This is a genomic window from Sphingomonas zeicaulis (assembly GCF_050433225.1).
GTDB classification, from domain to species: Bacteria; Pseudomonadota; Alphaproteobacteria; order Sphingomonadales; family Sphingomonadaceae; genus Sphingomonas_D; species Sphingomonas_D zeicaulis.
The window spans coordinates 113,868-226,575 of sequence record NZ_JBNPXQ010000007.1 but is presented as its reverse complement, the minus strand read 5'-3'; the positions used below and the strand labels follow the sequence as shown (position 1 = coordinate 226,575).

General features: G+C 66.7%; 109 protein-coding genes and 1 other RNA gene (2 of these 110 only partly in view). 59 read left to right on the top strand and 51 right to left on the bottom strand.

Annotated elements, in window-relative coordinates; all coding sequences use genetic code 11:
- The 9 genes in view from FHS96_RS21360 to FHS96_RS21320 are tightly spaced (at most 24 nt apart) and all read left to right on the top strand, a layout consistent with a single transcriptional unit that may run on beyond the window.
- Positions 1–282, top strand: the 3' end of a protein-coding gene (locus FHS96_RS21360) for an ABC transporter substrate-binding protein (protein WP_429596543.1). Its footprint begins 852 nt before the window's first position; only the last 282 of its 1,134 coding nucleotides appear in the window; the start codon falls outside the window, past its left edge; the stop codon is at positions 280–282.
- On the top strand, positions 279–1,457 hold the full coding sequence (locus FHS96_RS21355; protein WP_429596540.1) for an MFS transporter: 1,179 nt from the start codon (positions 279–281) through the stop codon (positions 1,455–1,457). The genes FHS96_RS21360 and FHS96_RS21355 overlap by 4 nt, the downstream gene beginning before the upstream one ends.
- Positions 1,457–2,212 carry an ABC transporter permease gene (locus tag FHS96_RS21350; protein ID WP_429596537.1) on the top strand — a complete coding sequence of 252 codons (756 nt, stop codon included), beginning with the start codon at positions 1,457–1,459 and terminating at the stop codon, positions 2,210–2,212. Before FHS96_RS21355 ends, FHS96_RS21350 begins: the two co-directional genes overlap by 1 nt.
- Complete coding sequence (locus FHS96_RS21345; RefSeq protein WP_429596534.1) at positions 2,209–2,988, top strand: ABC transporter permease; 780 nt, start codon at positions 2,209–2,211, stop codon at positions 2,986–2,988. Before FHS96_RS21350 ends, FHS96_RS21345 begins: the two co-directional genes overlap by 4 nt.
- A gap of 13 nt (positions 2,989–3,001) precedes the next feature.
- Positions 3,002–3,862 (top strand): ABC transporter ATP-binding protein, encoded by an 861-nt coding sequence (locus FHS96_RS21340; protein ID WP_429596531.1) that lies wholly within the window; start codon positions 3,002–3,004, stop codon positions 3,860–3,862.
- Positions 3,862–4,470, top strand: coding sequence for a nitroreductase family protein (locus FHS96_RS21335; protein ID WP_429596528.1), 609 nt, complete (start codon positions 3,862–3,864; stop codon positions 4,468–4,470). Before FHS96_RS21340 ends, FHS96_RS21335 begins: the two co-directional genes overlap by 1 nt.
- Positions 4,467–5,411, top strand: a complete 945-nt coding sequence (locus FHS96_RS21330; protein WP_429596525.1) for an LLM class flavin-dependent oxidoreductase — start codon at positions 4,467–4,469, stop codon at positions 5,409–5,411. The genes FHS96_RS21335 and FHS96_RS21330 overlap by 4 nt, the downstream gene beginning before the upstream one ends.
- 14 nt (positions 5,412–5,425) lie before the next feature.
- Positions 5,426–6,583 carry an LLM class flavin-dependent oxidoreductase gene (locus FHS96_RS21325; RefSeq protein WP_429596522.1) on the top strand — a complete coding sequence of 386 codons (1,158 nt, stop codon included), beginning with the start codon at positions 5,426–5,428 and terminating at the stop codon, positions 6,581–6,583.
- Positions 6,584–6,607: 24 nt separating this feature from the next.
- The gene (locus FHS96_RS21320) at positions 6,608–7,321 is read left to right on the top strand and encodes a class II aldolase/adducin family protein (protein WP_429596519.1); all 714 of its coding nucleotides are present in this window, start codon (positions 6,608–6,610) and stop codon (positions 7,319–7,321) included.
- 45 nt (positions 7,322–7,366) lie between these two features.
- On the opposite strand, the gene FHS96_RS21315 is transcribed toward FHS96_RS21320, so the two are convergent.
- From FHS96_RS21315 to FHS96_RS21280, 8 genes are all read right to left on the bottom strand, one after another.
- Positions 7,367–8,593: a class I SAM-dependent methyltransferase gene (locus FHS96_RS21315; protein ID WP_429596517.1), complete on the bottom strand. Its 1,227-nt coding sequence runs from the start codon at positions 8,591–8,593 to the stop codon at positions 7,367–7,369.
- Between the two features lie 78 nt (positions 8,594–8,671).
- A complete protein-coding gene (locus FHS96_RS21310; protein WP_429596514.1) occupies positions 8,672–9,433 on the bottom strand; it encodes a molybdopterin-dependent oxidoreductase in 762 nt (253 codons plus the stop codon).
- On the bottom strand, positions 9,430–10,293 hold the full coding sequence (locus FHS96_RS21305) for a cytochrome b/b6 domain-containing protein (RefSeq protein WP_429596511.1): 864 nt from the start codon (positions 10,291–10,293) through the stop codon (positions 9,430–9,432). The genes FHS96_RS21310 and FHS96_RS21305 overlap by 4 nt, the downstream gene beginning before the upstream one ends.
- 60 nt (positions 10,294–10,353) lie before the next feature.
- Complete coding sequence (locus FHS96_RS21300) at positions 10,354–11,166, bottom strand: sulfite exporter TauE/SafE family protein (RefSeq protein WP_429596509.1); 813 nt, start codon at positions 11,164–11,166, stop codon at positions 10,354–10,356.
- Between the two features lie 24 nt (positions 11,167–11,190).
- Positions 11,191–12,024, bottom strand: coding sequence for a hypothetical protein (locus FHS96_RS21295; RefSeq protein WP_429596506.1), 834 nt, complete (start codon positions 12,022–12,024; stop codon positions 11,191–11,193).
- Positions 12,025–12,074: 50 nt separating this feature from the next.
- Positions 12,075–13,259 (bottom strand): dual-specificity RNA methyltransferase RlmN, encoded by a 1,185-nt coding sequence (gene rlmN, locus FHS96_RS21290; protein ID WP_429596503.1) that lies wholly within the window; start codon positions 13,257–13,259, stop codon positions 12,075–12,077.
- Positions 13,260–13,314: 55 nt separating this feature from the next.
- Positions 13,315–13,815 (bottom strand): hypothetical protein, encoded by a 501-nt coding sequence (locus FHS96_RS21285; protein WP_429596500.1) that lies wholly within the window; start codon positions 13,813–13,815, stop codon positions 13,315–13,317.
- Positions 13,812–14,450 (bottom strand): histidine phosphatase family protein, encoded by a 639-nt coding sequence (locus tag FHS96_RS21280; protein WP_429596497.1) that lies wholly within the window; start codon positions 14,448–14,450, stop codon positions 13,812–13,814. The genes FHS96_RS21285 and FHS96_RS21280 overlap by 4 nt, the downstream gene beginning before the upstream one ends.
- 139 nt (positions 14,451–14,589) lie before the next feature.
- On the opposite strand from FHS96_RS21280, the gene FHS96_RS21275 reads away from it, so the two are divergent.
- The 5 genes from FHS96_RS21275 to FHS96_RS21255 all read left to right on the top strand — a co-directional run bounded on the left by FHS96_RS21275 (position 14,590) and on the right by FHS96_RS21255 (position 19,069).
- Positions 14,590–15,180 (top strand): outer membrane protein, encoded by a 591-nt coding sequence (locus tag FHS96_RS21275; protein ID WP_429596494.1) that lies wholly within the window; start codon positions 14,590–14,592, stop codon positions 15,178–15,180.
- A 162-nt stretch (positions 15,181–15,342) separates the two neighbouring features.
- On the top strand, positions 15,343–16,458 hold the full coding sequence (gene dnaN / locus FHS96_RS21270) for a DNA polymerase III subunit beta (RefSeq protein WP_429596491.1): 1,116 nt from the start codon (positions 15,343–15,345) through the stop codon (positions 16,456–16,458).
- Between the two features lie 79 nt (positions 16,459–16,537).
- On the top strand, positions 16,538–17,635 hold the full coding sequence (locus tag FHS96_RS21265; RefSeq protein ID WP_429596488.1) for a sensor histidine kinase: 1,098 nt from the start codon (positions 16,538–16,540) through the stop codon (positions 17,633–17,635).
- Positions 17,632–18,435: a LytR/AlgR family response regulator transcription factor gene (locus tag FHS96_RS21260; protein ID WP_429596485.1), complete on the top strand. Its 804-nt coding sequence runs from the start codon at positions 17,632–17,634 to the stop codon at positions 18,433–18,435. The genes FHS96_RS21265 and FHS96_RS21260 overlap by 4 nt, the downstream gene beginning before the upstream one ends.
- Positions 18,436–18,655: 220 nt before the next feature.
- On the top strand, positions 18,656–19,069 hold the full coding sequence (locus FHS96_RS21255; RefSeq protein WP_429596482.1) for a 2'-5' RNA ligase family protein: 414 nt from the start codon (positions 18,656–18,658) through the stop codon (positions 19,067–19,069).
- A gap of 135 nt (positions 19,070–19,204) precedes the next feature.
- Here FHS96_RS21255 and msrB read toward each other — a convergent pair whose 3' ends face one another.
- From msrB to FHS96_RS21240, 3 genes are all read right to left on the bottom strand, one after another.
- A complete protein-coding gene (gene msrB, locus FHS96_RS21250; protein ID WP_429596479.1) occupies positions 19,205–19,699 on the bottom strand; it encodes a peptide-methionine (R)-S-oxide reductase MsrB in 495 nt (164 codons plus the stop codon).
- Positions 19,700–19,766: 67 nt separating this feature from the next.
- Positions 19,767–20,987 carry an ABC transporter permease gene (locus FHS96_RS21245; RefSeq protein ID WP_429596476.1) on the bottom strand — a complete coding sequence of 407 codons (1,221 nt, stop codon included), beginning with the start codon at positions 20,985–20,987 and terminating at the stop codon, positions 19,767–19,769.
- Positions 20,984–21,943, bottom strand: coding sequence for an ABC transporter ATP-binding protein (locus FHS96_RS21240; RefSeq protein ID WP_429596473.1), 960 nt, complete (start codon positions 21,941–21,943; stop codon positions 20,984–20,986). The genes FHS96_RS21245 and FHS96_RS21240 overlap by 4 nt, the downstream gene beginning before the upstream one ends.
- Here FHS96_RS21240 and queG point away from each other — a divergent pair.
- The 5 genes from queG to FHS96_RS21215 all read left to right on the top strand — a co-directional run bounded on the left by queG (position 21,930) and on the right by FHS96_RS21215 (position 28,417).
- Positions 21,930–23,129: a tRNA epoxyqueuosine(34) reductase QueG gene (queG, locus tag FHS96_RS21235; protein WP_429596470.1), complete on the top strand. Its 1,200-nt coding sequence runs from the start codon at positions 21,930–21,932 to the stop codon at positions 23,127–23,129. The two genes, FHS96_RS21240 and queG, sit on opposite strands and share 14 nt — an antisense overlap.
- A 112-nt stretch (positions 23,130–23,241) precedes the next feature.
- On the top strand, positions 23,242–25,752 hold the full coding sequence (locus tag FHS96_RS21230) for a TonB-dependent receptor (protein WP_429596467.1): 2,511 nt from the start codon (positions 23,242–23,244) through the stop codon (positions 25,750–25,752).
- A complete protein-coding gene (locus FHS96_RS21225; RefSeq protein WP_429596464.1) occupies positions 25,749–27,410 on the top strand; it encodes an alkaline phosphatase D family protein in 1,662 nt (553 codons plus the stop codon). Before FHS96_RS21230 ends, FHS96_RS21225 begins: the two co-directional genes overlap by 4 nt.
- 94 nt (positions 27,411–27,504) lie before the next feature.
- The gene (locus FHS96_RS21220; protein WP_429596461.1) at positions 27,505–27,984 is read left to right on the top strand and encodes a GFA family protein; all 480 of its coding nucleotides are present in this window, start codon (positions 27,505–27,507) and stop codon (positions 27,982–27,984) included.
- Positions 27,977–28,417: a GNAT family acetyltransferase gene (locus FHS96_RS21215; protein ID WP_429596459.1), complete on the top strand. Its 441-nt coding sequence runs from the start codon at positions 27,977–27,979 to the stop codon at positions 28,415–28,417. Before FHS96_RS21220 ends, FHS96_RS21215 begins: the two co-directional genes overlap by 8 nt.
- Before the next feature lie 4 nt (positions 28,418–28,421).
- Here the strand turns inward: FHS96_RS21215 and FHS96_RS21210 are convergent, their stop codons facing one another.
- Entirely contained in the window at positions 28,422–29,237 is an 816-nt protein-coding gene (locus FHS96_RS21210; protein ID WP_429596456.1) for a ferredoxin--NADP reductase, read from the bottom strand.
- 184 nt (positions 29,238–29,421) lie between these two features.
- On the opposite strand from FHS96_RS21210, the gene FHS96_RS21205 reads away from it, so the two are divergent.
- The 6 genes from FHS96_RS21205 (at position 29,422) to FHS96_RS21180 (ending at position 34,511) form a co-directional block, all read left to right on the top strand.
- Positions 29,422–29,769, top strand: coding sequence for an ArsC family reductase (locus tag FHS96_RS21205; protein ID WP_429596454.1), 348 nt, complete (start codon positions 29,422–29,424; stop codon positions 29,767–29,769).
- Positions 29,770–29,816: 47 nt separating this feature from the next.
- Positions 29,817–30,689: a 3-methyl-2-oxobutanoate hydroxymethyltransferase gene (gene panB, locus FHS96_RS21200; protein WP_429596451.1), complete on the top strand. Its 873-nt coding sequence runs from the start codon at positions 29,817–29,819 to the stop codon at positions 30,687–30,689.
- 76 nt (positions 30,690–30,765) lie between these two features.
- Complete coding sequence (locus FHS96_RS21195; protein ID WP_429596448.1) at positions 30,766–31,464, top strand: tetratricopeptide repeat protein; 699 nt, start codon at positions 30,766–30,768, stop codon at positions 31,462–31,464.
- Positions 31,461–32,795: an outer membrane protein assembly factor BamB family protein gene (locus FHS96_RS21190; RefSeq protein ID WP_429596445.1), complete on the top strand. Its 1,335-nt coding sequence runs from the start codon at positions 31,461–31,463 to the stop codon at positions 32,793–32,795. The genes FHS96_RS21195 and FHS96_RS21190 overlap by 4 nt, the downstream gene beginning before the upstream one ends.
- Before the next feature lie 106 nt (positions 32,796–32,901).
- Positions 32,902–34,275: a ribosome biogenesis GTPase Der gene (gene der, locus FHS96_RS21185; protein ID WP_429596442.1), complete on the top strand. Its 1,374-nt coding sequence runs from the start codon at positions 32,902–32,904 to the stop codon at positions 34,273–34,275.
- Between the two features lie 8 nt (positions 34,276–34,283).
- A complete protein-coding gene (locus FHS96_RS21180; protein WP_429596439.1) occupies positions 34,284–34,511 on the top strand; it encodes a sulfurtransferase TusA family protein in 228 nt (75 codons plus the stop codon).
- An 11-nt stretch (positions 34,512–34,522) separates the two neighbouring features.
- Here FHS96_RS21180 and FHS96_RS21175 read toward each other — a convergent pair whose 3' ends face one another.
- Positions 34,523–36,832 carry a coiled-coil domain-containing protein gene (locus FHS96_RS21175; protein ID WP_429596436.1) on the bottom strand — a complete coding sequence of 770 codons (2,310 nt, stop codon included), beginning with the start codon at positions 36,830–36,832 and terminating at the stop codon, positions 34,523–34,525.
- A 149-nt stretch (positions 36,833–36,981) separates the two neighbouring features.
- Between FHS96_RS21175 and FHS96_RS21170 the strand changes: the two genes are divergently transcribed.
- On the top strand, positions 36,982–38,172 hold the full coding sequence (locus FHS96_RS21170) for a hypothetical protein (protein ID WP_429596433.1): 1,191 nt from the start codon (positions 36,982–36,984) through the stop codon (positions 38,170–38,172).
- 25 nt (positions 38,173–38,197) lie between these two features.
- On the opposite strand, the gene FHS96_RS21165 is transcribed toward FHS96_RS21170, so the two are convergent.
- The 4 genes from FHS96_RS21165 to FHS96_RS21150 all read right to left on the bottom strand — a co-directional run bounded on the left by FHS96_RS21165 (position 38,198) and on the right by FHS96_RS21150 (position 41,871).
- Positions 38,198–38,833: an Isoquinoline 1-oxidoreductase subunit gene (locus FHS96_RS21165; protein WP_429596430.1), complete on the bottom strand. Its 636-nt coding sequence runs from the start codon at positions 38,831–38,833 to the stop codon at positions 38,198–38,200.
- Positions 38,830–40,977, bottom strand: a complete 2,148-nt coding sequence (locus FHS96_RS21160; RefSeq protein WP_429596427.1) for a xanthine dehydrogenase family protein molybdopterin-binding subunit — start codon at positions 40,975–40,977, stop codon at positions 38,830–38,832. The genes FHS96_RS21165 and FHS96_RS21160 overlap by 4 nt, the downstream gene beginning before the upstream one ends.
- Before the next feature lies 1 nt (position 40,978).
- Positions 40,979–41,452 (bottom strand): (2Fe-2S)-binding protein, encoded by a 474-nt coding sequence (locus FHS96_RS21155; protein WP_429596424.1) that lies wholly within the window; start codon positions 41,450–41,452, stop codon positions 40,979–40,981.
- A 245-nt stretch (positions 41,453–41,697) separates the two neighbouring features.
- Positions 41,698–41,871 carry a glutathione S-transferase gene (locus FHS96_RS21150; protein WP_429596421.1) on the bottom strand — a complete coding sequence of 58 codons (174 nt, stop codon included), beginning with the start codon at positions 41,869–41,871 and terminating at the stop codon, positions 41,698–41,700.
- Positions 41,872–42,141: 270 nt separating this feature from the next.
- Here FHS96_RS21150 and FHS96_RS21145 point away from each other — a divergent pair, with 270 nt between their 5' ends.
- From FHS96_RS21145 to FHS96_RS21060, 18 genes are all read left to right on the top strand, one after another.
- A complete protein-coding gene (locus tag FHS96_RS21145) occupies positions 42,142–42,270 on the top strand; it encodes a hypothetical protein (protein WP_429596418.1) in 129 nt (42 codons plus the stop codon).
- 155 nt (positions 42,271–42,425) lie between these two features.
- Entirely contained in the window at positions 42,426–43,580 is a 1,155-nt protein-coding gene (locus tag FHS96_RS21140) for a PepSY-associated TM helix domain-containing protein (protein ID WP_429596415.1), read from the top strand.
- Complete coding sequence (locus tag FHS96_RS21135; protein ID WP_429596412.1) at positions 43,577–43,771, top strand: hypothetical protein; 195 nt, start codon at positions 43,577–43,579, stop codon at positions 43,769–43,771. Before FHS96_RS21140 ends, FHS96_RS21135 begins: the two co-directional genes overlap by 4 nt.
- Before the next feature lie 194 nt (positions 43,772–43,965).
- Positions 43,966–44,490 (top strand): ribosome maturation protein RimP, encoded by a 525-nt coding sequence (gene rimP / locus FHS96_RS21130; protein ID WP_429596409.1) that lies wholly within the window; start codon positions 43,966–43,968, stop codon positions 44,488–44,490.
- Between the two features lie 9 nt (positions 44,491–44,499).
- Positions 44,500–46,119, top strand: coding sequence for a transcription termination factor NusA (gene nusA, locus FHS96_RS21125; protein WP_429596406.1), 1,620 nt, complete (start codon positions 44,500–44,502; stop codon positions 46,117–46,119).
- Positions 46,073–46,921, top strand: coding sequence for a DUF448 domain-containing protein (locus tag FHS96_RS21120; protein ID WP_429596403.1), 849 nt, complete (start codon positions 46,073–46,075; stop codon positions 46,919–46,921). Before nusA ends, FHS96_RS21120 begins: the two co-directional genes overlap by 47 nt.
- Positions 46,922–49,522, top strand: coding sequence for a translation initiation factor IF-2 (infB, locus tag FHS96_RS21115; protein ID WP_429596400.1), 2,601 nt, complete (start codon positions 46,922–46,924; stop codon positions 49,520–49,522).
- The gene (locus FHS96_RS21110; RefSeq protein ID WP_429596397.1) at positions 49,519–49,659 is read left to right on the top strand and encodes a hypothetical protein; all 141 of its coding nucleotides are present in this window, start codon (positions 49,519–49,521) and stop codon (positions 49,657–49,659) included. Before infB ends, FHS96_RS21110 begins: the two co-directional genes overlap by 4 nt.
- Positions 49,656–50,048: a 30S ribosome-binding factor RbfA gene (gene rbfA, locus FHS96_RS21105; protein ID WP_429596900.1), complete on the top strand. Its 393-nt coding sequence runs from the start codon at positions 49,656–49,658 to the stop codon at positions 50,046–50,048. Before FHS96_RS21110 ends, rbfA begins: the two co-directional genes overlap by 4 nt.
- Before the next feature lie 31 nt (positions 50,049–50,079).
- Positions 50,080–50,340: an AbrB/MazE/SpoVT family DNA-binding domain-containing protein gene (locus FHS96_RS21100; protein ID WP_429596394.1), complete on the top strand. Its 261-nt coding sequence runs from the start codon at positions 50,080–50,082 to the stop codon at positions 50,338–50,340.
- Positions 50,341–50,345: 5 nt separating this feature from the next.
- The gene (locus FHS96_RS21095; protein WP_429596391.1) at positions 50,346–50,735 is read left to right on the top strand and encodes a type II toxin-antitoxin system VapC family toxin; all 390 of its coding nucleotides are present in this window, start codon (positions 50,346–50,348) and stop codon (positions 50,733–50,735) included.
- Positions 50,735–51,310 carry a thymidine kinase gene (locus FHS96_RS21090; RefSeq protein ID WP_429596388.1) on the top strand — a complete coding sequence of 192 codons (576 nt, stop codon included), beginning with the start codon at positions 50,735–50,737 and terminating at the stop codon, positions 51,308–51,310. The genes FHS96_RS21095 and FHS96_RS21090 overlap by 1 nt, the downstream gene beginning before the upstream one ends.
- Entirely contained in the window at positions 51,307–51,861 is a 555-nt protein-coding gene (locus tag FHS96_RS21085) for a GNAT family N-acetyltransferase (RefSeq protein WP_429596385.1), read from the top strand. Before FHS96_RS21090 ends, FHS96_RS21085 begins: the two co-directional genes overlap by 4 nt.
- Positions 51,862–51,899: 38 nt before the next feature.
- A complete protein-coding gene (locus FHS96_RS21080; protein ID WP_429596382.1) occupies positions 51,900–52,256 on the top strand; it encodes a DUF6491 family protein in 357 nt (118 codons plus the stop codon).
- 46 nt (positions 52,257–52,302) lie between these two features.
- Positions 52,303–53,187 (top strand): tRNA pseudouridine(55) synthase TruB, encoded by an 885-nt coding sequence (gene truB / locus FHS96_RS21075; protein ID WP_429596379.1) that lies wholly within the window; start codon positions 52,303–52,305, stop codon positions 53,185–53,187.
- 25 nt (positions 53,188–53,212) lie between these two features.
- The gene (gene rpsO, locus FHS96_RS21070) at positions 53,213–53,482 is read left to right on the top strand and encodes a 30S ribosomal protein S15 (RefSeq protein WP_429596377.1); all 270 of its coding nucleotides are present in this window, start codon (positions 53,213–53,215) and stop codon (positions 53,480–53,482) included.
- A 211-nt stretch (positions 53,483–53,693) separates the two neighbouring features.
- Positions 53,694–56,024 (top strand): polyribonucleotide nucleotidyltransferase, encoded by a 2,331-nt coding sequence (gene pnp, locus FHS96_RS21065; protein ID WP_429596374.1) that lies wholly within the window; start codon positions 53,694–53,696, stop codon positions 56,022–56,024.
- A 170-nt stretch (positions 56,025–56,194) separates the two neighbouring features.
- A complete protein-coding gene (locus tag FHS96_RS21060; protein ID WP_429596370.1) occupies positions 56,195–57,136 on the top strand; it encodes a sensor histidine kinase in 942 nt (313 codons plus the stop codon).
- Positions 57,137–57,478: 342 nt separating this feature from the next.
- Here the strand turns inward: FHS96_RS21060 and ssrA are convergent.
- Together ssrA and FHS96_RS21050 are read right to left on the bottom strand one after the other, a co-directional pair.
- Positions 57,479–57,819: a transfer-messenger RNA gene (gene ssrA / locus FHS96_RS21055) on the bottom strand.
- Positions 57,787–58,584 (bottom strand): N-formylglutamate amidohydrolase, encoded by a 798-nt coding sequence (locus tag FHS96_RS21050; protein WP_429596367.1) that lies wholly within the window; start codon positions 58,582–58,584, stop codon positions 57,787–57,789. The genes ssrA and FHS96_RS21050 overlap by 33 nt, the downstream gene beginning before the upstream one ends.
- A 7-nt stretch (positions 58,585–58,591) precedes the next feature.
- Between FHS96_RS21050 and FHS96_RS21045 the strand changes: the two genes are divergently transcribed.
- The 4 genes from FHS96_RS21045 (at position 58,592) to FHS96_RS21030 (ending at position 61,278) form a co-directional block, all read left to right on the top strand.
- Positions 58,592–59,524 carry a transglutaminase family protein gene (locus FHS96_RS21045; protein WP_429596364.1) on the top strand — a complete coding sequence of 311 codons (933 nt, stop codon included), beginning with the start codon at positions 58,592–58,594 and terminating at the stop codon, positions 59,522–59,524.
- A gap of 2 nt (positions 59,525–59,526) precedes the next feature.
- Positions 59,527–60,336 (top strand): transglutaminase-like domain-containing protein, encoded by an 810-nt coding sequence (locus FHS96_RS21040; RefSeq protein WP_429596361.1) that lies wholly within the window; start codon positions 59,527–59,529, stop codon positions 60,334–60,336.
- 23 nt (positions 60,337–60,359) lie between these two features.
- On the top strand, positions 60,360–60,791 hold the full coding sequence (locus FHS96_RS21035; protein WP_429596358.1) for an RrF2 family transcriptional regulator: 432 nt from the start codon (positions 60,360–60,362) through the stop codon (positions 60,789–60,791).
- Between the two features lie 100 nt (positions 60,792–60,891).
- Positions 60,892–61,278, top strand: a complete 387-nt coding sequence (locus FHS96_RS21030; protein ID WP_429596355.1) for a response regulator — start codon at positions 60,892–60,894, stop codon at positions 61,276–61,278.
- A gap of 22 nt (positions 61,279–61,300) precedes the next feature.
- On the opposite strand, the gene FHS96_RS21025 is transcribed toward FHS96_RS21030, so the two are convergent.
- The 11 genes from FHS96_RS21025 to FHS96_RS20975 all read right to left on the bottom strand — a co-directional run bounded on the left by FHS96_RS21025 (position 61,301) and on the right by FHS96_RS20975 (position 73,418).
- Positions 61,301–62,866: a sensor histidine kinase gene (locus FHS96_RS21025; protein WP_429596352.1), complete on the bottom strand. Its 1,566-nt coding sequence runs from the start codon at positions 62,864–62,866 to the stop codon at positions 61,301–61,303.
- A 40-nt stretch (positions 62,867–62,906) separates the two neighbouring features.
- Entirely contained in the window at positions 62,907–63,590 is a 684-nt protein-coding gene (locus FHS96_RS21020) for a Fe2+-dependent dioxygenase (protein WP_429596350.1), read from the bottom strand.
- 56 nt (positions 63,591–63,646) lie between these two features.
- Positions 63,647–65,764, bottom strand: coding sequence for an NAD-dependent DNA ligase LigA (gene ligA, locus FHS96_RS21015; protein WP_429596347.1), 2,118 nt, complete (start codon positions 65,762–65,764; stop codon positions 63,647–63,649).
- A gap of 48 nt (positions 65,765–65,812) precedes the next feature.
- On the bottom strand, positions 65,813–66,439 hold the full coding sequence (gene maiA, locus FHS96_RS21010; protein ID WP_429596344.1) for a maleylacetoacetate isomerase: 627 nt from the start codon (positions 66,437–66,439) through the stop codon (positions 65,813–65,815).
- Between the two features lie 206 nt (positions 66,440–66,645).
- Positions 66,646–67,332 carry a transcriptional repressor LexA gene (lexA, locus tag FHS96_RS21005; RefSeq protein WP_429596341.1) on the bottom strand — a complete coding sequence of 229 codons (687 nt, stop codon included), beginning with the start codon at positions 67,330–67,332 and terminating at the stop codon, positions 66,646–66,648.
- A gap of 57 nt (positions 67,333–67,389) precedes the next feature.
- Positions 67,390–68,571 (bottom strand): molybdopterin molybdotransferase MoeA, encoded by a 1,182-nt coding sequence (locus FHS96_RS21000; RefSeq protein ID WP_429596338.1) that lies wholly within the window; start codon positions 68,569–68,571, stop codon positions 67,390–67,392.
- Positions 68,568–69,041, bottom strand: coding sequence for a cyclic pyranopterin monophosphate synthase MoaC (gene moaC, locus FHS96_RS20995; RefSeq protein ID WP_429596335.1), 474 nt, complete (start codon positions 69,039–69,041; stop codon positions 68,568–68,570). Before moaC ends, FHS96_RS21000 begins: the two co-directional genes overlap by 4 nt.
- A complete protein-coding gene (gene trpC, locus FHS96_RS20990) occupies positions 69,038–69,826 on the bottom strand; it encodes an indole-3-glycerol phosphate synthase TrpC (protein ID WP_429596332.1) in 789 nt (262 codons plus the stop codon). The genes moaC and trpC overlap by 4 nt, the downstream gene beginning before the upstream one ends.
- A complete protein-coding gene (gene trpD, locus FHS96_RS20985) occupies positions 69,826–70,818 on the bottom strand; it encodes an anthranilate phosphoribosyltransferase (protein WP_429596329.1) in 993 nt (330 codons plus the stop codon). The genes trpC and trpD overlap by 1 nt, the downstream gene beginning before the upstream one ends.
- Positions 70,815–71,402, bottom strand: a complete 588-nt coding sequence (locus FHS96_RS20980; protein ID WP_429596327.1) for an anthranilate synthase component II — start codon at positions 71,400–71,402, stop codon at positions 70,815–70,817. The genes trpD and FHS96_RS20980 overlap by 4 nt, the downstream gene beginning before the upstream one ends.
- A 69-nt stretch (positions 71,403–71,471) precedes the next feature.
- A complete protein-coding gene (locus FHS96_RS20975) occupies positions 71,472–73,418 on the bottom strand; it encodes an alpha/beta hydrolase family protein (protein ID WP_429596324.1) in 1,947 nt (648 codons plus the stop codon).
- A gap of 139 nt (positions 73,419–73,557) precedes the next feature.
- Between FHS96_RS20975 and FHS96_RS20970 the strand changes: the two genes are divergently transcribed.
- Positions 73,558–74,676, top strand: coding sequence for a PQQ-dependent sugar dehydrogenase (locus FHS96_RS20970; protein ID WP_429596321.1), 1,119 nt, complete (start codon positions 73,558–73,560; stop codon positions 74,674–74,676).
- Between the two features lie 4 nt (positions 74,677–74,680).
- On the opposite strand, the gene FHS96_RS20965 is transcribed toward FHS96_RS20970, so the two are convergent.
- The 3 genes from FHS96_RS20965 to pdxH are packed head-to-tail and all read right to left on the bottom strand — an operon-like array spanning position 74,681 to position 76,961.
- Entirely contained in the window at positions 74,681–75,478 is a 798-nt protein-coding gene (locus FHS96_RS20965; protein ID WP_429596319.1) for a PhzF family phenazine biosynthesis protein, read from the bottom strand.
- Positions 75,475–76,332 (bottom strand): cation diffusion facilitator family transporter, encoded by an 858-nt coding sequence (locus tag FHS96_RS20960; RefSeq protein WP_429596898.1) that lies wholly within the window; start codon positions 76,330–76,332, stop codon positions 75,475–75,477. The genes FHS96_RS20965 and FHS96_RS20960 overlap by 4 nt, the downstream gene beginning before the upstream one ends.
- Before the next feature lie 50 nt (positions 76,333–76,382).
- A complete protein-coding gene (gene pdxH, locus FHS96_RS20955; protein WP_429596316.1) occupies positions 76,383–76,961 on the bottom strand; it encodes a pyridoxamine 5'-phosphate oxidase in 579 nt (192 codons plus the stop codon).
- 91 nt (positions 76,962–77,052) lie between these two features.
- Between pdxH and ku the strand changes: the two genes are divergently transcribed.
- Entirely contained in the window at positions 77,053–77,979 is a 927-nt protein-coding gene (gene ku, locus FHS96_RS20950) for a non-homologous end joining protein Ku (protein ID WP_429596312.1), read from the top strand.
- Positions 77,980–77,982: 3 nt separating this feature from the next.
- Positions 77,983–80,475: a DNA ligase D gene (gene ligD, locus FHS96_RS20945; protein WP_429596309.1), complete on the top strand. Its 2,493-nt coding sequence runs from the start codon at positions 77,983–77,985 to the stop codon at positions 80,473–80,475.
- Positions 80,476–80,508: 33 nt separating this feature from the next.
- On the opposite strand, the gene FHS96_RS20940 is transcribed toward ligD, so the two are convergent.
- The 3 genes from FHS96_RS20940 to FHS96_RS20930 form a co-directional block, all read right to left on the bottom strand.
- On the bottom strand, positions 80,509–82,491 hold the full coding sequence (locus tag FHS96_RS20940) for a serine/threonine-protein kinase (protein ID WP_429596306.1): 1,983 nt from the start codon (positions 82,489–82,491) through the stop codon (positions 80,509–80,511).
- Positions 82,488–83,252 (bottom strand): PP2C family protein-serine/threonine phosphatase, encoded by a 765-nt coding sequence (locus FHS96_RS20935; RefSeq protein ID WP_429596303.1) that lies wholly within the window; start codon positions 83,250–83,252, stop codon positions 82,488–82,490. The genes FHS96_RS20940 and FHS96_RS20935 overlap by 4 nt, the downstream gene beginning before the upstream one ends.
- A 72-nt stretch (positions 83,253–83,324) precedes the next feature.
- A complete protein-coding gene (locus FHS96_RS20930) occupies positions 83,325–84,242 on the bottom strand; it encodes a CPBP family intramembrane glutamic endopeptidase (RefSeq protein ID WP_429596301.1) in 918 nt (305 codons plus the stop codon).
- Between the two features lie 108 nt (positions 84,243–84,350).
- Between FHS96_RS20930 and FHS96_RS20925 the strand changes: the two genes are divergently transcribed.
- Positions 84,351–84,626 carry an acylphosphatase gene (locus tag FHS96_RS20925; RefSeq protein ID WP_429596299.1) on the top strand — a complete coding sequence of 92 codons (276 nt, stop codon included), beginning with the start codon at positions 84,351–84,353 and terminating at the stop codon, positions 84,624–84,626.
- A gap of 15 nt (positions 84,627–84,641) precedes the next feature.
- Here the strand turns inward: FHS96_RS20925 and FHS96_RS20920 are convergent, their stop codons facing one another.
- Positions 84,642–85,772, bottom strand: a complete 1,131-nt coding sequence (locus FHS96_RS20920) for a CaiB/BaiF CoA transferase family protein (protein ID WP_429596297.1) — start codon at positions 85,770–85,772, stop codon at positions 84,642–84,644.
- Positions 85,773–85,931: 159 nt separating this feature from the next.
- Between FHS96_RS20920 and FHS96_RS20915 the strand changes: the two genes are divergently transcribed.
- Positions 85,932–88,085, top strand: a complete 2,154-nt coding sequence (locus FHS96_RS20915) for a TonB-dependent receptor (RefSeq protein ID WP_429596294.1) — start codon at positions 85,932–85,934, stop codon at positions 88,083–88,085.
- A gap of 42 nt (positions 88,086–88,127) precedes the next feature.
- On the opposite strand, the gene FHS96_RS20910 is transcribed toward FHS96_RS20915, so the two are convergent.
- The 5 genes from FHS96_RS20910 to FHS96_RS20890 form a co-directional block, all read right to left on the bottom strand.
- Entirely contained in the window at positions 88,128–88,706 is a 579-nt protein-coding gene (locus FHS96_RS20910) for a DNA-3-methyladenine glycosylase I (RefSeq protein WP_429596291.1), read from the bottom strand.
- A gap of 45 nt (positions 88,707–88,751) precedes the next feature.
- Entirely contained in the window at positions 88,752–90,191 is a 1,440-nt protein-coding gene (locus tag FHS96_RS20905; RefSeq protein WP_429596288.1) for an efflux transporter outer membrane subunit, read from the bottom strand.
- A gap of 60 nt (positions 90,192–90,251) precedes the next feature.
- Complete coding sequence (locus tag FHS96_RS20900) at positions 90,252–93,419, bottom strand: efflux RND transporter permease subunit (protein ID WP_429596285.1); 3,168 nt, start codon at positions 93,417–93,419, stop codon at positions 90,252–90,254.
- A gap of 132 nt (positions 93,420–93,551) precedes the next feature.
- Positions 93,552–94,847 carry an efflux RND transporter periplasmic adaptor subunit gene (locus FHS96_RS20895; protein WP_429596282.1) on the bottom strand — a complete coding sequence of 432 codons (1,296 nt, stop codon included), beginning with the start codon at positions 94,845–94,847 and terminating at the stop codon, positions 93,552–93,554.
- A 12-nt stretch (positions 94,848–94,859) separates the two neighbouring features.
- Positions 94,860–95,231, bottom strand: coding sequence for a hypothetical protein (locus FHS96_RS20890; RefSeq protein ID WP_429596279.1), 372 nt, complete (start codon positions 95,229–95,231; stop codon positions 94,860–94,862).
- Between the two features lie 321 nt (positions 95,232–95,552).
- Here FHS96_RS20890 and FHS96_RS20885 point away from each other — a divergent pair, with 321 nt between their 5' ends.
- Positions 95,553–96,176 (top strand): TetR/AcrR family transcriptional regulator, encoded by a 624-nt coding sequence (locus FHS96_RS20885; RefSeq protein WP_429596276.1) that lies wholly within the window; start codon positions 95,553–95,555, stop codon positions 96,174–96,176.
- 25 nt (positions 96,177–96,201) lie between these two features.
- Here FHS96_RS20885 and FHS96_RS20880 read toward each other — a convergent pair whose 3' ends face one another.
- The 6 genes from FHS96_RS20880 to FHS96_RS20855 all read right to left on the bottom strand — a co-directional run bounded on the left by FHS96_RS20880 (position 96,202) and on the right by FHS96_RS20855 (position 101,198).
- Entirely contained in the window at positions 96,202–96,720 is a 519-nt protein-coding gene (locus FHS96_RS20880) for an SRPBCC family protein (protein WP_429596273.1), read from the bottom strand.
- Positions 96,717–97,115 (bottom strand): VOC family protein, encoded by a 399-nt coding sequence (locus FHS96_RS20875; RefSeq protein WP_429596270.1) that lies wholly within the window; start codon positions 97,113–97,115, stop codon positions 96,717–96,719. Before FHS96_RS20875 ends, FHS96_RS20880 begins: the two co-directional genes overlap by 4 nt.
- Positions 97,112–97,447 (bottom strand): ArsR/SmtB family transcription factor, encoded by a 336-nt coding sequence (locus FHS96_RS20870; protein ID WP_429596267.1) that lies wholly within the window; start codon positions 97,445–97,447, stop codon positions 97,112–97,114. The genes FHS96_RS20875 and FHS96_RS20870 overlap by 4 nt, the downstream gene beginning before the upstream one ends.
- Positions 97,448–97,499: 52 nt before the next feature.
- Complete coding sequence (locus FHS96_RS20865) at positions 97,500–98,789, bottom strand: dihydrolipoamide acetyltransferase family protein (protein ID WP_429596264.1); 1,290 nt, start codon at positions 98,787–98,789, stop codon at positions 97,500–97,502.
- A 112-nt stretch (positions 98,790–98,901) separates the two neighbouring features.
- Complete coding sequence (locus FHS96_RS20860) at positions 98,902–99,906, bottom strand: alpha-ketoacid dehydrogenase subunit beta (RefSeq protein ID WP_429596895.1); 1,005 nt, start codon at positions 99,904–99,906, stop codon at positions 98,902–98,904.
- 5 nt (positions 99,907–99,911) lie between these two features.
- Positions 99,912–101,198: a thiamine pyrophosphate-dependent enzyme gene (locus FHS96_RS20855; RefSeq protein WP_429596262.1), complete on the bottom strand. Its 1,287-nt coding sequence runs from the start codon at positions 101,196–101,198 to the stop codon at positions 99,912–99,914.
- Between the two features lie 196 nt (positions 101,199–101,394).
- Here FHS96_RS20855 and FHS96_RS20850 point away from each other — a divergent pair, with 196 nt between their 5' ends.
- The 3 genes from FHS96_RS20850 (at position 101,395) to FHS96_RS20840 (ending at position 106,052) form a co-directional block, all read left to right on the top strand.
- Positions 101,395–103,719: a glycosyltransferase family 4 protein gene (locus FHS96_RS20850; RefSeq protein WP_429596892.1), complete on the top strand. Its 2,325-nt coding sequence runs from the start codon at positions 101,395–101,397 to the stop codon at positions 103,717–103,719.
- A 29-nt stretch (positions 103,720–103,748) separates the two neighbouring features.
- Positions 103,749–105,029, top strand: coding sequence for a glycoside hydrolase family 130 protein (locus FHS96_RS20845; RefSeq protein WP_429596259.1), 1,281 nt, complete (start codon positions 103,749–103,751; stop codon positions 105,027–105,029).
- 240 nt (positions 105,030–105,269) lie between these two features.
- Complete coding sequence (locus tag FHS96_RS20840; protein ID WP_429596256.1) at positions 105,270–106,052, top strand: DUF899 domain-containing protein; 783 nt, start codon at positions 105,270–105,272, stop codon at positions 106,050–106,052.
- 6 nt (positions 106,053–106,058) lie between these two features.
- Here FHS96_RS20840 and FHS96_RS20835 read toward each other — a convergent pair whose 3' ends face one another.
- Positions 106,059–106,538 (bottom strand): Lrp/AsnC ligand binding domain-containing protein, encoded by a 480-nt coding sequence (locus FHS96_RS20835; protein ID WP_429596253.1) that lies wholly within the window; start codon positions 106,536–106,538, stop codon positions 106,059–106,061.
- Between the two features lie 110 nt (positions 106,539–106,648).
- On the opposite strand from FHS96_RS20835, the gene putA reads away from it, so the two are divergent.
- Positions 106,649–109,756, top strand: coding sequence for a bifunctional proline dehydrogenase/L-glutamate gamma-semialdehyde dehydrogenase PutA (putA, locus tag FHS96_RS20830; RefSeq protein ID WP_429596250.1), 3,108 nt, complete (start codon positions 106,649–106,651; stop codon positions 109,754–109,756).
- A gap of 115 nt (positions 109,757–109,871) precedes the next feature.
- Positions 109,872–111,020: a GGDEF domain-containing protein gene (locus FHS96_RS20825; protein WP_429596247.1), complete on the top strand. Its 1,149-nt coding sequence runs from the start codon at positions 109,872–109,874 to the stop codon at positions 111,018–111,020.
- A gap of 15 nt (positions 111,021–111,035) precedes the next feature.
- Here FHS96_RS20825 and FHS96_RS20820 read toward each other — a convergent pair whose 3' ends face one another.
- Together FHS96_RS20820 and lysA are read right to left on the bottom strand one after the other, a co-directional pair.
- A complete protein-coding gene (locus FHS96_RS20820; RefSeq protein ID WP_429596244.1) occupies positions 111,036–112,061 on the bottom strand; it encodes a M28 family peptidase in 1,026 nt (341 codons plus the stop codon).
- A gap of 99 nt (positions 112,062–112,160) precedes the next feature.
- Positions 112,161–112,708 carry the 3' portion of a diaminopimelate decarboxylase gene (gene lysA / locus FHS96_RS20815; RefSeq protein WP_429596241.1) on the bottom strand. It continues 718 nt past the right edge of the window, so 548 of the gene's 1,266 nt are visible here — the last part of the coding sequence; the start codon falls outside the window, past its right edge; the stop codon is at positions 112,161–112,163.

Below are 112,708 nucleotides of genomic sequence, written 5' to 3'. Positions count from 1 at the left end.
CCGGTCAGCGTGATCGAGAGCGACTATGCCGAACAGCGCGTGCGCTGGCAGGATCGATTTTCGCCGCTCTTCGATGGGCAGGTGCGGCAGCATTACCGCTCGGTCACCGACTATACCTTCGGCACCGGCCTCGTCCGCCAGAAGGTGAAGGTCGACGATCTGCTCGAACCGCGCTTCGCGACCGAGGCGGTGCGCAAGCTCGGGCTCGAAGGCTACTGGCACGCGTCCGACGCGAAGTCGGCCACCGTCGCCCCGGCGAAAGTGGAGAAGGCGCCGCTGTGAGCGACACGCGTTTCCTCGCCAATTTCATCGCGTTGTCGCTGGTCAGCGGGCTGACCATCGGCCTCGGCAAGATCGTCACCACGCTCTACGCGCTGCAACTCGGCGCCAGCTCGTTCCAGGTCGGCATCATCTCCGCGATGGAATCGGTGGGGATGATGCTGGTGACGGTGCCGGCGGGGTTCATCATCGCCCGCTATGGCATGCGCAGCGTCTATTTCGTCTCCAGCCTGGGGCCGCTGCTCGTCAACCTGCTGATGCCGCTCTCAGCGGCATGGCTGGCGTTGGCCGGAGGACGCTGGCTGATCGGGCTGTGCATCCCGTTCCGCATCGTCTCGATGAACAGCGCCTTCCTCGAACGGCTGCCGTCATTGGGGCAGGCGAAGGCCGGCTGGTATCGCGGCACATTGCAGGGCGGGATGGCGATCGTCGGGCCGGCGGCGGCGGTGTTCCTCACCCAGCGGCTCAGCATCACCACCAGCTTCCTGCTCGTCGCCGCGCTGTTCGGCGTGATGGCGCTGTTCAGCCTGTCGTTCATGCCGACCCGCCATGCCGACGTGCCGGCGTCGCCCGGCTTTCTCGCCGAACTGCGGCTGCTGCTGGCCGACGCCAACATCGCCGAAAGCTGCCTGATCGAATTCCTGTCCGGCGCCACCACCGCGCTGTTCACCACCTTCGTCATATTGCTCGCGATCGCGCTGCCGCCGCTCACCCAGCAGGACGGCATTCGCCTGATGCTTTTCCAGGGCGTGACCTCGGTCGCGATGCTGTTCCTCGGCGGCAGCCTCGTCGCGCAGCTGCCGCGGCGCGGCGCCTATGGCCTGGGGCTGGCGCTGGTGGCGGCGGCGTTCGCGCTGTTCGGCCTGTCCGGCGGCTTCGCCGGGCTGGCGGCGGGGGCGGTGCTGCTGAGCGCCGGCGCGTCGATCGTCCACCTCGTCAACGTCCGCGTGCTGGCGGCGATCCCCGGCGGCAAGAGCAAGGTAGCCGGGCTCTACAACCTCGCCTCGATGACCGGGTCGTCGGTGGGCTCGCTCGCCGGCGGCGCGGTCAGCCGGCTGGTGCCGCTGCAATCCGTCTTCCTGCTCTGGCTGCCGGTGCTCGCCATCGGCGCCGGTATCGTCGCGCTCGTCGCCAGCCGCCGTGCGGCGCCGCTTCCTCTCATCGCGGAGACGCTGTGATGTCTTCCAAACTCACCGTGCCGACCGCGCTGGCGCCGCCCGCGGCACTGATCGCCGCGTGGCAGATCGCCTCGTCGAGCGGGCTGTTCCCGCCGCAGGTGCTGGTGCCGCCGAGCACAGTGGTCGAAACGCTTGGCACACTGATTGCCAGCGGCGAACTCGGCAGCCATCTCGGCCAGAGCCTCGTCCGCCTGCTCACCGGTTTCGCGCTGGGCGCCGCCGCCGGCCTCGTCTTCGGCACGCTGCTCGCGCTGTCGAAATGGTTCGAAGCCTTGTTCTCGCCGCTGTTCATGGCCGTGCGGCAGGTGCCGGTGCTCGCCTTCATCCCGATGTTCGTGCTGCTGCTCGGCATCGAAGAGGGCTTCAAGATCGTGATCGTCGCGATCGCCGCTTTCTTCCCCGTCGCGCTGGCGACGGCGGATGGCGTGCGTGGCGTGCCGCGAAGCTGGTTCGAGGTCGCCAAGGTCTATCGCACGCCGCTGCTGCCCTTCGTCACCCGCATCCTGATCCCCGCGACGATCCCGCCGGTGCTGACCGGGCTGCGCATCGGCCTGACCCGCGCCTGGCTGGTGCTGGTCGCCGCCGAGCTGCTCGCGGCGGACAGCGGGCTTGGCCAGATGATGGAAATGGGCCGGCAGATGTTCCGCATCGACGTCGTCCTCGCCGGTGTCCTCGTCTCCGGCCTCGTCGGCTTCGCGCTCGATCGCGGCGCCAAGGCGATCGAGCGCCGCGCAACCCGCTGGAAAACCGCATGACCGACCTGATCCGCAAACCCTGGGTGCGCATCGCGCTCGGCTTCGTCGCCCCGGCGCTCGTGTTGCTGTGGTGGCAGATGCAGGCCGACGCCGGCGGTGCCCGCGCGCTCGCCTTCGCGCCGCTCGACAGCGTCGCCGGCGCCTTCGTCGAACTCGCCGGCAGCGGCCAGTTGCTCGACGATGCGATCGCCACCTTGTCGCGCGCCGTTACCGGGCTGCTGATCGGCAGCGGCTTCGGGGTCGCGCTTGGCGTGACGATGGCGGTGTCCAAGCCGGTCGATCGTCTCGTCGGCCCGCTCTACCACGCGGTGCGGCAGGTGCCGTTGCTCGGCTGGCTGCCGCTGATCGGGCTGTGGCTGGGCAACGGCGACAGCGCCAAGCTGCTGATCGTCAGCCTCGCGGCATTCTACCCGACCGTGCTCAACGCCTATGAGGGCGTCGTCAATGTCGAGCGGCGCTATCTGGAGGTCGGCCGCGTCTATGGCTTTTCGGGCGCGCAGAGCTTTCGCCTGATCCTGCTGCCGGCGGCGCTGCCTTTGATCCTCACCGGGCTGACGCAGGCGCTGGCCTTCGCGTGGATCGCGACGATCGGCACCGAGATCCTGCTCGGATCCGGCGGCGGCCTCGGCGCGACGATGAGCCTCGCGCAGGCGCAGCAGCGCATGGACATCATCCTCGTCGCGATCCTCGTCACCGCGACGCTCGGCTTTACCCTCAACCACCTCTTCGGCCGCCTGCGTGCGCATCTGTTGCGCTGGCAGGGCGCGGCCGCCTGACAGGAGCAAGCCCATGACGGTTCAGACCCGCATCGGATCGCAGCACGGCACGGCGCCGGCCCCCGGCCCCGCGCGGGGCGCGCTGACGATCAGCGGCCTCAGCAAGGCGTTCAGCATCGATGGCCGCGCGCTGCCGGTGCTGGAGGGGATCGATCTCAGCATCCGTCCTGGCGAGTTCGTCAGCATCGTCGGCGCTTCGGGTTGCGGGAAGTCGACGTTGCTGCGGCTGATCGTCGGACTCGACACCGACTATTCGGGCGAAATTCGGCTGGACGGCGAACGCATCGCCACGACCAGCCTCGATCGCGGCATCGTGTTCCAGGACCACCGGCTGTTCCCGTGGATGACGCTGGAGGAGAATGTCGGGCTCGCGCTGCTCAACACGGATATTCCCAAGGATCGCCGCGCGCAGATCGTTGCCGAGCACATCGCGATGGTGAATCTCTCGGGGTTCGAGAAGGCCTATCCGCACCAGCTTTCGGGCGGCATGGCGCAGCGCGCGGCGATCGCCCGCGCGTTGGCGACCGAGCCCAAGGTGCTGCTGCTCGACGAGCCGCTGGGCGCGCTCGACGCGCTGACCCGCGTGCATGTGCAAAAGGAATTGCAGCGCATCTGGATGGCGCAGCGATCGACGATGGTGATGGTCACCCACGATGTCGAGGAAGCGCTCTACCTCGGTGACCGGGTGATCGTGATGGCGCCCAACCCGGGGCGCATCCGCCGCATCGTCGACATCGACCTGCCGCACCCGCGCGACCGCAGTTCGCCGGTGCTGCACAAGCTGCGCGACGAGATTCTCGCCGAACTCACCGGCGCGCCGGTCGAAGGCGACGACGACAAGCTGGTGCCGTTCCGCCGGCAGGAGGAGCGCTGATGGCGCGCGACGCCGAACATGCGGTGGCGCCGCTGTTCGTCGACCGCTGGTCGCCGCGCAGCTTTTCGGGCGAGCCGGTGCCCGATGCGGTGCTGCTGAGCGCGTTCGAGGCGGCGCGCTGGGCGCCGTCGGCGCTCAACGCCCAGCCATGGCGATTCCTGTTCGCGCGGCCGGGCGATGCCGATTGGGCGACGTTCGTCGACCTGCTCAACCCGCGCAACCGGCTGTGGGCACCGCGCGCCTCGGCGCTGGTGCTGGTCGTTTCCGAGCTGAAAGCCGATCGCCGCGGCGAGATTGTCGACAATGTCAGCCACAGCTTCGATGCCGGCGCCGCCTGGGCGAACTTTGCGCATCAGGCGCTGCTGCTCGGCTGGCACACGCACGGCATCGGCGGTTTCGATCGCGTCGCCGCCCGCGAGCGGCTGGGCATCCCCGCCGGCTTCGCGGTCGAGACGCTGATCGCGCTCGGCCGCGCCGCCGGGCTGGATACGCTCGATCCCGATTTCCACGCCGCCGAGGCGCCCAACGGCCGGCGGTCGCTTGCCGAGACGCTGTTCCACGGCCGGTTCGGCACGCCCGCCTTCCCGAAACAAAGGACTGCAGCATGACCATCCAGACCTATTGGCAACTCGACGTCGCGGCCGAGCCGCAGCGGTCGGAACCGTCCGAACGGGCGCAGTGGCAGGCCGTCGCGCGCGACGTGCGGACGTCGGCGATCAACCGCTACGATCATTATGCCGCGATCGCCCGGGCCGCCGCGCTGACCGCGTTCGACGGATTGTTCGTAGCGCATCGTGAGGCGGGGGACGACAGCCAGATCGTCGCCGCGGCGGTCGCGCGCGAGGTGCCGCGGCTGGCGCTGATCCCGGAATTCCCGGCCTCGGTCGGCTCGGCGGTCTATGCGTCCAAGCAGGCGACCAGCTTCCAGCGGCTCGCCCATGAGCGGCTCGGCTGGGCGATTGCGGCGGACGCCGACGCCGAAACCCGCGCGCGCGGTGCCGACCATGTCGATGAGGCGGACCTGATCGCGCGCACCGAGGAGTTCCTGGCCGTGGCGCGGGGCGTTCACGGGGGGCAGGGCTACAGCTTCAAGGGCCGCTTCTTCGAGGTGGAGAAGGGCGGGTTCGACGCACCGCTCAACCGCGTGCGCTTCCCCACGGTCTTTCTGCGCGGCACCAGCGAGGAGGCGCTGTCGCTTTCCGCGCGGCAGGCCGATGTCCACCTGTTCGATCCCGCTCCGATCGAGGATCTGCGCCATTCGATCGAGACGCTCGAGGCGCTCGCGGTGGCAACGGGGCGCACGGTGGCGTTCGGCATCGTCCAGCCGGTCGTTGCGCGCGAATATGCCGATGAGGTGGGTTATGTGCCCCAGGGCAGCATCGCCGGCACCTATGAGGATGTCGCCGAACAGCTCGCGACGCTCGCGCATCTCGGCGTGACCCACTTCGTGCTCGGCGCCTCGCCTTCGCTCGAAGAGGCCTATCGCGTCGGCCAGTTCGTCCTGCCCCGCTTCCGCACGCTCACCGATCCGCTGCGCGCCGCCGCCTGAACCGGAGGAAATCCATGACCATCGACTTCTACTGGCGCCTGCCGACCCATGGCTGCCACGCCACCATCCGCCGCGGCTCCTACGACCGGGGGGATTGGTCGCCGCTGTCCGAGACGAATTTCGCGCCGGGGCTCGACCGCCATGGTGCCGATGACGGCTTCCGCTACATCGATTATCTCGCCGAGACTGCGAAGGCCGCTGAAACCTCGGGCTTCATTGGCGGGCTGATCCCGTCCTTCCCCAACACCGACGATCCATGGGTGATCTCGCCGCTGCTCGCTCGCGAGACCGCGACGTTCCGCTTCATGATCGCCTTCCAACCGGGCTTTCTCAACCCGGTGCAGGCCGCGCGACTCTCCGCCAGCCTGCAGCGCGCGACCGGCGGCCGGACGGTCTACAACATCATCACCGGTGGCGGCGGCCCCGCGCAGCTCTGGTGGGGCGACAGCTTCGACCATGACGATCGCTATGGCCGCACCACCGAATTCCTCGACGTGCTCAAGGGCGTCTGGAAGGGCGGCGACTTCAGCTATGACGGCCGTTTCTTCAAGGTCGAGCGTGGCGGCCTCGCACCGCTGCTGGCGCGGGAGGAACTGCCCGAGATCTGGTTCTCCGGCTCGTCGGATGCGGCGCTGCAATCCGCTGCGAAACATGCCGACTATTATCTGTCGTGGCTGGAGCCGTTCGAGCAGCTCACCACCAAGTTCGCGCGGGTGAAGGAGCGCACCGCCGCCTTGGGCGGAGAGCAGAAATGCGCCGTTCGCGTCGACCTTGTCGCACGCGCGACCGAGGAAGAAGCGTGGCGCGACGTGCGCATCGGCTTCGAGAATGTCACTGACGAAACCCGCGCGCGCTGGCGGGGGCAGGCGACCGATTCGGTCGGCGCCCAGCGGCAGGCGGCGTTGCGGCCGACCGAAGCGAAGCGCTGGGACGATCTGATCGTCGGCCAGAATCTGTGGGGCGGGTTCAACCTGCTGCGCGGCGGCCCGGCGCTCGGCATCGTCGGCAATTACGAGCAGTGCGCCGCCAAGCTCGACGAACTGATCGCCCGCGGCACGGATGCTTTCATCCTCGCCGGCACCCCGCACCTCGAAGAGGCCTATCGCATCGGTGAGGAGGTGCTGCCGCTGCTCGGCCGCAGCGCATCCTCGCTGCTGCAGGCCGCCGAATAACCGTCTTCATCAGGAGAAGCAGCCATGACCACGCTCAATTCGACCATCTCGGACTTCGCCCAACAGGCGGTGCGCGACGCCGTCGTCGCGTTCCGCGGCCTCGCCAATACCGGCACGATCGCCCCCTCGGGCACCGTCAACTTCGTCGAGCGCGTGCCGGGCGAGCAAGCGGTGGTCTCGATCGGCTATCCGGGGCCGTTTGCGCCCGACGCGGTGCCGGTGCCGACGATCTTCGCGCTCGACGGCGCGGTGCTGGGCGGCGACGCCAAGGGCAATCTCGGTGGCGGCCGCTACCTCCCGATCTTCCGCGCGCATGACGACATCACCACCGTCAGCCACGTCCACACCGTCTATCTCGGTGCATGGTCACAAAGCCACCGCGCACTGCCGATCAGCTACGTGCCCGTCCAGCGCTGGACCCGCGCGCGCGAACTGCCGATCTATATCGATCGCCGCCAGGGCGAGGCCAACTTCATCCTCGAGGTGCTTGAGAAGGATCCGCAGGTGCCCGCGATCCTCGAGGCCAATGGCGGCTCGACCGCATGGGGCCGCAAGGGGCTGCTGCAGCTCGCCAGCTATATCGTGCTGCTGGAGGAAGGCGCGCGCTTCCAGGCGCTGGCCGAGGCGCTGGGCGGCTCCAAGCCCTATGGGCCGGGCGTGCTTGAACAGCAGTGGAAGATGTCGGGCCTGATCCGCGACACCGACCGGTTCGACGTGGAGCTGATCGCGGCGGAGTGATTGTAAATTTCCTCCCCGAGCAAGGCTCGGGGAGGAAAATTCAGGTTACCGCGCCAGCAGCGTCTCCGCCGCGCCGATATAGTCGCGAGTGATCGGCAGTGCGCGGCGGTTGCGGACGAACTGGTATTGGTGGTTGCCCATGCCGCCGCTCTCGAACGCGGCGATCGCGCCCGCCAGATAGAAGGTCCACATCCGGAAGAAGCGCGCGTCGTAGAGCGCCTCGATCTTCTCGCGGTTGGCGACGGTGCGCTGGTACCAGTGACGGATCGTCATCGCGTAGTGCAGGCGCAGCGTCTCCATGTCGCTCAGCAGCAGCCTGCACTGCTCGCTTGCCGCGACGACCTCGCTCACCGCCGGGATATAGCCGCCTGGGAAGATATATTTGCGGGTGAAGGCGTCGGTGGTGCCGGGCTTTCCGAAGCGGCCGATCGTGTGCATCAGCAGCACGCCGTCATCGGTCAGCAGGTCATGGCACTTGCGGAAATAGTCGCGATAGTGCGGCGGGCCGACATGCTCGAACATGCCGACCGAAACGATGCGATCGAAGCGGCCCTGCACGTCGCGATAGTCGATCAGTTCGAACTTCACCCGGTCCGATACGCCGGCGGCCTCGGCGCGGGCGCGGGCGACCTTGAGCTGTTCCTCGGACAAGGTGATGCCCAGCACGTCCACATCCGCGGCGCGGTTCAGATACAGCGCCATGCCGCCCCAACCGCAGCCGATATCCAGCACGCGCTGGCCGGGCTTCAAGTGCAGCTTGGCGGCGATGTGCGCTTTCTTGTCGGCCTGTGCCTGTTCCAGGCTGTTATCGGGATGGGTGAAGTAGGCGCAGCTATATTGACGGTCGGCGTCGAGGAAGAGCGCGTAGAGATCGTCGGAGAGGTCGTAATGATGCGCGACGTTGCGCTTGGATTGTGCGGCCCAGTTGAATCGCGAAACACGCTCGGCGGCGCTGGAGGCGGCGCGGCGCAGCGGGTTCTTGATCTCCAGATTGCCGCCCTTCTCCCACGGGCCGTTGGCGCGGATCAGGCTGATCAGGTCGAGGATATCGCCTTCCTCGATCAGCAGCCGGCCATCCATGAAGGCTTCGGCCGCGCCCAGCCGGGGATGGCTGACGATATAGTTCGCCGCCCCCGCATCTGCGAAACGGATCGCCACATGAGGAAAGCCGGCGGCCGGGGTGCCATACTGCACCGTGCGGCCGTCATGATGCGTCATCGTCAGCGTGCCCTGCTTGACGATGCGCTGGAGGAATGTGTCGATGAGCGCCATGCGGTGGCTTCTAGAACATGCCGTTACCGCTCCGGAACCTTATTTTTCGTTTAGGTTCGATGAAGGGACTGCATGCGGTCAGATGCCCGCATACCATTCATATCGGGAGACATCTTCCCAATAGCCGCCCTTGCCGCCGCCGATCCCGTCGAGGCTGGCGACGGCTTCCACTGCCATCAGATATTTGGCGTGCTTGTAACCCAGCATCCGCTCCACGCGCAGCCGCAGCGGCGCGCCGTTGGGCACCGGTAAAGCGCGGTCGTTGAGCGCCCAGGCGAGGATGGTCTGGGGGTGGAAGGCGTCGATCAGGTCGATGGATTCATAATAGGCGGTGCCGCGCGATTCGTCGGCGCAGCGGAAGACGATGTAGCGCGCGCCGTCACGCAGCCCGGCGAGATCGAGCAGCAACTTCAGCGGCACGCCGCTCCACTTGGCGATCGCGCTCCAGCCCTCGACGCAGTCGTGGCGGGTGATCTGGTGGCGCGTCGGCATCGAGCGGAGTTGCGCCAGCGACAGGTTGAGCGGCTTGGCAACCAGCCCGGTCACCTGCAGCCGCCAATCCGCGAAATTGCCGGCCATCAGCGCCTGATAGGCGGGGGAGGTCGGCATGCGGTTGCCGTTGGAGCGGAAGATGGGAGAGCGCTGATCGGGGCTGAACTCCTTCGCCAGCGCGCCGCGGTTGGAGATCAGCCGTTGCAGCCCCCGGTTCGCCCGCTCGCCCGACTGCAGCACCGACTGGAAGGTCGGACTTTCGTTCAGCGCGTCGCAGCCGGTGACGAGCCCGCCAGCGCCGGCGACAAGGCCGGTCATCAGCGTCCGGCGGGTGATGATGCTGCTCATCGGCCTTTCTCCTGCGGCACGCGGAACCAGCCGGTGATCATCGACCGTATCTCGTTGATCGGCCCCGACAGCACCACCAGCACGAGGTGGACGATGATGAAGAGCGCGATCAGGGTCGCGGCGATGAAATGCAGCGACCTTGCCGATTGCCGTCCACCGAACAGATCGACCAGCCAGCCCCAGGCCGCGTTCATGCCCGGCGACATGGTAAGGCCGGTCAGGATCAGCAGCGGGATCAGCCCGAAGATGACGAGGCTGTAGGTGATCTTCTGGATCGGGTTGTAGCGCAGCGCCGCTTCGCCCGTGGGAAAGCGCAGCCGCGCGTGATCCTTGATGTCCTGCCAGAGATGGCGCGGCGCCACTTCGGCGCGGCCGAGCGCGATGTCGTGGCGGAAATGGCGGTTGACGAGACTCGCGATCATGTAGGCGAGCAGGCCGAAGCCCAGCACCAGCGCGAAGAACAGGTGCCAGTGGCGGGCATCGGCCAGGCTGTAATGGCTGGGGATCGTCGCCCAGTGCGGGAAGGCGCGGTTGACGGGGGCGCCGTCCGGCCCCGTCCAGCGGCCGAGCCAGCCGGTGGTGTCGATCATCGTCTCGCCGATGCGCAGCATGCCGCGCTCGCCGACCGCGCCGATCTGCAGCCAGGCATGGTCGAAATTAGCGCCATACTCGCCCCAGTAGAGCCGGGGATGCGCGTTGAAGATCATCAGCCCGCTCATCAGCATGACGATGATGGTGACCGCGTTCAGCCAATGCCAGAGGCGCGTGGCGAGGCGATGGCGGTAGACCTTGGCCGGTACCGTCGGGGCGGACGGTGTCGCGGCGGCGGATGTTTCGGTATCGGCGGCGATGGTGGTCATAAGCGCGTCCTTCCCCCGTCATACGCAGTCTCGCCGGTTAAGGTTACAGCGTAAAGCGCTTCAGGCGTAGGCGCGCCAGAAGAAGATGATCGTCATCGCCGCAGTCACCCCCAAGGTGACGAAGCGGATCACCCGGGCCGGCAGCACCCGGGCGAGCCGCGCGCCGAGATACCCGCCCATCACCGAGCCGACGAGCATCGGTGCAGCCAGCCCCCATGCGACCATCCCGGCGCCGATGAAGATGATCGCTGCCGCAGCGTTGGCCACTGCCAGCATCAAGGTGCGGTGCGCGCCCAGCAGATGCGGCTCGGCGCGCGCGAGCAGCCCCCACGCGGCAACCATCATCAACCCGACGCCGCCGCCGAAATAGCCGCCATAAATGCCCAGCAGGAACTGGACGACGAGCAATGTCTTGATGCCGATCGTGAGATGATGGTGCAGCGCGTTGGAGGCGGTCCGCCCGAACGCGAGCGCAAGGGTGGCGAGCAGCAGCAGCCAGGGCACGACGATGTCGAATGTCCGCGCCGGCGTTGCCACCAGCAGCAGGCTGCCGACAATCCCGCCGAAAAAGGTGATCGCGGTGAGCGTACGGACGCTGGCGCCGCCCAGGGGCCCCAGATCCTTGCGATAGGCCCAGGCCGCCGAGATCGCGCCGGGCTGGAGCGAGACGTTGCTCGTTGCGTTCGCGATCGGGGATGGCAGGCCGAGCGCGATCAGCGTCGGCATCGTCGCGAAGGTCCCGCCGCCCGCCAGCGCGTTCATCGCGCCGCCGGCAGTGCCGGCCAACGCCGCAAGGATCAGCGCTGGCGGATCGATCATTGGGGGCGGAACGGGCAGAGCGGCATGGTGCCGGGCGCTATAGGGCGTCGGCATCGCCCGCGCCATCGCCGCATCGGATCAGCCGAACGGCAGCAGATGCCGATAGGGAAAGCCGGTGTCACGCCAATGCGCGACGTAGCAGTGCGGCGCTTCTAAAGTGACGCTGAGCTGCAGTTGCGGTCTTGCGGCATGCAGGACCCGGAACTGCGCCTCGGTGAGACGCGCGTTGCGCAGGCGCATGCCCGACAACTGGCCCGTGATGTCCGCCGCGAAGAGGCGTTCATAATCGGCGAACGGCGTCGAAGACCATTCCGCCGGCTGTTCCTCGTTCATCAGGAATGGCGCCAGCGAATCCGTGAAGTCTACGAACCTCAGCGACGGGAATTTCCCGTCGGCAAGGTGGCGGATGAAGCCGCGGGTGCGGTGATCGCCGCCGGTACGGATGGTACGAAGATCGGGCAGGGATGACCGGAAGAATTCGGGTTCGGGGGCTTGCGGCAGCACGAGGTGGCGCAGCGCGGGCATCAGGGCGATCAGCGCAGGCAATTGCTCGTCGGCGACCGCGCTCTGATTATGGTCGCCCGGATCGGTCAGCCCGATGCGAAAATCCACCAGCCGGGGGAAGCGCGGCGCGGCGGTGATCAGGCTCGCGAAGTCCCAATCCTTCATGCCGTTCGCGCCGATATCCGGACCGCTGAGGTCAAGAAGGAGGATATGGTCCGCCACGTCCTGCCGGCTCAGCACATCCTGCAAGATCGGCCAGCTTTCGTACGGGTCGCCGCGAAAGCTTACCGCCAGCCCGCCGCCCATGTCCGAAACGGCGACACGCGCGCCGGCATGATCCGGTTCGACCAGCCGCAACGGGGGATCGCCGGCTTCGGCCCGCCATGACTCGTCGGATGCGGCATTCAACACAGCCTGGACGGTGACGAGTTCAGCGACGGCATCGTCCGGGCCGCCGCTTACCCCAGCGCCGCCTGCTTCTCTTCCGCGAGTCGATCGAGTTCCGCCCGGCTCTTCCGCTCGGCCTTGGTCTTCAACTGCCCGCAGGCCGCGTCGATGTCACGCCCGCGCGGGGTGCGCACCGGGGCAGAGATGCCGGCCTCGAACACGATGTTTGAGAAGGCCTTCACCCGCTCCGGCGTGGAGGTGTCGTAATCGGCGCCCGGCCAGGGGTTGAACGGGATCAGGTTGACCTTCGCCGGCAGCTTGTAGTGGCGCAGCAGGCGGACAAGTTCGTGCGCGTCCTCGTCGCTGTCATTCTTGTCCTTCAGCATCACATATTCAAAGGTGATGCGGCGCGCATTGTTGACGCCGGGATAGTCGGCGCACGCCTGCAACAGCTCCTCGATGCCATATTTCCGGTTGAGCGGGACGATCTCGTCGCGCACCTCCTTGGTCACCGCGTGCAGCGACACCGCGAGGTTGACGCCGATCTCTTCGCCGGCACGCGCCATCATCGGCACGACGCCGCTGGTCGACAAGGTGATGCGCCGCTTGGAGAGGGCGAGGCCGTCGCCATCCATCACCAGCTTCAGCGCGTCGCGAACATTCTCGAAATTATAGAGCGGTTCGCCCATGCCCATCATCACGATGTTGGTGAGCATGCGACCCTCGGGCTGGCTCGGCCATTCGCCCAGCGAATCGCGCGCCAGCATCACCTGGCCGACGATCTCGGCGCTGGTCAGGTTGCGCACGAGGCGCATCGTGCCGGTGTGGCAGAAGCGGCAGTTGAGCGTGCAACCGACCTGGCTGGAGACGCACAACGTGCCCCGATCGGCGTCGGGGATGAAGACCATCTCATAATCCTGGCCATCATCACCGCGCAGCAGCCATTTGCGGGTGCCGTCTGTCGAGACCTGCGCCTCCACCACCTGCGGGCGGCCGACCACGAAACGCTGCTCCAGCCAATGGCGCATGTCCTTGGCGATGTCGGTCATCAGCTGGAAGTCGGTGGCGCCGCGATTGTAGATCCAGTGCCAGAGCTGCTTGGCGCGCAACTTGGCCTGTTTCGGGTCGAGCTGATAGGATTCGAGCACCGCGCGAAGCTGGTCGCGCGTCATCCCGATCAGGTCGATGCGGCCATCGGCACGCGGGATCGCGGCGCGGGGCACGGGAACGGGGTCGATATGGCCGGGGATCTGCATCGCGCGCACATAGTCGCAAACCCGTCATTTTTCCAGCATCGGCGGGACGGACGGTTCAGAGGCGGCGGGCGCAGCCCAAAGTCGCCGCGTCGATCGCGGTCGCGGCGCCACGCAACGGATAGCTGTCGGTGAAGCTTCGACCGGTTGCACTGGTGGCGGTAACCCGCATCTCGGTGGCGGTGCGAATCGCCGCGACGATCGCCGCATCCGCCCGGGGGTCGCGCGCCCAGGCATCGGCCCCGCCGCCGCCGAGCGCGAATCTCTGGCTGCCCACCGCCAGGTCGATGGGCCGGCCGGGGGCTGCGGCACGGCTCAGCCGGATGTGAAGCTGGCCGCGGATCCTGCGGTCGGGCCAGGTCGCGATGCTGGCGAACGGTCGCCAGTCGCGCGATCGGCCGCCGCCCTCGGGTTCGGCGATCGCGAAGCAACTCAGCGGCCGGGGCGCGCGGAACGCCCCCCAGCCGCCGAACACCCCCAGCGAATCCCGGCCGGACGCGGGTGCCGAGGCGACCAGCGCTGCCCCCGCCGCGATCAGGCAAAGCGCGGGCAGGGTCATGATGCGGGCGCGGTGCCGTCACCGCGGTGGAGGCAGGTCTCGATGCCATTCTCGATCAACGCGATCGAGCCCTGCGGCAGCGCGTCGAGCACCGGCGCCCGATGCTCGGCACGCGCGGGGGCGCCGGTCAGCAGCCCGCGCAACACACGGCTGGAGGTGCCGTGCATCAGGATCAGCTTGTCGCCGGGCGCGCCGGCATGGTCGCAGATCCAGCCCTGCAGCCGGCGGGCGATATCGTCATACCATTCGCCATCGTCGGCGCGGCGCAGAAACAGCCCGGTGGCCGGATCGAGCAGCGGCCCGCCTTCCTGGTGCAGCTCGTCATAGCCGCGCCCCGTCCAACGCCCCACGTCGATCTCGCGCAGTCGGTCGTCGGTACGCGTGGCATGCCAGTCGAGGTCGAGATGCTCGACGATGATCGCTAGCGTCTGCAGCGCACGGCCGGTAGGGGAAGACCAGAGGGTGAGCGCCGGTTTGAGCCCCAGTCGCGCGCGCAACGCCGCACCCATCGCGTCGGCCTGTGCGAATCCGGCGCGGGTCAACGGCGTATGCGCGATGTTCCCCTGCAGACGACGCGTCGAATTGAATACCGTCTCGCCGTGTCGCGCGATGTACAATCGGCCTGCAGAAACCATTACACGCTCCGTCGAAAAGCTGTTGCTGCTATGCAACAGTTCCAAGCCGTTGTCTGCCGTTCATGCAACGGACAGGTACTCCATGCGCTTAGGCGTCTCCCCCGACTTGTGCGGGGAAGTTGAGTGAATGGAGTATTTTATGCGTAAGTTCCTGACCGCGGCGCTGTTGGCCGCTCCCGCCTTTGTCGGTCTTTCCGCACCTGCGTTTGCGCAGGAATCTGCGCCCTTCACCGGGCCGCGCGTGGAAGGCATCGTCGGCTGGGATCGCGCACAGGCGGAAGGCGATCATGAGGACGGCGTCGTGTACGGCGCGGTGGTCGGCTATGACTGGCAGATGGGTGGTGCCGTGGTCGGCGCGGAACTCGAAGCTACCGACAGTTCGGCCGATGTCTGCGCGCGTGATGTGAGCCGCATCGGCGATCGTCTGTGCGTCGGCGCCAAGCGCGACCTGTATGTCGGTGCCCGCGTCGGCACCGCGGTCACCCCGAGCACGCTGCTCTATGCCAAGGCCGGCTACACCAATGCTCGCTTCGGCTACGACTATGACGATGGCGGCAATGGCGACCTCGATTATGGCAACGGCACCAACCTCGATGGCGTTCGCGTCGGCGCCGGCGTCGAGCAGAAGCTCGGGCCGAACACCTTCGTGAAGGGCGAGTATCGCTATTCGAACTACGAAGCCGGCGTTTCGAAGAATCAGGTGCTCGCCGGTTTCGGCGTCCGCTTCTGATCGGACCGTCCAGGGGGCGCTCGTCGCGTTCGCTGACGAAACAGGGGTCGGAGCGCTTGCTCCGGCCCCTTTTCTTGCTAATGAAGGCGACCGGCAAGAACGCCCACCCGGGCGGCGCCGGTGCGACGAACCGCCCGCATGCGCGGGCTCCGGGGGATTTGGATGAAGGCGACGATCGAACGCGCGACTCTGCTGAAAAGCCTCAGCCATGTGCAGAGCGTGGTCGAGCGGCGCAACACGATCCCGATCCTGTCGAATGTGCTGATCGAGGCGTCCGCCGGCGGCGGCCTGCGCCTGATGGCGACCGACCTGGATCTGCAGATCGTTGAGGAAGTGGCGGCAACCGTCGATGTGGCGGGCGCCACCACGGTTTCCGCGCACACGCTGTTCGACATCGCACGCAAGCTGCCCGAAGGCAGCGAGGTGCTGCTGGAGGCTGCCGAGGGCAAGCTGCACGTGCAGGCCAGCCGCTCGAAATTCAACCTGCCGACCCTGCCGCGGGACGATTTCCCGGTGATCGCCGAAGGCGAGCTGCCGACCAGCTTCGAGCTGCCGGCCGAGACGCTGAAGCAGATCATAGACAAGACCCGCTTCGCAATCTCCACCGAGGAGACGCGCTATTATCTCAACGGCATCTTCATCCACGTCTCCGAAGATGCCGGCCAGCCGGTGCTGAAGGCCGCCGCGACCGATGGCCACCGCCTCGCGCGCGTCACCGTCGCGCGCCCTGACGGCGCAGACGGCATGCCGGATGTAATCGTGCCCCGGAAATGCGTCGCCGAGCTGCGCAAGCTGCTCGACGAGGTTGATGGCGCGGTCGCGATCTCGCTGTCCCCCAGCAAGGTCCGCTTCGGCCTTGGCAACGCGATCCTGACCTCGAAGCTGATCGACGGTACCTTCCCGGATTATTCGCGGGTCATCCCGACCGGCAACGACAAGATGCTGAAGATCGATCCGAAGAGCTTCATGCAGGGCGTCGACCGCGTCGCCACCATTGCCAGTGAGAAGACCCGCGCGGTGAAGATGGCGCTGGACCGCGACAAGATCATCCTTTCGGTTACCAGCCCCGAGAACGGCACCGCGGCCGAGGAAGTGCCGGGCGAATATGTGTCGCCGGGCTTCGAGATCGGCTTCAACGCCCGCTATCTGCTCGACATTCTCGGCCAGATCGACAGCGATCTCGTCGAGGTGCACCTGGCGGATGCGGTGGCGCCGACGCTGATCCGCGAGAACGACAAGTCGTCGGCGCTGTACGTGCTGATGCCGATGCGCGTCTGAGGCGGATGGCGCCCGCTTCGCGCCGCACGCGGCGCGCGGGCGCTTCACGCCTCGGCATCCTTCCTGTATCAGCCCGCCGATGGCAGTGATCGGCCTCAGCCCGCAGCCCTTTTTCGGGGACAAGAACCGCGCGTTCTGGAACCTCCAGACGCTGGGGTGGACCGGCTATCTGGTGCTGCGCCTGATCTCGGGCTTCTCGAACGGCTTCCCCCTTTCCTTTATCGTGCCGTTGGTGATTTCCACCGCCACCGGCTATTCGCTGACCCTGGTGATGGCCGCGGCGTTCCGCGCGCTGCTCAAGCGCAAGCCGGTGATCACCTGGACGGGATCGATCCTGACCGTCCTCGTCGCGACTTTGATCTACACGACGATCGATGCGTGGATGTACAACGCGCTGCAGCGGCCGGGCGAAGCGATCGAGCTGCGGCTGATCTTCGGCTATGTCTTTCTCGACGTGCTGCTGCTGTCGGGCTGGTCGGCGCTCTATTACGGCATCAATTTCTACCTGATTGTCGAGGAACAGGCGGACCAGCTCCTCAAGCTGGAGAACCAGGCGTCGTCGGCACAGCTCGCGATGCTGCGCTACCAGCTCAACCCGCACTTCCTGTTCAACACGCTCAACTCGATCTCGACGTTGGTGCTGCTCAAGCAGACCGAGCGGGCAAACGCGATGCTCAGCCGGCTTTCGTCCTTCCTGCGCTACACGCTGGTCAACGAGCCGACGGCGCAGGTGACGATGGCGCAGGAGATTGAGACGCTGAAGCTGTATCTGGATATCGAGAAGATGCGCTTCGAGGAGCGGCTGCGCACCGATTTCCAGATCGATCCGCGCGTGGCGGCGGCGCGGCTGCCCTCGCTGCTGCTTCAGCCTTTGGTCGAAAACGCCATCAAATATGCGGTGACACCGCTGGAAGATGGCGCTGATATCAACATTACCGCGCGGCTTGCCGGGGATCGGGTGCAGATCACCGTATCCGATACCGGCCCGGGCTTGAACGACGGCACGGTCAGGCCCAGCTATTCGACAGGTGTGGGCTTGGCCAATATTCGGGATCGGCTGGCCCAGGCCTACGGAACGGACCATCGTTTCGAAGCAAGATCGAACCCGGCAGGGGGGTTTGGCGTTGTGATCGAGATACCGTACCAGATCGAACAACAGCCACGTGAGGCCGCATGACAATCCGCACCATCCTGGTCGACGACGAATCGCTCGCGATCAAGGGTATGCAGTTCCGTCTGGAACAACATGACGACGTCGAGATCATCGACACCTGCACCAATGGCCGCGAGGCCATCCGCTCGATCAAGACGAACAAACCCGACCTGGTCTTCCTCGACGTTCAGATGCCCGGCTTCGACGGCTTTTCTGTCGTCCAGGGGCTGCTCGAGGTGGAACCCCCGCTGTTCGTTTTCGTCACCGCCTATCAGGATCACGCCATCCGCGCCTTCGAGGCGCAGGCCATGGATTATCTGATGAAGCCGGTGGAAGAGCAGCGGCTGGCCGACACGCTCGACCGCGTTCGCCAGCGCCTGGCGGAAAAGCGCGGCGTCGAGGAAGTGTCGCGTCTGAAGGAGGTGCTCGCCGAGGTCTCGCCAGAGGCCGCGGAAAGCTTCGAGGATTCGGGGGACGACGCGCCGTCGTCCAACCGATTCGAGAAGCTCATCAACATCAAGGATCGCGGGCAGATCTTCCGCGTCGATGTCGATACGATCGAGCGCATCGACGCCGCCGGCGATTATATGTGCATCTACACCGGCGACAACACGCTGATCCTGCGCGAGACGATGAAGGATCTGGAAAAGCGTCTCGACCCGCGCCGCTTCCAGCGCGTGCACCGCTCGACGATCGTCAATCTCGATCTCGTCAAGCAGGTGAAGCCGCACACCAACGGCGAATGCTTCCTGGTGCTCGATTCGGGTGCGCAGGTGAAGGTGAGCCGCAGCTATCGCGATGTGGTGGCACGCTTCGTCCACTGAGTTCCCGGCGGGCGGCCTTTCGGCCGCCTGCTGACTCTGTTCTCACTTTGTTCTATGATGGGCGACGACTCAACTCGTCGGAAGATCGCCCATGCCCCGTAAATTCCGCTATCGCTACCTGCTGTTCGGACATTTGAGTTCACGCGTCCGCGACGCTTGTGCGTTTGCGCGTGACAACCTCGTGATGCCGGCCAGGCCGGTCGCCGATCCGCGGCTGCATATGACGATCGCACTGCTTGCCGAGCGCGACGATCCCGATCCCACGATCGAATCCCGGGTCGTTGACGCGCTGCACGGTGTGGAGTTGCCGGGCTTCGAGATCGGCCTCGACCGGATCCTGATGAATCCCGACATTGCCCTGCTGCAAGGCGCGGGCAACAAGCCAGCGCTGGCGCCGCTTCGACACCCGGTCCGCGAGCGACTGCCGCGCGCCGGCATCCTGCCGCATATTTCGCGGACCGAGCCACATGTCACGCTGGGCTATGAAATCGGACGCAATGACTGCCAGTCGATCGAGTCGATCCGCTGGGTGGCGGACCGCCTCGATCTGGTGGAAAGCTGGGTCGGCCGTACGGTGCATCGGACGTTGGCAAGCTGGCCGCTGGTAAATCGACAGCTCAGCTTAGCGTTCTGATGTGTCGTCGCTACCCCACCGTTCGTCCCGAGCGCAGTCGAGGGGCGAGTCACGCATGCCGGAGCCGGTGTCTCGACTTCGCTCGACACGAACGGTTTGGAAGGGGGAGCGCGGCCCCCTCCTATCGTCGCACGCCTACGCCTTCGCCGGCCGGAACTGCAGCGCCACGCCGTTCATGCAATAGCGCTTGCCGGTCGGCTTGGGGCCATCGTCGAACACATGGCCGAGATGGCTGCCGCAGCGACGGCAATGAACCTCGGTGCGCGGATATCCGATCTCGAAATCCTTCGACGTGCCGACCGCGTTGGGCAGCGGCTGCCAGAAGCTCGGCCAGCCGGTGCCGCTGTCGAACTTCGTGCGCGACGAGAACAGCGGCAGCGCGCATCCGGCGCAGGTGAACACACCGGCGCGATGCTCCTTGTTGAGCGGGCTGGTGAACGGGCGTTCGGTGGAGGCCTGGCGCAGCACCGCGAACTGCGCGGGGGTGAGCCGCGCCTTCCACTGGGCGTCGCTGAAGGCGACCTCGTAACGCGCCGCGGGCTTGGGCTTGCCCGCCGCCCACAGCGCGGCACCGCCGACGGCGCCAGCCGCAATACCGCCGCCGATCAGCGTGCGACGTGTGATCCGCATGACATCATGTCCTTCCATGCTCCAAGCTACGGCGCGGTTGCGAGCACGGATGCAGCGGTTGCACCGGTCAAGCTTTGGCGAACAGCGCCTTGAACCCGCGCCGTCCGCCCGATTTCAGCACGCCGCGGCGGAACCAGCGCGCGCCGAGCCAGATCACCAGCCCCACCCACAGCCCCTGCCAGGTCAGCGCGAGCAGATGCGGCCAGATTTCGGGCTCGGTGGCCGCGCGGCCGGCCATCGCAAACGGGCTGCTGAAAGGAAACAGCGCGGCAAAGATCGCGAGCGGCGAATTGGGCGGGCTGCCGGCGGCGGCGGCGGAAAGGCCGAACATCGCGACCTGCAGGACCGAGATCGGCAGCGACAGCATCTGGATCTCGCGCATCGTCGCCGCCTGCGCGCCGATGCCGAGGAAGACGGCGCCGAGCAGCAGATAGGCCATCGCGAAATAGAGGCCGAACAGCAGCGCGAAGGTCAGCGATCCGATCGCCGGCTGAAGCTCGCTCAACGAGACCAGTTCGGGCGGGATGAACGCCGCGACCTGCGCCAGCAAGGTTGCCCAGAAGCCGATGAACAGCAGGGCGACGCCGAACAGGCCGATCAGCTTGCCGAGGAACACCGCCTCCAGCGGCACCGCCGCCGCGAGGATCTCGATCACCTTGTTGCTCTTTTCCTCGGCGAGCATGCCGACCGACTGGCCGACGAGCAGCAATGTCAGCAGGAACATCGCCATCACCGCGCCGAACCCCGCCGCCTGCCGCCCCGAATCGGTCGATCCGGTGCGCTGGACGGGTTCGATCGTCGCGGTGGAAAGCGCGCCCGGCATGCCGGCGCGCCGATCCCGCAGCGCCTGTTCGGCGAGCGTCGCGAGATAGGCGGCGGTGCGGCCGCCCTTGCGGCCATGCAGGATGGTGGGCCGGTCGAGCGGCCCGAAGAGCACCGCCGAGGCTTCGATCCTGTCATCGGAGAACAGCGCCCGTGCGGTGCGCCGCGGATCGGCGCCCGGCGGCCGGATCGCCAGCGGTGGCGGGGCTTCGGTAAAGCGGAACATCGTGCGCAGCCGGGTGTCGGCGGCGGTCAGCGCCTTGCCGTCGCTGGCGTCGGCAAGCGCCACGATCCGCACGCGATCGTCGCTGCCCTGCGCAAGCTTTGCAGTGCCGAGCCAGCCGATGAGGCTGAACCCCATCATCAGCAGCGGCGCGAGCAGGAAGATGAGGAAGGTCGGCGTGAACACGGTCGCGACGAAATCCCGCCGCGCGATCACCAGCGTCTGCCGCGTGAGCCGGCTCATGCCGCGGCTTCCTCTTCGGCGGCCGGCGCCTCGTCCTGCACGACATCGCCGGTGTCGCCGCCGCCGGTGCGACGCACGATCGCGACGAAGGCGTCGTGGAGCCGGGGACGATCGAGTAGCAGCCCCGATATGCCATGGCCCTCGGCGATCAGCCGCGCGAGCAGCGTCTCGATGCCGCCTTCGGGCACGATGAAGCGATAGCCGGCGCCGTGCGGCACAGCGTCCGGGGGCAGCAGCGCCGCGACCGTGGCGTCGCCCGCGCGCGGCTCGTAATAGGCCTGCATCGGCAGCACCGCGCGCGCCTGGTCCACCGTGCCCTCGAAGCGGCGGCGCCCGCCGGCGATCACCGCCACGCGGTCGCACAGCCGCTCGGCATGCGCCATCACATGGGTGGAGAACAGAATGGTGGCACCGCGTTCCCGTTCGGCGCTCACCAGCCCCTCAAGCCGTTCCTGATTGACCGGATCGAGCCCCGAGAAAGGCTCGTCGAGCACGATCAGTTCGGGGCTGTGGACGATCGATCCGAGCAATTGGACAAGTTGCGCCATGCCCTTGGACAACTGGCGGATCTTGCGGTCGACCGCGTGGCCGAGGCCTGCCGCCTCCAGCATCTCCACCGCGCGATCGCGGGCAAGGCGCAGCTTCATCCCGCGCAACGCGCCCATGAAGGCGATCGCCTCGCGTGCCTTCATCGCTGGATAGAGGCCGCGTTCCTCGGGCAGATAGCCGACACGGTGGCTCTGCGCGCGCGGATCGGTGCTGCCCAGCAGGCGGCGCTCGCCGGCGTCGGGATCGATGATCCCCAGCAGCATCCTGAGCGTCGTCGTCTTGCCCGCGCCATTGGGGCCGAGCACGCCATAGATGCTGCCGGCCGGCACCGCCATGTCGATGCCGTCCACGGCGCGCGCGCCGCCGAAATCCTTGATCAGCCCCCTGGCTTCGATGACGAACGTCATTTTGTACGCGCCCGGCTTCCTGTACTGGGCGGCCGTGGTAGCGCGTTCGGACACCGGAGCAAACAGCGGCCTCGTCGCCCGCCTGAAAGCCGAAGCGGAAACGCTTGGTTTCGTCGCGTGCGGCATCGCCGCGGCCGACGCGATTCCCGACGCCGCCCCGCGGCTGCGCCAATGGCTCGCCGAGGGCGCGCACGGATCGATGGGGTGGATGGAAGAACGCAGCCACCAGCGCGGTGCGGCGCCCGCGCTCTGGCCCGAGGTCCGCTCGGTGGTGATGCTGGGGATGAGCTATGCGCCGGCAGAGGACCCGCTACGGCTGGCGGCAGAGCGCGATGTCGGCCGCATCTCGGTCTATGCGCAGGGCGCCGACTATCATGACGTCGTGAAGCGCGCGCTCAAGCATCTCGCGCGCTGGCTGGTGGCGGAGGCGGGCGGCGACGTGAAGGTGTTCGTCGACACCGCCCCGGTGATGGAAAAGCCCTATGCCGCCGCCGCCGGGCTCGGCTGGCAGGGCAAGCACACCAATCTCGTCAGTCGCGATGAGGGAAGCTGGCTGCTGCTCGGCGCGATCATGACGACGCTGGATCTGGAGCCGGACGCGCCATCGAATGATCGTTGCGGGTCGTGCGATGCCTGCCAGCGCGCCTGCCCTACCGAAGCCTTCCCATCACCCTACCGGCTCGATGCGCGGCGCTGTATTTCCTATCTCACGATCGAGAACAAAGGGCCGATCCCGCACGAGTTCCGCGCTGCAATCGGTAACCGCATTTACGGCTGCGACGATTGCCTGGCGGTGTGCCCGTGGAACAAGTTCGCCGCCTCTGCCGCAGCCAACATGGCGTTCGCGCCGCGCGCCGAACTGGCGGTGCCGCAGATCGCCGACCTGCTGGCGCTGGACGATGCCGGGTTTCGGCAGGTGTTCGCCGGATCGCCGATCAAGCGCATCGGCCGCGACCGAATGGTGCGCAACTGCCTGATCGCAGCGGGAAACAGCGGCGATCCCGGTTTCGTCGCGCAGGTGGCGGGGCTGCTCGACGATCCCGCCCCGATCGTGCGTGGCGCCGCGGTCTGGGCGCTGGGTCGGCTCGAAGGGGCCCGCTGGATGGAGGAGCGCATGGCGCGGGCGCTGGCCGAGCCCGACGAAATGGTTCAGGCAGAGTGGAGCCGTCCTTTCCAGTCCGGATGATCGCGGACGACGGCGGAGAGGGGGAGGCGTGCAACAAAAGCGTCACGAAAGCCTCATCGACCTGACACGGCCCGCCCCTAGCGCCGCGATCAAAGACCAAAAGGGGTTCTCCATGCGATATTTGTGGACGCTCGGCGCAAGCGCCGTTGCGATTGCCGCCACCTCGACCGCCGCCTATGCCGAAGAAGCGAACGACAGCGACGTCATCGTCGTGACGGCGCAGCTGCGCGAACAGGATCCGATCGAGGTACCGATCACGCTGACCGCAGTGACCGGCGAGGAACTCGACCGCTTCGGCATCGTCGATTTCGAGGAACTGTCGCGCTTCACGCCCGGCTTCGAGGTGCAGAACCAGTCGCCCAACAATCCCGGCTTCGTGATGCGCGGCATCACGTCCGACAGCGGCTCGGCGTTCAACGAACCGCGCGTCTCGGTTTTCCAGGATGGCGTGTCGATCTCCAAGTCGCGCGGCTCGTTCGTCGAGCTGTTCGACGTCGAGCGGGTCGAGGTGGCGAAGGGGCCGCAATCGACGCTCTATGGTCGCGGCGCGTTGATCGGCGCGGTCAACATCGTCCAGAACAAGGCGAAGCTCGGCGCGTTCGCCGTCGCCGGCCAGGCCTCCTACGGCAACTACAATGCCTGGCAGGCCGAGGGCATGGTCAACGCGCCGATCGCCGACGAGATGGCGATCCGCCTGTCCGGCCGCATCCGCAAGCGTGACGGCTATACCGAAAACCTGCTGGGCGGCGCCGACTTCAACTCGGTCGACACCTATGCGCTGCGCGGCGCGTTCCATGGCGAGAATGGCGCGCTGTCGTTCGACCTGATCGGCAACTACCAGAAGGACACGCCGAACGGCACCGCCTTCAAGTCGATCGCCTACAACCCGACCGACCCGACGACAGGCGCCGTCATCGGCGATCGCGGCCGCAACAGCGGCGCCGCGCTGGCACCGGCGGCGGGCTTCGAGGGCGGCAAGCCGCTCGGCCTCGACCGGCAGGTCTGGGGCGTCACCGGCATCGCCAATCTCGATCTGGGGGAGAGCCTGAAACTCACCTCGATCAGCGCGTTCCGCAAATTCGACTCGCTCGAAATCTTCGATGCGGACGGCATCTCGCTGCCGATCCTGACCGCCGCTGAGGAAGCGCATGGCGAGCAGACCAGCCAGGAACTGCGCCTGACCTATGATCAGGGGCCGATCACGGCCTTCTTCGGCGCAAGCTATTTCCACGAGAAGGGCTATCAGCGCGCCCCGGCGACGTTCAACGAGCGCGCGTTGCTCGCGCGCTTCGCCAATGCGCTCAACGGCGGCGGCGCGATCCCGGGTCGTCCGGCGACCGATCCGGCGCCGCTTTCGGTGCTCCAGAACCCGGCATTGGGCAGCCTGATCCTGCAGCGGGGCTTCGGCCTGCCGGCGCCGCTCGCCAACGGCATCGCCGCCAACCTCAAGACCAACCATTCCGAAACGAGCACCAACTTCTCGCGCACCGAGGCGATCGACGTGTTCGGCGACGTGACGGTGAAGCTTTCCGATCAGTTCGAGCTGGGCGCCGGCCTGCGCTACACGCATGACGACAAGCGCAGCGCCTATACGGCGTCGGTGCTCAACGGCCGCTCGATTGCGGCGGGCGTGATCGCGGCGCAGTCGATCGCGGCACAGGGCGGCAATCCGCTGCCGCTACTCACCGCGCTCGCCACCCCAGGCGCGGTCAACTTCCCGGCGACCGTGCTGCCGCTGTTCGGTCTTGGTTCGCAGCCGACCTCCGGCAATGGCGACGTCGACAGCGCCGAGCACAAGAATGGCGGCTTCTCGTGGCGCCTCACCGCGCGTTACAGCCCATCGGACGCCGCCAGCATCTACGCGACCTATGCGCGCGGCCGCCGTCCCGAAGTGCTTGCGCCCTCCGGCCCGTCGACGCCGTTCGGCGAAACGAGCTTCGACGTGCTCGACAGCGAAACGGTCGACAGCTTCGAGGTCGGTGCCAAGACGGTGCTGGCGAACCGCACGCTGTTCCTCGACGGTGCGGTGTTCTTCTACCAGTACGACAATTTCCAGACCACGGTGCAGCAGGGCACCCAGTTCATCACCACCAACGCCGGCAAGGCCGAAAGCTATGGTTTCGAAGGCCAGGCGCGCTGGGTACCGAACGACACCATCAGCCTGTTTGCGACCTATGCCTACAACCATAGCCGCTTCAAGACGGGCGTGCGTGACGGCAATCGCTTCCGCCTCTCGCCCGATCATTCGGCCTCGCTTGGCGCGATCCTGAGCGCGCCGGTCGGCCCCGGTCGGGTTTCCTTCGTGCCCAGCGTGACCTGGCAGTCGCGCGTCTTCTTCGACGACGACAATGATCGGGCCGACCTGCAGCTGCCGCCGGCGGCGCTGGTTGCCGACCTGATCCAGGACGAGTTGCAGAACAGCTATGCGCTGGTCAATGCGCGCCTTGGCTACGAAGCGCCGGACGGTGCGTGGCGGATCGAAGGCTTCATCGAGAACGCGTTTGACGAGAAGTTCATCAAGGATGCCGGCAACACCGGTGACGGGCTCGGCATGCCGACCTTCATCGCCGGTGAGCCGCGCTTCTACGGCATCTCCGCCTCGTTCAAGTTCGGTGGCAAATGATCAAGGTCGATCGTCGTTCTGCGCTCGGCCTCGTCGGTGCCGGCCTCGCCCTTCCGGGCGCGGCCGCGCGCGGCGCGCCATCGACGGCTGCCAGCTTCGCGCATGGTGTGGCCAGCGGTGATCCGACCGCGCGCGGTGCGATTCTCTGGACGCGGGTGACGCCGGCGGATGCCGGCCACAGCGCAGCCATCGCGGTTGAGTGGCACGTCGCCGAGACCGAGGGCGGGAAGGTGCTGGAAAGCGGCCGGGCCGAGGCGCGGCCGGCGCGCGACTTCACGGTCAAGGTCGAGGCGGTGAAGCTCAAGCCGGGCCGGGACTATGTCTACTGGTTCACGCTGGCGGGCGGCACGCGCTCGCCGATCGGCCGCTTCCGCACCTTGCCGGAAGGCAGCATCGCCGACGCGGTGTTCGCGGTGGTTTCTTGCCAGCTTTATCCGGGCGGCTTCTTCAACGCCTATCGCGCGATTGCCGGGCGCGAGCGGCTCGACGCGGTGATCCACCTCGGCGACTATATCTATGAATATGGCGCCGAGGGTTATGGCGGGGAGATCGGCGCGAAGCTTGGCCGCCTGCCGCAGCCCGCGCACGAGATCGTCTCGCTCGCCGACTATCGGATGCGCCACGCGCAGTACAAGACCGATGCCGACCTGCAGGCGGCGCACGCACGCGCGCCGTTTATCTGCGTGTGGGACGATCACGAGACCGCCAACGACAGCTGGGTCGGCGGCGCCGAGAACCATCAGCCCGAAACCGAGGGCGAGTGGAAGGCACGCAAGGCCGTGGCGATGCAGGCCTATTTCGAATGGATGCCGATCCGCGACCCGAAGCCGGGCGCGCCGTGGGAGGCGATCAACCGCAGCTTCGAGTTCGGCGACCTCGCGACCTTGATGATGGTCGAGACGCGTCTGCTGGCGCGCAGCGAGCAGGCCGAGCCCAAGGGCCATTCGCCCGATGCGGCAGGCATCGCCGCGGTGATCGCCGAGCGCAACCGCGAGGATCGCGAACTGCTGGGCGCGCCGCAGCGCGAATGGCTGGAAAAGGGTCTGAAGGCGTCGGTCGATGCGGGCAAGCCGTGGCAGGTGCTCGGCAACCAGGTGGTGATGGCGCGCGTCGAAGGGCCGGAGCTGACCAAATTGTTCGGCGCCGAGGCCGCTCAGGCGATGGTCGGCAGCCTCGCCCCCGCGATTCGCACGCAGGTGGAGGCGGCACAGGCCGGCTACCGCGCCGGGCTGCCCTTCAACCTCGATAGCTGGGATGGCTATCCGGCGGCGCGCGAGCGCCTTTACGCTGGCTTACGCCGCGCGGGCTCGCACCCGCTGGTGCTCTCGGGCGACAGCCATGCCTTCTGGGCGAACAGCCTCGCCGACGCCTCGGGCACCGTGGTGGCCAGCGAGTTCGGAACCAGCGCGATCAGCAGCCCCTCGGTCGGTGACATGTTGCCGAGCGTGCCGCTGGGCGACCTGCTGGACAAGGCGAACCCAGAGGTCGTCTTCTGCGACCAGAACGCGAAGGGCTACATCCTGCTCACGTTGACGCCCCAGGTCGCGAAGGCGGATTACATGGCCGTCTCGACCATCCTTGACCGCAAATTCAAGGAGCGTGTGCTGGCGCGCTTCGAGGTGCTCGCGGGCAAGGAGCGCGCGCTGAAGCGGATCTGATGTTCTCCCTCTCCCCTCGGGGTTGAGGGAGAAAAGCGCGCGATCATCTCGGCCGAATTCGATATACCGCGCCGCTCGATAGTGAGGGGCCACCATGCAACGCATCGAAATCGAGGTCAGCGGCGGCTGTCAGTGCGGCGCGGTGCGGTATCGCGCCGGCGCGATGCTCGACAACGCGCATATCTGCCATTGCCGGATGTGCCAGAAGGCGGTCGGCGGGCTGTTTGCAGCGCTCGTCGCGGCGCCGCGCGATGCGCTCGTCTGGACGCGAGGTGCGCCCGCCGAGTTCATGAGTTCCGAACATGTCGCTCGGGGCTTTTGTGCAGCGTGTGGCACGCCCCTGTTCTACGATTATCGGCCGGGCAAGCGGATCAACCTGACGATCGGGTCGCTCGATACGCCGCAGCTTTTCCCGCCGAAGCAGCAGATGGGGCTGGAGGCGCGGATGCCGTGGTACGAGGGGCTATGCGGCCTCGAAGAGGTCGGCACGACGGAGGACAATATGGCAGAGGCTGCAGCGGGGATCCGCGCGAGCAATCATCAGCATCCCGATCATGACACGCCGAATGACTGACGCTTCAGAACCTCAGCCGCTTTCGATCGATGCCTGCGACGAACTTGCCGAATTGTGGACGGCATGCGGGCTCACTCGCCCTTGGAACGACCCGGTCAGCGATGCACGCTCGGCGATCGAGGGGGCAACCTCGGTCGTGCTCGGGCTGCGTGACGGCGGAGACGGGCGGTTGATCGCCTCGGCGATGGTGGGCTTCGACGGCCATCGCGGCTGGGTCTATTATCTGGCGGTCGCGCCCGACCAGCAGCGCGCCGGCCTCGGCCGCCGGATGATGGCGGCGGCCGAGCGATGGCTGCGCACACAGGGCGCTCCCAAGATCCAGCTCATGGTTCGCGAAGACAATGAAGCCGCGATCGGCTTTTACGAGGCGCTGGGCCTTGCCCGCCAGCCGGTCGTGACGCTTGGGCGTTTCCTCCATGAGGAAACGCCCTGATCCCTCAGCCGACGAAGGCGCGCTCGATCACATAGTCACCGGGCGCCGCGTTCGAACCCTCGGTGAAGCCGAGCGCGTCGAAGCGGGCGGCGAGGTCCTTGCACATCGCCATGCTACCGCACATCATCACCCGGTCGGTCTCGGGATCGAAGCGCGCGGCGCCACCGATCTTCTCAAGGAACAGCCGGCCATCGTCGATCAGTGCATCGATGCGTCCGGTGGTATGGAAATCCTCGCGCGTCACGGTCGGCAGATAGGCGAACTGCTGCAGCGCCTGTTCCTCGACCAGCGGATCGCCTGCAAGCTGGGTTTCCAGCGTGGTGCGGAAGGCCAGATCGGACACGCGGCGCACCGAATGCACCAGCACGATCGCACTGAACCGCTCATAGATATCCGGATCGCGGATGATGCTGAGGAAGGGCGCAAGGCCGGTGCCGGTGGAAAGCAGGAACAGCCGCGCGCCAGGCTTCAGCGCGTCCGCCACCAGCGTGCCGGTGGGCTTACGGCCGAGGAACAGCTGGTCGCCGGGCACGATCTTCTGGAGGCGCGAGGTCAGCGGACCATCCTGCACCTTGATCGAGAGGAATTCGAGTTCCTCGGCGTAGGAGGGGCTGGCGATCGAATAGGCGCGCAACAGCGGGCGGCCCTCACCCGGCAGGCCCAGCATCACGAACTCGCCCGAGCGGAAGCGGAAGCTCGGCGGGCGCGTGATGGTGAAGCTGAACAGATGCTCGTTCCAATGGCGTACCGAACGAACGTGCTCGACGGTAAGCGCTGCGGAAGGCTCGAGCGGCGCGGTGGCTGCCAGGCGATCGCTCATCGGCCGGCCTCCGTACGCGACGCGAACAGGGCGATATCATTACGGCCGCGATCGGCACAGGCAGACATTAATCACTCACTCCGCTATTGCGAATTATTCTCATCGGCTCTAGTCAGCGCGTCTTATGCTGTCAACGCGCCGAAGCCGGTTCCCAGACCGTGACCGGTCGCGCTAAAGCGCGGCCATGACGACGATCTATGGCATCCCGAACTGCGACACGATCAAGAAAGCGCGCGCTTGGCTGGCCGAGCACCAAGTGGCGTATCACTTCCACGATTACAAGAAAGCAAGCCTTGAGGCCACCCGGCTGCGCGCTTGGGTCGACCGGCTCGGCTGGGAAGTGTTGCTCAACCGCGCCGGAACGACCTTCCGCGCGCTGCCCGATGCCGAAAAGCAGGGGCTGGACGCCGAAAAGGCGATGGCGCTGATGCTGGCGCAGCCCTCGATGATCAAGCGCCCGGTGCTCGAGACCGATGATGGCAAGCTGATCGTGGCCTTCAAGCCGGCAGAATATGAGGCGGCGTTCGGCTGACGGCCAGGAGTCTGGCTCCCGGCAGCGACAGGCGCTAGAGGGCGAAGATGTCCACGACCTTCACGATCGACACCGCGACGAGCCGCGCCAACCCCACCCCGGCGCCGATGAAGCGTCTGACGGTGCCTGCGGTCCGCGCGCGCAAGCAGGGCGGCACCACCGCCGAGCCGCTGGTGATGCTGACGGCTTATTCGGTGCGCATGGCGCAGATTCTCGATCCGCATTGCGACATGCTGCTGGTGGGGGACAGTCTGGGGCAGGTGATCTACGGCCTGCCTTCGACGGTGCCGGTCAGCCTCGACATGATGTGTGCGCATGGCGCCGCGGTCGTGCGCGGCAGCTATCACAGCCTCGTCGTCGTCGACATGCCGTTCGGCAGCTATGAGGGGTCGCCCGAACAGGCCTTCGGCAGCGCCGCGCGCATCCTGAAGGAAACCGGCGCCGCCGCGGTGAAGCTGGAAGGCGGCGAGGCGATGGCGCCGACGATCCGCTTCCTCGTCGAACGCGGCATCCCGGTGATGGGCCATATCGGCCTCACGCCGCAGGCGGTGAACGCGCTGGGCGGCTATGGCGCGCGCGGGCGCAGCGAGGCCGAGCGCGCCAAGATCGTCGCCGATTCGCTGGCGATCGCTGAGGCCGGCTGTTTTTCGATCGTGGTCGAAGGCGTGATCGAACCGATCGCGATCGAGATCACCGAAAAGGTCGCCTGCCCGATCATCGGCATCGGCGCTTCGGCGGAGTGCGATGGCCAGGTGCTGGTGGTGGACGACATGCTGGGCATGTTCGATCGCGTGCCGCGCTTCGTGAAGCGATACGACGATCTGGCAACGCGCATTGGCGAGACCGTGGCGACCTATGCCGCCGAGGTTCGCGACCGCAGCTTTCCCACCGCCGATCAGGTCTATCGCCCCAAGAATTGATCCGGCGGCAGCCGCTTTCCCTTTTTCGGCTTCGCGGCTAGGGTCCGCGCCGATTTGCGTGCTTTGGAGATGAATTTTGGCAATCGCGCCGCAGAATAACCAGGCCTTCCTCCGCGAGGTGGACGATGAACTGCGTCGCGAGCAGCTCGCCGGCTTCTGGACGCGCTATGGCCGCTGGCTGCTCGTCGCCGTCGTGGCGGGGCTCCTCGCGTTCGCCGGCTATCTATATTGGCAGCACCGCCAGAACGGGCAGGCGGATACCGCGGCCGAGGAACTGACGGGTGCGTTGCGCACGCTGGGCGAGGGCAAGGCGGTCGAGGCCAAGCCCAAGCTCGCCGCGCTGGCAGCCTCGCCGATCGAGGGCGTGCGCGCCGCGGCCGTGCTCGCGCAGGCGGGTACGCTGGCCGACGCCAACGACCTGAAGGGCGCCGCCGCGCTCTACAAGAAGGTTGCCGACGACAGCTCGCTGGCGCAGCCCTATCGCGATCTGGCGCTGCTGCGGCAGACGACGCTGGAATTCGACCAGCTCAAGCCCGAGGTGGTGGTGCAGCGGCTGAAGCCGCTCGCGGTGGCCGGCAATCCCTGGTTCGGCAGCGCGGGCGAACTCGTCGCCATTTCCTACATGCGGATGAAGAAACCCGAACTCGCGGCGCCGATCTATGGCAAGATCGCCGAAACCGAGGAATTGCCGCGCACCGTCCGTTCACGCGCAAGACAGATGGCCGGGGTATTGGGCGTGGACGCCGTCGACCAGAAGGAAAGCGCAGCTCAATGAAGATCGACCTGAGGATTCCGGCGGCAGCGATGGCGTTGCTGGCGCTGGGCGGTTGCGGCGTGTTCGGCATCGGCGGCAAGGGGAACAAGCCGAAGACGCCGGTACTGGGCGATCGTGTACCAGTGCTGACATCCGAATCGAGCGTAGAGCTCGATCCGGGCCTGTCCGACGTTGCAATCCTGCTGCCGCCGCCCGAGTCGAACAGTGGCTGGACGCAGCCGGGCGGCAACGCCGCCAAGGCGCCCGGCCATCTGGCGCTGGGCAACGGCACCAGCCGCGTATGGAGTGCAAGCGTCGCCGGCGGCGGCAATCGTGCCCGGCTCGCCGCCGCGCCCGTCGTCGCCAATGGCAAGCTCTACGTCGTTGACATCGATGCGAAGCTGACCGCGTTCAACGCGGAAAGCGGCGCGCGGCTGTGGTCGGTGCCGATCGGTGACACCAAGAAGAATGCGCCGTCGCGCTTCGGCGGTGGCGTCAGCGTCGAGGGCGAGCGTGTCTATGCGACGAACGGTGTCGGCGACGTCGGCGCCTACAACGCCGCCGACGGCACCCAGATCTGGGTGAAGCGCCCCGCCGGCCCGCTGCGTGGCGCCCCGACCGTGGCGAATGGCAGCATCTATGTGATGTCGCAGGACAGCCAGCTTTTCGCGATGGCGGAGGCGGACGGCACGGTGCAGTGGCAGGAAGCCGGTGCGCTCGAGGTTGCCGGCGTGTTCGGCGTCGCCGCGCCTGCGGTGGCGCAGGGCACGGTGGTCTCGGGCTACAGTTCGGGCGAACTGCGCGCCTATCGCTATGAGAATGGCCGCCCGCTGTGGGATGACGCGCTGTCGCGTACCAGCATCTCCACCTCGGTGTCGTCGCTGTCGGATATCGACGCCGATCCGGTGATCGATCAGGGCCGCGTCTACGCCGTCGGCCAGGGTGGCCGCATGGTGTCGATGGATCTGGTGACCGGCCAACGCATCTGGGAAATCAACATCGCCGGCATTTCCACGCCGTGGGTCGCCGGTGAGTGGGTCTATGTCGTGACCGACGACGCCAAGCTGCTCTGCCTGGCGCGGGCCAATGGCAAGGTGCGCTGGATGGCGCAGCTTCGCCGCTGGCGCGACGAGAAGGATCGCAAGGGCCCGATCAGCTGGACCGGGCCGGTGCTCGCCGGCGGCAAGCTGATCGTCGTCAACACGCGCGGCGAGATGATCCAGGTCTCCCCGGCGGACGGCACCGTCCAGCAGACGATCGACGTCGGCAAGCCGCTGCACCTGTCGCCGGTCGTTGCGAACAACATGCTCTATCTGCTCGACGACGAGGGCCGGATCACCGCCTGGCGTTGATCCGGTACCCGCCGATCGGGCGGGCTCCATCCGGTTCTGCGATAACGCCTCCCCGCGCCATAAGCGCGGGGAGGATTTTTCATTTCAACTCGTTTACAGGCAGGTCATGCCGAAGCTCCCCACCGTTGCGATCATCGGCCGACCCAATGTCGGCAAATCGACGCTGTTCAACCGCCTCGTCGGCAAGCGTCTGGCGCTGGTCGACGATATGCCGGGCGTGACCCGGGATCGTCGCGAGGGCGACGCCTCCCTGCTCGGGCTCGATTTCCGCATCGTCGATACCGCCGGGTTCGAGGATGAGGATCCCGATACGCTGCCGGGGCGCATGCGTGCGCAGACCGAGGCGGCGGTTGCGGGTGCCGATGTCGCCCTGTTCATGATCGACGCGCGTGCCGGTGTGGTGCCGCTGGATGCCGAGATCGCGCGCTGGCTGCGCTCGGGTGCGACGCCGGTGGTGCTCGTCGCCAACAAGGCGGAAGGGCGGGCAGCCGAGGCCGGGCTTATCGAAGCCTATGAGCTCGGTTTCGGCGAACCGGTGCAGATGAGCGCGGAGCATGGCGAAGGCGTCGCCGATCTGTTCCAGGCGCTGCTGCCGCATCTCGAAGGCGACGAGGATGAGTTCGCGCTCGACGAGGAGGAAGACGAGGAGTCGCCGGATGCGCCGCTGAAGCTCGCGATCGTCGGTCGCCCCAATGCCGGCAAGTCGACGCTGATCAACCGCATGCTCGGCGAAGACCGGCTTATTACCGGGCCGGAGGCGGGGATTACCCGCGATTCGATCGCGATCGACTGGCAATGGCATGCGCCCGACGGCACCGAGCGGGCGGTGCGGCTGATCGACACCGCCGGCATGCGCAAGAAGGCGTTGGTGAAGGACAAGCTGGAAAAGCTCTCCGTCGCCGATGCTCGCCACGCGATCGACTTCGCCGAGGTCGTCGTGTTGCTGCTCGATGCGACGCGCGGGCTGGAGGCGCAGGATCTGCGCATCGCCGATGCGGTGCTGCAGGAGGGCCGGGCGTTGATCATCGCGCTCAACAAATGGGATGTCGCCGAAGATCCCAGCAGCCTGTTCAACGGCGTGCGCAACGCACTGGACGAGGGGCTGGCGCAGGTGAAGGGCCTGCCGGTGCTCACTGTCTCAGCGGTCACTGGGCGTGGGCTCGACCAGATGCTGAAGGCTGCGTTCGAAACGCGCGAGGCATGGTCGCGCCGCGTCTCGACCGGTCAGCTCAACCGCTGGTTCGAGCGGGCACTGGAAGCCAATCCGCCGCCGGCGCCGGGCGGCAAGCGCATCAAGCTGCGCTATCTGACGCAGGCCAAGACGCGCCCGCCCGGCTTCGTGCTGTTCGGCACCCGCGTCGACGAACTGCCCGAAAGCTATCGCCGCTACCTCGTCAACGGCATCCGCCGCGATCTGGGTTTCGGCGCGGTGCCGGTGCGGCTGACGATGCGCGCGCCGAAGAACCCGTTCACGAAGTGATCCCGGCCGTGAGCGGTTCGCCGCTGCTGGTCGATGCGCGGGGTATGCGCTGCCCTTGGCCGGTGCTGCGCGTTGCCCGCGCGGCACGGCAGGCGGGGGTGGGGGCGCTGATCCACGTCGTTGCGGACGATCCGGCCGCGGCCGGTGAATTGGCGCGGCTGGTTGAGGCCAATGGCTGGAGCATCGCGCCGGCTGTCACCGCGATCGGGCCGGGAAGCGCGATCACGGTGACGTAGAGCGCTTTTATCTACCGCAGCCGCTCGATCGCCTGCGCGAGCGCGACGTAGAGCTTGCCATTGTCGGATGAGAGCAAGGTCACGCCCAGCACCGATCCGTCGCGCGTTGCCAGAACCATGCGCAGCATCGCCTCGAAATCGTGGATGTAGCGGTTAACTTGGGTGCGGAAGTCCGGATCGCCATCATAATGGCGGCTGATCTCGCGCACTTCGCCGCCATCGAGCAGCCGCACCGCACGGCGCGCGAAGATGCCGCGTTCGCCCTTCAGATAGGCTGACCAGGCGCTGTCGGTGACCTCGGTAGAAAGCACCTTGCCAATGTCGATCGCGGTCGAGTTCAGTGCCTCGATCAGCAGCGCGACGCGGCGCGCGAAACTGTCCTGATTCGCGGCTTCGGCCTCTTCCTGCGCACGCGCGATCCGGGCTTCCATCGCGGCGCTGGTTTCGCGGATCGTCTCCAGCTTCTGGTCGAGCCGGGTGGACGCAGACTGTGCGGCATTGACCGCGCGTTCGGCGGTCGCGGCGATCTCGTCGAGCTGACCCTGGACCTTGTCCATCAGCGCGCGCTGCATCGCGTCGGCGGCATGGTCCCCCATGCGCTGGCTGACCTCGGGGATGACCGCGCCCAGCGCGGCGCGGGCCTTGTCCGCCGCCTGCGTCGCGGTTTCGCGTACGCGCAGTAGCGCCTCGATCAGCAGCGGTGCGGCACGTTCGGTCAGCGCGCGCGCCTCGCCATCGGCGGTGGTGATCGCGGCGCTCAGCGCAGTGACCTGCTGGCGGCCATCGTCCAGGCTGCGTTCGGCAGCCGCGATCAGTCCAGCAACGCCGTCATGCTGGCGTGCCAGCAGCGTCTCGGCCTCGCCCAGCCGCGCCAGCGCGGTGCTGGTGGCGTTGTCGAGCCGGTCGATCTCGGGTGAGAGCGACCCCATCGTCGCCTTGGCCTGGCGGCTGTGATCGTTGAGGCGGTTGAACGCCGCAGGCAGGGTCTCGTCGATCTCGCGCGCGCTCGCGTTGAGCGCCATCAGCAATTGCTCGACGCGTGCGGTGAAGCCGTCCGCCGCTTCGCTGCCGGCATCAAGGGCGGCCCGCGCGCGCTCGCTGTCGGCGGTCAGGCCGGTGATCGCGCCCGAAAGCCGTCCGGTCCGTTCGGTACCGTCCTGGTCGAGTTGCGCCAGCCGCGCATCGAGACCGGCGAGTTCGCCGCCCAGCCGCTGCAGCATCGCACTGGTGCGCGCATCCTGCTCGCCGATGAGGTTGCCCAGCCGGTCCAGCCGCGCCCCGATCTCCGCCAGTCGCAACGCCATCGCGTCGGCCGATTCGGCACCGGCGCGCTCCATCGCCGCGCGGCCCTGATCAAGCATCGACTGAAGCGATTCGGCCTGCGCATCGAGCCCCTGCCGGGCGCCATCAATGCCCTCCGCCGCACGGGCGAGCGCGGTGTCAGCAGCGTTGGTGAGCTGCTGCGCCACTGCGTCGAGACGGTCGCTGGCGGCCTCGCTGGTGGTTTCGATGCGAGCGATATGGGCGCCCAGCCGCTGGGCGGCTCCGCCGGCCACCTCGTCAGCCTCGCGGCTGCGCGCGGCGAGGGCGGCAAGCTGCGCCTCGAGCGCACCGGCGCGCTCATGCGCGACCAGACCGGTCTCGCGCAGCGAATCGGCAAGGCCACGGGTCTCTTCATGCGCCTTGGGTAGCCCGGTCAGCAGTGCGCCGAGATCGTTGCGTGCGCCGGCGGCCGAGGCGCGCAGCGTTTCGGCGTGGCGCGCGATCGATGCACCTTCCGATTCGATCGCACCATTGATGTTGACGAGGCTGCGCGTCGCATCCTCGCCGCGTGCGACCAGCTCAGCGATATGCGCGGCAAGGCTGGCGCGGGTTTCGTCCAGCCGGGTCGATGCCGCCGAGAGCGAGGCTTCCAGCGCCGAGGCTTCCGCCCGCAGCGCGGCCGCGGTGCGACCGAAACGGCGCGCCTCGGCGCGGCTGTGGCGCTGGAGCAGCAGATAGAGGATGCCGATCAGCGCCAGCGGTGCGCTGGCAATCGCGATCCATTGCGCGACTAGGGGTGCCGTAGGCGCTTGCCCGGCCGTGGCCGTGCTGATCGCAATCCCCGCCAGCGTGAGCCAGCCGATAGCAAGAAGCCCCGCCGCGGCGATGGCGCCCCATGGGCGGCCGCCGTTCAGCGCCGGCGTATCCTGGCTATAATCATGATCCCCGAACATCGACACTTCGCCCGTTGCCGGCGCGGCCGGCGCGGCCTCCGCGCTTTCGTCCTGCCCCATGCTCCGGTCATGCCAGAGCTCGATCTTTCGCGGTCCCCCGTTCATCCGAATATGCCTAACATGAAATTATGGTCTGCGGGAACCGGAGAGGAGGCGCCTTAAGCCGGCTTTTGCAACCTGCGCGATAAACGCCTAACTGTCGCGCCCCGGCGCGGCCGGGTTGCTCTTGGGGGGTGGTGTTGGCGCTTGCGTGCTTGATCGTCGGTTGTGAGGAAGCGCGTGGCGGTGGGCGGCTGCGCAGCGAACTGCCCTTCGCGGGCGCGACGGTGATCGACTATCAGGCGCGCCAGGCTGCAGCGGCCGGTGCCAAATATATCGTCATCCTCGTCGAGCGGCTGCCGGCGGCACTGGTCGCGGCGATCGACCGGCTGAAGCGAGACGGATTGCGCGTGGAAGTGGCGCGCAGCGTGACCGACGCGGCGGACCATATCCACCCGGACGAACGGCTGCTGCTGATGGCCGATGGCGTGATCGTCGATCATGATACGCTCGACCGGATGGTTCTCGAACCCTCTCCCACGGTGCTGACGATCGCCGACCGCGCCGACACCCAGCATTGGGAACGGATCGACGCCACGCATCGCTGGGCGGGGCTGGCGATGCTCGATGGCGCGCTGCTGCGCCGCACGGTCGAGATGCTGGGCGAATGGGACCTGCAGTCGACCTTGCTGCGCCGCGCGGTGCAGGCGGGGGCGGTGGCACTCGATGCGGAGGCCGAAGACGCCGATCCGCTGCTCTATATCATCGATGAGGATCGCACTGCGCAGGCGATCGAGCGCGCGCATGCCGAGCGGGTCGTGCTCGACGCGACGGGCTGGCCGGAGGCGCGTCTGTTTGCGCCGGTCGCGCGGCTGCTCGCGCCCGAGGCGCTGATGCGCGGCTTTCACGGCACCGTGCTGCGCGGCGTCGGGCTGGGGCTGACCGTGATCGGGCTGCCGCTGGCGGTGTTCGGCTGGTTCTTCCTCGCGGCGCTGCTCGCGGTCTTGGGTGGGCTGGTCGATTCGGTCGGCCGCCATGCCGACGGGCTCAGCCTCGGCACGCGGCGACACTGGCCACTGTGGCAGCGCGCACGCCTGTCGCTGCTGGCGGCGTTGCTGGCGATCGTACCGGCGCGCCTTGTCGAACAGGGCGGGGGTTGGGGCCATGGTGTCGTCGCCGCCGCCACGCTCGGCGCTATGCTATCGCTCGCGCTGCAGCGTTGGATGGGGCCGCGTCCGCCGGCCTGGACCGCGGATGCCGAGGCGCTCGTCCTGCTGTTCGCGCCGTGCGCATTGATCGGGCAGCCGGGGGCGGGGCTGGCGCTGGCCGCGCTCTACGCCTTCGCCTCGCTGATCGTCGCGCAATGGGGCGCGGTGCGCGCGGCGGCTGCGCAACCGCGCGACTAACCGGACCCGATCGGACCCCGCGTGCTCAGGCGGCAGGGCAGTGCGCCCCGCTTTCGACCCAGGCCTTGATCAGCGCGCCGAACTGCGCCTGCGTGCCTGGCGCCGGCGTACGTCCTTCGCCGGGATGCCAGGCCCAGCCGACCAGATGATCCTCGCCCATGTGCGGGATCAGCTTCTGCAGCGTGAACCCGCCATTGCGCTGGGGATCCTTCACCTGCTCGCAGATCTGCGCCAGCGAGCGCCCTTGCCAGGCCATTTCCGCCGGCGCCAATCCCCAGTGCGGATTGCCGGGGATGGTCTTGATGCCGGGGGCGTTGGTCGGCACATTTTCCGCCCCATGGCAGGTCGCGCAGGGCAAGCCGGCCGCGCCATGATCGCTGGCGCCGCCCACCATCGGCGGCACATGCGGGCGCAGATGATCGCCCTGCGTGGGGATGCGCGTCGCCGGATGGCAGTTGAGGCAGCGGGGATGCTGGATCACCTTGCCCGCTTCCACGAACAGCGCCGCGGAGCGCTTTTCCGGATCGCGGATTGCGGCGAAGCTTTCGACGCTGCGCAGCGTGCCGCCGGTTTCCCTCTCCGCCGCGGGCGAAGAAGCGACGGTGCCGCCGAGCGCGAGGGCTGCCAATACCGGCAGCAGGCGGATCGCGGCGGCGCTCATGCCGGCATCCCCGTCAACGCAGGTTCCAGCGGCAAGGATCGCAATCGCTTGCCGGTCGCTGCAAAGATCGCGTTGACCACCGCGGGGGCGACCACTGTCGTTCCCGGTTCGCCGACGCCACCTGGATCCTCTTTGCTCTCGATCAGGACGACCTCGATCTCTGGAACCTCGTTCATCCGCACGACCGGGTAGTCGTGGAAGTTGGACTGCTCGATCTGGCCGCCGCTCATCGTGATCCGGCCGTAGAGCGTCATGCTCAGACCGAAGAGCACGCCGCCTTCGATCTGCTGGCGGACGATATTGGGATTGACCATCTGGCCGCAATCGATGGCGCAGGTGATCCGCGTCACCTTCACCCGGCCGCTGTCCGCCACCTGCACCTCGGCGACGAGGCCGACATGGCTGCCGAACCCGCTCAAGATCGCGACGCCGCGTCCGCTGCCTTTCGGCAGGGGAGTGCCCCAATTCGAGGCCGCCGCCACCTTGTCGAGGACGTTGCGAATGCGCGATCCTGGGGCGACCAGGCGGCGGCGATAGGCGACCGGATCCTGTTTGGCACGCGCCGCCAGCTCGTCCATTGCAACCTCGACGACGAAGCCGTTTCGCGTCTCGCCGACGCCGCGCCAGTTTCCGGCGAGCAGGCCGGGCGGCGGATCGTTGCGAACGAAATCCACCGAGACAGCGGGGAATTGATAGGGCCCGAACGAGGAATTGGTGACGTCGAGATCGATGCCGTTCTGGAAGAAGGCGGCGAGAAACCAGGCCATGACGGCAGGCCCGACGATGCGATGATCGAACGCTACCGGATTGCCCGCCGTATCCAGTCCGACCCGCACCCGGCTGTGGTTGTGGTAGCGATAGGAGCCGTGGCGCATATCCTCGTCGCGGCTCCACATCACCTTGACGGGGGCGTCGACCTGGCGCGCGATCAGCGCGGCCTGAACGATCCATTCGGATTGCAGCCGCCGCCCGAAGCCGCCGCCGACGAGATAATTGGTGACGCTGACCTTTTCGGGCGGCAGCTTGAGCGCTGCCGCCACCTCGCGGCGGGCGCGGCCCGGCACCTGGCTGCCCACCCACACGTCGCAGCGATCGGCACGCGCGTGGACGGTGGCGTTCAGCGGCTCCATGGCGGCGTGCGCGAGCATCGGCATCCGATAGACTGCCTCGAACTGCGTGGCGGCGCCTTTCATCGCCGTGGCGACATCACCTTTGCTGTGCGCGGTCAGCCCCTGCCGTTCGAGCGCCGCGTCACACCCCGCGACGAGATCGGCGGTCGACAAGTCCAGGCTGCCGCCTTCCCATACCGGGGTCAGCGCGGCGAGCCCCTTGCGGGCCGCGCCGGTATGCGCGGCGATGACCGCCACCGCGACGGGCAGTCGCACGACCTGTGTGACGCCCGCCACCGCCAGCGCGGGCGCTTCGTCGACGGATTTCAGCCGTCCGCCGATGACCGGGCAGGCCGCCACCGCGGCGTAGCGCATGCCGGGAAGCCGCACATCGAGGCCGAAGGTGGCGCTGCCATCGACCTTGCCCGGCGTATCGGTGCGCCGCGCGCTGGTGCCGATGACGCGGAACGCGCCGGTCTTGAGCGGGGGATCCTTGGGTATCGGCAACGCGGAGGCCGCTTCGACAAGCGCGCCATAGCCCAGCGACCGGCCGCTGCCGCGGTGAAGCACGCGCCCCCCTTCCGCCACGCATGTCGACGGCACGACCGACCAGCGCTTCGCCGCCGCCTCTACCAGCATCACCCGCGCTGCAGCGCCGGCGGTGCGCAACTGCTTCCACGCAGCGGCGAGGCTCGCCGAGCCGCCGGTGATCTGCTCCCCGAACGTGGGGCTGCCATAGAGCTTGTCGTCGCCGGGCGCATGTTCGGTGCGCACCGCGCCCGGCTCGACCTCCAATTCCTCGGCAACGAGCATCGCGGCGGAGGTGAGCGAGCCCTGGCCGATCTCGGCATAGGGCACGATCACCGTCACCACGCCGGCGCGATCAATGCGGACGAAGGCATTGGGATGCAGCGCGCCGGCAACGGCAGGCGCCGCGGCGGAAAGCCGGACGCCGATGACCAGTTCGCCGGCCAGCGCGGCACCGGCCGCCAGGAAGGTCCGACGGCTGGTGACGAGCGGTGATGTCGTTGCCATCTCAGGCTGCCTTTCCGCCATGAGCCGCACCGGTTGCCGCCTGCTTGATCGCCGCGCGGATGCGGCCATAGGTGCCGCAGCGGCAGATATTGCCGGACATGACATGGTCGATGTCGGCATCGCTCGGCGCGGGATTCGCTGCGAGCAGGGCTGCCGCCTGCATCAACTGGCCCGACTGGCAATAGCCGCACTGCACGACCTCGATATCGAGCCACGCCTTTTGCAGCGCCTTGCCTGCAGGCGTGCCGCCCAGTGCCTCGATCGTCATCACCTCGGCATCGCCCACCGCCGACACCGGCAGCACGCACGACCGCTTCGGCACCCCCCCGACATGCACCGTACAGGCACCGCACATCGCGATGCCGCACCCATATTTGGTGCCGGTCAGCCCGACGACGTCTCGAATGACCCAAAGCAATGGCGTGTCATCGTCCACGGCGGCTTCGCGCACACGCCCGTTGATCTTGAGTTGCATGGCTGAGCACCCCAAAACTGGCTGGAGACTCGACCATAACAAAGATCGTTTCATGCCTCGATCATACGAACGGTTAAAAGACGTAAAACCAAGAATTCAGGATTCGAGAAGGACTTGCAGCGGTGCTGCCAAGCAGCTGCACCCGTCATTATCCACTCGCCTTGCGTTTCGTGGATATTGGAACCCATCGATTGTCATCGGTGAAGATCGATCCGCTCGACGATGATCCTTTCGCGTGCGCCCCTTCATCCACAGGCGATCAGCGCATCGAAGATGCGGATCGCCGTATCGAAATCGTCGCGCCGGTGCGGATTGCAGAAGCCGACGCCGACGCCGACGCTCTCGCCCTTACAGTGGGTGAGCGCAGTCTCCTTCACGGGATTGCCCGAGAGGGGGCAGGTGCCGTTCACCGTCGGCACCGGCGTGGCTGGTGCCGGGCGCGGCGGCTGCGCCGGCTGGCGGGCACCGGCATGGGGGGCGCCATGGTCCTCCCATGGCCCCGCGCCGGATTGGTGACTTCGGGAGGACCGTGGCGCTCCGACCCCCTGGACGTTCGCGATGCGGAATGGATCTGCGGCACCGCGAGTGGCGCGAGCGCGACGATGCGTGCCGGCGCCGGCTCGGCTGTGCCTGTGAGAAGGCCGGGATCGCCGCTGCGAAGCGGTCACGGTGGGCGGGGCTGCAGAAGGATGATCATCCTCGCGCGCCGCAACGTTGAGCGCGGCCACGACGTCACGGATATGCTGATAGGCATTGTCGGCGTCGGCGGCCGGGTGCGCGATGGCCGCCACCGGCGCCCGTTTGGGATTGGCCTTTAACACGCGCAGATCGACGCTGAGCCAGGGCGGATCGCCATCGCGCATTCTGGGTTGGGATTCTTGGAATGCTGGAGCCTTGTGTCGGCCCGGAACAATCTGATGCGAATGCGAACGAGTCTCTGGTCACGGGTCGCCGGATTGGGCAAGAACCGGCGATGAGCAATCGCGCCATCAAGGCTTGGTATCTCGTCCATAAATGGACGAGCCTGGTCTGCACCGTCTTCCTGCTGATGCTTTGCCTCACCGGCCTGCCGCTGATCTTTCATGACGAGATCGACGCGCTGACTGAGGAGCGCGTGGCGCTGCGCGCAACGCCTGCCGACGCCCCAGCGCTGCCGCTCGACGACATCGTCGTCGCCGCCGTGCGGCTCTATCCGGGCGAGCGGCCGCTGTTCATGAGCTTCGACGACGATCGCCCCGTCGCCAACGTCACCACCGGCCCCACTGCAGACGCCGGACGCGACGAGATGCACATCACCGCCTTCGACATGCGCACCGCCGAACCGGTCGGCCCGCTGCTGGAAGAGGGCGTGATAGCGGTAATACTGCGACTGCATGTCGACATGTTCGCGGGTTTGCCGGGCGAACTGTTCCTGGGCTTCATGGGCTTCCTGTTCTTCGTCGCCACCGTCTCCGGCGTCGTGCTTTACGCGCCGTTCATGCGGAAACTGAGGTTCGGCGCGCTGCGCTGGTCGCGCAGCCGGCGGGTGCGCTGGCTGGACATGCACAACATGCTGGGCATCGTCTCCCTCGCCTGGGTGAGCGTGGTGGGGCTGACCGGGGTGATCAACACGCTCTCCGATCCGCTCGTCGATTTCTGGCGCATGGATCAACTCAGCAAGCTGGTCGCGCCCTATGAAAAATTGCCGCCGGTGCCGGTGGCCGATTTCGGATCGCTCGAAGCCGCGGTGGCGCGCGCGAAGGCCGAGGCGCCGGGCACCCGGCCGCAATTCGTCGCCTTCCCTGGCGTGCGGTTCAGCAGCAACCATCATTATGCGGTGTGGCTGAAGGGCGCGACGCCGGCGACCGACCGGCTGCTGACCCCGGCGCTGATCGACGCGCGCACCGGCGACCTCACTGCGATGCGCACCATGCCCTGGTACATGCTGGCGCTGCGCCTCTCGCAGCCGCTGCACTTCGGCGACTATGCCGGCATGCCGATGAAGATATTGTGGGCGCTGCTGGATATCGCCGCGATCGTCATCCTCGCTAGCGGTCTCTATCTCTGGCTCGGCCGCCGCGCCGGCTCGATCGAGACCCGCGTGCGTGAACTACAGACCGGTGCCGCGATGCCGGTGCCCGCCGAATGAGCGCGCCGAACGCGAAGCGTCGCGACGGTCGGCTGGGCAAGGTCTTCGCGATGCCGCTGTTGCTGTGCCTCGTGAGCCTCGCCGCGCTGGTGGTGGGGTTGCTCGACGACGGGTTGTTCGACCTGCTGTGCTGGCTTGGGCTTGGCGCGCCGGTGGTGGTGGCACTGTGGGCGTGGCGGGGGCGGAGCTGACGTTGCCGCCGGCTTTTTGCGGGCTGATGAGCATGTTCGCCCGACACCCCCGGCGTCAGCCTTGCAGACTCCGCTTGCCGCATGCATCCGGCCGGCCTATATAGGCACTGCTTTTCTCGACATCGTTAAACATGCCGAGGCCGGCCCCGAAAGGGTCCGGTGCCGAAAGCGCTTGTTCTGATTCCCGGAGGCCCATGGCGGACATCGCCGAACTGACATCGCTGATCGAGCCCGAGGCCAAGGCCCTGGGGCTGTCGCTGGTGCGCGTCGCCATGTTCGGCGGCAAGAGCGATCCGACCCTGCAGATCATGGCGGAGCGGCCCGATACGCGGCAGCTCAACCTCGATGATTGTGCCGAGCTGTCGCGCCGCTTGTCCGACGTGCTCGATGCAGCCGATCCGATCGAATATGCCTATCGGCTCGAGGTCAGCTCGCCAGGGATCGATCGTCCGCTCACCCGCCTGCAGGATTATATCGACTGGGCCGGCTTCGAGGGCCGGGTGCGGATGGCCGAGGCGATCGGCGGGCGCAAAGTGTTCGAAGGCGTGCTCGCAGGCGTCGTCGAGGACCGCATCAAGATCGACGTGCCGAAACTGGGCGAGACTGAATTGCCTTTCGCCGGCATTCTCAACGCGAAGCTGTTGCTTACCGACGCGCTGATTGACGCAACCATGCCGCTCTCGTCCGAGGGCGCCGAAAAGTTCAAGGTAGAAGGATAGGATTGGGCCATGGCCACCGCCATTTCCGCCAATAAGGCCGAGCTGCTCGCGATCGCCGATTCGGTCGCCAAGGAAAAGCTCATCGATCGCGAGATCGTGATCGAGGCGATGGAAGACGCGATCCAGCGTGCCGCGCGCGCGCGCTACGGCGCCGAGAACGACATCCGCGCCAAGATCGATCCGCGCAGCGGCGACATGCGCCTGTGGCGCGTCGTCGAAGTGGTCGAGGCGGTCGACGACTATTTCAAGCAGGTCAGCCTGGTCGACGCGCAGAAGCTGCAGAAGGGCGCCGCCGTCGGCGACTTCATCGTCGATCCGCTGCCGCCGATCGAATTCGGCCGCATCGCCGCGCAGGCCGCCAAGCAGGTGATCTTCCAGAAGGTCCGCGATGCCGAGCGCGAGCGCCAGTATGACGAGTTCAAGGATCGCGCGAGCGAGATCATCACCGGCGTCGTCAAGCGCGTCGAGTTCGGTCACGTCGTTGTCGATCTCGGCCGCGCCGAGGGCGTCATCCGCCGCGACGCGCAGATTCCGCGCGAAGTCGTCCGCGTCGGCGATCGCGTCCGCAGCCTGATCCTCAAGGTCGTGCGCGAGACGCGCGGGCCGCAGATCTTCCTCAGCCGCGCGCATCCGGATTTCATGAAGAAGCTGTTCGCGCAGGAAGTGCCCGAGATTTACGACGGCATAATCGAGATCAAGGCCGCCGCCCGCGATCCGGGCAGCCGCGCCAAGATCGGCGTGATCAGCCATGACAGCTCGATCGATCCGGTCGGCGCCTGCGTCGGCATGAAGGGCAGCCGCGTTCAGGCGGTCGTCCAGGAGATGCAGGGCGAGAAGATCGACATCATTCCCTGGTCGCCCGACACCGCGACCTTCGTCGTCAACGCGCTGCAGCCGGCGAATGTCAGCCGCGTCGTGATCGACGAGGAAGAGGATCGCATCGAGGTGGTCGTTCCCGACGACCAGCTCAGCCTCGCGATCGGTCGCCGCGGCCAGAATGTTCGCCTCGCCAGCCAGCTGACCGGCAAGGCGATCGACATTCTGACCGAGGCCGATGCCAGCGAGAAGCGCCAGCGTGAATTCGTCGAGCGTTCGGAGATGTTCCAGAACGAGCTCGACGTCGACGAGACGCTCGCGCAGCTGCTGGTCGCCGAGGGCTTCGGCGCGCTCGAAGAGGTCGCCTATGTCGAGGTCGACGAACTGGCCGCGATCGAGGGCTTCGACGAGGAGCTGGCGCAGGAGCTGCAGAGCCGTGCGCAGGAAGCGCTCGACCGCCGCGAGCAGGCCTCCCGTGACGAGCGCCGCGCGCTCGGCGTCGAGGATGCGCTCGCCGACATCCCCTATCTGACCGAGGCGATGCTGGTCACGCTTGGCAAGGCCGGGATCAAGACGCTCGACGATCTGGCGGACCTTGCCACCGACGAGCTGATCCAGAAGAAGCGCGCCGAGCCCCGTCGTCGTGGCGAGAACAGCCAGCGCGAGAGCCGGCCCGAGGACAAGGGTGGCGTGCTGGCGCAATATGGCCTGAGCGAAGAGCAGGGCAACGAGATCATCATGGCGGCGCGTGCGCACTGGTTCACTGATGACGCCGAATCCGAGGAGGTCGCTCCTGCGGATGGCGAACAATGAGCAACCTGACGGCCTGAAGGCGACGTCTTCCCTTCCCGCGCGCGGGAAGGGATCGAGGGGAGGGCGTGTTCGTCAGCCCCGCGATGGCGAAGACGCGCCCGCTTCCGAAGCGGAAAAAGACGGTCCCGAGCGCCGGTGCGTCATTACCGGCGAGCGGGTGCAGCGCGATTCGCTGATTCGACTCGCGCTGGCACCCGACGGCACCGTCGCGCCCGACGTGCGCGCCAAGGCGCCGGGGCGCGGCGCGTGGATCGGCGTAGACCAGGCGGCGCTGGCGACGGCGATCGCCAAAGGCAAGCTCAAGGGCGCGCTGCTGCGGGCCTTCAAGGGCGCGCAGATCCTGATTCCCGAGGATCTGCCCCAGCAGATCGAGCGCGCGCTCGAACGCGCCGCGCTCGATCGCATGGGTCTCGAAGCCAAGGCGGGTACCCTCGTCACCGGCGCCGAGAAGATCGCCGAAGCCGCGCGACGCGGCAGCGTGACCTTGCTGATCCACGCCCGCGACGCCGCCGAAGACGGCAAGCGCAAGCTCGATCAGGCGCTGCGTGTCGGGCTCGACATGGAAGGCACGGATGCGCGTGGGGTAGTAATCCCGGCAAGTCGGGCCATATTGTCAGTGGCGCTTGGACGCGAAAATGTTGTACACGCCGCGCTGATCGCGCCGGCGGCAGCTGCGCGCGTCGCCCAAGCACTTGGCCGGTGGCGCGGCTTTATTGGACGGAAAGATGGCGTCGGGCCTTGCGATGGCGAATCGCAGGGGCAATCGGCGCAGCATGATGCGAGTGAAGGATCCGGGTTCTAGATGAGCGACGACAACAAGCCGAAACTGGGAATGCGCGCGCCGCTGGGCCTCAAGCGCACCGTTGAGACGGGCAAGGTGAAGCAGAGCTTCAGCCATGGCCGTTCGAACACGGTGGTCGTCGAGGTGAAGCGTCGCCGCGTGCTCGGCAAGCCCGGCGAGGGCGACACGCCCGAAACGACGTCTGCGCCGGCGCCTGCTCCGGCTCCGGCCCCCGTTCCACGCGCGCCCGTCGCGCCGCCGCGCGCCACCACCCCGCCGCCGCCGCCGCGTCCGCCCGGCAGCGATCTGCTGTCCCGTCAGGAGCTTCAGGCGAAGCTGCTGCGGGAGGCCGAGGAAGCGCGCATGAACGCGCTGGAGGAAGCACGCCGCCGCGAAGAGCAGCAGCGCCTTGCCGCCTCGGAAGAGGAAAAGCGTCGCGCGGAGGAAAAGCGTCGCGCGGAGGAAGAGGCGCAGCGCGCGGCCGAGGAGGAAGCCGTGCGTGCGGCGACCGCCGCGGCTGCTCCCGCGCCCGAACCGGTGGTGCAGGAAGCCGCGGCCCCGGCGCCGGCTGCTCCCGCAGTTGCGCCTGCACCGGCTCCGGCCGCCGTGGCGCGCCCCACGACGTCGGGCGATGCCGATCGCGTTCGCCGCCCCGGTCCGGCCGCGCCGGCGCCTGTGCGCCGTCCCGAGCCGCCCCGTCCGGGTGCCAACCGTGGCCGCGACGATCGTCGTCAGTCGGGCAAGCTCACCGTCACGCGTGCGCTGGACGATGATGGCGGCGCGCGTGCGCGCAGCCTCGCGGCGCTGAAGCGCGCGCGCGAAAAGGAACGGCGCGGCCATGGCGGTTTCGCCGGCCCGTCGGCGAAGCAGGTGCGCGATGTGGTGGTGCCGGACACCATCACCGTCGGCGAACTCGCCAACCGCATGGCGGAGCGTGGTGCCGATCTGGTGAAGGCGCTGTTCAAGATGGGCATGCCGGTCACGGTCAACCAGTCGATCGACCAGGACACCGCTGAACTGCTCGTCACCGAATTCGGCCACAACATCAAGCGCGTCTCGGAAAGCGATGTCGACATCGTCGCGAGCGAGGACGTCGATGCGACCGAAACGCTGCTGACGCGTCCGCCTGTGGTCACGATCATGGGCCATGTCGATCACGGCAAGACCTCGCTGCTCGACGCGTTGCGCGGCACGGACGTGGTCGCGGGCGAAGCCGGCGGCATCACCCAGCACATCGGCGCCTATCAGGTGACGGTGAAGTCGGGCGACAAGATCACCTTCCTCGACACGCCCGGCCACGAAGCCTTCACCGAGATGCGCCAGCGCGGCGCCAATGTGACGGATATCGTGGTGCTGGTGGTGGCCGCCGACGACGGCCTGCGTCCACAGACGATCGAGGCGATCAACCACACCAAGGCTGCCGGCGTGCCGATGATCGTCGCCATCAACAAGATGGACAAGCCCGAGGCCAATCCGGCCAAGGTGCGCCAGGATCTGCTGCAGTACGAAGTCATCGTCGAAGAGATGTCGGGTGACGTTCAGGACGTCGAGGTTTCCGCGATGAAGCGGACCGGTCTTGACGATCTGATCGAGAAGATCCTGCTGCAGGCCGAACTGCTCGACCTCAAGGCCAACCCCGATCGCGCCGCTGAAGGCAATGTGATCGAGGCGAAGCTGGACAAGGGCCGCGGCCCCGTGGCGACCGTGCTGGTCCGCCGGGGTACGCTGCGTGTCGGCGACATCTTCGTGGTCGGTGCCGAGAGCGGCAAGGTCCGCGCTCTGATCGACGACAAGGGCCGCAACGTGAAGGAGGCTCTGCCCTCCACCCCGGTCGAGGTGCTCGGCATCTCGGGCACGCCGGGCGCGGGCGATCAGCTTTCGGTCGTCGAGAACGAGGCGCGCGCGCGTGAGGTCGCCGCCTATCGTGCCGGCGTCATCCAGCAGAAGCGGACCACCGCAACGCCGGCGAACCTCGAATCGATGTTCTCCGCGCTGCGCGAGAAGCAGGCCATGGAATATCCGGTGGTGGTCAAGGCCGACACTCAGGGGTCGGTCGAGGCGATCGTCGGCGCGCTCAACAAGATCTCGACCGCAGACATCAAGGTCCGGATCCTGCATTCGGGCGTGGGTGGCATCACCGAGAGCGACGTGATCCTGGCTTCGGCCAGCCGCGCGCCGATCATCGGCTTCAATGTGCGCCCCAATGCCAAGGCGCGCGAGATCGCCCATCAGGACAAGGTCGCGCTCAAATATTATGACGTGATCTATCACCTGACGGACGAGATCCGTGCCGGCATGGCCGGCCAGCTCGGCCCGGAAGCGATCGAAACGATCGTCGGCCGCGCCGAGGTTCGCGAGGTCTTCTCGGCGGGCAAGCACGGCAAAGCCGCCGGTCTGCTGGTGCTCGAAGGCTATATCCGCAAAGCCCTGCGCGCGCGCATCACCCGCGACGACGTTATCGTCTATAACGGGTCGATCGCCTCGCTGCGGCGCTTCAAGGACGATGTCCCTGAAGTGCGTGCGGGTCTTGAGTGCGGTGTGACCTTTGAAAGCCACACTGACATCAAGCCGGGCGATTATCTGGAGACCTACGAAGTGGAGATGCGCGAGCGCACGCTGTGAGCTCAAGTCGAGGCCGCCGCGACCGTTGGTACCACAAGGTGGGTGACGGTCTCGGCTGCCTCGGCGAGGCAGGCGAAGCCGGCTGCGGCTGCCTGTCGCTTGCATCCTGCATCATCTTCGCGATCTGGCTGTTCTGATGCGTAACGAAACACCCGAAACCCGTTCGGTGCGCCTGCTTCGTGTCGGCGAGCAGGTGCGCCACGTGCTGAGCGACGTGCTGATGCGCGGCGAAGTGCATGACGATGTGCTGGCGAAGCACAGCGTCAGCGTCACCGAGGTGCGCATGTCGCCCGACCTGCGCCACGCCACGGTGTTCGTGAAGCCGCTGCTGGGTGGCGACGAGGAAGCGGTGCTCAAGGCGCTGCGCACCAACACCGCCTATCTGCAGCGCGAAGTCGCGCACCGCGTGAACACCAAATATGCCGCGAAGCTCAAATTCCTCGCCGATGAGAGCTTCGACGAGGCGAGCCACATCGACCAGCTTCTGCGTGCGCCCAATGTGAAGCGGGACCTGGACGAAAATTGACCGACATATCGGTAAGACATATCTTACCGATATGAATGCCTTCACCAAGCTGTCTTCAAAAGGGCAGGTTGTCATCCCCAAGGAAATCCGCGACGCGCTGCGCCTGTCGCCGGGAGAGACCCTGTCCGTCTCACGGCAAGGGCGCCGCATCGTCCTCGAAGTAGCGGAGGAGCAGGCGCCGCGCATCAGCTATGACGAATTTAAGCGGCTTGTGCCCGCCTACGCCGGCCCACCGGTGAGCATCGAGGCGATGCGTGATCTTGGCGCTGCGTTCGACGATTGGAAGAACTGAGTATTTTGCGCAGCATCGATACCAACATCGTCGTGCGACTGCTGCTGCGCGATGACCCGGCACAGGTTGCGCTCGTCGATGCGCTCGTTGCGGAGGGCGGTCTCATCGTTTCACCTACGGTGCTCATCGAGACCGAATGGGCACTGCGCGTGGTCTATGGTCTCGATCGGCCAACGGTATCCCGCCTGCTGACCTTGCTGGTGGATATCGAGGGCGTCGATGTTACCGATCCGCCGGGGGTGCGCTGGGCACTTGGCCGCCACGCAGCGGGTGCCGATCTGGCCGACATGATCCATCTGATCGTCATCGAAAGCGATGCTTTCGTCGCCCTCGATCGGCGGCTCGCCAGCGATGCCGGTTCATCCCACCGCCAACCCGTGACGGTTCTGCGCTGATGGCCAAGATGTATTTCTACTATGCGTCGATGAACGCAGGAAAATCCACCACCTTGCTGCAGGCGGACTTCAACTATCGCGAGCGTGGCATGCAGACGATGCTTTTCACCGCCGCGATCGACGACCGATTCCATCGTGGGCACATCACCTCGCGCATCGGGCTGGAGGCTTCGGCGCACGCTTTCGATACGAGCACCGATCTGCGTGCCGCGGTCGCGCATGAACTGGCAAGCCGGCCGCTGCACTGCGTGCTGGTCGATGAGGCGCAGTTCCTCACCCGCGCACAGGTGCTGCAGCTGGCTTCGGTATGCGACGTGCTCGACATCCCGGTGCTTGCCTATGGGCTGCGCACCGATTTCCGCGGAGAATTGTTCGAGGGCAGCGCGGCGCTGCTCGGGCTTGCGGATTCGCTGGTCGAACTCAAGGCGATCTGCGAATGCGGGCGCAAGGCGACGATGAACCTGCGGGTCGATGCCGCCGGCCAGTCTGTGACCGACGGCGCGCAGACCGAGATCGGCGGCAATGACCGCTATGTTGCGCTGTGCCGCCGCCACTTTATGGAACGCACGCAATGAACGCCCTCCACCAGCCGCTGACCGATGGCGACCTGACGCTCGAACCGCTCGCGCCCGCCCATCGCGAAGGGCTGCGCGCCGCCTGTGCGGCGGACAGCGCGATCTGGGAAATCTATCCCAAATCCTGGGCGCCCGAGCATTTCGATACCCAGTTTGATGCGCTGATCGCCAGCAACCGATTGCCCTTCGCGATCGTGCATGGCGGCGAGGTGGTGGGCATGACCGCCTATATCGGCGTCGATGTCGAGCGTGCGGTGCTGGAGATCGGCAACAGCTTCATCCGCCCCGACCGTCGCGGCACCGGGCTCAATGGCCGGATCAAGCGGATGATGCTTGACCATGCGTTCGCGCAAGGCGTGCGGCGCGCCGAATTCCGCGTCGACGCGCGCAATGGCCGCAGCCAGGCCGCGGTGCTCAAGCTGGGCGCCGTGCGTGAGGGCGTGATGCGCGCGGAGCGGGTCACCTGGAACGGCCATGTCCGTGATACGGTGCTGTTCTCGATTCTGAATCATGAATGGAACGAGGGACGATCAGCCGCGGTTCAGGCATGATCGGGCACAAGTATCGCGCCCATCTGGAAGGACGATCTATGATCCGGACCATCCTCGCTGCCGCCGCCCTCAGCCTCGCCGCTCCCGCGCTCGCCGAAGACGCGCCCCCGCCGCCCGCCGGCGAGCAGGTTTCGATCCCGTTCGCGTCGCGCGACATTATCGAGTGGAAGAACGATGGCGCTCGCGGGCTGTTCATCCGCGCCAATGGCAAATGGTATTATGCGCAGACGCAGGCCGACTGCCGCCGCATGATCCCCTCGATCGGGCTCGGCTTTGAAACCAGCCCCGGCGACCAGCTCGATCGTTACAGCGCGATCCACGCGCAGGGCTGGCGCTGCCAGCTCGACAGCGTCACCCGGTCCGAAGGGCCGCCGAAGAAGCATCGCAAGGGCTGACGACGCAGAGGCTGACAAACCCCTTGGGTGCGGTTAGGGCGCCGCGATGCACGGCTGGATCATTATCGACAAGCCGGTCGGGCCGGGCTCGACCGATATCGTTTCCCGCGTCAAGCGCGCGTTGCGGCAGGGCGGCTATCCCAAGTTCAAGATCGGTCATGGCGGCACCCTCGATCCGCTGGCGAGCGGCGTGCTGCCGGTCGCGATCGGCGAGGCGACCAAACTTGCCGGCCGGATGCTCGACAGCGACAAGGTCTATCGGTTCACGATCGGCTTCGGCGTAGAAACCGACACGCTCGATGCAGAGGGCAAGGCCGTTGCGACCAGCGATGTCCGGCCTGATCTCGCTGGGCTGCAGGCGGTGCTGCCGCGCTTCACCGGCCCTATCGAACAGATGCCGCCGGCCTATTCCGCGCTCAAGGTCGATGGCCAGCGCGCTTATGACCTTGCTCGCGCCGGCATCGAAGTAAAGTTGGCGGCCCGCGCGGTGACGATCCACGGACTGTCGATCGTCGATGCGGCGTTGCCCGATGCGGTGACGCTCGAGGCCAGCGTCTCCAAGGGTACCTATATCCGTAGTCTTGCGCGAGACATCGCGCAGGCGCTCGATACTGTCGGCCATGTCACGATGCTGAGGCGCACCAAGGCGGGGCCGTTCGGGCTGAAATCCGCGATTTCGCTGGACATGCTGGACGAATCCGCTATGGCCCGCCGACTTGAAGAGGTCACCTTGCCACTGACGGCGGGGCTGGACGGTATCCCGGCTCTAGACGTCACCCCCGACCAGGCAAGGCTGCTCCGCCAGGGGCAGAAGCTGGTCGGGATCGCTGCAATGCCGGGCCTGTTGCTGGCTACCGAGCGCGACGCGCCGGTTGCGCTGGTGGAGGCGGAAGGACGTGAAGTCCGGGTGGTGCGCGGCTTCAACCTTTAGCGAGATACCGAAGGAAAGAGACAAGATGACGATTACCGCCGAGCGCAAGGACGCGCTGATCAAGGACAATGCCCGCTTCGAAGGCGACACCGGCAGCCCCGAGGTCCAGATCGCGATCCTCACCGAGCGGATCACCAACCTGACCGAGCACTTCAAGACCCACGCCAAGGACAACCATTCGCGCCGCGGTCTGCTGATGCTGGTCAACAAGCGCCGTTCGCTTCTCGACTATCTGAAGAAGAAGGACGGGACGCGCTACACGGATCTCATCGCGAAGCTCGGCCTTCGCAAGTAACAAAGAGCCCCGCTCGCGGGGCTCTTTTTGCATTCCGGCGAATGCCGGGATCTTCAAGAAAGGCGCCGGGGATCGGCGCCTGAAAAGGACGGGACGAACGGCAATCCGGCCGGTCGCTCAACCAGGGACGAGGCTTCGTTCCGAACCGTGCGGGCCGGAAAGCCCGCAGATAGGCCCCGGCGGCATAGGGCTGCCGGCAGAAGGAATTCAGATGTTCGATACCAAGAAGGTAAGCATCGGGTGGGGCGGACAGACCCTTACGCTCGAAACGGGCCGTGTCGCCCGCCAGGCCGACGGCGCGGTGATCGCGACGCTGGGCGAGACCGTGGTGCTCTGCGCGGTGACCGCCGCCAAGGCCGTGAAGGAAGGGCAGGATTTCTTCCCGCTCACCGTTCACTACCAGGAAAAATATTCCGCCGCCGGTCGCATTCCGGGCGGCTTCTTCAAGCGTGAGCGCGGTGCGACCGAGAAGGAGACGCTCGTCTCCCGCTTGATCGACCGCCCGATCCGCCCGCTTTTCCCGGAAGGCTTCTACAACGAGATCAACTGCATCGCGCAGGTGCTCTCCTATGACGGCGAGAATGAGCCGGACGTGCTGGCGATGGTCGCCGCGTCCGCGGCGCTCACGCTGTCGGGCGTGCCGTTCATGGGGCCCATCGCGGCTGCCCGCGTCGGCTACAAGGATGGCGAGTATCAACTCAACCCGACCGATGCGCAGATCGATGAGGGCGAACTCGACCTCGTCGTCGCCGGCACGCATGACGCGGTGATGATGGTCGAATCCGAAGCCAAGGAGCTCTCGGAAGAAATCATGCTGGGCGCGGTGATGTTCGCGCATCGCAACATCCAGCCGGTGATCGACGCGATCATCGATCTGGCCGAGCAAGCCGCCAAGGATCCGTGGGAAATGGCCGCGCAGGCCGATGTCTCGGCGGCCAAGACCAAGCTGAAGAAGCTGATCGGCGCCGACATCACCGCCGCCTACAAGCTGACCAACAAGTCGGCCCGCTCGGAAGCGCTCGCCGCAGCCCGCGCCAAGGCGAAGGAAGCGTTCAGCGACGCGACCCCGCAGGACCAGATGGCGGCGATCAAGCTGGTCAAGAAGCTGGAAGCCGAGATCGTTCGCGGCGCCATCCTGAAGACCGGCATCCGCATCGACGGCCGCGACACCAAGACAGTCCGCCCGATTCAGGCCGAGGCGCATTTCCTGCCGCGCGCGCATGGCTCGGCGCTGTTCACCCGCGGCGAGACCCAGACCATCGCCACCTGCACCCTTGGCACCAAGGATGCGGAGCAGATGATCGACGGCCTCACCGGGCTGCACTACGAGCATTTCATGCTGCACTATAACTTCCCGCCCTACTCGGTCGGTGAAGTGGGCCGCTTCGGCGCTCCGAGCCGTCGCGACGTCGGCCATGGCAAGCTGGCGTGGCGTGCACTGCACGCGGTGCTGCCGACCAAGGACGAGTTCCCCTACACGATCCGCGTCACCAGCGACATCACCGAGTCCAACGGCTCCTCGTCGATGGCCACGGTGTGCGGCGGCAGCCTCGCGATGATGGATGCCGGCGTGCCGATCAAGCGTCCGGTTTCGGGCATCGCGATGGGCCTGATCCTGGAAGGCAAGGACTTCGCCGTTCTGTCCGACATCCTCGGCGATGAGGATCATCTCGGCGACATGGACTTCAAGGTCGCGGGCACCAGCGAGGGCATCACCAGCCTTCAGATGGACATCAAGATCGCCGGCATCACCGAGGAGATCATGAAGGTCGCGCTCGAGCAGGCGAATGCCGGCCGCGCGCACATCCTGGGCGAGATGGCCAAGGCGCTCGATCACACCCGTGAAGAGCTGTCGGCCCATGCGCCGCGCATCGAGACAATGCAGATCGACAAGACGAAGATCCGCGAAGTCATCGGCACCGGCGGCAAGGTGATCCGTGAGATTGTCGCCACCACCGGCGCCAAGGTCGACATCGACGATGAGGGCCTGATCAAGATCAGCTCGTCCGACGTCGCCCAGATCGAGGCCGCCCGCGCCTGGATCCTCGGCATCGTCGAAGAGCCCGAGGTGGGCAAGGTCTACAACGGCAAGGTCGTCAACCTCGTCGATTTCGGCGCTTTCGTGAACTTCATGGGCGGCCGTGACGGTCTCGTCCACGTCTCGGAGATCAAGAACGAGCGTGTCGAGAAGGTTGCGGACGCGCTGACCGAAGGCCAGGAGGTCAAGGTCAAGGTTCTCGAGATCGACAGCCGCGGCAAGGTTCGCCTGTCGATGCGTGTCGTCGACCAGGAAACCGGTGCCGAGCTGGAAGACACCCGCCCGCCGCGCGAAGAACGTGCGCCGCGCGGTGATCGTGGCGATCGCGGTGATCGTGGCCCACGTCGCGATGGCGATCGTGGCCCGCGTCGTGATGGCGGTGGCCGTCGTGATGGCGGCGGTGGCCGTGGTGGCGATCGTGGTCCGCGCCGCGAGCGTTCGGAGAAGGATGACGGCCCCGAGCCCGAATTCGCGCCGGCGTTCTTGAAGCGTGACGACGACTGATCGTCTGCGCCTCAGTGGGAAAAAGAGAGGGGTGCCGTTCGCGGCGCCCCTTTTTCTTTGCGACGATCAGAGGGCGGCGGCGCTGGCACCCGCGATAGACTGTGCTAAGCGGTCGACGGGGGTAGTGGCGGGCGATGCGCAGGACGGGTTTCTTTCAACGATTGCCGCTGTTGGCCGAACGTCCGCTTATGGCGCTTGCGGCAACCGCGGCACTTCTCGCGATCGCCTACCTTATCCGCCGCGCGGCCGATCCGTTGCTGCCCGTGGGCTTTCCCTATGCCACCTTCTTCCCGGCGGTGGTTGCGGCGGCAGTGCTGTTCGGGCTGCGAGCGGGCATCGTCGCAGCCATCGTCGGCGGTGCGCTTGCGTGGTATTATTTCATCCCGCCCTATCACAGCTTCGCCATCAACACCGTCGCGATCGCGGCGATGGCGCTCTACACGTTCGTCGTCGTTACCCAGATTGCGTTGGTGGAGCTGATGATGGCCGCCAATCGCCGGCTGGCCAAGGAACGCGAGACAAGCGCGCTGCTGTTCCGCGAGCTCCAGCATCGCGTATCCAACAACATCCAGATGGTCGCCGCGCTGCTGAGCTTGCAGAAGCGGGGCATCACAGATCCGGAGGCGAGTAACGCACTGGACGAAGCTGCGCGCCGGCTGGGGGTGATCGGGCGGATCAGCCGGCAACTGCACGATCCCGATGGCGGCAGCCTTGGGCTCCGGCCCTTCCTCGAACAACTTTGTGCCGATATCGTCGAGGCCAACGGACGTGACGGGGTAAGCCTTGAGATCGACGCACCGCCCGATCTGCGGCTGGAGCCGGACGCGGCAATCCCGGTCGCGCTGATCGTGGCCGAGGCCGTCGCCAATGCTATTGAGCATGGCTTTGCGGGGCGTCCGCATGGCCGGATCACGGTTCAGGTGGTGAGCGACACACGCGGAATCGTCGTCAGCATCCGCGACGATGGCCATGGTTTGCCGGCGGGGTTCTCGCTTGATGTGTCGACGAGCCTGGGATTGAGGATCGCATCGATGCTGGCAAAGCAGCTCAAGGGGCGATTCGAACTGCGGGCCCAGAACGGCACCGAAGCGCGGCTCTCGATCCCGCACTGAACCTGTCAGCGCCGCAACCTGACGAGCAACGCGTTCCCCCGACATCAAAAGACCGGCGCGATGCTGTGCACCACGCCGGTCCATGTGCGACCCGATTGGCTCGGTTTCTGACCTCTGCTCACCATCCGGTACCAGCGAACAAAGCAGATTGTTCCTGAACCTCAGGCAACGAAGGCCGTTGTCGGGACGGATAGAACTGTTTTAACGATGAACCAAATGACATTTCGGTAACATCGGTCAGCGGGCTGCGTCGTTACCGTTTCAAGATCGAAACGGTCGGCCCACGCATCGGAAAGCAAAAAAGGTCGGGGGGTTCTGTTGCCCGGCCCCCCCGGAGCCGCTGGAATCCGCTTCTGTTGCCCGGTGCGGCCCGAACCGCGTTCAAGCCTTGTAATCTAAGCCGTTAGGCCTTGATTACGCGGCAATCGCGAGCGCCTCGTTGTCGTTGGCACTTGTGGTTTCGAGCCTTTAACGGGTTACTCAGCCCGGGCAAAAACACCGTGTCCGTCCGCACGTCGATCCTAGTTCGGCCCCGTCAGGAGCCCCCGTTGCCGGGGGTTTCTGGTGGAGCCGCCGGGTACCGCCCCCGGGTCCGCTGCGCCGAAGCGCGGTATCATTTATCGCCATAGCCGGCCGAAGCCGGCACTTCCCTATATAGGCAAAGTTGCAGCGAAGGGAAGGGCGGCGGGAAGCAGTCTCGCAAGGCGCGCCGCCCAGCCCGCAATATCTTGTCCGGATGCCAGCAAGTCCTGGCGTATCTCGAGCTCCAGGTAGGGCAGCTGCGCGGGATAGGCGTGACGCGGCACGCTGTGGTCGGTCGCGTCCATGCGATAGGGCTGGTTGTCGCCCACGATCAAGTCGGGCTCCGAATCCAGCGCCGCGAGCATGGCACGTGCAAAGCGCGTATCGCCGGCATCGTGCAGCACGCCGGCATGCCAGGGGCGGGCGATGCCGCCCATTACCGGCGTGAAGCTGTGCAGCGAGACCAGCACGACAGCGCTGCCATTGGCTCGGCGATGCGCGATCAGTGTCGCAATCGCGGCATGATAGGGCGCGTGTATCGCCACAATACGGTCGGCGCGGTCGGCGGCGGAAAGCGCGGCATTGCCAGGGATTACGGTGCCATCGCTGACCGCCGGCATAGCGTCCGCCGCGTTGGGGTCGCGATTGCAGTCGATCACCAGCCGGGAATAGGTCTGCGCGACGAAGGGGGCGTCGAGCGCCGCCGCCAGCAGCATGCCCAGCCGCGCGGTGCCGATGTCACGGCCAATGTGCCGGTCGCGCTCGGCGGGGCTCACCCCCAACCCGTCAAGCCGGGCAGGCACGGCATCACCGGCATGGTCGCCGATCAGCAGGAACGATGCCCGCCCTTCGGGGTTGATGATGGTGAAGGGCGGCGGATCATCGGGTCCGATCAGTGCCGCCGGTCGCATATCCTCTTGAGCCATGCCGGCGATGCCTCTCCTCAATCTCTCCCACCTCACCACCTACAACTACAAGAAGCCGGTTTCGTTCGGCGAGCATCGCATCATGGTCAGGCCGCGCGAGAGCTATGACCAGCATGTGCTCGATGCCACCCTCGATATCCATCCGCAGCCGTCCGAACTGCGCTGGCTGCATGACGTGTTCGGGAATTCGGTGGCGATCGCTACTTTCGATCGCCGTGCGGACAGGCTGGTATTCGACAGCCGCGTGCGCATGCGCCACCGCCCCGCCGACCTGCACGACGTGCATATCGAGGACTATGCGCGCACCTATCCCTTCACCTATTCGTCCGAAGATATGCCGGATCTGCTGCGTTCGATCGAGCGCCAGCATCTCGATCCGTTGCGCCGGATCGACCAGTGGGCGCGCCGCTTCGTCAACGACAGCGGCCCGACTGAGACGCTGGCGATGCTCAAGGCGATGACCGCAGCGATTCGCGAGGAATTCACCTATGTCGCTCGACACGAGAAGGGCACGCAGAGCCCGATCGAGACGATGACGAGCCGCAAGGGCACCTGCCGCGATTATGCGATGTTCATGATCGAGGCGGTCCGCGCGCTGGGTTTCGCCGCGCGGTTCTGCTCGGGCTACGTATACAGCATGAAGCCGCGGACGCAGCAGCGTGTCGGTGGCGGCAACACCCATGCCTGGGTGCGCGTCTATCTACCCGGTTCTGGCTGGGTCGAGTTCGATCCCACCAACGGGATCATCGGCAATCATGACCTGATCCGCGTCGCCATCGCTCGGGATATCTACACCGCGGTGCCGATCTCGGGCACCTGGATGGGATTCCCGGGCAGCTTCATCGACATGACCGTCTCGGTCGATATCGAGGTCGAGACCGAAAGCGATACCGACGTGCGTGAGCCGGTGGCCCAGGGCGCCGCTGCGGTGGAGGAATGAGCATGCCCATCCGCGCCGGCTATGAGATCCGCTACGAAACCGAGGTTGCGACGCCGATGATGGCGATGCTCAGTGTCCATCCGTCGCGCCATCAGGATCTGCTGACGCCGCACCGCATCGTCGCCACCCCCGACGTGCCGATGTATGATTATGTCGATGGCTTCGGCAATGTCTGCACGCGGCTGACTTTGCCGCCGGGCAGCTTGACCCTGTCCTGCGATTTCCTGATCGAACAAACGGCACCGGCGGAGCCGCTGACGGCCGACGCGCGCTGCCATGCGGTTGCCGACCTGCCCGACGAGGTGCTCGTCTACCTGCTGGGCAGCCGATATTGCGAGACCGACCGGCTGGCGGATGTCGCATGGTCGCTGTTCGGCGGGTTGCCGCGTGACGCCGCGCTCGTACGGGCAATCCTCGATCATGCGCGCGGGCGTCTCGACATCGGCTACCAGCATGCGCGGCCGACGCGGACGGCGTTCGAGGCCTATCGCGAGCAGGTCGGCGTCGCCCGCGATTTCGCGCATCTGGCGATCGCCCTGTGTCGCTGCATGAACATCCCGGCGCGATACTGCTCGGGCTATGTCGTGGACGACGGCGATGCGCCGGTCGATTTTGCCGCCTGGCTGGAAGTCTATGTCGGGCAGCGGTGGCACGCCTTCGATGCCGTGCAGGAGCGCATCGCGGGGGAGCATATCCTGATGGCGCAGGGCCGCGACGCAACCGACACCGCTTTCACCACCAGCTTCGGGCGCGCGACGCTCACCGATTTCGAGGTTAGAGCGGCTATCGCCTCCGATCCGCTTGTGCGGTGACGCTCAGCCCTTATCTTTAGCTTATGTTGACCCAGCGCTCACGCTATGCCCTGCGTGCGATGATCGTGCTGGCGGCCGTGCCGCGGGACGGTCGACCGGTGGCGATGGCGCGGATCGCGGTCGAGGCGCAGGTGCCGCGCAAATTCCTCGAATTCATCCTCGCCGATCTGCGGGACGCCGGGCTGGTGGACAGCCAGCGCGGCAAGCTGGGCGGCTATCGGCTGGCGCGTGCGCCGCATCTGGTGAGTTTCGGTGAGATCATCCGCGTGATCGAAGGGCCGCTGGCGCTGGTCCCTTGCGTTAGCCGTACCCGCTATCGGCCTTGCGCGGATTGCAGGGATGAAGCGGCTTGCGCCATCCGCCACGCGATGGCGCGGGTACGCGACGATACCGCGCGCATCCTCGACGGCACCAGCCTGGCGGACGCGAACAGCAGCGCGCTTGAGGCCGCCTGATGCGGCATGCGCGCCACCATCGCGAAAAATTCTTCGAGTAACGGATATCAAAGGCTGTTCACGCATTCTTCGGCATCACTACCGACCAGAATGCGGGAAGATGAGCAAACGTTTCCTGATCGTCGAAGACGAGATTTTCGTTGCGCTCGATATGGAGCATATCCTCACCTCGTTGGGTTGCGAGGTCGTGGGCATCGCCGCCGATCAGGAAACAGCAATGTCGCTGGGCGCCGCGGCCGATGCGGCACTGGTCGACGTCAATCTGCGCGATGGCCAGACGGGCCCTGAAATCGGTCGCCGACTCGCCCGTGAATTCGGCGTGCGGGTGGTTTTCGTCACCGCCAATCCTGCTCAGTTGGGCGATGGGATCGAGGGTGCGCTCGGTGTGGTCAGCAAGCCGATCTCGGACAATTCGCTGATCGCAACGGTGAATTATCTCGCCGTTCCCGACGCTGTGCCCCCCAGCGAACTTCGGCTTTTCGCCTGACGATTTCGCCCGTCTCCGGCCTTCAGTGCCGCACAAGCGACGCCGCCGGCACCGATACCTCGACTTCGAGCCCCGACGACTGCCAACGCCGTTCGAGCGTGCCCTTTAGCTGGGCCTCAACGCTGAGCGCGATCAGGCGGCCTCCAAAGCCCGCGCTGCCCTTGCCGTCGGTCACGACCGGCGGACCGTCATGCTCGGTCCAGCGAAAGCGATAGGTGTCGCCCTCTTCGGCGATCGACAGATCGACATGGCCGGCGATATTGGACAGCGCACCATATTTCGCCGCATTGGTGGCCAGTTCGTGGAACAGCAGGGCCAGCGGCGTTGCCGAGCGATCGTCAACATCCGGGTTCGCACCGGCGATCAGCACGCGCGGCTGGTCTTCCGCGCGATAGGGGCTGAACAGCGCTTCCAACAGCCCGTGCAGCGCGGAGCCGACCAGCGATGGGCGAGACACTTCGCTATGCGGCCGCACGAAATCATGCGCGCGGCCAAGCGCCATGATCCGTTCGCGCAGATCGTCGGCGAGCGGCTGGATCTCTGGCCGGGCGCGCGCCGAAAGGCTGACGAGGCCCGCGATCACCGCGAAGATATTCTTGATCCGGTGGCTGAGCTCGTGCGCGACGATGTCGCGCTGCTCGATCGACTGCTTGGATTCGTGGATATCGGTGCAGGTGCCGAACCAGCGAGTGATTGCGCCCTTGTCGTCGCGCATCGCCAGTGCACGCCCCAGGCTCCACCGATAGGCGCCGCTGCGGTCGCGCAGCCGATATTCGATCTCATAGGGCTCGCCGGTTTCCAGAGAGTGCCGCCAGACCGCCCAGGCGCGTTCCTGATCTTCGGGGTGGATCATAGTGTTCCATCCCGCGCCATCGGTCGAGCCCATCGCCACGCCGGTGAAATCATACCAGCGGGCGTTGTAGTAATCATGATAGCCGTCAGGCAGCGTCGACCAAACCATCTGCGGCATAGTGTCGGCGAGCAGGCGGAACTTCTCCTCGCTTTCGGCGCGCGCGCGTTCGGTACGTTGGCCCTGCGCTTCATGCTCGATATCCTGCCGGCGCAGCGCCAGCCGCGCCATCACCTGCGCCGCGAGCACATTCAGCCCCTGTCGCTGCAATGGCGTGAGCCCGTCGCGCGGCTGGGTGTCGATCACGCACAGCGCGCCCAGCGGCACACCCTCGGGCGTGCGCAGCGGCGCGCCGGCATAGAAACGGATGCCGAGGCCTTCGGTGACGAGCGCGTTGTCGGCAAAGCGTGGGTCGCGCCTCGCGTCGGACACCACCATCAGCTCGTCGCCGCGCATCGCATGGTCGCAGAATGACAATGATCGCGCTGTTTCGGCGGCGTCGAGCCCGGTGCGCGCCTTGAACCATTGCCGGTCGCGGTCGACGAAGCTGATCAGCGCGGTCGGCACCTCGCACAGTGCTGCGGCGAAGGCGACGATCTCGTCAAAACCCTGTTCAGCGGGCGTATCCAATATGCGATAGGCCGCGAGCGCGTCGAGCCGTTGCTGTTCGTCGAGTATCACGCCGGTTCGATCTTCCCTGTGTGTCCACCCAACGCTTCGTCCCCCGAAAGGAGCCATGCGGCATGGGTGATCGAATGTCGACAGCAGGTGATCCTGTTCAGCATTCCGCCCAGCGCCGCAGCAAATTATGGTAGCAGCCGGTGAGCGTGACGAGCGAGGGGTGGTCGTCGCCCACGTCGGCGCGCAACCGCTGGATCGCCATGTCCATATCGAACAGGATGCCGCGCTGGGCATCCTCGCGGATCAGGCTCTGGATCCAGAAGAAGCTGGCAACGCGCGCCCCCCGGGTAATCGGGGCCACCCGGTGCAGGCTGGTCGCAGGATAGAGGATCATGTCACCTGCCGGTAGCTTCACCGACTGCGCGCCATAGACATCCTCGATCAGCAGTTCGCCGCCATCATAATCCGCGGGATCGGCAAGGAACAACGTTGCAGACAGATCAGTGCGCACGCGCTCTCCGGTGCCCGGAACGACCCGGATCGCGTTGTCGACATGCGTGCCGAAGTCATGTCCGCCCTCATAGCGGTTGAACAAGGGCGGAAACACGCGCGCCGGCAGCGCCGCCGCCTGAAACAGCAGGCTGCGCGCCAGCGCCGCCTCGATCGCCGCGCCCAGTTCGCGCGCCGTTGCGGAATCCTCCGGCAGTTGCAGGTTGCGCTTGGCGATGGCCGACTGATAGCCGGCAGTCACCTTGCCGTCCGCCCAGGGCGCGGCGGCCAGCACCTGCTGAAACCGCGCGAGCGCCGCGCCATCCAGCACCTTCTCGATATGGAGGATCATGGATGGCTGATAACGGCTCGCAATAGACGGAGCAATGGGACGTTCTGTCCCATCCTTCATCCCGCCGCGGCGACGATCTCCGCCCACTGTGCCTCGGTCGCCACCCTGATGCCCAGATCGGTCGCCTTCTTGAGCTTGGAACCCGCGCCGGGGCCGGCAACGACGAGATCGGTCTTGGCCGAGACCGAACCCGAGACCTTGGCGCCGAGCGCCTCCGCCTGCGCCTTGGCCTCGTCGCGGCTCATCGTCTCCAGCGTGCCGGTGAACACCACCGTCTTGCCGCTGACCTCGGAGGCGCGGGTTTCGTGGACCACGTCCGACGGAGAAAGGCCGGCGGCGCGCAGCGCGTCGATCACGTCCCGGTTGTGCGCCTCGTCGAAGAAGTCGAGCAGCGCGTTGGCGACTTCGGGGCCGATGCCGGCGGTGTCGATCGCAGCAACGGTCGCCTTGTCGCGACGGATCACGAACTTGCGTTCGGGCTCGGCCGGGGTTGGCTCCAGCCCGCTGCGCGCTGCGCGCGCGGCCTCGATCATCGCCATGAAGGTTTCGAACGAGCGATAGCGGCGCGCGAGATCGCGCGCGGTCGACACGCCGACATGGCGGATGCCGAGCGCGAACAGCACGCGGTTGAGCGGCGCATTGCGGCGCTCGTCGATCGCCTTGATAAGATTGTCGACCGAGGTTTCCGCCCAGCGTTCCCGCTCCAGCAATTCGGCGCGCTTCTCGTGCAGGCGGAAGATGTCGGCGGGAGACTCGATCAGCCCGTCGTTGAAAAAGCTCTCGATCGTCGTGCCGCCGAGCCCCTCGATGTCGAGCGCGGCGCGCGACACGAAGTGGCGCAGCCGCTCGACCCGCTGCGCCGGGCAGATCAGCCCGCCCGTACAGCGAATGTCGACCTCGCCCTCCTCGCGCACCGCGTCAGACCCGCAGGCGGGGCAGTGGGAGGGGAAAATGAAGACGGGACGGTCCTCGTTGCGGGTCAGAACCTCGACGATTTGGGGGATGACGTCGCCCGCCCGCTGGACGACGACGCGGTCGCCCGGCCGCGCGCCCAGCCGCTCGATCTCGTCGGCATTGTGCAATGTCGCGTTGGTGACGACGACGCCGCCCACCGTCACCGGCTCAAGTCGCGCGACAGGCGTGAGCTTGCCGGTGCGGCCGACCTGGATGTCGATCGCGCGCAACGTCGTCTGCGCGCGTTCGGCGGGAAATTTGTGCGCGATCGCCCAGCGCGGCGCCTTGGCGACGAAGCCCAGCCGCTGCTGCCAGTCGAGCCGGTCGACCTTGTAGACGACGCCGTCGATGTCGAACGGCAGGTCTGCGCGCTGTGCCTCGATGCGACGGTAATGCGCGAGCGCGGCTTCCACCTGAACGCATTCGACGAGCAGGTCGCTGACCGGCAGCCCCCAGCTTTCGATTGCGCGCATCACGCCATGCTGAGTTTCTGCGGGCAGCGCCGACACCTCGCCCCAGCCATGGGCGAGAAAGCGCAGGGGGCGTGTGGCGGTGATCGCCGCATCCTTCTGGCGCAGTGATCCGGCGGCGGCGTTGCGCGGATTGGCGAACTGGCGCGCCTTCTCCGGATCGCCGGCCTCGGCGAGCAGGCGCGCATTGAGTGCGGCGAAATCGGCTTTGGCCATATAGACCTCGCCGCGGACCTCGAACACGTCCGGTACGCCGTCGGGCAGTTGTTCGGGAATATCGGCGATGGTGCGGACGTTGGGCGTTACGTCCTCGCCGATCTGGCCGTCGCCGCGGGTCGCGGCGAGCACCAGCCGGCCCTTCTCGTAGCGCAGCGAGCAGGAGAGGCCGTCGATCTTGGGCTCCGCGGTCAGCGCAACGCGATCGCCCTCGCCGAGCGCGAGGAAACGGCGGACGCGGAGCACGAATTCTATGACGTCGGCATCGTCGAAGGCGTTCTCGAGGCTGAGCATGGCACGCGCATGCGTTACCTTGGCGAGCACACCGGTCGCTTGCGCGCCGACCAGCCGCGACGGTGAATCGTCGCGGATCAGGTGCGGGAATTCCGCCTCCAGCGCCGTGTTACGCCGGATCAGCGCGTCATAATCGGCGTCGCTGATCTCCGGCGCGTCCTGATCATGATACAGGCGGTTGTGGTGGGCGATCTCGCTGGCGAGATGGGCGAGTTCGGCTGCGGCTTCCTCGTCGGTCATGCCGCCCCTCTCCCACCGGTGCCGCCCCGGATCAAGTATCCCCGCGCGCTACTTGACCTGATCCGGATGCGCCGCGGCGAATGCCTCGATTTCCTGCCCGGCGGCATCGATGCGGACGAGCGTCGGCATATCGTCGAGCGGGAGCGCGAAGCGGCGGGCATTATACATCTGGGGGACAAGGCAGACGTCGGCCATGTCGGGCGCGTCGCCGCCGAGGAAGCGCCCGGATCCGACGGCGGATGCTTCGAGCGCGAGCAGTCCCTCACGCAGCCAGTGGCGATACCAGTCGTCGCGCGCAACGTCGTCGATGTCGAATTCGCGCTTGAGATGCTTGAGCACGCGCAGGTTGGTGAGCGGATGGATATCGGCGACGATCATCAGCGCTTGCGCCAGCGTCTTCGCGCGGCGCGCGGGATCCTTCGAGACCATCGGCGGATCGGGATAGTTGGCGTCGAGATAGTCGATGATCGCCAAGCTCTGGGTCAGTTCGAGCCCGTCGATCTCAAGCGTTGGTACAAAGCCCTGCGGGTTGCGTGCCAAATGCGCGGATGAGCGTTGCTCGCTCGCCAGCAGATCGACCGCCACCCGCTCATAGGCGATGCCTTTGAGGTTCAGGGCGATGCGAACGCGATAGCTGGCGGATGACCGCCAATAGTCGAACAGGCGAATGGGCATCGTCTCTCCACGCGGCACGGATTGCTCGTGCCTTCAGGTTGCCGCCGTACCACTCCCTTCCCCCTCTGGGGAGAGGGCGGGGGAGAGGGGAAATCGCGCCAAGCGGAGAGCCAGTTCAGCATCGCGATGCTGCATATTCTGCTGATCGCGCCGCGCTCGATCTGCCTTACCCCAACCCTTCACTGAAGGGAGGGAGTTAAACCCCATCAATGATAGCGGCGTAGCAGCCCGGCCAGCTTGCCCTGGATCCGCACCTGGTCCGGCGCGTAACGCTGCGGATCATAAGCGCGGTTCGCTGGATCGAGGCGGACCATTGAGCCTTCGCGGCGGAAATATTTGAGCGTCGCTTCAGCGTCTTCGACCAGTGCAACGACGATTTCGCCGTCGCGGGCGACGTCTGTGCGGCGGATCAGTGCATAGTCGCCATCGAGGATGCCGGCCTCGACCATCGAATCCCCGGAGACTTCCAGCGCATAATGATCGCCGGTGCCGAGAAGTGCGGCGGGCACCGAGAGCATGCGATCGCTCTCCATCGCCTCGATCGGCACGCCGGCGGCAATGCGGCCATGGAGCGGAATCTCGATCACGTCGTTCGCGGCGATCGGAAGCGCGCGGGCCGGAGCCTTGGCAGGCGCTACCGCCGGGGCGGGGGCCGCCGCGGCCGGCTTGCGCTCGGCACGCTCGGGCATCTTGACGACTTCGAGCGCGCGGGCGCGGTTGGCGAGGCGGCGCAGGAAGCCGCGTTCCTCAAGCGCACTGATCAGGCGGTGAACGCCGGACTTGGACTTGAGGTCCAGCGCCTCCTTCATCTCCTCGAACGACGGCGACACACCGGTCTCGGCGAGACGGTCGTGGATGAAGCAGATCAGCTCATGCTGCTTGCGGGTCAACATCGCCAGCACCTTCCAAAGGAACGAATGGCGAACGCGTAACCCGCGGAACAAAAGGTGTCAAGCGAGTGGCAGGAACAAGCACGACTCGCCGATTTGTGCGGGGTTGGCATGAGCCTCGCGAACGATCAGGGCGTCGGCGCGGGCAAGCGCACGCATTGCGGCGCTGTCCTGCGTCGCGCCCGGAACCAGCCGCCCGTCAATGATGGCCGCGCGCACATATTCGGCGCGATTGGCCGTCGCCGGCAGGTCGCCACCGAGAATGCCCGGCAGCGGGACGGGCGCGGGCCGCGCCGCGCCGGAAAGCGCCGCGACCAGGGGGGCCAGGAACAGGCTGGCGGTAACAAATGCGGAGACCGGATTGCCCGGCAGGCCGAGTGCAACGGCGGTGCCGAGCCGCCCCGCCATCAGCGGCTTGCCCGGTTTCATCGCGATCCGCCAGAAATCGATTTCGGCACCGGCGGCGATCAGCGCGGGGCGAACAAGGTCATGATCGCCGACCGATGCGCCGCCGGTGGTCACGAGGATGTCGGCCTCGACCGCGCGGAATGCGCCCGCCAGCACGTCGAGCCGGTCGGGCAATATGCCGAGGTCGACGATCTCGACGGGAAGCCCCGCAAGCAGTCCGCGCAGCATCGGGCCGTTTGAGGCTGGCAATACGCCCTCCACCAACGGTGCTCCCGGCGGTGCCAATTCGTCGCCCGTCGAGACGGTCGCGACGCGCACGCGGCGGCGGACTTGCAGGTGGCCGTGACCGCTCATCGCCGCAAGGCCGAGTTGCGCCGGTCCCAGCCGCACGCCGGCTTCGATGAGCACATCACCGCCAAGGAAGTCCGAACCGGCGCGGCGGATATGCGCACCCCTGCGCAACGGCCCCTCGCCATCGAGCCACAGCGCATCGCCGTCGCGCCGCGCCTCTTCCTGCAACAGCACGGTGTCGGTACCCGCGGGCAGCGCCGCACCAGTGAAGATGCGGACCGCCTGGCCCGGGCCGACCTGCCCCTCGAATGGGCGTCCCGCCGCGCTTTCGCCGATCACCGTCAGCTTCTGGTCGAGCTCTGCGAACCGCAGCGCGTAGCCGTCCATCGCGGAGAGATCGTGCCAGGGCTGCGTGCGCAGCGCGGCGATCGGTGCGGCGGTCCAGCGGCCTGCGGCGTTGTCGATCGCGATGCTTTCGACAGTCACAGGCGGCACCAGCGCGAACAAACGGGCCTGCGCCTCGCTGACGGGCAGCAGGCTCATGCGTCCGCGTGCCAGTCCCCGGACTTGCCGCCGCGCTTGGCGAGAAGCCGGATGCCCTCGATCCGCATCGCCTTGTCGAGCGCCTTGGCCATGTCATAGACGGTGAGCAACGCGACCGAGACCGCGGTCAGCGCCTCCATCTCCACGCCGGTCTGCGCGGCGATCCGCGCGGTAGCGGTGGCAGCGACGCCTTCGTCGGTCACGTTCAGGTCGATCTCCACCGACGACAGCGGCAGCGGATGACAGAGCGGGATCAGATTGCTGGTCTGCTTGGCGGCCATGATCCCGGCGATGCGCGCCACTGCGAGGACATCGCCCTTCTTGACCAGTCCGTCTCGGATCGCGTCGCGGGCTTCGGCGCTCATCAGGATGCGGCCCTCGGCCACCGCCTCGCGCGTGGTGACGGCCTTCGCCGATACATCGACCATCCGCGCCGCGCCATCGGCATCGAGATGGGTCAGGCCGCTCATCCGGCGATCAGCGCGCGGGTTGCCGCCTCGACATCGTCGTGCCGCATAAGCGCTTCGCCAACGAGGAAGCAGCGCACGCCGCGCGCCGCCATCGCATCGAGATCGCTCTTGTCGCGCAAACCGCTTTCGGCGACGAAGGTACAGCCGGCGGGGGCGCGATCGACGAGTTCGTACGTGCGCTCGAATGAGATCGAGAAATCGCGCAGGTCGCGATTGTTCACGCCGATCAGCCGTGATTTCAGCTTCAGTGCGCGTTCCAACTCATGGGCGTCATGCACCTCGATCAGCGCGTCCATGTCCCAGCGGATCGCCTCCGCCTCGATATCGGCCATCTGCGCATCATCGAGCGCGGCGGCGATGATCAGGATGCAGTCCGCGCCCAGCGCACGCGCCTCCGTCACCTGCCAGGGATCGACCATGAAATCCTTGCGCAGGCAGGGCAGCGACACCGCCGTGCGGGCAGCGACGAGATAATCGTCATGCCCCATGAAATAGGGTTCGTCGGTGAGCACGGAGAGGCAGGCGGCCCCGCCGGCCTGATAGGCCCGTGCATGGGCGGGCGGATCGAAATGCTCGCGGATCAGGCCCTTGGAAGGGCTGGCCTTCTTGACCTCGGCGATCAGCGCATGGCCGGTCGCCGCCTTCGCATCGAGCGCGGCGCGGAAGCCGCGCGGCGGCGTCGCGGCGCGGGCGCGCCCTTCCAGGTCAGCGAAGGCGATATGCGCCTTGCGCCGATCCACCTCGAGGCGCTTGGTCGCGCAGATTTCGGCGAGCATGTCGGTCATCAGAAGGAAATCCAGCAATCGAGCAGCGCGTTGGCGAGGCCGTTGTCGAGCACTTCGCCGGCCTCCTCCACCCCCTCCGCCCAGCCGTCGACGCGGCCGGCGACGATCAGCGCGGCGGCGGCGTTGAGCAGCACCGCATCGCGATAGGGACCGGTCTCGCCCCGCAGCAGTCGGCGCAGCGCGGCGGCGTTATAGGCGGGGTCGCCACCGTGGATGCTGCTGGTCGGGTTGGTCGGCAGGCCGATCTCGGCGGGCGAAATGCTGGTGGTGACGGGCAGGTTGCCAATCGCGGCGATGCGGCTGGGGCCGGCGCCCGAAAGCTCGTCCAGCCCTTCCTCGCCGGAGATCACCATCGCCGCCTCGGTGCCGAGCAGCGCCAGCGCCTCGGCATAGACCGGCACATAATCCGGGCGGGCGATGCCGATGAGCTGGCGGGTGACGCGCGCCGGATTGGCGAGCGGACCCATCAGGTTGAAGATCGTCCGCTTGCCGATCTTCCGCCGGATCGGCGTGATCCGCTTCATCGCCGGGTGGTGGTTGGCGGCGAACAGGAAGGCGATGCCGATCTCGTTCAGGCTTTCCTCGGCCAGCCGGCCGGCACGGTCGAGGTCGAGCCCCAGCGCTTCCAGCGTATCGGCGGCACCCGCCTTGGAGGATGCGGCGCGGTTGCCATGCTTGGCGACGGGCACGCCGCACGCCGCGACGATAATGGAGACTGCGGTGGAGACATTGAGGCTGTGGTGGCCATCGCCCCCGGTGCCGCACACGTCGACGGCGCCCGCAGGCGCGGAGACCGCGATCATCCGCTCGCGCATCGCCTTGGCGGCGGCGGCGATCTCGATGCTGGTCTCGCCGCGATCGGTAAGGCCGACGAGGAAGGCGATGATCGCCTCCTCGCTCGCCTTGCCGTCAAGGATGTCGGCGAAGGCGGCATAGGCGCTCTCGGTGGAGAGCGGTGAGGCGGTGTCGGGCAGCAGCGCGATCGTCGTCATGCGCGCTCCTTCACCGCGATGCCGGCGATCGCAAGGAAATTGGCGAGCATCGCATGGCCATGTTCGGTGGCGATGCTTTCCGGGTGGAACTGCACGCCGTGGATCGGCAGGTTCTCGTGGCGGAAGCCCATCACCGTGCCGTCGGCAGTGTGCGCGTTGACGATGAGCGAGGCCGGGATCTCCTCGACCACCAGCGAGTGATAGCGGGTCGCGGTGAAGGGAGAGGGCAGGCCGGCATAAAGGCCGGTGCCGTCATGCTCGACCGCGCTGGTCTTGCCATGCATGAGCTGCGGCGCGCGCACCACCTTGCCGCCGAAATGCTGGCCGATCGACTGGTGGCCGAGGCACACGCCGAGCAGCGGTCGCCCGGCATCCGCGGCGGCGGCGACGAGATCGAGCGACACCCCGGCCTCGTTGGGCGTGCACGGCCCCGGTGAGATCAGGAACGCCTCCGCGCCGGACGACAGCGCCTGGCCCGCGGAGATCGCGTCGTTGCGCACGACCTCCACCTCTGCGCCCAGCTCCATCAGATAATGGACGAGGTTCCAAGTGAAGCTGTCATAATTGTCGATGACGAGGATCATGCAAAGGGCCTTAGAACGTGGTGCGGCGCAACGGAAGGGGCGTGAACCCTTCCCGCGCGCGCCTACGCCTCAGGCCGGATTGTGCGTGTCCAGAAAGCGTCCCACGCGTTCGAGGAAATCCACCGAATTCTCCGGCTTTTCGAAGCCGTGCCCTTCGCCCTCGTAGATCACGTAGTCATGCGCCTTGCCGGCCTTGGTCAGCGCATCGTGCAGGCGGCGTGACTGTGACATCGGCACATTGCTGTCCTTCGATCCATGCGCGATCAGGATCGGCATGCTCATGCGGTCGATCGCCAGTAGGGGCGAGATCTGCCCAAGTTCGAACTTCTTGTCGCCCGCCACCCGTTCGCGCCAGTCGCTGAAGTAACGCGGCGCCGAAAACTGCTTGCGGTCATAGCGCAGCATTGCGCCCACATCGGAAATGCCAGCGAAACTGATCGCGCACCGGTAGATGTCGGGATTGCGCGCCGCCGCCCACATCGCGGCATAGCCGCCGAACGACGCGCCCATGATGCAGACGCGCTTCGCATCGGCGACGCCGCTGGTCGCGAGCCACTTGGCGCCATCGTCGATATCGTCCTGCATGCCGCGCCCCCAGGCGCCGGTGCCGCGCTCGACGAACGCCTTGCCGAACCCGGTCGAACCACGGAAATTGGGCTGCAGCACCGCATAGCCCTTGCTCGCGAGATACTGCACCCATGGGTCGAAGCCGAGCTCGTCGCGCGCGAAGGGGCCGCCATGCGGCATCACGATCAGCGGGAGATTCTTCGGGTCGCGGCCCGGCGGCAAGGTAAGATAGCCGCGGATCTCAAGCCCGTCGCGGGCCTTGTAGCGGACGGGTTTCATCGGCGCGAGCAGCTTGTCTGCTAGCCGGTCGAACGGTGTGAAGGCATGGGCCAGCACGTTGGTGGTCTTGTCGAACAGGAAATAGCGTCCCGGGTCGTCGGATCCGCCCGCCCACACCAGATAGCGCGTGCGATCGCGGTTCGTCGAAACGATACGAACGATGCTGCCCGGCAGCGCCTTGTTCAGCCGGGCCTGAAAGGATTTCAGCGCGGGGTCGAACCATTCGACCATGCCATGCTCGTCTGTATAGTAGACCGCGCGCAGCTTGCCGCTGGCGTCGATATCATAATCGTCGATATCGACCGCGGGGTTTTCATAGACCAGCTCGCCGAGCGCGTCGGTCCTGAAATCATAGCGGTAGAGCGAGAAGCGCCCGGCCGGGCTGGTCGCCACCGCATAGCCGCTGTCCTGTCCGGTGGCCGGTTCGAAACGATCGACCTCGGTACCGCCGCCGCCGGCCTTGCGCTGGATCGTGCGCTTGAACGGTGCGTCGGCGGTGCTGCGATAGAGGACCCACCAGCTGCCGCCCGAATGGCCGATGCCCCCGCGCACGACGCCGCTGGCATCCGCGAACCAGCGCCAGACATCCTGCGACTGGCTGACGATCTGGCGCGATTTGCCGGTGGCGAGGTCGATGCGGTGGACGGAAGGATAATCGTAGATCGTCGCCTGCGTGCTGAGCAGTATATAGGCGCCATCGGGATCGACATAGATCACGTCGTCGCCGTCGATGCCCTGCATCTTCGGGCCGGCGATGAAGGTATTGCGGGTGGCGATGTCGACCACAGCGACGCGGGTCATGCGCACCTCTTCGCCATTGAACTGGCTCAAACGGCTGATGCTCACCAGCAGCTTGCCGTTGCCCGCCCAGCGATACCATTCGATCTGATGGTCGGCATGCATCGGCAGCGCTTCGCTGGTGGTGTTCGTCGCCGAAAACGTGCTCACGACGATCGCCGTGCGGCCGGCGAGATGGCCGCGCGCCGCCATTCTGGCGCCATCGGGCGACAGCACGGGCAGGTTCATGAAGGGCAAGGCACCCAGATCGGCTGCGGTCGGCTTCGTCAGCGCGACAGGTGCCTCGGCCACAGCCGGCGCTGCGGGCTGCGCCGACGCAATTGCCGGCAGCGCCGCCCACAGCGTGGACGCCAGAAAAACGATCGATCGCATGTACCTGCCCCCGCAAGATCCCCGTGGCGGACGCTATGCGCTGCCCTGCGATCCATGCAAGAAGGGAAACGGTCCGTCATGGATGGATCCGCGCCACGCCACGGGCGTTGGCGGGCAAGGATAGAGGAGGGCCGAGATCATGGCTTCACTACGCGTGCTGTTTCCTGCGGCGGCACTGCTCGCCGCGTGCACCCAGACCGGCGTTTCGGCGCACGCGGATGGCGCGCGGCCGTTCAAGGCCGAGGTCGTGGCCGATCTCGATTCGCCCTGGGCGATGACCTTCCTGCCCGACGGGCGCATGCTGGTGACCGAGAAGCAGGGGCAGATGCTGCTGCTGTCGGCGGACGGCAAGAGCCGCGCGGTCGTTTCCGGCACGCTGCCGGTCGACAGCGCAGGGCAGGGCGCGCTGATGGATGTGGTGCTCCACCCCAAATTTGCCGAGAACAAGCTGGTCTATTTCAGCTTCTCCGAGAAGGGGCAGGGCGGCAAGGGCGTCGCGCTGGCGCGGGGCGTGCTGCAGGATGGCGCGTCGCCCGCGCTCGGCGATGTCCAGGTGATCTTCCGCGCAACACCTTATCTGGAGGGCAATGGCCATTATTCGGGCCGCATTGCCTTCGCGCCCGATGGCCATCTGTTCTTCACCAATGGCGAGCGACAGAAGTTCGATCCCGCGCAGGATCCCAAGGCGACGTTGGGTAAGGTGCTGCGCCTCAATGACGATGGCACGCCGGCGGTGAACAATCCGCTCGCCGCCAAGGGCTTCCACCCCGCGGTCTGGTCCTATGGCCATCGCAACCTGCTCGGCCTCGCCTTCGACGGCGCGGGCAATCTCTGGGAACAGGAAATGGGGCCGAAGGGCGGCGACGAGGTCAACCTCATCCGCCCCGGCCTCAACTATGGCTGGCCCAAGGCGTCGAACGGCGATCATTATGACGGCCGCGACATTCCCGACCATCGCGCGGGCGATGGATATGAACCGCCCAAGGTCTGGTGGAACCCGGCGATCTCGCCTGGTGGGCTGATGATCTATTCGGGCAAGCTGTTCCCGCAGTGGAAGGGCGATGCTTTCATCGGCGGCCTTTCCAGCAAGGCGCTGCTCCGCGTCGACCTTGACGGCACCAATGCGAAGAAGGGCGATCAATGGGATATGGGCGCCCGCATTCGCGAGGTGGAGGAGGGGCCGGACGGCGCGATCTGGCTGCTGGAGGACGGCGGCGAGTCGCAGGGCCGGCTGCTGAAGCTGACGCCGGCGGGCTGAACGGTCAGGTGCGCAGGACGCCCTCGATCATGGTGACGCAGCGGCCGCGCAGGATGGCGCGGTCGCCCTCGACCCGACAATCCATCCGGCCGCCGCGTTTCGAAGCCTGAAAGGCCGAGAAGCGGTCTCGGCCGAGCCGCGCCGCCCACCATGGCGCCATCACCGCATGCGCCGATCCGGTTGCCGGATCCTCATCCACGCCCGCGCCCGGCGCGAAGGCGCGGCTGACTATGTCCGTGTCGCCGCCGGGGGCGGTGATGATGGTCAGGATATTGCCCTCGGCCGCCAGCCGGCGGAAGTCGGGCATCACGCGCCGGACCGAATCCGCGTCCGCGAGCACCAACAGCGCATAGCCCTGCGGGTGCCACAGCGTCTCGACCGGGGCATGGGCGAGCTGCAGCGCGGCGACGATAGCTGGCAGCGGCTGTGGTGACAGCGCCAGCGCGGGCAGCGCCAGTTCATAGCCGTCCCCGCTGCGCGCCACTGTCAGCACGCCTGATCGTCGGGTGCGGAAGTCGACCTGGGTCAGCGCGGGATCGGCCGAAAGCAGGATGTGTCCCGCCGCCAAAGTCGCATGGCCGCAAAGCGCCACTTCGGTTGTCGGCGAGAACCAGCGCAGTTCGATGCCACCATCGTCGGTGGCGCGGTGCAAGGCGGTTTCGGGCTGGTTGGTCTCGGCGGCGATGGCTTGGAGAAGCGCATCCTCCGGCCACTCACCGTCGATCCGCACCACCGCTGCCGGATTGCCGGTGAAGGGGCGGTCGGCGAAGGCGTCGACCAGCGCGAAAGGCAGCTCCTTCACCCCAGTCGCGCCGTCTCGTCGGTTTCGGCGAGCGGGTTGCCGGGCTCGTCGACCTGCCCTTCGGGGTCGGGATGGATGATGATTTCGGTATCTGGAAAGGCCGCCTTTAGCCGCCCTTCCGCCGCTTCCATCAAATCATGTGCTTCCGCCACGGTCATCCGCGGATCTACCCAGATGTGGAACTGGACGAAGTCGGTATTGCCGCTGGTCCGCGTGCGCAGATCGTGAATGCCGATCAGGCCGGGTTCGGCGGCGGCGATCTCGAGGAAGCGCCGGCGCTTCTCCTCGGGCCACTCATGATCCATCAACTGGTCGATCGCGTGCGACGAAGCGCGCCATGCGCCATAGAGCAGCCACAGCGCGATCAGCACGCCGAACACGGGATCGGCACCGGGCACGCCGACATATTGGTCGAGCACCAGCGCCGCGATCACCGCGCCGTTGAGCAGCAGGTCCGACTGGTAATGGACATTGTCCGCGCCGATCGCGACCGACCCGGTCGCGGCGATTACCCGCCGCTGATAGGTCAGCAGCGCCGATGTGATGATCAGGGCGACGACCGAGACGGTGATACCATATTCGGCATTGGCGGTGGTCGAGCCTTCGACCAGCCGGTCGATCGCTTGCCAGCCGATACCGCAGGCGGAGGCGGTGATTACGATCACCTGGAAAAGGGCCGCCAGCGCCTCCGCCTTGCCATGGCCGAAGCGGTGGGTGCGATCGGCAGGGCGTGCCGCGACATGGACGCCGAGCAATGTGACCAACGAAGCGATCAGATCGAGCGCGCTGTCCGCCAGTGAGCCGAGCATCGCGACCGATCCAGTGCTCAGCACCGCCCAGCCCTTGAGCGTCATCAGCGCCAGCGCGGTGACGACGCTGGCAAGCGCGGCGCCCCGCGCGCTGATCACGGGTAGAGCAGCCCGTCCTGCCACCCGCCATCGACGCGGGTGAAAAGCCGGCGTTCGTGCAGGCGGAATTCGCGATCCTGCCAAAATTCGATGCGGGACGGGGTCAGCCGATAGCCCGACCAGTGCGGGGGGCGGGGGATGTCGCCACCGGCAAAGCGCGCCTGCGCCTCGGCGAAGCGCGCCTCGAACGTCTCGCGGTCGGGCAGCGGTGCCGATTGGTCCGATGCCCAGGCGCCGAGCTGGGAATGGGGATGGCGGGTGGCGAAATAGGCGTCGGCCAGATCGTCCGAAACGGTTTCCACCGCGCCCTCGATCCGTATCTGCCGGCGCAGCGACTTCCAGTGGAAGAGCAGGGCGACATTCGGATTGCCGGCGATGTCGGTCGCCTTGCGGCTGCGCTGGTTGGTGTAGAACACCAAACCTTCGGGGCCATGCCCCTTCAGCAGCACCATCCGCACTGACGGACGCCCCTCAGCATCAACGGTCGCCAGCGCCATCGCATTGGCATCATTGGGCTCGCTGACCTGCGCTTCGGCATACCAGCGATCGAACAGCTTGATCGGATCTTCGGCCATGGTGCTGATCTAGGCGCGCGTCCTGCCCAAGTCGAGGGAACGACTCCGCGCGCCGGGTATTGAATCGCCGCCGCAACGAGGGAGGTTGGCAATGCCCGCGCGCGCTTACTGGCAGGGACAGATCCGCCTGGCCCTGGTGTCGATCCCGGTGGAGATCTATCCGGCTACGAAGTCGACCGCCGCGGTCACCTTCCGCCAGATCCACGAGCCATCGGGCAAGCCGATCAAATATGAGAAGGTCGTGCCGGGCATCGGTCCGGTCGATACCGACGAGATCATGAAGGGATTCGAGGTCGGCAAGGGCGATTATGTCCTGCTGACGCCGGACGAGATCGACGCCGTCAAGCTGGAGAGCAAGAAGACGCTCGAACTGACCCAGTTCGTCGACGCCGGCGACATCGACGTTCTCTATTATGAGAAGCCCTATTTCGTCGTGCCGGCGGACGATCTGGCCGAAGAGGCCTATATCGTGCTGCGCGAGGCGCTGAAGCGCAGCCGAAAGGTGGGGCTTGGCCAGCTTGCGATGCGCGGCCGCGAATATGTCGTGAGCCTCAAGCCCTGCGGGAAGGGCATGGTCTTGGAAACCTTGCGCTACGCCGACGAGGTCAATCGTGCGCAAACCTATTTTCGCGAGATCGGCGGGAGCGAGCCGGACGCCGACCTGCTCGACCTCGCGGAGACCCTGATCGAGAAAAAGGCCACTGCCTTCGACCCCAATAAATTCGCCGATCACTACACCGATGCGGTGAAGGAACTGGTCGCGCGCAAGCAGAAGGCCAAGGGACGCAAGATCACCGCCGAACCGGATGAGCCACGGCCGAGCGGTTCCAACGTGGTCGATCTGATGGCCGCGCTCAAGAAATCGCTGGAGAAACCTGGGTCTTCGGGGGGCAGATCGCGGGCCAAGACAAACCCTGCGGCGAAGCCCGCGGCGAAATCGACGAGCAAGGCGGCCGCCTCCAAAGCGGCACCCTCCAAAACCACGGCGAAGAAGCCGGCGGCGCGGAAGCGGGCCTGATCGATGGCGGAGGCCGATCCCCTTGGCACCTACAACGCCAAGCGCGATTTCACGAAGACGGCGGAGCCTGCAGGCAAGCGCGGCCGTGCGAAGGGCAACAGCTTTATCGTCCAGAAGCATGACGCCACCCGGCTGCATTTCGACTTCCGCCTGGAACTGGGCGGCGTGCTCAAGAGCTGGGCGGTGACGCGCGGCCCCAGCCCCAATCCGGAGGACAAGCGCCTCGCCGTGCGCACCGAGGATCATCCGCTCAGCTACGGCACGTTCGAAGGCACGATTCCCAAAGGCGAATATGGCGGCGGCACGGTGATGCTGTGGGATCGCGGTACGTGGACGCCGACACCGGGCAAGGATCCGCTGAAGACGATCGAGGAGGGTCATCTCCATTTCACCCTTGATGGCGAACGGATGAAGGGCGAATGGCTGCTGATCCGCCTGAAGCCGCGGCCGGGCGAGAAGCGCGAGAATTGGCTGCTTCGCAAGATCGATGATGCCTTCACCGACGCGTCCGACGCGCTGGTGGGGCGCGCTTTGACCAGCGTGAAGACCGGCCGAACGATGGCCGAAATCGAATCGGGCGCGCCGGAAACCTCGCTGAAGGGCAAGCGCGGCAAGGCGTTCGACCAGGCGATGGAGACGGCCGATGCGGCAACGCCGGCGCCGAAACGCAGGGCGGCGCCATCCCGCAAGGGTCGCCTGCCCGGCTTTCGCGCCGTGCAGCTCGCGACGCTCGTCGACCATGTCCCCTCGGGGAATGGCTGGCTGCACGAGATGAAATATGATGGCTATCGCTGCCTGCTCGCGATCGGTGGTGGCAAGGCGCGCGTCTTCACACGCAGCGGGCTCGATTGGACCGAAAAATTCTCCGAACTCGCCGCGGCGGCGCTTGCGCTGGAGGCGCCGGCGGCGCTGATCGACGGAGAGATCGTCAGACTCGATACCCAGGGCAGGCCCAACTTCTCGGCGTTGCAGGCAGCACTGTCCGAAGGGGACCAGGGCTTTCTGATGTTCGCCTTCGACCTGCTCTCGCTCGATGGGAAGGACCTGACTGGGCTGCCCAACATTGCCCGCAAGGAAAAGCTTGCAGCACTTTTGAAAGGTGTCGAACCGCCGCTGGTCTATGCCGAACATGTGCTCGGTTCTGGCGAGAAGCTGTTCAATGCGATGTGCCAGGCGGGGCAGGAAGGCATCGTCTCAAAGAAGGCCGATGCGCCCTATCGCGGCGATCGCACCAAGGCCTGGCTCAAGGTGAAATGCACGCGCCGGCAGGAATTCGTGATCGTGGGCTGGCAGCCGAGCAGCGCCAGTGGCCGTGCGCTGAAATCATTGTTTCTCGCTACGCGTGAGGATGGCGCGCTGCATTACGCGGGGAAGGTCGGCACCGGCTTCGACGCGCGCACGATGGAGATGCTGATGGCGCGGCTGGCGGGAATCGAGCGCAAGTCGGCAGCGGTCGAGATCCCCCGGGCGGTGGCGCGCGGCGGGCGCTGGGTCACGCCGAAGCTGGTCGCCGAAATCGCGTTCGCCGAATTCACCGCGGAAGGCGTGGTGCGCCACGCCAGCTTCCTGGGGCTGCGCGACGACAAGGAGGGCAAGGACGTGACCGTCGAAACCGCCGCGGCTGCGCCAGAGGCGCCCGCGATCCGGATCAGCAATCCTGACCGGCTGATCTTCCCCGAGGCCAAGGTCACCAAGGGCGATCTCGCCGCTTATTATGAGGAGATCGGACCGGCGATGGCGCCGTGGGCGCTCAACCGGCCGATCAGCCTCGTCCGCTGCCCGCAGGGGCGCGCGCGCAAATGCTTCTTCCAGAAGCATGATGCCGGCAGCTTCGGTGATGCGGTGAAGCATGTCGAGATTCGCGAGAAGGATGGAGGTACCGAACCCTATCTCTACGCCGAAAGCGCTGAAGGATTGATCGCTTGCGTTCAGATGGGGACTATCGAGTTCCACGGCTGGGGATCATCGGTGCCCGCGATCGAGAAGCCGGACCGGATGGTGTTCGACCTTGATCCTGACGAGGCGATCGGCTTCGACGAGGTGAAGAAGGCCGCGCGCGACATCCACGACTATCTGGAGGACATGGGGCTGGCGAGCTTCCCGATGCTCTCAGGCGGCAAGGGCGTGCATGTCGTCGTGCCACTGACCGCCGATGCCGAATGGCCTGCGGTCAAGGATTTCGCCCAGCGCTTCGCCCTGTCGTTGTCGCAGGCGGAGCCCGAACGCTTCGTGGGCACCATGTCCAAGGCGAAGCGCAAGGGCCGCATCTTCATCGACTGGCTGCGCAACCAGCGCGGTGCGACCGCCATCCTCCCCTACGCCGCCCGTGCCCGACCCGGCGCGCCGGTGGCGGCACCTGTGAGTTGGAACGAACTGCGCAAGATTGAAAGCCCGGCGACGTTCAGCGTGAAGGATGCGAAGAAGTTGCTGCGGCGGGCATCATCGGCGGCGTTGCAGGGGTGGGGAGAGGCGGCGCAGCGATTGCCGGAGCTGTGATGGGGGCGGGTTACAGGATCGGCGTCAGGGACTTTACTGGACGGACTTGAACCAGATCATCTCCGACCGCCAGTTCTGGTCCGCAGCGGCGCTGGCGAGGCGGGTCTGCCATTCGGCGCCGCGTGCACCGAGCGCTGGCTCGGTCAGTTCCTTCTCGAACGGGCCCTTGCCGGTGACGAGGATCAGGCCGGACCAGCCTGCGTGGTCCAAGTCGATGCTCACATCATAGCGGTCATTGCCCAATTCCTTGATCGGGTAGCCGGTGTGGGGAATTGCGGTGAAGGCCGCCCGGTTGGGAAAGATTTCGGAGATCACCCCTGAGGGTTCGATGCCGACCAGAGTGAAATCGAGCGCGGGATCGCCGATGTCCATCGTGACGATCGAGTTCGCCGCCATCTTTCCTTCATAGGCCTTTCCCGGGCCCTGCCGCGTCATCGGGAATTCGCGCTGCGGCACCGTCAGCTTGTGCGCGGCGGTCGAGCGGAACAGCTTGTAACCGTTGAGCACCGAGCAGCCGGCCTGAGTGATCGTCGCGACCTCTCCGACATTGACGTCTGCGTTGCCGCCGAGCGTGCGCAGGATCTCGCCGCGAGCATCGTCGATATTGCCCGCGACACCGGTCAACCGGACCTTGAGCCGGTCGCCGGACTGGCTGAGATCGACCACGTCGAGCCACGCGCAGTTGATGTTGGGCATGGCGGAATCGATCCGCCCACGCGCCAGCGCCACCGGATCGCCCGGATCCACCCCTCCGACCGCCGTGTCGCGCTGCGTCCACCACCACACACCGACCGCGACGAGCGCGAGCAGCAGCGCGGCGACGATGCCGATGATGAGCCCGGTCGAACTTCCGCCGCCGCCGCGTGACCCGGCGGGACGGCCACCGAGCGACGCCGCCGGGCCGCTATCCAATGCCTCGATAACGGCTTCCATCGAGCGCAGCCGCTCGGCGGGATTGGCCTTGAGCATCTGCGACAGCACCGGACGGAGCGGCCCAGGCGCCGCCGACACGTCGATGCCGGCGCGGCGCTTGTCGACCGCGTCGACCAGCGATCCGCCGAGCGCGACATTGCGGCCCATCGCCGTGGCGAGGATGACGAGGCCCAGGCTGTAGACGTCGGTCCACGGACCGATATCCCGCCCGAAATCGCCGAGCTGCTCGGGCGCGACATAGTTAAGCTTGCCCGCAAAGCCCGACCCGATAATCGTCGCGGTGTTGTTCGCGACATCCTTGGCGATGCCGAAGTCGATCACTTTCGGCTGGTCGATCCGGCCATCCTTCAGCAGCACATTGTCCGGCGAGAGATCACGGTGGATCGCGCCCAGCGAATGCGCAGTGGCGAGGCCGGAGGCGAGGCGACGGAGCAAGGTCGCCAGATCCTGCGGCGTCGGGTTCTGCGTCGCGAGCACGTCCGACAGGTTGGTGCCGTCGATATACTCGGTGACGATGTAGAGCACGCCGAGCTGCGGTTCCTGCGCGATCGTGCGGTACTGCACCAGCGATTCATGCTGCAGCCGGGTGAGCGTGCGCGCTTCCTTGCGGAACATCGCCTGCACATTCTCGTCGGCGGCCAGCGACGGCAGCATCACCTTGATGGCGACGCGTTCCTCGCTGTTGACGTTGATGCCCTCGAACACCTCACCCATGCCGCCGCGCGCGATGAAGCGCTTCACCTCGAACATGTGGTTCAGCACGTCGCCAACCTGGATCGAGCGGCCATCGGTGCGCGCCTGGAAGTCGCTCTGGAAATCGACCGGCGGCGGCGCAGGCGCAGGTGCCGGGGGAGCGGGCGGAGGAGGAGGCGGTGCCGGTTCAGGGGCCGCGGCCTTGCGCAGCGACGACGCCATCACCGTCGGCGGCTCGGCTTCCTCATTATCGTCGCCCTGACCGGCAGGCGGTGGCGCCGCCGCGGGGCTGGTCGCGCCGCGGGGGCGGGGCTGCATCGCAACCGTCCTGGGCTCATCCTCTTCCTCGTTCGGCGTTGGCGGCTGCTTGTCGTTGTCGTCGATCATCATTCCACCGTCTCAATCGGATTGGCCATCGCCGGCGACACCGGCGTGCGTGCGGCAACCGTCACCACCGTCACATTGTCCGGCGCGCCCAGCTCGAGCGTCCGGGCGACCATCTCGTCCACCACCGCCCGATCGGCGGCCGCGGCCAGGAAGTCACGTATCTCATCTTCTCCCATCGTACCGTGCAACCCGTCACTGCATAGGAGGAACACGTCATCCTGGCGCATGATGTCGACGATCACGTCGATTTCGACATGCGGTTCGATGCCGACGGCGCGGGCCAGCACGTGAGACATCGGGTGGCCGGCCGCATCGGCCTCGCTCAGGATGCCGCGTTCGATCAGGCCCTGGACCTGGGTGTGATCGCGCGTCAACCGGCGCAGCACGCCGTCGCGCAGCAAATAGGCGCGGCTGTCGCCTGCCCAGAACAGCGCGAAGTGGCTGTCGCGTGCGAGCAGCGCGACGATGGTGGAGCCCATCTGCGCCTTGCCCTCCGCGCTGCCATCGTGAATGCGCGCGTTGGCGGCCTGGATCGCCCCGGCGACCGCCCGGCACGCCGCTTCGAACGGCTCGGCGATCTCGACGGCCTCAAGAGCCTCGACGATCGCGGAAGAAGCAAATTCGCCGCCCTCATGCCCGCCCATGCCGTCAGCGACCGCCCACAAGCCGCTATCGGCGCGCGCGCAATACGCATCCTCGTTGTTGCGGCGGACACGTCCGGGATGCGTTGTGGCCGACGCGAGCAGTTCGAACGTTTCACTCATCTGCACGCCATCCCGCTCATCGACGTCCTCCCCACTGCCAATTCGCTGCGTTGCGTGCCCGATGCAGCACGCTCATCTAAGCACAGAGCGTCGGCGCCATAAAGCCGGCGCGTCGCTTGATCCGCCTGTCAGCATCCCGCGCGCGGTGATCGCCTGCGGCACGATCAGCGCGAGCAAAGACACTGTCATCGCCAGTGCGGCGTTGAGCCCCTCGTCCGACCCGCCCAGCCATGAGGCGCCGGCCAGATCGAGGTTGAGCAGCGCGCCGAAACTGCCGGTGCCCGGATTGGGCTGCAGCCCGAAGGCCAACTGCTCGGTCGCGTTCCAGCCGAAATGAAGGCCGAATGCGCCCGCGATACCGCGACCATGCGCCGCGGCGAGCCCGAACATCACGCCGCCCAGCAGCAGATTGAGCAGCGACAAAGGGCTACGGACGCCGCCGGCAAGATGAAGCCCGGCAAACAGCAGGGCGGTGGCCAGGATGGCTAGCGCGGTTCCAAACCGTTCGGCGAGTACCGGTTGCACCCAGCCGCGGAAGAACAGTTCCTCGCTGCCTGCCTGCACCGCAACGAGCGCCAGCCCCCACAGCAAGGCAATCGCCGAAAGCCCCGACGAAACGCCCGGCACCAGCGCGCCCATGGCGGCACTGACCGCGAGGGCAGCGATCAACCCGGTCGCGCCGGCAAACAGGCCGAGCGCGATGCAGCACAGCGGCTTGTCCCCCGCTCGGCAGGCATTGCGGCCGAACAGCCGCGCGCCAACCAGCGCGCAGGCGGCCAGCGCGCCATAGACGATCAGCATGAACAGCGTCTCGACGACGCGATGATCGCCGGCGAGTGCGGCCGGCAGCAGCGTGCACAGCGCCACGGCGCAACGCGGCCCAAGCAGCAGCACGGCCAGTCCAGACAGCAGCGCTGCGGCGAGCACCAATGATGGTCGCACCCCGAAATTCCCCTGATCGCGCGATGCCGCCGGGCCCAACCGCGACACCGCCTGTTCCTCTCCCGAGACCCAGCCTATCCCTCATTTGCGGGCTGTGTGCGATGATCTGCGTCACAAGCTGAGGATCGCAAAGCGGATTGCCGCGTTGGCGCGGACATGATCGATCGTCGCCTGAGCATCACCGGCTGCGTGCAGAACGTCTCCTACCGGGAGTGGTTCGTGCGCGAGGCGTCCGGAATCGGCTTGGTTGGCTGGGTTCGCAACCGGCGCGACGGCAGCGTCGAGGCCTATGTCCGCGGTTCGGAGGAAGCGGTGGCGGCGATCGTCGCTGCAGCCCAGCAGGGTTCACCCGCCGCGCGGGTGGAGGCCGTTGTCGTGGAGCCGACGCCGCCGGAGGCGGTCGATGGGTTCGAGCGGCGCGCGACGTTCTGAAGCATTTTGCTTCGTTCAGCCGCTTGCGAGACGCGGGCTGCGGCGATCAGCCACCATGCGCTCGCCGTCGATTGTGATCGGGCAGGCGAGCCCCGGTCGCCCATCCGCATCGGCGTCCAGCATCATCCCCCGGGCAATCACCTGGGGATCGGCGAAGACCTGGTCAACCCGGTTGATCGGCCCTGCGGGGATCCCCGCCGCCTCCAGAGCCTCCGAAAGTTCCGCCATGCCGCGCCCGGCGATCAGCCCGCTCAGGATCGGCAGCAGCGCGGCACGGTTGACGACGCGGCCAGGGTTGGTCGCGAAGCGATCGTCGCGCGCCAGCCCCTCGCAGCCGAGGATCGCGCAAAGGCGCTCGAACTGCCGGTCATTGCCTACCGCGATGATCACGTTGCCGTCGCGCGTCGCGAAGCTTTGGTAGGGGGCAAGGTTGGCGTGGCCATTGCCCATCCGGTGCGGCACCGTGCCGGAGGCCATCCAGTTGAGCGCCTGGTTGGCGAGCACCCCGACCTGCGTGTCGAGCAGCGCCATGTCGATGTGGCCGCCCTTGCCGGTGTGGTCGCGTCTGCGCAGCGCGGCGAGGATCGCGACCGTCGCATAGACGCCGGTGAAGATGTCGGCATAGGCGATGCCCGCTTTCTGCGGTGCGCCGTCGGGCTCGCCGGTCAGCGACATCGCACCGCCCATTCCCTGGATGATGAAGTCATAGCCCGCGCGTGGCGCATAGGGGCCGGTCTGGCCGAAGCCGGTAATCGAACAATAGACGAGGCGCGGGTTGTGCGCCGCGAGCGAAGCATGGTCGAGACCATAGCGCGCCAGCCCGCCAACCTTGAAATTCTCGATCAGCACATCGCTTTCGGCCGCGAGCCTGCGGATTTCGGCCTGACCCTCGGATGTCGCCATGTCGATCGCCAGTGATCGCTTGCCGCGGTTGCAGGCGTGGAAATAGGCGGCACCCAAATTCGCGCCATCCGCGCCGGTGATGAAGGGCGGGCCCCAGTGGCGGGTATCGTCGCCCACCTCGGGGCGCTCGATCTTGATCACGTCCGCACCCAGATCGGCCAGCAATTGCCCCGCCCACGGCCCTGCGAGGATTCGCGCCAGTTCCAGCACCTTCACGCCAGCAAGCGGCTTCTCCGTCTCCATAGCTTCTCCTCGTTCAGGCGGGCAGGAGTATCGCAGGTGCCTGCGCCGATCCATGTTGCAGCATGGACACAGTCAGGAGACAAAGTATCAGAAACATATTGATACAATGTAACATCTCCCATAGGCACGGCGCATCACAGCCAAAGGGTCGCTCCTGTAATGATTCGTTCGCTTCTGCTCGCCGGTTCGGCGCTGCTCTTCGTCCAGCCCGCCTTCGCCCAGCAGGTCGCAACCGCCACCCCTGCCGCCGCCGATGACCAGCCGCAGGCGGGCGCCGCCACCGATGCGCCCACGCGCGGCGATTATCATGCCGCGCCCTCCAACGACCTGATCGTCACCGCGCCCTTCCAGCGCCGGCGCGAGGATGTGCTGTCGGGCACGTCGGTGCTGAGCGGCGAGGCACTGACTTTGGCGCTGCGGCCGAGCATCGGCGACACGCTGACCCATGTCGCGGGCGTTTCCGCGACGTCCTTCGGCCCCAACGCCTCGCGCCCGATCCTTCGCGGCTTCCAGGGCGATCGCGTGCGCGTCCTCACCGACGGCATCGGCAGCTTCGACGTTTCCAACACCTCGGTCGACCATGCCGTCGCAATCAACCCGCTGACCGCCGACCGCATCGAGGTGCTGCGCGGCCCCTCTGCGCTGCTCTACGGCTCCTCGGCGATCGGCGGCGTCGTCAACGTTGTCGACAGCCGCATCCCGCGCAGCGTTCCGGACGAGCCGATCCATGTCGAAGCGCTCGCCGGCTATGGCTCCGCCGCGAACGAGCGCTCGATCTCCAGCGCGGTGGTCGCGCCGATCGGAGCCAAGTTCGTCGTCCATGTCGACGGCAGCTATTCGAAGACCGACGATCTCGACACCGGCGGCTACATCCTCTCGCGTGAACGGCGGGCAGAGGCACTGGCGAGCGGCGACGCCGAGATCGCGGCGCTCGCCGACCTCAAGGGCAAGCTGCCCAACAGCGCCGGGCGCACCTGGGAGGTTGCGGGCGGTGCCGCGATCATCACCGATACCGGCAATCTCGGCATTTCGGTCAATCATCTCGACAGCCTTTACGGTGTGCCGGTGCGCTATGCGCTCGTGCCCGGCGGCGAATCAGAACAGGTCCGCCTCGACATGAAGCAGACCCGCGCGGACCTGCGCGCCGAGGTGAATACCGGCGGCGGCTTCCTCGACAAGGTGCGCTTGCGCGCTGGCTACGCCGATTATCAGCACAGCGAACTGGAAGACACGGGGGAGGTCGGCACCACATTCTACGCCGAGGGCATCGAGGCGCGGCTGGAGTTGGTGCAGGCCAAGCGCGGCGGCTGGGAAGGCGCGTTCGGCGGACAATTGCTGATCCGCGACTTCAACGTGATCGGTGAAGAGAAATTCCTGCCGAAGAACGAGACCCAGCAATATGGCCTGTTCACGCTGCAGTCGTTCGATTTCGGCGCGCTGCGCGCCGAGGCGGGCGGGCGCTACGAATATTCGAAACTCTCGGCGATTGCCGACGGTGACCTCGGCAACCCCGCCTACAACCGCAGCTTCGATGCGTTCTCGGGTTCGCTCGGCGCCAGCTATGAACTTGCTCCCGCCTGGCGGATCGGCCTGAACCTGTCGCGCAGCGAGCGCGCACCCTCGGCGGAAGAATTGTTCTCGCGCGGCAATCATGCCGGCACGCAGGCGTTCGAACTGGGCGATCCTTCGCTCACCAAGGAAAAGAGCTGGGGTATCGAGGGCACGCTGCGCGGCAAGGGTGAGGGTTACAGCTTCTCCGCCTCGCTGTTCCACAACTGGTTCGACGATTATATCTACGAGACGCAGGTCAATCCGGCGGTGTGCGAGGCGGTCTCCGGCGGCGAGCTGGAATTCCCCTGCTTCAACATCCGCCAGGCCGATGCCCGCTATTATGGCTTCGAGGTCGAGGGATCGGCGCGGGTTTTCACGCTCGGCAATTATACGCTGAACGTGGACGGCCTCGCCGACTATGTTCGCGCCAAGGTCACCCATGTCGGTGACGCGCCGCGCATCCCGCCGCTGCGCATGCTCGGCGGCCTCGAACTCCAGGCGGGGTCAGCGACCGGCCGCGTGGAGGTGGAGCATGTCTTCGACCAGAAGAAGCTCGCCGCGTTCGAGACCGAGACTGACGGCTATACGATGGTCAACGCCGCGGTTTCGGTGAAGCCGTTCGGCTATGACAGCGCCACGAGCATCAGCTTGTCGGCCAACAACATCTTCGATGTCGTTGCCCGTCGCCACGCCAGCTTCCTCAAGGATTTCGCCCCGCTCGCCGGTCGCGACATCCGCGTGACCGCCCGCGTCGCGTTCTGACCGGATCGGTTCCTCCCCGGGCCACGGCTCGGGGAGAGAGGGCTATGCCTGCCCGCGCCGGAAGCAGGTGAGGCTGTGGTCGTTGACGATGCCTACGGCCTGCATCCAGGCATAGACGATCGTCGGCCCCACGAACTTGAAGCCGCGGCGCTTCATGTCCTTCGAGATGCGTTCGGACAGCGGCGAGGTCGCGACCCAGCTCTTGCCGTCGCTGAAGATCGGTTCGCCATCGGTGAACGACCAACAATAGTCGGCGAAGCTTTCGCCGGCATCTTCCATTTCGCAATAGATCTGCGCGCCGCGGATCGTCGCCTCGATCTTGGCGCGGGCGCGGACGATGCCTGGATCGCCCATCAGCCGTTCGACGTCGTCGGCGCCGAACGCGGCCACCTTTCGCGGATCGAAGCCGGCGAAGGCCTTGCGGAAGCCCTCGCGCTTGCGGAGGATGATGATCCAGGCGAGGCCCGCTTGGAACCCCTCCAGCATCAGCATCTCCCACAACATGCGCGAGTCACGCTGGGGCACGCCCCATTCGGTGTCGTGGTAGGCTTGGTAGAGCGGCTCGTCGCTCACCCATGAGCAACGCTGAAGATTGTCGGGCTGGAGATGGTCGGCCGTCATGCGTTTCCCTGAACTCTGGCCAACCATCTATAGCGGCTCTTTATGTCAGCGCGATGCTGCCGGCGTGCTACCGGACGGATCCGCCTGCCAGCCACCGCCAAGCGCGCGGAACAGGTCGACCTGCGCCGTCGCCACCCGCGCGTCCGAGAGCGCGAGGTCGCCCTCGGTCTGCGCCAGCGAGCGTTCGGCGTCGAGCACCGCCAGCGAGTCGGTCTTGCCCTCTCGAAGCTGCGCGCGGGCGAGGCGTGCCGCCGTGTCCGCCGCGGTGCGCGCGTCGTTAAGCGCGACGCGGCGGTCGAGTTCATTGGCGTAGACCGACAGCGCCGTCTCGGTCTCGCGCAGTGCGGTCAGCACCGTGCCGTCGAATGCGGCAAGCGCCGCCGCCGATCCGGCCTCCGCCTGCTCGATCCGCGCGCGATTGGCCTCCTGGTTGGGGAAGGACCAGTTGAGCAGCGGGCCGAGCAGCCAGCGGAACGGCCCGCCGGTGAACAGGTCACCCAGCGAGGGGCCGGTCGCGCCGACCGATCCGCCGAAATTGATCCGCGGATAGAGATCGGCGGTCGCAACCCCGATCCGTGCCGTGGCGGCGGCGAGGCGGCGTTCGGCCGCGCGGACGTCCGGCCGGCGGGCGAGCAACGCGCGGCCGTCCCCGATCGGGATCGGCTGGTCCAGCTTCAGGACGGTTTGGCGCGCACCCGCCGCAGGGGGCAGGTCGGCGGGTGCGCGGCCGGTGAGCGTGGCGAGCCTGAACAAGGCCCCGTCACGCTCCGCTCGAAGCGGCGGCAAAACGGCACGTTGCTGGTCTCGTAGGGTGGCGACACGAGCAACGTCGAGCCGCGTACCGCGACCCGCTTCGAAGCGTTTGGTGGTGATGGTGAGCGTCTGGTCGATCAGCGACACGGAACGCTCGGCGACGGTCAACCGCTGCGCGGCCGCGCTGGCATCGGCATAGGCGCGCGCGGTTTCCGCGGCGACCGCCACGCGAACCGCGTCACGCGTGCCCTCGGCAGCGGCGGCATCGCCGCGCGCAGCCTCGATCGAGCGGCTAACGCGGCCGAACAGGTCGACCTCATAGGAAATGTTCAGGCCGACATCGAACTGCGAGTTTGTGCGGTCGAACCCGGGGACCGACTGGATCTCGGGCACGCGGCCATATTGGCCGCTGGCGCCGATATTGGTCTGCGGCAGCCGGCCGTTACGAGTCTCGCGCAGCACAGCGCGGGCGCGATCGAGGTTGGCAACCGCTTGGCGAAGGTCGGTGTTGTGCACCAGCGCGTCGGACACCAAGCCGTCGAGCACCGGATCCTTGTAGAGCCGCCACCACTCACCGCTCACCTCTTCCTGGGTGAAGGCGGGGCTGGTGCCCTTGACGAAGGCCCCGGCTTCGGCCGGCTTAGGCGTGGGGGCGACGTGGTTGGGGCCGACCGCGCAGGCGGCCAGCGTCAGCAGGCTCGAAACTGCCAGCAGGCGCAAAGTGCGGGTCATGATCAAAAACTCCCTTCAGGGTCCCCCCTCCCGCGTGGGCGGGAGGGAGGTTCAATGCTGTCATTCGGCGGGTTGCAGATGGCCTTGTGGTTCCGGGGTTTGGCCGCGCTTGTTCCAGCGCAGGCTGCGTAGCGCGACGTAGAACACCGGGGTGAAGATGAGGCCGAACAGGGTCACCCCGATCATCCCGAAGAACACCGCGGTGCCGAGCGCCTGGCGCAGTTCCCAGCCGGGGCCGGAGGCGGTGACCAGCGGCAGCACGCCCAGGATGAAGGCGAAGCTGGTCATCAGGATCGGCCGCAACCGGGCGCGGGCCGCTTCCACCGCCGCGGCGAGCGGCGTCGCGCCGCGCTCCTCGGCCTGCTTGGCGAACTCCACGATCAGGATCGCGTTCTTGGCGGCGAGCGCGATCAGCACGATCAGGCCGATCTGGGTCAGGATGTTATTGTCCAGCCCCCGGATGTTCACGCCGATCATGGCCGCGAGCAAGGTCATCGGCACGATCAGGATGATCGCCAGCGGCAGGATCAGGCTTTCGAACTGCGCCGCGAGCACGAGGAAGACGAACACCACGGCCAGCGCGAAGACGATCGCCGCGACATTGCCCGCCGACTTTTGCTCATAGGCGATCCCGGTCCATTCGGCCTGGAAGCCCTGCGGCAGCTGCTTGGCGATCACCTCCATCGTGCCCATCGCCTGGCCGGTGGAATAGCCGGGCGCCGGCTCACCATCGATCTCGACCGCGGGGAAGAGGTTGTAGCGCGTCACGCGATACGGCCCCGTCTTGTCCTCGAAGGTCGCGACCGCGCCGATCGGCACCATGCCGCCGCCGTTGGAGCGCGTCTTGAGCTGGGCGATATCCGACGGGTCGTCACGGAACGGCGCGTCGGCCTGCGCGGTCACCCGGAAGGTGCGGCCCAGCAGGTTGAAGTCATTGACGTAGGTGGAGCCCAGATAGGTCTGCAGCGCCTCGAACACGCGCGCCGGCGGCACGCCGAGCATGTCGGCCTTGGCGCGGTCGATGTCCGCATAAATGCTGGGCGTGGCAGTGTTGTAGAAGGTGAAGACGTTGGCGAGGCCCTTGTCCTGGTGCGCCGCGCCGATCACGCCGCCCGCCGCCTGCTCCAGCGCCTGCGGGCCGGCCGCGTTGCGGTCCTGCACGATCATGCGCCAGCCACCGCCATTGCCGATGCCCTGGATCACCGGCGGGGCGACGACGAACACCATCGCCTCGTCCATGTCGGCCAGCGCCTTGCGCATGTCGTTCTCGATGTTGAGCTCGGTGCGATCGGTGCCGGTGCGCTCCTCGAACGGCTTGAAGGTGATGAAGGCCGCGGCCGCATTCGGCGCCTGGGTGTTGGAGGCGCCGTCGAAGCCGGCGAACATCACCGCCGCCTCAGTGCCCGGCACTTCCAGCAGCTTCTTCACCGCCTTCTTGAGCACGCGGTCGGTCTGCTCCAGCGAACTGCCCGGGGGCAGCTGGATCGCCGCCAGCGCATAGCCCTGGTCCTGCGCCGGCACGAAGCCGACGGGAGTAGACCAGAACAGCGCCACCGTGGCGGCGATGAGGCCGCCATAGGTGAACAGCATCTTCTTCGGCGCATTGGCGACGCGGCGGGTGAAGCCGCCATACCAGGTGCTGAGCTTGTCGAAGCCCTGGTTGAAGCGGGTACCCGCCAGCCACACCCAGCGGCGCGGGCCGCGGGCGGGTTCCTCGGTCGACTTGGGCTGCAGCAGCCGCGCGGCGACCGCCGGCGAGAGGGTGAGCGAGAGGACCAGCGAGATGATCGTCGCGACTGCGATGGTCACCGCGAATTGGCGGTAGAACTCGCCGGAAATGCCGGTGAGGAAGGTGGTCGGCACGAACACCGCGCACATCACCAGCACGATCGCGACGAGCGCACCCGCCACTTCGTCCATCGACTGATGCGCGGCATCCCTCGGGCTGAGGCCATGTTCGATATTGCGTTCGACATTCTCGACGACGACGATCGCGTCGTCGACGACGATGCCGATCGCCAGCACCAAGCCGAACAGCGACAGCGTGTTGAGCGAATAGCCGAGCCCCGCCAGCACCGCGAAGGTGCCGATCAGCGAGACCGGGATGGCGAGGATCGGCACGACCGCCGCCCGCCAGCTCTGCAGGAAGATGATGACGACGATAGCGACGAGGATCACCGCCTCGAACAGCGTGTGCTGTACCGCCGTGACCGACTCGCTGATGAACTCGGTCGGGTTCCAGACGATCTTGTATTCGAGGCCGGCGGGGAAGCTCTTCGCCGCGTCCGCCAATTCGGCCTTGATCGCTTCGGAGGTCGCGAGCGCGTTGGTGCCCGGGCGTTGGGTGACTGCCATGATCAGCGAGTCCTGGCCCGACAGATAGGCGTTCACGCCATAATCCTCGGCGCCCAGCTCGACGCGTGCGACATCCCGCAGGCGGGTGATCGCCCCGCTCTCGTCGGTGCGCACGATGATGTTGGCGAATTCCTCCGCAGTCTTGAAACGGCCCTGCGTCTCGACGTTGAACTGGTGCGCGGCACCCGTGTCATAGGGCGGCTGCCCGATCGTGCCGGCGGCGACCTGCACGTTCTGCGCGCGCAGGGCCGAGACGATCTCGCCCGCGGTCAGGCCGAGGGTGGCGGCACGGCCGGGATCGATCCACACCCGCATCGCGAAGTCGCGCGCGCCGAACACCTGCACGTCGCCCACGCCGTCGACGCGGGTCAGCCGGTCGCGGAGCTGGGTGAGGGCATAGTTGGAGACATAGCTGCGATCGAGCGAATTGTCGGGCGACTGCAGGTTCACCGCCATCAGGAAGGATGGCGAGGTCTTGCGCACGACGACGCCCTGGCGCCGCACCTCTTCGGGCAGGTTGGGCTCGGCGAGCGCGACGCGGTTCTGCACCAGCACCTGTGACGTATCGAGGTCGGTGCCGACCTTGAACGTGACGGTCACGGTCAGCTTGCCGTCGCCGGTCGACTGCGACGACATGTAGATCATGTTGTCGACGCCGTTGATCTGCTGTTCGAGCGGGGCGGCCACCGTATCCGCCACCGTTTCGGCATTGGCGCCGGGATAGGTTGCGGAAACCGTGACCGTGGGCGGTACGACATTGGGGTATTGCGAGATCGGAAGGCCGAAATAGGCGGCCGCGCCGATGATCGTGATGATGATCGCGATCACGCCCGCGAAGATCGGGCGCCGGATGAAGAAGTGACTGATGCCCATCGCTTTCGCTTTCCTGATGGCGGGCGCACGAAGCGGTTGACGGCCCGGTGAGGGTCGGGCCGCCGCTTCGGCGTCATCATGATTGGTCCGCCCCCGCCCGCTCTATTCGGCGGGCGGGCGGGGGTCGGTCGGTCAGTGCGTGGCCAGCGTGGCCTGCGACGCGGCGGGCGCCCTGACCGGGCTCGATGCCGTCTTGAACTCGGCGGGGGGATCGATCTTGGCCAGCCGCGGCGTGACCTTGCCGCCCGGCGCCGCGAACTGCAGCCCCTGGATGACGACGCGGTCGTTGCGGTTGAGGCCCGAGCGGATCACGCGCAGCCCGCCGATCTGCGGACCGGTATCCACCGGCCGCGCGGCGACGGTGCCGGACTTGTCGACGACGAACACCACCTTGCGCGCCTGATCGGTGCGCACCGCGGCATCCGGGATCAGCAGCGCATCGCGCACGCCGCCACCGGTCAGCCGCATGTTGCCGAACATCCCGGGGGTGAGGAAGTAATCGGGGTTGGCGATCGTCGCTCGACCGCGCATCGTGCCCGAACGCGGGTCGATCGCATTGTCGGTGAAGTCGACCTTGCCCTTCCAGCTATAGCCGGCCTCGTCCTGCAGGCGGATTTCCACCGTCTGCGCGGTGCCGTCGCCCTTCTGCTGGTCGCGCTTGCCCTTGAGGAACAGCGCTTCCGAGCCATCGAAGGTGAAGTAGATCGGATCCAGCGCCAGCACCGTGGTCAGCAGGCTGTCATTGGCGCCGACGAGATTGCCGATATCCACGCGGCGATCGGAGACGCGGCCGGTGACCGGCGAGCGGACCTGGGTGAATTCCAGATCGAGCGCGCGCTGGCGCACCATCGCCTGCGCGGCGGCGACACCCGCCTCGCCCTGGCGGACGGCGGCGCGCAGTGAATCGACCTCTTCCTGGCTGACCGCCTCATCGGCGACCAGCCGGCCGGCGCGGGCATATTCGCTGCGGGCGAGCGCGAGCTGGCTCGCCGCGGTGGCGGCTCGCGCCTGCGCTTCGGCCAGCGCCGCCTGGAACGGCCGCGGATCGACGGTGAACAGCAACTGGCCCTTGCGGACGATATCGCCATCCTTGAAGTGCAGCGCGACAAGCTGGCCGGTCACCCGCGGGCGGATCTCGACCGACTGGCTGGCCTCGAAGCGGCCGGTATAATCATCCCATTCGGTAACCGCGCGGACCAGCGGCTGGCCGACGGTGACGGTGGGCGGCGCCGGCGCATCGGCCTGCGCTTCGTTGCCGAAGCCCTGGATGCCGGCGTAGGTGGCGCCGGCGACGAGGACCGCGGCGATCGCCGCCTGGCCGGCACGCGGAATGCGCCAGCGGCGGGTGGACGCAGCCGCGCCCGGACCCTGCTGGTCGGTGCCGCCGGTCTCGGCGACGCTGCCATCGGGATTGAAGGACTTGTACATCAGCGACATCTTTCAGCTCGACGGATTGGAAAGCGCGCTTGCGGCGCGCGCCGGGAAGCCGGCGGAGAGGAAGGAGGCGACTTCATCCTCTGGCGGCCGGCCGCGGCTGGTGCGCGCGATCACCGCAAAGCGGCGCAGCGCCTCCAGCCGGGGATCGGCCAGTGGATTGGCGGGGGCGAAGCCGAACAGCCGCTCGACCAGCCGGCCCAGCACACCACGCGGACGCACGCTCCAGCGCGTGTCGGCGGCGGCAAGGGCGATCACGCGCTCCTCGAGCGCATCGAAGACGGGTTCGTCGTCAACCGCGGGCGCGGCCACCGTCGCGGTCGCCACCGCGCGGGCGGCGGACGCGTACGACCACTCGTCGAAGGCAACATATGCCATCGGACTACTCCCTGTTCAAAACTGTCTCTAAGCCGAATCAGATGTAACTGACCGGTACGTCCGCCTTAATATGTACCGATCGGTAACATGGCAAGCTTTTTCGTGTTGCATCCGCGAAGGCGATGCCGATAGAAAAGCTTCATTGACCGCAAGCCAAACCGCCATTTGCGCGGAAAGCCTCGGAAAAGTCTCGGCAAATGCGCGACCTTGGGCTTGCGGGCGGAACATGTGCGTGCCCTTGCCGTTCACTTAGCGTCAACTATTTGCAACGTATGTACCGATCTGTTACATCGGATTCGAAATTGGGATGCCATTTGTGAAATGAAGACCGGAACCAAGGCGGGGACGCCGAAGGACGGATGCTGCGAAGCGCCGCGCAAGGCGGCGGGTGAGCGCATCTTCGATGTCGCCCGAGACCTTTTTTACAAACGCGGGATCCGCGCCGTCGGGGTCGACGAGATCGTCGGCCAGGCCGGGGTGACCAAACCCAGCCTCTATCGAAGTTACGAGTCGAAGGATGCGCTCGTCGCGGCGTGCCTCGAAAGCTATCGGGACGACAAGGATCATCAGGTTGACGCGGTCGTTGCAGCGGCCGGAGACGATCCGCGCAACCAGCTCCGCGCGGTGATCCAGCTCTACGCCGCTGACATGATGGCGCCCGATTTTCGCGGCTGCCCGATGTCCAACACGGCGGTCGAATTCCCTGAGGCGCATCCGGCGCGCGCGGTGCTCGAAGAGTGCAAGGTGGAGTTTCGCGATCGGTTGGTGGGCATCACCCGCCAGATGAGCGTGCGCGAACCCGAGGCGCTGGCCGACGGCATATTGATGCTCATCGAGGGCGCTTACAGCACGCACCATATTTTCGGATCGCAGGGTCCTTGCCAGGCACTGGTCCGCGCCGCCGACGCGCTGATCGAGGCCTATACGCCGGTCCGAACCGCTTAGCGCCTGGGCCGGCGCCGCTGCGCGCTCAGCCCAGCAGTCCGCGCACCTGCGCCTCGCTCTCCTCATGCGTTGCCCAGAAATTGCGTGGTGTACGGCCGGCGATCACATCCACAAGCACTGCCAGATGGCTCGTCCAGCCGCCGGCGACGTTGCGCATCGCGTCGATGTCGCGCAGCCGGCTGTGGGTCAGCGTCAATGTCGTGCCGCCGTCGTGCGGGGAAAGTTCGAAGGTCACGACTGAACCATCGCCCCATTCGTGCCGCAGCAGGCGGGGCGGATCGATATCGAGGATTGCCAGTTCGCTGCGATGGCCGATCGCGTCCCTGTAGCGCTCTGGCACTGCGCCGGGTTCGGGAGACAACGTGTTGTGATCGAACAGGCAGACGATCCGCCCGCCCGGCCGCGGATCCACCGTGCCCGCCGCGAACCATTTCGCGCGTTTCTCCGGGTCGATCAGCCAGTTCCACACCTGCTCGACAGGAGCTGCGAGGGTGCGGACGATGCGGACGGTGTCGTCGGAGACCTTCTCGGCGAACCCGGTCATGCCTTGGGCTCCTCATACAGCATGATCCAGTTGCCGCAGCCATCGTCGAAGGTGGCAATGGTCGGCATTGCTGCGTCGCCCTGCGACGGCGGCGCCTTGAAGGTAACGCCGGCGGCGGTCAGCCGGGCATAATCGGCGTGGATATCCGCGGTCGCGAAGGCGGTGAGCGGCACGCCATGGGTCTTGAGCGCGCGCTGATACGCCCTGGCGAAGTCGAATCCCGCCGGTTCAAGCGAGATCTGCGCGCCATCCTCATCCTCGGGCGAAGCGAGCGTGATCCAGCGCGCGCCGCCTGCAGGAATGTCGGTCTTGACCACGAAACCGAGCACGTCGCGATAGAAGGCGATCGCCTTTTCCTGATCGTCGACGATGATCGACGACAAAGTGATCTTCATGCTTCGTCTCCTGGCGGTTGTTCGGCCTTGATGAAGGCCTCGAGCAGATCGAGCCGGTGGTTCCAGAAATGCTCCCACTGACGCAGCCAGGCGTCCGCCTCGGCGAGCGCGGCGGGGGCCAGGGCGAGGCGGTGGACGCGGCCCTCGACACGGCGCGTCACCAGCCCGGCGCGCTCGAGCATCCGGACATGTTTGGAGGCGCCCTCGAAGCTGATCGCGAAGGGTTGGGCGAGCTCGCCGATCGAGCGCTCGCCTAGCGCGAGATTTGCCAGCATCGCGCGGCGGGTGGGGTCTGCAAGCGCCTTGAAGGTCGCGTCGAGTCGTTCAACCATGAGGTTGAAGATAGACGCGAGCCTCCATTCGATCAACCATTCGGTTGAGCGATCAGTCCGCGAACAGCAGCACCGGCGTTTCGAGCAACAGCTTGACGGCCTGGATGAAGCTTGCCGCATCCCAGCCGTCGACAACCCGATGGTCGCAACTGATCGACAGGTTCATCAGCTTGGCGGCGACGATTTCGCCATCCTGGATGATCGGCCGCTCGACAATACGGTTGGGGCCGATGATTGCGACCTCGGGACGATTGATCACCGGCGTCGTTGCGATGCCACCGAGCGGGCCGAGCGAGGTGACGGTCAGCGTCGATCCCGAAAGCTCCTCCGACTTCGCCTTGCCGCTGCGTGCGGCCTCGGCAAGGCGAAGAATGTCGCTGGCGAGCTGCCAGACATTCTTCGCCTGCGCATCGCGGATTACCGGCACCATCAGCCCTGCATCGGTCTGCGTGGCCATGCCGAGGTGCACAGCGCCGTGGCGGGTGACCACGCCCGCCTCATCGTCATAGCGCGCATTGATCATCGGGAAGCGCGGCAGCGCCTTGCAGATCGCGACGATCAGCAGCGGCAGCAAGGTCAGCTTGGGGCGGCTGCCGCGATTGTCGTTAAGGTCGGCACGCATGTCCTCCAGCGCGGTGACGTCGATCTCCTCGACATAGGTGAAGTGCGGGATCGAACGCTTGGAGGCGGCCATATTCTCGGCGATCCGACGGCGCATGCCGATGACCTTGATCGCCTCGTCCGCCCGGGTGGCGCCGGCCGGACGCAGCCCCTGCGCGGCGCCATTGTAGGTGAGGAAGGCGTCGAGATCGGCGTGACGCACGCGATCACCTTGCGCCGGCTTCACGTCAGCAAGGTCGATGCCGAGATTGGCGGCACGCTCGCGCACCGCTGGGGAAGCAAGGATATTTTTCTTCTGCGGCGCCTGCTGCTCTTGCGGGAGCGGGTCGGGCTGAGGACCGGCGTCTGCGTGACGGATGTCCGGGGCGGGGTTGCCCTCTTCCCCGCGGGAAGAGGGCGGAGACACATCCTCCACCTTCTCGACCGTCTCTGCATCAGGTGTCTCGGCGTCGATCCGCTCGGCCACCTCTGCAGCCTCACCCTCGATCTCGATCACCACCAATGCGGAGCCGATCGCGATCACGTCGCCGACCTCGCCGCCGACCTGGACCACCTTGCCCGCCACCGGCGATTCCATCTCGACGGTCGCCTTGTCGGTCATCATGTCGCAAATCTGCTGGTCCTCGGTGACGAGGTCGCCGACAGCGACGTGCCACGCCACGATCTCCGCTTCGGATATGCCTTCGCCGATATCGGGCAGCTTGAACGTGAACAGCGCCATTACCCGTTGCTCCGTTCGTCCCGAGCGCAGTCGAGGGACATTGTGGCCACGAAAATTGTGTCTCGACTGCGCTCGACACGAACGGTGGAGAGGAGAAAGCGGTTCATCGCGATCAGTCCTTCAGGATCTTCTTGAGCGCCTCGCCGATGCGGACCGGGCCGGGAAAATAGGCCCATTCGAGGCTGTGGGGATAAGGGGTGTCGAAGCCGGTCACGCGTTCGATCGGTGCTTCGAGGTGGTAGAAGCAGCGCTCCTGCACCAGCGCCGAAAGCTCCGCGCCGAAGCCGGCGGTGCGCGTTGCCTCATGGACGATCATGCAGCGGCCGGTCTTCTTCACGGACGCCTCGATCGTCTCGATGTCGAGCGGCAGCAAGGTGCGCAGGTCGACGATCTCGGCGTCGACGCCCAGATCCTCGATCGTGCTCGCGACGACATGGACCATCGTGCCGTAGCACAGGATCGTCACCGCCTCGCCGGGCCGGACGATCGCGGCCTTGCCGAGTTCGATCCGGTAATAGCCCTCCGGCACCTCGCCCGCGGGATGGGCGGACCAATTGCGCGCCGGGCGATCATAATGGCCGTCGAACGGGCCGTTATAGATGCGCTTGGGCTCGAAGAAGATCACCGGATCATTGTCCTCGATCGCGGCGATCAACAGCCCCTTGGCGTCATAGGGGGTGGAAGGGATGACGGTTTTCACGCCAGAAACGTGGGTGAAGATGCCCTCCGGGCTCTGGCTGTGGGTCTGGCCGCCGAAGATGCCGCCGCCGAAGGGCGAGCGCACAGTCATCGGCGCGATGAACTCGCCGGCCGAGCGGTAGCGCAGCCGCGCCGCCTCCGAGACGAGCTGGTCGAGCGCAGGGTAGATATAGTCGGCGAACTGGATTTCGGGCACGGGTCGCAGGCCATAGGCACCCATGCCCACCGCCACGCCGATGATACCGCATTCGGTGATCGGCGTGTCGAACACGCGGGTCTTGCCATATTTGGCCTGCAGCCCGGCCGTTGCGCGGAACACGCCGCCGAAATAGCCGACATCCTCACCCATCACGACCACCGCGGGGTCGCGATCCATCATCACGTCCATCGCGCTGTTGATCGCCTGGATCATGTTCATCCGGCTCATTTGCGCGCCCCCGGCCGGCCGGCGATGTCATATTCGGAAAGCATCTGCGCGCGCTGTTCCTTCAGATGCCACGGGATCTCCTCGAACACCCCCTCGAACAGCGTCTCCATCGGCTGGTGCATGCCATGGCCGAGCACGCCATTCTTCTCGGCGGTGCGCGCCGCCTCCTTCACATATTCGGCGAGTTCCAGGTCCATCGCCGCGTGGCGTTCCTCATCCCATTCGCCGAGCGTGATCAGGTGCTGCTTGAGGCGCGCGATCGGATCGCCGAGCGGCCACTCGGTCCGCTCCTCGGCGGATCGATAGGCGCTGGGATCGTCCGAGGTGCTGTGGCCCTCGGCGCGATAGGTGAAATGCTCGATCAAGGTCGGGCCCTGGTTGGTGCGCGCCCGCTCCGCCGCCCATTCGGTCGCGGCGTAGACCGCTAGCGCGTCATTGCCGTCCACCCTGAGGCCGGCGATGCCATAGCCGATCGCGCGCGCGGCGAAGGTTGTCGATTCGGCGCCGGCAAAGCCCGAGAAGCTGCTGATCGCCCACTGGTTGTTGACCACGTTCATGATCACAGGCGCGCGATAGACGCTGGCGAAGGTGCATGCAGAATGGAAATCGCCCTCGGCAGTCGATCCCTCGCCGCACCAGGTCGCGGCGATGCGCGTGTCGCCCTTCGCCGCGGACGCCATCGCCCAGCCCACCGCCTGGGGATATTGGGTGGTAAGGTTGCCCGAGATCGAGAAGAAGCCGGCCTCGCGCACCGAATACATGATGGGAAGCTGCTTGCCCTGCAGCCGATCGCCCTTGTTCGAATAGATCTGGTTCATCATGTCGACGATGTCCCAGTCGCGCGCGATCAGCAGGCCCTGCTGGCGATAGCTGGGGAAGCACATATCGTCCGGCTGCAGCGCGAAGGCGGCGGCAACCGCGACGGCCTCCTCGCCGGTGCACTTCATGTAGAAGCTGGTCTTGCCCTGCCGCTGGGCGCGGAACATGCGCTCGTCGAACGCACGGGTCAGCGCCATAGCGCGCAACATCGCGCGCAGGCGATCGGACGTCAGCCGTGGATCCCAGGGGCCGACGGCATGGCCCTGATCGTCCAGAACCCGCACCATCGAATAGGCGAGTTCGTGGAAACTGTCCGGTACGGCGTCGGCGGCAGGGCGGGGTGCGGCACCGGCCGCGGGGATTGCGACATCGCTGAAATCCACCGAATCGCCTGGGCGAAAACGGGGTTCGGGTATGTGCAGCCGAAGCGGCGGCAGGTTGCGGCGGTCGGGCGCGCCTTCCAAAGCTCTCTCCAATTGCTGTTCTCACGCCTTGTTATAAAATTTCAAAGGCGCTGGCGAGCCGCATTCGGGCGCGGGAATCCCACAGACTGGCCAGAGTTGCGTCATCGCATTGCAATAATTGATGCTGCAGTGCATCATGAACGCAACCGAATCATTCCATCCTCGTTGCTGTGCTGCGGAGAACAGGTGGATGAAAATGTCATTGCGGGAGCGAAATGCAGCGTCGAAGGGCGCGAACGACAGCGGCAGCGAGAAGGGCTCGCCGGTGCGACGTATCGCGCTGATCGGCAACTATCTGCCGCGCCGTTGCGGCATCGCAACCTTCACAACCGATATCCGCGTCGCCTTTGCCGAACGGTTCCCAGGCGTCGCCGTCGACGTCTACGCGATGAACGACGGGCAGGACTATGATTATCCCGAAGCTGTCGTCCACCGGATCGAGCAGCAGGATCCCGCCGCCTATCTCGAAGCCGCCCGCCGCATCGAGGCAAGCGGGGCGGACCTGGTCTGGCTGCAGCACGAATATGGCATCTTCGGCGGCGACGCCGGTCAGTTCATCCTAAGCCTGCTCGATCGCGTGTCGATCCCGGTTGCGGTTACCTTGCACACCGTTCTGGACACGCCTGATCAGGCACAGCGCCATGTGATGGACCGAATCGTTCGGCTTGCCGATCGGCTGATCGTGATGGCTGAAATGGGCCGTGACACGCTGGTTCGCGTCTATGGCGCAAACCCCGCGCAGATCAGCGTCATTCCCCACGGCATTCCCGACCGCCCCTTCATGCCGACCGCGCCGATGAAGGAGAAGCTCGGCCTCGCCGACCGTGACGTGGTTCTCACCTTCGGCCTGCTTTCGCCGGGCAAGGGCATCGAGACGATGATCGAGGCGATGCCCGCAGTTGTGGAGCGTTTTCCCAACGCGCTCTATGCGGTGCTCGGTGCCACGCATCCGCATCTGGTCGCGCATGAGGGTGAGGCTTATCGCGACCGGCTGAAAGCACTGGCCGACGCACATGGCGTCGCGGACAACATCCTTTGGGTCGACGCGTTTCTCGAAACCGATGAACTGCTCGATTGGCTGGCCGCGGCGGACATCTATGTCACGCCCTATCTTAATCCTGCGCAGGTGACCTCGGGTACGCTGTCCTACGCGATCGGGCTTGGCAAGCCGGTGATCTCGACGCCCTATGTCCATGCCAGCGAACTGCTCGGCACCGGAGACGGGCGGCTGGTGCCGTTCGGGGATTCGGCCGGCTTTGCCGCAGAGATCATCGGCCTGCTCTCCAACCCGGACGCTTTGGCACGGCTGCGGGAGCGCAGCTACGCGCGCGGCAGGACGATGGTCTGGTCCTCCTCTGCCGATGCGCATATGACTGTTTTCCGCCCGCTGGCTCGCGCGCGTCGTGCGCGCAAGCGGGCGGGCCAGGTCTTCCGCCAGGCGCGGCCGGACATCCCCGAGCATGTCTCCTTCGACGCGATCGAACGGTTGAGCGATTCGACCGGCATGCTGCAGCATAGCCTGTTCTCGATTCCTGATCGGACGCACGGCTATTGCGTCGACGACAATGCGCGCGCGCTGCTGTTGACCAGCCGGCACGACCAACTCGACGACGCTCATTATGATCGCTGGACGCCGGTTTATGCGGCGTTCGTTCAGCACGCCTGGAACCCCGCGACCGGGTCCTTCCGTAATTTCATGGCCTTCGATCGGCATTGGCTGGAGGATAGCGGGTCGGAAGACAGTTTCGGCCGCACCTTGTGGTCGATCGGGGTAACCGCACGAGACGCCCGCCGCCCGCAATTCAGGCGGTGGGCGACCAGCCTGTTCGATCAGGTCGCCAGCCACGCGCTCAAGCTCGGGGCGCCGCGTGCGCGCGCCTTTGCGATCCTGGGCGCCGCGGCAATGGCGGAGGCGCACCCGGGTCATGGTGGCGCTCTGCGCATATTGCGCGAGTTCGGCGCCGACCTGATGGCGCTGCTCGACGCCAATGTCCGGCCCGACTGGGCCTGGTTCGAGATCGTGCTCGCCTATGACAATTGCCGCCTGCCCGAGGCGCTGCTCCGCGCGGGAAGCGCGCTCGCCGATCCGCTGATGGTGAAGCGCGGCATCGAGACGATGGACTGGATCGTCGCGCAGCAGACCAATGCCGACGGGCGGTTCCGCGCCGTGGGCACCGAAAGCTTCGGCCGCGAACTGCAGCCGCCCCTGCCGTTCGACCAGCAGCCGCTGGAGGCCTGGGCGACGATCGATGCGTGCGATGCCGCGTTCGATGCGACCGGCGATGCGCGCTGGCGCGACGTGGCGATGACCGCCTATCGCTGGTTCGGTGGCGAGAATGATCTGGGGCTGGCGCTGGCCGACCCCGCGAATGGCGAATGCTTCGACGGGCTGATGCCCGGAGGGGTCAATTACAACCAGGGGGCTGAATCGGTGCTTGCCTTTCATCTGGCGACATGCAGCATCCGCAAGCTATGCGGTGCGCAGGTGACCGGCCGGGTGACGGGGGTCGCTGCCGCCTGAGCTGATTGTCGCTGGCGTGCGGGGGGACGATGCTCGATCTGTACCATCACGAGTTGAAGTTGTTCGCCGATCCGTCACGCGTGGTGGTGCGGCCTTTCCACCTGCCCTGGCAACGCACGAGCGATGCGCCGAGCAGGACGGAGAAGCTCGTTGCCGAGGTGCTGGCGATGGACATGCGCACGGTGCGCGCCGAGCTGGGGCTCGTCTTCCGGGATTTCGAGGCGCGACATTGGCAGACCCGCAAGGTGTTCGTGCAGCGCTTCGGCCAGATCGCCGACCATCTCGGGCTGGATGCCAGCACCATCCGCCCCGAGAAGCAGGAACTGATCGGCGCCTATTTCTGCCACGAATATAGCTATGCCGCTGCCGCGCTGATGAACCCCAGCGTGGTGCGCCATCCCGACCAGAGCGGACTTTCCAACGGCGCAATCCGCATCTTGATGTCGCTGCGCTCGGTGGGCGAGGGCCATATCTCGTCGATCGCGTTCCGGGAGGGCATCATCTCGCCGGGCCGCGGCTTCGAACTGTCGCCAGAGCCGCCCTTCGCCACTGCCTGCCACGCGATCGATCTCGCGGTGGCGCGGCAGGACGGGCCCGTGACCGTCTATCGGCACATGGATAGTTCGCTGTCCGGCACGGTGCTGTTTCCGATCACCGATGCGCAGCGCAACGGGCTCGAGGATCTCCGCCTCGTCGAATTCACCCATCCGGACGGTTCGACCGAATGGATCGGTACCTACACCGCCTATTCGGGGCGCGAGATCGAATCGCAGCTTCTGCGCACGCGCGATTTCGCCAGCTTCGATCTGGTGCCGATGAAGGGGCCGGCGGCGCGCAACAAGGGCATGGCGCTGTTCCCGCGCACCTTCGACGGCGTCTACCGCATGATCGGCCGGCAGGACGGGCAGAACCTGTTCCTCCTCGAATCGGACGATATCGGCACCTGGGGCGAAGGGGTGCGGCTGCTGGAGCCACGCTATCCCTGGGAACTCGTGCAGATCGGCAATTGCGGCCCGCCCATCGAAACCGAGGAAGGCTGGCTGCTGCTCACCCATGGCGTAGGCGCCATGCGCAAATATTCGATCGGCGCGGTGCTGCTCGATCTCAAGAACCCGTCCCGCGTGCTCGGCCGCACCTCGCAGCCGATCCTCTCGGCCGCCGACGAAGATCGCGAGGGCTATGTGCCCAACGTGGTCTATACCTGCGGCGCGATGCGCGTAGGGGACGATCTGTTCATGCCCTATGGCGTCGCTGACAGCTCGGTGGCCTTCGCCACCATCCCGCTGCGCGAATTGCTGGCATTGATGTGATGGAGAGGGTGTTCTCGCTCGGTTGAGCGGGGGCATGACGGTACGGGCGGCATGGATCGACCGGCCAGGGTTGGATGAGGGCGGCCCGATGCCGTGCTCGATATACGGGGTCGCCCGTCCTCATCCCACTTGGCCGGTTCGCCCGCCAAATCGCGCCACATTTGTCACTCTCAGTGGTTGATACCCGCATGGCAGGACGATGCCGTGAACCCGTCAGCCGAGAGAGGAGGCGTGAACGCCATGACGTCATCGACCGAAACCGGAACCTTGCATGACCTGCCCGACATGCAGGCGCCGCCGATCGTCTCGCGCGAGGCGTGGGAGGCCGCGCATGCTGAAATGCTGGTGAAGGAAAAGGCGTTCACCCGTGCGCGCGATGCGCTGGCGGCGGCGCGCCGCCGCATGCCGTGGCTGGCGGTAGAAACGGACTATCGTTTCGAGGGGCCGGAAGGCAGCCTGAGCCTGCTCGACCTGTTCGCGGCGCGCCGGCAGTTGATCGTCTATCGCGCCTTCTTCGAGCCCGGTGTTCATGGCTGGCCCGATCATGGCTGCATCGGCTGCTCAATGGTCGCGGACCAGGTCAGCCACCTCGCGCACCTCAACGCGCGCGACACGACCTTGGTCTTCGCCTCGCGCGCATCGCAGCCCGACGTCGCCCGCATGAAGGCGCGGATGGGCTGGTCGATACCGTGGGTGACGATCACCGACACTTTCGATGCCGATTTCGGCGTCGACCAATGGCATGGCCACAACATCTTCATCCGCGACGGCGACCGCATCTTCCGCACCTATTTCATCAACAATCGCGGCGACGAGGCGGTCGGTACGGTGTGGAGCTATCTCGACCTCACTGCACTCGGCCGGCAGGAGGAATGGGAGGATTCCCCGCCGGGCTATCCGCAGTCGCGCCCGTACAAATGGTGGAACTGGCAAGACGAATATGTGCCGGGTGCCGCGCCAGACCCAAAATGGGTGGAGGTGTCGGACGCCGGGGAGGCGGCGTTCCGGAAGGACACCGCATAGCCCGCTTCAGATCGGCAGCGCGGTGGTGCTTTTCACCTGTTCCAGCACCGCATAGGTCCGCGTCTCGCGCACGCCCGGCAGCATGCCGATCTCATGGCCGAGAAAGGTGCGATAGGCGTCCATGTCGGCCACGCGCACCTTCAGCAGATAGTCGAAACCGCCCGCGACCATGTGGCATTCGAGCACGTCGGGCACGCGGCGGACATGTTCGGCGAAGGCGGTGAAGACATCGTCGGTCGTACGATCGAGCAGGATCTCGACATAGATCAGCAGCGCCCGACCGAGCTTGGCGGGGTCGAGCGCCGCGGCGAAGCCGGTGATCACGCCGGTTTCGCGCAGCCGCTTGACCCGCTCGAACGCGGCCGCGGGGGAAAGGCCGCAGCGTGTGGCGAGATCCTGGTTGGTGATCCGCCCATCCTCCTGCAGCACGCGCAGCAGGCGGCGGTCGGTTTCGTCGATCGAAGACTCTTTGGTACGCGGCGCCATTGCTTCAAATCCTTCGGCCTGAAGAGGTAACTTACGAAGCACATTCGGCCAGGGAAAGTATATCCTGCAGATCTGACGGGCGATTGGCCCGCGCCGGAGCTCTACCCGACATGCTGAACGACATTTCTCCCTGGGATGCGATCGACGACGCAAAATATGCGCCCGAGAACGACGTCATCCGCGAGTTGCTGCACGCCAACCCGCTGAGCCCGGCGGACCGTGCGGCGATCGGCATCGAGGCCGCGGCGCTCGTCACCGCCGCGCGCCAGTCGGTCAAGAAGCAGGGCGTCGTCGAAAGCTTCCTGCAGGAATTCTCGCTCGGCACGCGCGAAGGGCTGGCGCTGATGTGCCTTTCCGAAGCGCTGCTCCGCACCCCCGACGCCGACACCCGCGACCGGCTGATCGCCGAGAAGATCGGCGCGGCCGATTGGGCGAGCCATATCGGCAAGTCGGACAGCATGTTCGTCAACGCCTCGACCTGGGGACTGATGCTGACCGGCCGGCTAGTCGACGTCGACGAGGAGGTCCGCCGCGATTTCGGCGGCTTCTTCAAGCGGCTGACCGCGCGCGTCGGCGAACCGGTGATCCGCCAGGCGGTGGGTGCCGCGGTGAAGATGATGGGCGAGCAGTTCGTGCTCGGCCGCACCATTGGCGATGCGCTGGCCCGCGCGCGCAAGGAAAAGACGCTCTGCTCGTTCGACATGCTCGGCGAGGGCGCGCGCACCGCCCATGATGCCGAGCGCTATGAGAAGATTTATGCCGACGCGATTATCGCGGTCGGCAAGGCGGCGGACGGTGCAGGTCCTGAGCTTGGCCATGGTGTGTCTGTGAAGCTCTCCGCGCTCAGCCCGCGCTATGAGGCGGTTCAGGAAGCGCGGGTGATGGAAGAGCTCTACCCGCGCGTGAAGCGGCTGGCGCTGATCGCCGCGCGCTACGACCTCAACTTCGCGATCGACGCGGAGGAGGCCGATCGCCTCGTGCTCTCGCTCAAGCTGGTCGAGCGGCTGGTGCGCGAGCCGGATCTCGCCGAATGGCGCGGCCTCGGCGTCGTGGTGCAGGCCTATCAGAAGCGCGGGCGCCATGTGATCGGGGGCCTTGCCCGGCTGGCGCGCGAGAGCGGCCGGCGGATCATGGTTCGTCTCGTCAAGGGCGCCTATTGGGACAGCGAGATCAAGCGCAGCCAGATCGCCGGTCGCCCGGATTATCCGGTCTACACCACCAAGCCGGCGACCGACCTCTCCTACCTCGTCTGCGCCAAGGCGCTGATCGACGCCTCGCCCGACCTCTATCCGCAATTTGCCAGCCACAATGCCCACACGCTCGCGGCGGTGCGCCATATGGCGGGTGCCAAGGGCGTGACGATCGAGCATCAGCGGCTGCACGGCATGGGCGAGGCGCTCTATGCCGCCGCCGATGCCCGCTATGGCGGCATCATCCTGCGCGCCTATGCACCCGTCGGCGGGCATGAGGAATTGCTGCCCTACCTCGTTCGCCGCCTGCTTGAGAATGGCGCGAACAGCAGCTTCGTCCACGCGCTGCTCGACGAGCGGGTGCCGGTGGAAGATGTCGTGCGCGATCCGATCGCGCTGGTCGAGGCGCAGCCCGGCCGCCACCCGCGCATCCCTTTGCCGGCCGACATCTACGGCCTTGCCCGGATCAATCCGCTGGGCCGCGACTATGCGCTGTTCGATGCGCGCCAGGCGGCGCGTCTCGCCGCCGATGCGGCGCGCGACGAGCGTTACGAATCGGGTGCGATCGTCGGTGGCGTGCTGGTCCCGTCACAGGCAAAGCCGGTCGTGAGCCCTTCGGACGGCGCCCGCATCGTCGGCACGGTCAGTGATACAACGCCGGCGGATATCGATCGCGCGGTGGTGCTGGCGCGCAAGGCGCAGCCAGCCTGGGACCGCGCCGGCGGCGCCGGCCGCGCCGTGGTGCTGCGCGCGATGGGCGACGCGCTGGAGCGCGAGATGGACGCGCTGATCGCGCTGCTCTCCGCCGAGGCGGGCAAGACGCTCAACGACGGGGTTGCCGAAGTGCGCGAGGCGGTCGATTTCTGCCGCTATTACGCGCATCTCGCCGAGCGTCAGTTCGTCGGGCTGGAGACGCTGACCGGCCCGGTCGGCGAGACCAATCAGCTCGAACTGCGCGGCCGCGGCGTGTTCGTGTGCATCTCTCCGTGGAACTTCCCGCTGGCGATCTTCACGGGCCAGATCGCCGCGGCGCTCGCGGCGGGCAACGCCGTGCTCGCCAAGCCTGCGGAGCAGACCCCGCTGATCGCCGCCGCCGCGGTGCGGCTGTTTCACAAGGCCGGGCTCGACCCTGCGCTGCTGGCTCTGCTGCCGGGTGACGGCGCCACCGTCGGCGCGGCGCTGACCAGGCATCCGGGGATCGACGGCGTCGCCTTCACCGGCGGCACCGAGACCGCCTGGGCGATCAACCGTACGCTCGCCGAGCGGCGCGGGCCGATCGTGCCGTTCATCGCCGAGACCGGCGGGCTCAACGGCATGTTCGTCGATACGACGGCGCTGCGCGAACAGGTGGTGGACGACGTGATTCTCTCAGCCTTCGGCTCGGCCGGCCAGCGCTGCTCGGCGTTGCGCCTGCTCTATCTGCCCGAGGAAAGCGCCGACGAGACGATCGCGACGCTGAAAGGCGCGCTCGACGCGCTGGTGATGGGCGACCCCGCCGATCCCGCGACCGACATCGGTCCAGTGATTGACGCCGAGGCGCGCGAGGCGCTGGACGCGCATGTCGCTCGGCTGGAGCGCGAGGCGAAGATCGTCGCGCGCCGCGAAATCGGCACGCTGGCCGCGAAGGGCAGCTTCTTCGGCCCGGTGATCGCCGAGATCCCGACCGCGGACTTCCTTGAGCGCGAGGTGTTCGGCCCGATCCTCCACGTCTATCGCTACCGCGCCGGCGAACTGCCGCAGGTCGCGGCGAAGCTGGCGGCGCGCGGCTATGGCCTGACATTGGGCGTCCACAGCCGCATCGACCGTTTCGCGCAGGAAGTGCGGGCGCTGGTTCCGGCGGGCAACATGTACGTCAACCGCTCGATCATCGGCGCGGTGGTCGGCGTGCAGCCCTTCGGCGGGGAGGGGCTATCGGGCACCGGCCCCAAGGCGGGCGGCCCGCACGCGCTGCTGCGCTTCGCCATCGAGCGCGCGCTTTCGGTCAACATCACCGCGCAGGGTGGCGATCCCGCCCTGATGAGCCTTTAGTCGCTTGGCTACTCATCCTTAACCCCTGAATGTGATACGGCGCTGCAGCGAGTGGGATGGGCCGCGCGCTGCAGGTGGGGGATGAGGTCTTCGCGGATGCCCGCGGGGGCGGGCGATGATGGCGGGTGCAGCGTTCGCTCTGGCAGGCAATATCGCCTTCGCGCTGCTGTTCGCGACCGCCTTTCTGCTCATCGGGCTCAGCGATCGGGCGCATCGCAACGTCCTGCTGTTCGCGCTGACTTATGCCGTCGGCATCCTGACGCCCGCCAGCGAACTGCTGATCCCGCTGGTCGCCGTGCCCGAGCCCTTCGTGTGGCTGAGCCATGCCGCATTCGTCACATCCTTTTTCCTGATGGCGATCGCGCTGTCGCGCTTCTTCGGCCGGCGGCCGCCCTGGCTGCTGCTGTATGGGCTGCTTGGCGCATCCTTCGCGCTGCGGCTGGCGATCTGGGGCGGCACGCGCGGCAACTTCACCTATGAGTTCCTCTACCAACTGCCCTTCGCGGCGATGTTGGCGGCGTGTGCGGGCATCGTACTGGCATCGCGTCGGCGGGACAGCTGGACGATCGCGCTGTTCGTTATTTTCGCGCTCCTGTCCGGGCATTTCCTGCTGAAGCCGCTCATCGCGACCTGGTTCTATCCGGGGGCGACCGCGCGCGATTATGCCGGCAGCACCTATGCGTTGATCTCGCAGGCGACGTCGGGCGTGCTGCTGATCGCCACCGGGCTGCAACTCATCCTCGTCGTGATGCGGGAGATGCTCACCAGCACGCGGCTGCAGGCGGATACCGACATGCTGACGGGGCTGCTCAACCGCCGCGGCTTCGATGATCGCGCCACCCAGCTTCTCGCGCGCCGCGGCGGCGGCGACGTTGCGGTGGTGATGGTCGACATCGACCATTTCAAGTCGATCAACGACCGGTTCGGCCATGCTGCGGGCGACGTGGTGATCTGTGCGCTCGCCGATCTCCTGGCCAGCTTTGCCAGCCCGACGACGTTGATTGGGCGGCTTGGCGGCGAGGAGTTCGCCATGCTGCGGCTCGGCAGCGACTCGACCCAGATGGGGCTCGTCGCTGAGACCTTGCGCGCGCGCTTCGCCCGGCTGACGTTCGAAGGCCTGCCCGCCGAGTTCCGCGCCACGCTGAGCGCCGGCATCGCCGCCCAGGCCCCTGCCGAACCCTTGTCGCAAGTCATGCGCCGCGCGGATGGGCTGCTCTATGAAGCCAAGCATGCCGGCCGGGACAAGGTGATCGTCGAGCGCTGAGCGGCCGGATAGGATTCAGCGCGCCTCTTTTTCCCAAGCGCGCACCACCCGTTCCAGCCCCTCGACGACCCGCGCCAGCCGTTGATAATCCAGCTTGTCCGGCGTGTCCGACTGGGTGTGGTAATAGGGATAGCGGAACGGTGCGGTATCGGTGACCATCAGCGCCGGGATGCCGACCGCGGTGAAGGATCGATGGTCCGACCAGTCGATGCCGCGGACGAAAGCGGGGGCGGTGCCGCCGACCGAGGGGAAAGGCGTGGTTGCACGGAAGGTGCCGACGGCGCGCCGCACGAAATCGCGCGAATCGGTGGTGCCGGCGAAGGCGATGAAATTGCCGGTGCCGGGATAGAGCAGGCTCAGCGGCGGCGGATAATGCTGGCTGCCCCGCCGGTCGGAATAATAGCCCATCGTCTCCAGCGATATCATGCCGATGACGGCCTCGCCCGACCGTTTGAGCCGCCGCGCATAGGCGACGCTGCCCATGCCCTCGGTCTCGAAGAAGGGCGGCTCCTCATTGGCGAACAGCACCAGACGGATGCGCAACGCCGAGCGCCTGTCGAGCGCGCGGAGCCGCCGTGCGAGTTCGATGACCGCTGCGGTGCCAGAGCCATTATCGTTGGCACCAGGCGCATCCCATGCGCTGTCATAGTGCGCACCGAGCACCAATGTTGGTGCGGACGCGGCACGCGGCGCGATCACCACCTCGATGTTGCGGACGATCGGCAGCTCCGGCTGGAAACGCTGCGGCTGGACGGCGTAGCCGAAGCTCGTGAGTTGCCCCTCGATATAGCCAGCGGCGCGATCGAGCGCCTCTGGATGACCGACATTGTGCGCCGTGGCGCCGATCGCCGTCACATGCGCCACGAGATGTTCAGCGAGCAGCCGTTGTTCGGCGGTAAGCGCAGGCAGCGGGCCCTCATGCGATCGACCCGGCACCGCCGTTACCCACAGCAGCACGGCGACCGGCGTGCCGAACATCAGCAGGATCAGAAGAATCGCGACGATGCGCGACGGCGGCACAATGATCGATCGCACATCCATGGCGCCGGCTCCCCCCCCCAAGGTCGGCCTCAGGCTAGCGCAGGGTTCGGAAAGTCCGCCACGCTTTTCACTCCGTTTCCGTGAGAGAAAAGCGTTTGATCACAACCAGTCGGGCAGCGTGTCCTGCTCGATCAACGCCTCCACCGGCGGCCGTTCGCGCACCACCGCCCAGCGATCGCCGGACACCAGTACCTCCGGCGTCAGCGGACGGCTGTTGTAGGTGCTCGCCATCGTTGCGCCATAGGCGCCGGCGGTGGCGAACAGGATCAGGTCGTCCGCCTCGACCGCGCCCATGTCGCGCTTGGTCGCGAAGGTGTCGCCGCTCTCGCAGACCGGGCCGACGACGGTGGCGGTCATCTCGCCCTCGCGCGGGGCGACCGAGCGGATGTCATGCCAGGCGTCGTAGAGGCTGGGACGCAGCAGGTCGTTCATCGCCGCGTCGACGATCACGAACGGGGTGGTAACGCCCGGCTTCACCCGGATCACCTTCGTCAGCAGCACGCCGGCATTGGCGACGATCAGCCGCCCCGGCTCGAACATCAGCCGCACGTTCCAGCCCTCGGTCGCGCGGCGGACCATCACGCCATAGGCCTCGGGGCTCGGCGGCGCGGGCAAAGCGGGATCATAGGGCACGCCGAGGCCGCCGC

Excerpts from the sequence above, each read along its gene's own strand:
- FHS96_RS21350 (WP_429596537.1), top strand. The coding sequence starts at position 1,457 with ATGTCTTCCAAACTCACCGTGCCGACCGCGCTGGCGCCGCCCGCGGCA.
- FHS96_RS21345 (WP_429596534.1), top strand. The coding sequence starts at position 2,209 with ATGACCGACCTGATCCGCAAACCCTGGGTGCGCATCGCGCTCGGCTTC.
- FHS96_RS21340 (WP_429596531.1), top strand. The coding sequence starts at position 3,002 with ATGACGGTTCAGACCCGCATCGGATCGCAGCACGGCACGGCGCCGGCC.
- FHS96_RS21335 (WP_429596528.1), top strand. The coding sequence starts at position 3,862 with ATGGCGCGCGACGCCGAACATGCGGTGGCGCCGCTGTTCGTCGACCGC.
- FHS96_RS21330 (WP_429596525.1), top strand. The coding sequence starts at position 4,467 with ATGACCATCCAGACCTATTGGCAACTCGACGTCGCGGCCGAGCCGCAG.
- FHS96_RS21325 (WP_429596522.1), top strand. The coding sequence starts at position 5,426 with ATGACCATCGACTTCTACTGGCGCCTGCCGACCCATGGCTGCCACGCC.
- FHS96_RS21320 (WP_429596519.1), top strand. The coding sequence starts at position 6,608 with ATGACCACGCTCAATTCGACCATCTCGGACTTCGCCCAACAGGCGGTG.
- FHS96_RS21315 (WP_429596517.1), bottom strand. The coding sequence starts at position 8,593 with ATGGCGCTCATCGACACATTCCTCCAGCGCATCGTCAAGCAGGGCACG.
- FHS96_RS21310 (WP_429596514.1), bottom strand. The coding sequence starts at position 9,433 with ATGAGCAGCATCATCACCCGCCGGACGCTGATGACCGGCCTTGTCGCC.
- FHS96_RS21305 (WP_429596511.1), bottom strand. The coding sequence starts at position 10,293 with ATGACCACCATCGCCGCCGATACCGAAACATCCGCCGCCGCGACACCG.
- FHS96_RS21300 (WP_429596509.1), bottom strand. The coding sequence starts at position 11,166 with ATGCCGACGCCCTATAGCGCCCGGCACCATGCCGCTCTGCCCGTTCCG.
- rlmN (WP_429596503.1), bottom strand. The coding sequence starts at position 13,259 with ATGCAGATCCCCGGCCATATCGACCCCGTTCCCGTGCCCCGCGCCGCG.
- FHS96_RS21285 (WP_429596500.1), bottom strand. The coding sequence starts at position 13,815 with ATGACCCTGCCCGCGCTTTGCCTGATCGCGGCGGGGGCAGCGCTGGTC.
- FHS96_RS21280 (WP_429596497.1), bottom strand. The coding sequence starts at position 14,450 with ATGGTTTCTGCAGGCCGATTGTACATCGCGCGACACGGCGAGACGGTA.
- FHS96_RS21275 (WP_429596494.1), top strand. The coding sequence starts at position 14,590 with ATGCGTAAGTTCCTGACCGCGGCGCTGTTGGCCGCTCCCGCCTTTGTC.
- dnaN (WP_429596491.1), top strand. The coding sequence starts at position 15,343 with ATGAAGGCGACGATCGAACGCGCGACTCTGCTGAAAAGCCTCAGCCAT.
- FHS96_RS21265 (WP_429596488.1), top strand. The coding sequence starts at position 16,538 with ATGGCAGTGATCGGCCTCAGCCCGCAGCCCTTTTTCGGGGACAAGAAC.
- FHS96_RS21260 (WP_429596485.1), top strand. The coding sequence starts at position 17,632 with ATGACAATCCGCACCATCCTGGTCGACGACGAATCGCTCGCGATCAAG.
- FHS96_RS21255 (WP_429596482.1), top strand. The coding sequence starts at position 18,656 with ATGACGATCGCACTGCTTGCCGAGCGCGACGATCCCGATCCCACGATC.
- msrB (WP_429596479.1), bottom strand. The coding sequence starts at position 19,699 with ATGCGGATCACACGTCGCACGCTGATCGGCGGCGGTATTGCGGCTGGC.
- FHS96_RS21245 (WP_429596476.1), bottom strand. The coding sequence starts at position 20,987 with ATGAGCCGGCTCACGCGGCAGACGCTGGTGATCGCGCGGCGGGATTTC.
- queG (WP_429596470.1), top strand. The coding sequence starts at position 21,930 with ATGACGAACGTCATTTTGTACGCGCCCGGCTTCCTGTACTGGGCGGCC.
- FHS96_RS21240 (WP_429596473.1), bottom strand. The coding sequence starts at position 21,943 with ATGACGTTCGTCATCGAAGCCAGGGGGCTGATCAAGGATTTCGGCGGC.
- FHS96_RS21230 (WP_429596467.1), top strand. The coding sequence starts at position 23,242 with ATGCGATATTTGTGGACGCTCGGCGCAAGCGCCGTTGCGATTGCCGCC.
- FHS96_RS21225 (WP_429596464.1), top strand. The coding sequence starts at position 25,749 with ATGATCAAGGTCGATCGTCGTTCTGCGCTCGGCCTCGTCGGTGCCGGC.
- FHS96_RS21220 (WP_429596461.1), top strand. The coding sequence starts at position 27,505 with ATGCAACGCATCGAAATCGAGGTCAGCGGCGGCTGTCAGTGCGGCGCG.
- FHS96_RS21215 (WP_429596459.1), top strand. The coding sequence starts at position 27,977 with ATGACTGACGCTTCAGAACCTCAGCCGCTTTCGATCGATGCCTGCGAC.
- FHS96_RS21210 (WP_429596456.1), bottom strand. The coding sequence starts at position 29,237 with ATGAGCGATCGCCTGGCAGCCACCGCGCCGCTCGAGCCTTCCGCAGCG.
- FHS96_RS21205 (WP_429596454.1), top strand. The coding sequence starts at position 29,422 with ATGACGACGATCTATGGCATCCCGAACTGCGACACGATCAAGAAAGCG.
- panB (WP_429596451.1), top strand. The coding sequence starts at position 29,817 with ATGTCCACGACCTTCACGATCGACACCGCGACGAGCCGCGCCAACCCC.
- FHS96_RS21190 (WP_429596445.1), top strand. The coding sequence starts at position 31,461 with ATGAAGATCGACCTGAGGATTCCGGCGGCAGCGATGGCGTTGCTGGCG.
- der (WP_429596442.1), top strand. The coding sequence starts at position 32,902 with ATGCCGAAGCTCCCCACCGTTGCGATCATCGGCCGACCCAATGTCGGC.
- FHS96_RS21175 (WP_429596436.1), bottom strand. The coding sequence starts at position 36,832 with ATGAACGGGGGACCGCGAAAGATCGAGCTCTGGCATGACCGGAGCATG.
- FHS96_RS21165 (WP_429596430.1), bottom strand. The coding sequence starts at position 38,833 with ATGAGCGCCGCCGCGATCCGCCTGCTGCCGGTATTGGCAGCCCTCGCG.
- FHS96_RS21160 (WP_429596427.1), bottom strand. The coding sequence starts at position 40,977 with ATGGCAACGACATCACCGCTCGTCACCAGCCGTCGGACCTTCCTGGCG.
- FHS96_RS21155 (WP_429596424.1), bottom strand. The coding sequence starts at position 41,452 with ATGCAACTCAAGATCAACGGGCGTGTGCGCGAAGCCGCCGTGGACGAT.
- FHS96_RS21145 (WP_429596418.1), top strand. The coding sequence starts at position 42,142 with ATGATCATCCTCGCGCGCCGCAACGTTGAGCGCGGCCACGACGTCACG.
- FHS96_RS21140 (WP_429596415.1), top strand. The coding sequence starts at position 42,426 with ATGAGCAATCGCGCCATCAAGGCTTGGTATCTCGTCCATAAATGGACG.
- FHS96_RS21135 (WP_429596412.1), top strand. The coding sequence starts at position 43,577 with ATGAGCGCGCCGAACGCGAAGCGTCGCGACGGTCGGCTGGGCAAGGTC.
- rimP (WP_429596409.1), top strand. The coding sequence starts at position 43,966 with ATGGCGGACATCGCCGAACTGACATCGCTGATCGAGCCCGAGGCCAAG.
- nusA (WP_429596406.1), top strand. The coding sequence starts at position 44,500 with ATGGCCACCGCCATTTCCGCCAATAAGGCCGAGCTGCTCGCGATCGCC.
- FHS96_RS21120 (WP_429596403.1), top strand. The coding sequence starts at position 46,073 with ATGACGCCGAATCCGAGGAGGTCGCTCCTGCGGATGGCGAACAATGAG.
- infB (WP_429596400.1), top strand. The coding sequence starts at position 46,922 with ATGAGCGACGACAACAAGCCGAAACTGGGAATGCGCGCGCCGCTGGGC.
- FHS96_RS21100 (WP_429596394.1), top strand. The coding sequence starts at position 50,080 with ATGAATGCCTTCACCAAGCTGTCTTCAAAAGGGCAGGTTGTCATCCCC.
- FHS96_RS21090 (WP_429596388.1), top strand. The coding sequence starts at position 50,735 with ATGGCCAAGATGTATTTCTACTATGCGTCGATGAACGCAGGAAAATCC.
- FHS96_RS21085 (WP_429596385.1), top strand. The coding sequence starts at position 51,307 with ATGAACGCCCTCCACCAGCCGCTGACCGATGGCGACCTGACGCTCGAA.
- FHS96_RS21080 (WP_429596382.1), top strand. The coding sequence starts at position 51,900 with ATGATCCGGACCATCCTCGCTGCCGCCGCCCTCAGCCTCGCCGCTCCC.
- truB (WP_429596379.1), top strand. The coding sequence starts at position 52,303 with ATGCACGGCTGGATCATTATCGACAAGCCGGTCGGGCCGGGCTCGACC.
- rpsO (WP_429596377.1), top strand. The coding sequence starts at position 53,213 with ATGACGATTACCGCCGAGCGCAAGGACGCGCTGATCAAGGACAATGCC.
- pnp (WP_429596374.1), top strand. The coding sequence starts at position 53,694 with ATGTTCGATACCAAGAAGGTAAGCATCGGGTGGGGCGGACAGACCCTT.
- FHS96_RS21050 (WP_429596367.1), bottom strand. The coding sequence starts at position 58,584 with ATGGCTCAAGAGGATATGCGACCGGCGGCACTGATCGGACCCGATGAT.
- FHS96_RS21045 (WP_429596364.1), top strand. The coding sequence starts at position 58,592 with ATGCCTCTCCTCAATCTCTCCCACCTCACCACCTACAACTACAAGAAG.
- FHS96_RS21040 (WP_429596361.1), top strand. The coding sequence starts at position 59,527 with ATGCCCATCCGCGCCGGCTATGAGATCCGCTACGAAACCGAGGTTGCG.
- FHS96_RS21035 (WP_429596358.1), top strand. The coding sequence starts at position 60,360 with ATGTTGACCCAGCGCTCACGCTATGCCCTGCGTGCGATGATCGTGCTG.
- FHS96_RS21030 (WP_429596355.1), top strand. The coding sequence starts at position 60,892 with ATGAGCAAACGTTTCCTGATCGTCGAAGACGAGATTTTCGTTGCGCTC.
- FHS96_RS21025 (WP_429596352.1), bottom strand. The coding sequence starts at position 62,866 with ATGGCTCCTTTCGGGGGACGAAGCGTTGGGTGGACACACAGGGAAGAT.
- FHS96_RS21020 (WP_429596350.1), bottom strand. The coding sequence starts at position 63,590 with ATGATCCTCCATATCGAGAAGGTGCTGGATGGCGCGGCGCTCGCGCGG.
- ligA (WP_429596347.1), bottom strand. The coding sequence starts at position 65,764 with ATGACCGACGAGGAAGCCGCAGCCGAACTCGCCCATCTCGCCAGCGAG.
- maiA (WP_429596344.1), bottom strand. The coding sequence starts at position 66,439 with ATGCCCATTCGCCTGTTCGACTATTGGCGGTCATCCGCCAGCTATCGC.
- lexA (WP_429596341.1), bottom strand. The coding sequence starts at position 67,332 with ATGTTGACCCGCAAGCAGCATGAGCTGATCTGCTTCATCCACGACCGT.
- FHS96_RS21000 (WP_429596338.1), bottom strand. The coding sequence starts at position 68,571 with ATGAGCCTGCTGCCCGTCAGCGAGGCGCAGGCCCGTTTGTTCGCGCTG.
- moaC (WP_429596335.1), bottom strand. The coding sequence starts at position 69,041 with ATGAGCGGCCTGACCCATCTCGATGCCGATGGCGCGGCGCGGATGGTC.
- trpC (WP_429596332.1), bottom strand. The coding sequence starts at position 69,826 with ATGACCGACATGCTCGCCGAAATCTGCGCGACCAAGCGCCTCGAGGTG.
- trpD (WP_429596329.1), bottom strand. The coding sequence starts at position 70,818 with ATGACGACGATCGCGCTGCTGCCCGACACCGCCTCACCGCTCTCCACC.
- FHS96_RS20980 (WP_429596327.1), bottom strand. The coding sequence starts at position 71,402 with ATGATCCTCGTCATCGACAATTATGACAGCTTCACTTGGAACCTCGTC.
- FHS96_RS20975 (WP_429596324.1), bottom strand. The coding sequence starts at position 73,418 with ATGCGATCGATCGTTTTTCTGGCGTCCACGCTGTGGGCGGCGCTGCCG.
- FHS96_RS20970 (WP_429596321.1), top strand. The coding sequence starts at position 73,558 with ATGGCTTCACTACGCGTGCTGTTTCCTGCGGCGGCACTGCTCGCCGCG.
- FHS96_RS20960 (WP_429596898.1), bottom strand. The coding sequence starts at position 76,332 with ATGACGCTCAAGGGCTGGGCGGTGCTGAGCACTGGATCGGTCGCGATG.
- pdxH (WP_429596316.1), bottom strand. The coding sequence starts at position 76,961 with ATGGCCGAAGATCCGATCAAGCTGTTCGATCGCTGGTATGCCGAAGCG.
- ku (WP_429596312.1), top strand. The coding sequence starts at position 77,053 with ATGCCCGCGCGCGCTTACTGGCAGGGACAGATCCGCCTGGCCCTGGTG.
- ligD (WP_429596309.1), top strand. The coding sequence starts at position 77,983 with ATGGCGGAGGCCGATCCCCTTGGCACCTACAACGCCAAGCGCGATTTC.
- FHS96_RS20940 (WP_429596306.1), bottom strand. The coding sequence starts at position 82,491 with ATGATGATCGACGACAACGACAAGCAGCCGCCAACGCCGAACGAGGAA.
- FHS96_RS20935 (WP_429596303.1), bottom strand. The coding sequence starts at position 83,252 with ATGAGTGAAACGTTCGAACTGCTCGCGTCGGCCACAACGCATCCCGGA.
- FHS96_RS20925 (WP_429596299.1), top strand. The coding sequence starts at position 84,351 with ATGATCGATCGTCGCCTGAGCATCACCGGCTGCGTGCAGAACGTCTCC.
- FHS96_RS20920 (WP_429596297.1), bottom strand. The coding sequence starts at position 85,772 with ATGGAGACGGAGAAGCCGCTTGCTGGCGTGAAGGTGCTGGAACTGGCG.
- FHS96_RS20915 (WP_429596294.1), top strand. The coding sequence starts at position 85,932 with ATGATTCGTTCGCTTCTGCTCGCCGGTTCGGCGCTGCTCTTCGTCCAG.
- FHS96_RS20910 (WP_429596291.1), bottom strand. The coding sequence starts at position 88,706 with ATGACGGCCGACCATCTCCAGCCCGACAATCTTCAGCGTTGCTCATGG.
- FHS96_RS20905 (WP_429596288.1), bottom strand. The coding sequence starts at position 90,191 with ATGACCCGCACTTTGCGCCTGCTGGCAGTTTCGAGCCTGCTGACGCTG.
- FHS96_RS20900 (WP_429596285.1), bottom strand. The coding sequence starts at position 93,419 with ATGGGCATCAGTCACTTCTTCATCCGGCGCCCGATCTTCGCGGGCGTG.
- FHS96_RS20895 (WP_429596282.1), bottom strand. The coding sequence starts at position 94,847 with ATGTACAAGTCCTTCAATCCCGATGGCAGCGTCGCCGAGACCGGCGGC.
- FHS96_RS20890 (WP_429596279.1), bottom strand. The coding sequence starts at position 95,231 with ATGGCATATGTTGCCTTCGACGAGTGGTCGTACGCGTCCGCCGCCCGC.
- FHS96_RS20885 (WP_429596276.1), top strand. The coding sequence starts at position 95,553 with ATGAAGACCGGAACCAAGGCGGGGACGCCGAAGGACGGATGCTGCGAA.
- FHS96_RS20880 (WP_429596273.1), bottom strand. The coding sequence starts at position 96,720 with ATGACCGGGTTCGCCGAGAAGGTCTCCGACGACACCGTCCGCATCGTC.
- FHS96_RS20875 (WP_429596270.1), bottom strand. The coding sequence starts at position 97,115 with ATGAAGATCACTTTGTCGTCGATCATCGTCGACGATCAGGAAAAGGCG.
- FHS96_RS20870 (WP_429596267.1), bottom strand. The coding sequence starts at position 97,447 with ATGGTTGAACGACTCGACGCGACCTTCAAGGCGCTTGCAGACCCCACC.
- FHS96_RS20865 (WP_429596264.1), bottom strand. The coding sequence starts at position 98,789 with ATGGCGCTGTTCACGTTCAAGCTGCCCGATATCGGCGAAGGCATATCC.
- FHS96_RS20860 (WP_429596895.1), bottom strand. The coding sequence starts at position 99,906 with ATGAACATGATCCAGGCGATCAACAGCGCGATGGACGTGATGATGGAT.
- FHS96_RS20850 (WP_429596892.1), top strand. The coding sequence starts at position 101,395 with ATGTCATTGCGGGAGCGAAATGCAGCGTCGAAGGGCGCGAACGACAGC.
- FHS96_RS20845 (WP_429596259.1), top strand. The coding sequence starts at position 103,749 with ATGCTCGATCTGTACCATCACGAGTTGAAGTTGTTCGCCGATCCGTCA.
- FHS96_RS20840 (WP_429596256.1), top strand. The coding sequence starts at position 105,270 with ATGACGTCATCGACCGAAACCGGAACCTTGCATGACCTGCCCGACATG.
- FHS96_RS20835 (WP_429596253.1), bottom strand. The coding sequence starts at position 106,538 with ATGGCGCCGCGTACCAAAGAGTCTTCGATCGACGAAACCGACCGCCGC.
- putA (WP_429596250.1), top strand. The coding sequence starts at position 106,649 with ATGCTGAACGACATTTCTCCCTGGGATGCGATCGACGACGCAAAATAT.
- FHS96_RS20825 (WP_429596247.1), top strand. The coding sequence starts at position 109,872 with ATGATGGCGGGTGCAGCGTTCGCTCTGGCAGGCAATATCGCCTTCGCG.
- FHS96_RS20820 (WP_429596244.1), bottom strand. The coding sequence starts at position 112,061 with ATGGATGTGCGATCGATCATTGTGCCGCCGTCGCGCATCGTCGCGATT.